Consider the following 89147-nt stretch of genomic DNA (forward strand, 5'->3'; position numbering starts at 1 on the left):
GGGACCATCGCCCCGGGCATCGGCGACTTCCGGCCCTGCACGGGCGCGGTCCGGGAATCGAGGCTGGAAATGCACCCCACCGGTGTTCTCGGACGAGCCGCGAGGAGGCGACCGCATGGCGCACCGTAATGATCCGCTTGCCGCAGGAGTTCACACGGCGCACGCATGGTTGAACGCTGTCGCCGACGAACTGGGCACCGAGGACCGCCAGTTCGCCTTCCGTGCGCTGCGCGCGTGGATGCACACCGTCCGCGACCGGCTCGGGGTGTCCAACGCTGCCCATGTGAGCGCGCAACTGCCCGAACTCCTTCGTGGCGTGTGGTACGAGGGCTGGGTTCCCGCCAGAGTGCCGATCCGGCACGGTGTCGCCGCGTTCATCGATCAATTCGCCGAACAAGCGCGCATCGACCGCGCCGAGGTCGTGCCGATCGCCGGGAAGATCACCCGGGCACTGGAACATCTCTTCGCGCCCGGCCAGCTGACCCGGGTTTTCGCGGTGCTACCCGGCCCCCTCGGCATTGCCCTGTGGGGTGATTTCCTCGGCGAGGAGCACGAGACCGCCTACGTATCCCCGTCGCCGTCCAGGCGACTCACACCCGACCGGAACAACGATCTCGCCCAGCAGCTCCGGACCCTGGGCGAGGCGGTGGCGGTACTGGCCCGTGGACTCGAGCAGTTACCCGCGCTGCCCCCGGACGAGCGACGGGTTGCCGCCGCGGCGCAGTCGGCGCACCGCATTCTGCTGGCCGAAGGACTGGTGGACCAGAGTGCGACGGAAGTGAGTTGAGAATGGCACAGCCTCCGGTGTTCTTCCAGGACCGTCGCGGCACCGGGCGAACACTGTCCCGGTTGCCGGCGCATTGTCGTGGCGACCCCGACGTGAGGGTGCTGGGGTCGGCGCGCGGCGGTCTGCCGGTCGCCTGGGAAGTCGCCGCCGCACCGAGTGCCCCGATGACCCTGGTGGTCCGTGAGCTGTTGCCGTCGTAGGTAGCTCTTCACGTTCTGCCGCCGTCGCCGGAGGTGCGTTCGAGTCCGTTGCCATCGGTAACGCCGGTGGCTGCGTCATACGCTGCGGCAAGCCGCTCGAGCGGACCCGGGCCCTGCCTGCCGACCGGCGCGGCATCGAGGTGCCGGGTGCGCAGGTCCTGCATGAGTTCTTCGATGAACCGTAGGAAACAACGTGCGACCAGCGGTGCGATAGCAAGAACGTGCCGGGTCGGCATCGTCTCGGCGTCGGCAGCGTTGCGGCACGACCGAACGGATAGGAGGAGGCCGAGTCACGATGAGAGCCCAGGTCGGGGATTGGCTGATCGTCGAAGGGCGCGCACTCGGTGGCGCCGTTCACCGGGGATTGATCGAAGAAGTCCACGGCGCCGACGGGGCGCCACCGTACCTCGTGCACTGGACCGACACTGAGACCCGCGCGCTCATGTTTCCCGGTCCCGACGCTCGTGTGGTGACGAGCGCGGAGTTACGGGCCGAGGAGGAGGTCGTCACGAACCATTTCTCCTCGAAGCACTACCGGCCGCGGACGCGCACCTGACGGTAGCGAGGTATTCCGGCCGAAGTGTTCGCTACGTATCCGTCGACGGGGCCGGACTGTCCTCCAGGCACACGGTGTTCCCCGGCGACAACCGGGCCGCCTGGTCCCGGCAGACGATATCGATCGGCGGCGCGTCCCCGGGTTCGGAACCTATCTCGACTCTCCTGCCGCCGACTCGCACCATCAGCCGATGACCTCGGTACAGCATGGGAAACGACAGCGTACCCAGCGTTTCCGGCCAATAGGGGCAGAAGATGAGCCGGCCACCGCGCACCTCCAGCCCGGTGAAGCAACGCTGGAGCAGGTCGACGCTGCCCGCCATCGCGGCCAGGTGGATTCCTTCGCCTGTCGTCCCACCCTGGATATCGCCCACATCCGATTCGACCACCCGCGCGAAGAATTCCAGGGCGCGTTCCCGGTTGGCGCGGGCGAGCACCCAGGAATGCACGAGGGCGCTCAAGGTCGAACCGTGCGATGTCCGGGTCAGGTAGTAGTCGATCGTTCGAGGAATCATCTCCCCCGGTAACTCGTAGCCGAGGCGTGCGAACAGTTCGCGGAGTTCGTCCGCGGAGAACAGGTAGAACAGCATGAGCACATCGGCTTGTTTTCCCGCGCGGTACCGGCCGATATCGTCGCCCTCGGCTTCCAGTATCCGGTCCAGCCGCTGGATATCGCCGTAACGGCGGCGGTAGTGCTCCCAGTCCAGTTCTTGTAGCCGGTCGTAGCCCTCGAACTGACTGATGACACCGTCGTGGAAGGGCACGTACATCCGGTGGGCGACCTCGCGCCAATGCGATGGTTCCCCGGATGCCACACCGAGGCGCTCGAGCAATTCGGCGCGGGCGCGGGGGGCGATCACCTCGAGCGCTTCGAGTGCGCAGTGGATCGTCCAGGCGGCCATGACATTGGTGTAGGCGTTGTTGTCGACACCCGCTCCGGGCGCGCCCGGGTATCCGGCGTGGAATTCGTCCGGGCCGATCACGCCGGTGAGTACACAGCGGTCGAGCCGCGCATCGAAATCGGCCAGTGCCGCCCAGAACCGGGCTGTTTCCACCAGTAGCTCGGCGCCACGCTCGGTGAGGTACTCCAGATCGCCGGTCGTCTGGTAGTACTGCCAGACGGTGTAGGCGACGGCGGCGCCCACATGATGTGCACGCCGGCTCGGATCCGGATTCCACCGGCCCGACAGCGGATTGAGGTGGAGCTGCTGGCTCTCCTCGCGCCCGTCGCTTCCGGACTGCCAGGGAAACATCGCTCCGGCGAGCCCGGCCGCGGCGGCCGCCCGGCGGGCTTCGGGTAGTCGCCGGTACCGGTAGCGCAGCAGTGATCGGGTCAGCCCCGGAAATCGTGGGGTGAGGACGGGCAGCACGAACAGCTCGTCCCAGAAGACATGGCCGCGATAGGCCTCACCGTGCAGGCCGCGCGCGGGAACTCCGGCGTCCAGGTCGGCTGTGCTCGGCGACAGCGTCTGGATCAGATGGAGCAGATGCAGGCGCAGGGTTCGCACCGAGCCGTGGTCGTCGAGGTCGATGCGCAGACGTCCCCAGATCCGATCCCAGGCCGCGGCGTGGCCGGCGAACAAGGTTTCGTAGTCCTGCGCGGTCTCCAGCCCTCGCGCTGCCTCGTCGTCGGGTCCGGCCGAGGCGTTATCACGACCTGTGCACAACACCACCGTTTTCTCCAGGACGACCGGTTCCCCTTCCCTGGCTTCGACGGTGAACTCGTGGCCGATAGACCTTTCCCCGCAAGCGATCTCCGGCACTTCCGCTGCACCGGATCGCAGGATGTTGCGGATCGCGAGGGTTATCGGGACCAGCGAACTGTTGGTCTGTGTCGCCAGGAGCGCCGAATCCTCGGACAGCCGGGTTGTGCGCACCGCGCCCAGATGCGTGCCGGACAGGTCGCGGTAACGCTCGACGAGGCTGTTGGTCACCGATCCGTCCACGGTCGAGCGAAGGCACAGCGTCCCGGTCCAGTTCTCGGCGGTGATCGTGGTGACGAGTGCGGCCAGGTGGGGCCGGTGTACGGCCACGAAACGCCGCTGCTCCACTCCGGTGATGCGCCCGGTGTCGTCGCGGAACCGGAACCGCCGGGTCAGTTCCGCGCGGCGGATATCCAATCGCTGGTGGTAGTCCAGCAGTTCCGCGGTATCGGGTTCGAACCAGTCGCCGTCGGATATCCGGAAGGTGACCGGCAGCCAGTTCGGCACATTCACCAGGCTCTCGTTGTCGATCTCCTGCCCCGCCACCCGGTCGCGGAGCCGGTTGTACAGGCCGGCGACATAGGTTCCGGGATAGTGCGACTCGCCCGCTCGGCATTCCGGCGCCGCACCGCGGGTGGCGAAGTAGCCGTTGCCCAGGGTGCACAGCGCTTCCCGAAGCTTCTCCTGCCCCGGGTCGTAGCCCTCGTAGACCAGTGACCAAGTCTCCGTTTCGGTTCCAGCCGGCGCGGCGCGCACGAGTTCCACCAGCCGCTGCAGAAAATTACCGACCCGGCGCGGCCCGGCCAGCGAGTAGCGGGCGGCGGTGAACCTGTCGGTGTTCTCCGCATCGTGTACGACCAGGGCGAGCCCGTCCGGCTCGATCGCGTCGAAGGCGTCCTCGTCGGTCACATCATCGCCGAGGTAAATCGGAAGAGCGGCGATATCGAGCCGGCGCAGGATCCAGCGCACCGCCTCGCCTTTGTCCCAGTCGACGTCCGGCCGCAGCTCGACGACTTTGCGACCGGTGCTGACCCGCAGACCGGCGGCACGACCGGTGTCGCGCACCGTGGTCATCACCTGTTCGGCGACCTCGGCGCCTGCGGTGCGGAAGTGCACGGCGACCGCGAAACGCTTGTGTTCGACCATGACACCCGGGATATCGCGCAGTCGCGACCTCAGGCTTTCGGCGGCATCGGTCAGGGCTGCTTCGGCGCCGGGCACCGCGTCGTGTACATGCCGGGTGCCGTCGGGAGCCATCAATTCGAACCCGTGACTGCCGGCGAGCCAGACGCCGGGTACGGGCATTCGTTCGCGAAGGTCGTCCAGACCGCGGCCGCTGATCACGGCAACCGGGCAGCGAGCAGCCAGTTCCGTGAGGGCGGTCGCCGCGCCCTCCACCATCTCGGCGACGGCCGGATCGGTGACGATCTCGGCCAGGGTCCCGTCGAAATCCATGAGCACAGCGGGTGTCTCGATACCCAGCAGGTCTGTGATCCGGGGCCAGAACTCGAATGCGTCCGGCACCTCCCCGATACGGCGAAAACCCCCGTGTACTCCTATCCGCACCGCGTCGTCGACGGCCGCATGGGCGCCCGCAGCCATCAACCGCCCGCCCCGGCCGGTCCGCTCGATTCCGAGGACCAGTGCGAAACCTCCGGCTCGTCCGGCTGCCACACCCGCCTCGGCATCCTCGACGACCACCGCCCGGGCCGGAGCGACATCCAGGCGCGATACCACCTCACACAGCATCGCGGGATCGGGCTTTCCCGGCAGTCCCAGCTCCGCGGCGTCCATCCCGTCGACCCGGACCTCGAAAAGGTGAGCGATACCGGCAGCCGCGAGTACCTGCGCGCAGTGCCGGCTGGCCGAGAAGACGCCCGTACGTATTCCCTGGAAGCGGAGCCGGCGCACCAGGGCGACGGTCGATTCGAACGCCGCCACCCCGTCGCGGGCGAGTATCTCCCGGAAGAGGTTGTCCTTTCTGTTGCCCAACCCGCAGATGGTCGCGGCCGAATCCGGATCGGCCGGTCCGCCGCGAGGCAGCTGGATATGCCGGGCAGTCAGGAAATCCTCGACGCCGGAGTAGCGGGGTTTACCGTCCACGTATTTCAGATAGTCCGCCTCGCTGAACGGCGACCGATCCTGTCCCGGGCCGGCCGGTTCCGCCGTCAGGAAGGCATCGAATGTCTCGGTCCAGGCAGCAGCGTGGATCGAGGCACTGTCGGTCACCACACCGTCCATATCGAAGATCACCGCGTCGTATCGGCGGATATCGATCTGCGGTGCCGAATCGTGAACCCCGGGCTCGATGTGCATGGAACCTACCTGTCTCGAACAGGGCTTCGTCGCTTTCGGCGGGTCCACGGACCGGCCGGGCCGGCTGGAGGATCTCGTCTACGCCGGACCGTGTCCCTATCGGGGCTCTGCTGGAGCGTTCGAACTCCTTTTCCCGCGATCCGGCAACCGGGCGCGAACACTCCGGTCGATCGCCGGATGTGGGCCGCATACTCGCCTGCACGTATCCTCCCCGATGGATCCTCGTCGGCGGGAGTGCCGAAAGTCCCTGCCGGTGCCGTTTCGGGCTCGGCCGGCCCCTCCGGGAAGCGACTCCGGACTCCTGGCCCAGGGAGCTGCGACCGGTCAGGGCACCAGGACCGCGGCCCCATCGAAACGTCCGTGCGATAGGTCGGACAGTGCCTGGTCGGCTCGGTCGAGCGGGTACCGATGGGTCGTCACGCGAAGCCGGTGGCCTGCGCGAAAGACATGAACTCGCGCGCGTCGGCCCGCGTATTGGAGGTGACACTGCGGAGCTGCCGTTCCCGGAACAGGTGGCGCTGGTAGTTGAGGGTGGGTATATCGGTGAGGTGTATGCCCGCCAGTGCCAGTGTGCCTCCCGCACCGAGCGCCTCCAGCGCGCATGGCACCAACTCTCCGACCGGTGCGAAGAGGATCGCGGAATCCAGCCGTTCCGGCGGCGGGTCCGCGGCGTGCCGGACCGACGATACGCCGAGGTCGAGCGCCAGCTCACGGGCGGCGGCGCCCCTGGTCATGACGTGGACACGGGCACCGCGGGCGAGGGCGACCTGTGCGGTGAGATGGGCACTTCCGCCGAAACCGTAGATGCCCAGTACGCCGCCGTCCGGTAAGGCCGACCGGCCGAGGGCGCGGTAGCCGATGATCCCGGCGCACAGCAGGGGGGCCAGCTCCCGATCGTCGTACCCCGTCGGCAGGGGCAACACGAAATCTGCTGGTGCCGTGACATATTCGGCATATCCGCCGTCGGCGTCCCACCCGGTGTAGCGCGACTGCGGGCACAGGTTCTCCGCGCCGCGCCGGCAGAACTCGCAATGTCCGCAGGTATATCGCAGCCAGGGGATACCGATGCGATCCCCCACCGCGAACCCGGCGTCCTTCGCGCGGCCGGCGTCGAGGACTGCCGCGACGATCTCATGGCCCGGAACCACCTGCGGGCGATGCACAGGGAGGTCCCCTTCCACCACGTGCAAGTCGGTCCGGCAGACACCGCAAGCCAGCACCCGGGCCGAGAGTTCGCCCGGCCCGGGCTCCGGGAGCGGCTCATTACGTTCGGCGATCGGGCCCCGGTCGATAGCGCGCGGAGAGTCCACCCGCCACGCGCGCATGACAGTGGGCCCTTTCCCCGGCCCGTTCACACCGCGACCTCCTCGATCACCCGCGTTCCGGAGACGAGGGTGGGTTCGATACCGATCACCGTGCCGGTCGCCGGGCCGTCCCAGGAGCCGAGCCGGCGTGTGTACTCCTCGGCCAGTTCGACGGCGGTGATGGCATGTGCCGGGCCGACGACCAGCACCGACCATCCGATCCGCCGCACCGGGTCGATATCGTCGGCTTGGTAGGCGAGAACCACCGCACGTCCGAACAATGAAACGAGCCCGCCCGACGGGCGAGTGCAGATGATGATCGCCCCGTCCGCACCGATCAAGTGGTTCACCGGACGCACCGCGGGTAGCGCGTCGTGGGTGAACACGATTCGCCCGAACGGGGCGGCGGCGAGCAATCGCAGGGCCTCCGCCCGCTCGATTCCCACGGTCCGCCGTGGACTCTCGTCGCGGGCCGGGAACCTATTCGGACCAGCCACCTGACCTCACCGCTTTCTCGGTCGACCCCTGTCTCGATCGCACCATCGAGCGGATACTCCGGACAGGGTCGAATGCCCTTTCCGCCGTGCGAGAGGTCCTGTCCTGAGCGCACGGCACCTCAGGGCTGGAACGAGCACCACATACTGGCAAGTTCAGGATCACAACTCGATCCGGTCGCGTGGGAGCTGAACTGTAGTAGCCGAAAGTCCCAGTCGCGAAGGTCGAGCGGCACTGTGCACCCGGCGTGGCCATTCGTAGCGTCGAGAGCGTCGAATGATTTCGTGGTGGACTGCTGGATGTAGGCGCTGGTGTACTCGCAGGCGCGGACTCTGTCCCTTCCGACTCCGGAGTGCGACGGAGCGGGAATCTCGGGCCATCGCACCTCGGCCCCGGCAATGAGGAGGTGATCATGCGCTATCCGGTCGGCATCGACGAGTCCGGTCCGCACACAGTGCTCGCCGTCCGTCGAACAGTGCGGACCGACCGTGCCGGAGACGATATCGGCAGCGGTATGGCCGAACTCTACGAATTGGCCCGCGAACTCGGCCGCACTCCCATCGGCCCACCGCGCACCACCTACCACGGAGACTTCCGCCCCGGATCCACGACCGACGTCGAATTCGAAGTGCCGGTCGACGGGTCCGCCGCAGGCACCGGCACAGACTTCACTATCCGCCACGCCGAGCAGCAGACCTATGCACACACCTACCATCACGGTGATTACGCAGGGGTCGGCGCCGCCTACCGTGCGATCGACAACTGGGTCCGGAATTCCGGCCTCCACGCCGTCGGCCCACCCACGGAGATCTACCATGTGGCACCGGACGAGACGGTCGCTCCCGCCGAACTGCTCACCGAGATCCGGGTTCCGGTCGCCTCGGTAGTCTTGGCCGCGCGGCCCCGCGGGGGCTTCGAAAAGATTGTCGGAACAACCCGTGAGGTACTGCGTGAACAGGGCTTCGAGATCGTCGGTGAGTTGGACATCCGGAAGAAACTGTCCGGGTCATCGGCGACCGGGTCCGGTCGCTACGTGATCATCGACGCCTACCATCCCGGCCTCGCCCGCCGGATGATGGACACCGCCGGCCGGCTCGCACCCCTGCTGCCCTGCGCCGTGAGCCTACGAGAGGAGGGCGCGCTCACCGTCATCGAAACGCTCGACCCGGACCTGCTCCGGACACACGGCGCCCTCGCTGAGCTGGAGCCGCCGGCCGCGGAGGTCAGGCAACAGCTGAAGTCGCTCCTGCGAGCCGTCGAATGCATATGCGCAGAAGACGACGAGGCACCGGACCGGCCCACGCGGGTCCCGACATAGACACGGGTCGTGCCCGGCACCGAGGCAGTGGTACACATCGAGCAGGCTCACCGGTTTCTCGACCGGACCGATCGAGCGGCCCGGGACCACCGCGCACGCCCGCCGATTTCCGTACCGACGACCGAACTCGTGGCCTGGACAAAGGGCCTTTGGTCCCGGAAAGCAGGGCCTCCGGCATCGCACAGGCCCGGTACCGGCTCCGTAGGCTATAACGATCCGTAGGCGAAAGAGGTGAGCCATGATCAGGGTCTTCTTGGTCGATGATCACGAGATCGTGCGCCGCGGCGTGGCCGACCTGATCGAATCCGAATCGGATATGGAAGTCATCGGCGAGGCAGCGAACGCCTCCCAGGCGCTCGCCCGGATTCCCGCTCTGCGCCCCGATGTCGCTGTCCTCGATGTGCGGCTGCCCGACGGCAACGGTATCGAGCTGTGCCGGGAGCTGCTCTCCGCCGGCCGGGGGCTGCGCTGCCTGATGCTGACCTCGTTCACCGATGAGCAGGCCATGCTCGACGCGATCCTGGCCGGTGCGAGCGGCTACGTCGTCAAGGACATCAGCAGCCTCGACCTGACCAGCGCCATCCGGCAGGTCGGCGCGGGTAAATCACTCCTGGACAACCGCGCCGCGGCCACGCTCATGGCGAAGTTCCGGGCCGAGGCCGAAGCCGCCACCGGACCGCTGGCCGGCCTGACCGACCAGGAACGCACCCTGCTGGCGCTGCTCGGCGAGGGCCTGACCAACCGGCAGATCGCCGGGCGGATGTTCCTGGCGGAGAAAACGGTGAAGAACTACGTGTCACGATTGCTGACCAAATTGGGCGTCGAACGCCGGACACAGGCCGCCGTCATCGCATCGAAGATGACTCCGCCCGACAAGAAGGTGTAGTTCCGGTAACGGCCGCCTCGTCCGGTTGCTTTCCGGCCCATTGGCCGGGGCCGGAGTCGGTGGAAGAATGCAGTTCATGACGCGGCGGACCTCCCCGGCGGGCGCTCGGCCACCGGTCACCGAGGCGCTGTCACAGCTGCGCCTACACGAGCTACTCGACGAAGTGCAGGACCGTATCACCCAGATCGTCGACGTGCGCGACCGGATGGACCGCCTCATCGAGGCCATGCTGTCCATCACCACCGGGCTCGATCTGGACGAAACTCTGCGATCCATCGTGCACACCGCTATCGAGTTGGTGGATGCCGGGTACGGCGCGCTCGGCGTCTACGGAACCGACAAAACGAGCGACCAGCTGGCCCAGTTCATCTACGAGGGCATCGACGACGACACCCGTGTCCTGATCGGTGCCCTCCCCCGTGGTCACGGTGTGCTGGGACTGCTGATCCAGAACCCCGAGCCCATCCGCCTCCCCAATATCTCCGGCCACCCCTCATCAGTCGGCTTCCCCGCACATCATCCCCCTATGCACAGCTTCCTCGGCGTACCGGTGAAGGTGCGCGACGAAGTGTTCGGCAACCTCTACCTCACCGAGAAGACCGGCGCCCAGGAGTTCACCGAGGACGACGAGGTCGTCGTGCAAGCACTGGCCGCGGCCGCCGGCATAGCGATCGAGAACGCCCGGCTCTACGAACGTTCGCAGGCGCGCCACAGCTGGCTGGAAGCGACCCGGGACGTCGCCACCGAACTGCTGGCAGGAGGCACGCCCCGGGAAATACTCGATCTCGTCACCGAACGAACCCTGAAACTCACCGGAGCGGCGTGCGCCTTCGTCGCCCTCCCGGAAGATCCCGACCTCCCCTGCCGAGATGTCGGCGAGCTGTCCATTACCGCTGCTGCAGGTGAGAAAGCAGACGATCTACGCGGACAACGTCTCCCGCTACAGCAATCACGAGCCGACCAGGCGTTCCGGCACGGCCGCACCGTCACCCTCGACCGCCTTCCCGGCGACTTCCTACCGGATACGAACACCGGTTGGGGACCCGCGCTGGTCCTTCCGCTGCTGGCCGGTGACGAAGTCATCGGGCTCCTCACCGCTGTACAGCCCGCCGGCAGTAACCCCCTCGACCCCGCGGTTCAGGCGATGGTGTCGGTAATCGCCAACCAGGCCGCGCTGGCTCTGCAACTCGCGGAAACTCAACAGCGGATGCGGGAACTCGATGTGGTCGCCGACCGCGACCGGATCGCCCGCGATCTGCACGATCACGTCATCCAGCGGCTCTTCGCCGTCGGTCTGGGTCTCCAGGGCACGCTGCAGCGCGCTCGCAACCCGGAAGTGCAGGCACGCCTGAGCGAAACGATCGACGATCTGCAGTCCATCGTGCAGGAGATCCGCCACTCGATCTTCGACCTGCACAGCAGCGCGGCCGCGACCTCGGCCGACTACCGCAAACGCCTGCACACTATCGTCGCCGAGCTGACCGCCGACACCGATCTGCGCACCACGATCCGGCTCGCCGGACCCCTCACCGTGCTGACGCCGCCACTGTCCGACGATGTGGAAGCCGCCCTCCGCGAGGCGGTCAGCAACGTCGTCCGGCATGCCCACGCCACCACCCTTTCGGTCGAACTGCGCGTCGACGACGCGGTAACCCTCGAAGTCACCGACGACGGAATCGGCCTGGCGCCCGAGATCGGCCGGCGGAGCGGACTGGCCAATCTGACCGCCCGCGCACAACACGCAGGCGGCAGCTGCCGGATCACCGGCAACCCGGCCGGTGGAACCGTCCTGCACTGGAGTGCCCCCCTCCCCTGAGCGTCCCGTGCCCGAGCCCCGGCCGCGCGCCGGCATCGGCCGTCCACCGGCGCCCACCTCGCTGTCCGGCGACTCGGCATAGAGCACACAGACCCACCCGGACAGGGCCGAAAGCCCGGTATTCCGGTACCCCGCCCAGTTCCGACCGACCCTGGCCGGTCGGGCCGAGCCGAAACACACTGATCCTATGCGCCGGAGCCGAAGGGGTCTATCCGATGACCAGTACCGCAGATCGTGATCCAGTTCGACCCATCGTCGTCGGTGTCGACGGCTCCGAGGCGTCCGGTCTCGCCGTGCGCTGGGCGAGTGAAGCCGCGTCCGGGCACCCGGGCGGGCTGCATATCGTCCATGCCATCGACCTGGCCGGGGCCAGAGCCGTCCGCAATGTCTACGACGCCATGGAGCCACCCGTCAGCGAGGCGATCCGCCGGCGCGGCAACGAACTCCTCGCCGAGGCCCGGCAGACCGCACTCCGGATCGACCCCGCGCTCACCGTCGAGACCGAACTCTCGGAACTGGGGCCCGCTCATCTGCTCATCGACCGATCCGCTACCGCCGAGCTGACCGTGATCGGTACCACCGGGCAAGGATCCACTATCGCTCACCTGGGCTCGACCCTGCTCGCCGTCGCGAGCCACGGGCACGGCAGGGTCGTCGTCGTACGCGGCACCGGCCACGCGACAGGCCGCCGGGAGGCTCCTGTCGTCGTGGGCTTGGACGGCTCTGCGAGCAGCGAGGCCGCCGCTGCCGCCGCCTTCGCCGAAGCCGGCTCGGGCCGGGCTCCCCTGATCGCGATCCACACCTGGCACGACTTGCGATTCCATCTGTTCGCCGGGATGCCGGAAATAATCAGCGACCCGCCTCTGGCCGAAGCGGCCGAAGCCGAGTTGAACGCCTGGCTGGCGCCCTGGACCGAGAAATACCCCGAGGTCGAGATCGTCCGGAAGACCTATCTGGCAGGACCCGACCTGCACCTCATCCACTGGTCGGAATCCGCGCGACTCGTCGTCGTCGGCAGCCGTGGCCGTGGCGGCTTCCACGGCCTGCTCATGGGATCCACGAGCAATATCGTCGTACAGCGTGCCCACTGCCCAGTCCTCGTCGCCCATCCGACCTGAAGCAGAGCGTGGCCCACGTCAGCGCACCGAATCCGTCCCCTGATCGAGGCAGCGGTGGCGGCCGGGACCCAGGTCCGCCACCGAAGCGATCCGGTCCGACCGGCGGCACGCGTGAAATCGACCCGCGTGAACCCGTCGCCGCCCTGATACGTGATCTGCGTACGACGTCGGACGGGCTCACGTCCCGGGAAGCGGCACGCAGGCTCGAGGTCTACGGCCCCAACGAATTGCCCGTGCGCCGCGGACAATCCCGGTTGGTCGCCCTGGGACGGCAGTTCAGCCATCCGCTCGCATTGCTCTTGTGGGCGGCTTCGGCACTCGCCTTCGCCAGTGGAGCAGTGGCGCTCGGTATCGCGATTCTCGTCGTGATAGTGGTCAATGCGGGACTCGCCTTCTGGCAGGAGAACCAGGCCGAACACGCCGTCCGTGCCCTGAGAGGATTCCTGCCCGACCAGGTGGCGGTCCTGCGTGACGGACAGCGGGTCCAGGTGCCGGCAGGGGCACTGGTCCGGGGCGACGCACTGCTCATCGAGGAAGGGGAACGGATCCCCGCCGACGCACGCCTGATCGCCGGAGATGTCGACGTGGACATGTCCGCGCTCACCGGCGAATCCGAAGTCCTGAATCGCAGTGCCGCCCGGCCCGACCACGCCGATCGGGCATTGGATTCGCCGGTGCTGATCTTCAGCGGTACCGCGTGCCTCGACGGCTCCGGCCGCGCGCTGGTGCACAGCACCGGCGCGCACACCGAACTCGGTCGCATCGCGGCGCTGTCCCAGCACGTACACACAGTGGAAAGTCCCCTCGAGCATCAGGTGCGGCGGGTCGCCTGGCTCATCGCCGCGGTAGCGGTGGGTGCCGGCGCGGCCTTCCTCCCGCTGGGTCTGCTCGCGGGTCTGTCCCTGAGTGCCGCGTTCCTGTTCGCCATCGGCCTCTTGGTCGCCAACGTCCCGGAGGGGCTGCTGCCGACCATCACACTCGCGCTCGCGGCAGGAGTCCGGTCGATGGCACGCCGCGGCGCGGTCGTCAAACGTCTGTCCGCGGTGGAGACACTCGGGTCCACCACGGTCATCTGCACCGATAAGACCGGCACTCTGACGATGAACGCTATGCGGGTCGTGGAGGTCACGGGCGACCCTGCCGAGACCGCCGAGATCGTCGCCCGGTGCAGTACCGCCGAGATCGGGGCACACGCCGGCGGCGACCCCATGGAGATCGCCCTCCTGAATTACGCTGCCGACAACGGCGACCCGGTGTCCCCGGAACAGCGTGACGCCGACCGCCTCGCGCTCAATCCGTTCGATTCGGGCCGGAAAATGATGTCCTCCGTGGACACCGTGGACGGAACACCCAGAGTGCACGTCAAGGGGGCACCGGAGGCGGTACTCCCGCGCTGTGCGCGCTGCCCGCCGGGCGTGACGCGGGAACAGGTCTGGGCGCAGGTCGACCAACTCACCGGGCGCGGTCTGCGGGTGCTGGCAGTGGCTCAGCGGCCCTGGGATACCGGCAGCCCGTCCGATGCCGGGCAGGTGGAGGCGGACCTGCGCCTGGTGGGTCTCGTGGGCCTGCTCGATCCGCCGCGCCCGGAGGTACCCGCCGCGGTGCGGGCCGTGCACGCCGCGGGGGTGCGGGTCCACGTCATCACCGGCGACAACGGCCGGACGGCCGCCGAAATCGCGCGGCGTGTCGGTCTCGGGGCAGACCGGGTCGTCGACGGCCCCGAGCTCGACTCTATGTCCGACGAAGAACTCGACGCCCTGCTCGCCGAACCCGGCGAGGTGGTGTTCGCCCGCGCCACACCGGAGATGAAACTGCGTATCGCCGACGCCCTACGGCACAACGGGGAGGTTGTGGCGATGACCGGCGACGGTGTCAACGACGCCCCCGCGCTGCGGCGCGCCGATATCGGGGTCGCGATGGGCCGGGGCGGCACCGACGTGGCCCGGGAGGCGGCCACGCTCATCCTCACCGACGACAACTTCGCGACGATCGTCACCGGAATCGAAGAGGGCCGCCGGGTTTTCGACAATGTACGGAAGTTCGTCCTCTACATCTTCGCCCACGCGGTCCCCGAAGTCGTGCCCTTCCTGCTGTTCGCGCTCTCCGGCGGCCTGATTCCACTACCGCTCACGGTGCTACAGATTCTCGCCATCGACCTCGGCACCGAGACCGTGCCCGCGCTGGCGCTGGGGCGTGAGCCCGCCGAACCCGGCCTGATGAGCCGGCCGCCGCGACCACGCCGGGAGGGTGTCATCACCAGATGGTTGTTGCTGCGGGCGTGGGCGCTGCTCGGGGTCGTTTCCGCGGTACTGGTGATCGGCGGATTCTTCGCCGTATTGTGCGAATCCGGTTGGCGGCCGGGAGACCCGGTGGGGCCGGATTCGCCGCTGAACCACGCCTACACCCAGGCGACCACCATGACTTTCGCCGGTATCGTCGCCTGCCAGCTCGGCACCGCCTTCGCGGCCCGCACCGAATGGGCGTCCTTGCGCTCCGTCGGTGTGGCCGGCAATCGCCTCTTGCTCGTCGGTTGCGCATTCGAAGTCGTTTTCACCGCAGCGCTCATCTATGCGCCTCCCCTGCAGAATGTCTTCGGCACCGCTGCCTTGGAGCCTTGGATGCTGATCGTGATACTGCCGTTCCCCGTGGTGGTCTGGGGCGTCGACGAAGCCGTGCGATACCGGCGCCGACGTAAGGTCAGGTAGTTGTCGTGGCGAGGATCTCGCGAAGAGGCAACCGAGGAGTCCGCTCCACAGGGTGGTCCTGCTGCGGTGGTGCACCGATCCTGACCAGGACTTGCGGTAACCGGCGCCCGCCGCCGACCAGTTCCCGGACCACCTCGCGGCTGCGTGGTACCTCGGTGAGATTAGTGAGCGGACAGGTCGCGTACCCGGCGAGCGTCGACTCCAGCAGCACCGTCGACAGCGCCTCACCGCAGCGGACCAGCTCGTCGTGGCCGTCGGAGGAGGTGGACAAGACCAGAATGGCGGCGCGGTCGGTCTCGGCCCGCTCCTCCTGTTCGGATTCGGCCCCGCGGGTCGGGAATCGCCGGCCGACGCCCACCCGCTCCTGTTCACCGGAGGATGCCAGTGCGCTTCGAGGGACTCCCGCCGCGCCGACCACATGACCCGTCCACCAATACAATTCGGCGTGATAACCCGAGTCGTAGCGGCGCAGGGAGGTGGTCATCTGCGCGGCGTGCGTCAACGTGGCACGACTGTCCTCGGGCAGCACGTCCACATCAGCGTCATAGGGATCGACAGTGGATCTCAGCACTGTTTCGAAGTCGGGCCAGCCTGCGGGCTCGCCGAACGTCCTCCGGTCGGTGTAGCGCCGGTCGATCACCTCACCACGGGCGCGTTCGGCCTCGGTGATGATCGGCGAGCGATGGAAAGTGATGTCCGCCAGATGGTTCCGGGCATTCGGATCGGGGAAGCGGGCCATCGACAGCCGCCACCCCGCCGCCGCCATCGCCGCCCGGAGATGAGCCAGGACGGCGCCGCAGCTGATCAGCATCTGCCGGCCGCTGGGATCCGTCGTCGGCAGCATCCGTTCGGGCACCGCGTGCAGGCGCAACACCCGGTCGTCGTATCGCCACAGCCAAGGCTGGCTGTTGTGCAGTGAGGGAGCCCTCCCGGCGAGGAGGACAGCCTGTTCGACCGTCGTATCACTGGGCCCTTCTGTCATGGTCACGACGCTATACACCCATCCACGGCCCGCCAGGAGTCTTTGGTCCCCGATCCGTATGCCGGTGGCCACGCCGCCAGGCACGAGCAGACCACGTCGGCCCGGGCCGCACGTACAGCGGGTACACGCATCGACAACACGGTCGTCGAACGCGGAGCTCCCGGGCCGATGGTCCCACGGCCCGGGGACGCACGACCCTGCCCTGTCGTCCGGGAAAGCGCGACACTCGGATCATGGCTTCGGCCCTCCGGCAAGCGGCGGGTGGATCGACGCACTGTCCACCCTGATCGAGCCACCGATCTGACAAGCACCGACCGGTCCGGCACACGAGAAGATCCCGGCGCTCGCGAGGACCCTGGCAGAAACCGGCTGTCTCCGGAAACCGGCGGGCACGCGGGAGGAGAAGACATGTGGCGATGAGTGAGAGCCGCACGGACCGAGCCGAAGGACTGAGCACCGCGCAGGCAGCCGACCGCTTGTCGGCCGACGGGCCGAATGTACTGCCCCGGCGTCCACCCACCCGGCTGTGGCAGCGAGTACTGACCCAACTACGGGACCCACTGATCGTCGTTCTCCTGATCGCCGCGGCGCTGACCCTCGTCACCGGCGACTGGGCGGATATGGCCGTCATCTCGATGGTGGTGGTCGTGAACACCCTTGTCGGCGTTGTCCAGGAGGTTCGAGCCGACCATGCGATTTCGGCGCTCACGGAACTGACCGCCCCCGCGGCCAGAGTGGTGCGCGACGGGACACAACGCGAAATACCCGCCGCCGAGGTGGTTGTCGGCGATCTTCTCGTCCTCGGCGAAGGCGATATCCTGGCGGCGGACGCTTCGGCGGCCGAGTCGGAAGCACTCGCGGTCGACGAGTCGGCGGTGACCGGAGAATCGGTACCGGTGGACAAGAACACCACCACGGATGCGAGCTTGTCGGCAGGCACTGTCGTGGTGCGGGGGCGCGGCCGCGCCGTGGTCACCGCCGTCGGAACGGCGAGCGCGACCGGCCGGATCGCCTACCTGCTGGATCAGCGTCACGGCATGACACCGCTGCAACGCAGGCTGTCCGATATCGGGCGGATGCTGGCCGGGGTCGTCGTCGCTCTGTGCGTGCTTGTGCTCGTCCTGGGCCTGTTCCGGGGCCAGCCGATCGAGTTGATGGTGGTCACCGCGATCAGCCTCGCGGTCGCAGCCGTTCCCGAATCGCTGCCCGCGGTCGTCACGCTGAGCCTGGCACTGGGTGCGCGGCGGATGGCACTGCGGCGGGCACTCGTCCGGCACCTCCCCGCGGTCGAGACGCTGGGATCGGTGACGGTTCTGGCGACCGACAAGACCGGCACCCTCACCGAAGGAAAGATGGCGGCACGCCGGATATGGACACCCGAGGTGGAGGCATCCGTCACCGGCACCGACTACGCACCGACCGGTGCCGTCACTGTCGCAGGCCGGCCGCTGGGTCCTGCGGACCAGCCGGCCGTCACGGCCTTACTGGCCGCGGCTGCCCTGTGCAACGACGCCCGGCTGGCGCCCTCCACCGACGCCGAGGCGGGCGAGTGGACCGCACTGGGTGATCCGACCGAACTCGCATTGCTCTCCGCCGCCGCGAAACTCGGGCTCGACCTCGACGATCTGCGGATACGGACACCACGGGTGGCCGAGCAACCGTTCGACAGCGACCGCAAACGGATGTCGACGGCTCATCGGCAACCCGACGGCACCTACCTGATCGTCTGCAAGGGCGCACCCGAAGCGATGCTCACCACGACAGTCCTCGATGACGAATCGCCCGTGCGGACGCAAGCAGCCGAACAGGCAGAGCGGTGGGCCCAGGAGGGATTCCGAGTCCTGGCCGTAGCGCAAGCCGACCGGACAGGGCTGCCCCACCCCGGCGACCGGGAAATGGAGCAACACCTGCAACTGCTCGGCCTGATCGCGATCTACGACCCGCCCCGGACAGCGGCCACCGCCACCGTCTCGGCGTGCGGCAGGGCCGGCATCCGTCCGGTGCTCATCACCGGAGATCACGCGGGTACCGCCCGGGCGATCGCCACCCGCCTCGGCATCCTCCGCCCCGGCGAACCGGTGATCGACTGCCGGCGAGAAACCGGCGACCCGGATTCGGACAGCAGCTCCGTATTCGCCCGGACATCGCCCGGCCAGAAGCTGAGGATCATCGAATCTCTGCAGGAATCGGGTGAGGTCGTGGCCATGACCGGCGACGGGGTCAACGACGGTCCCGCGCTGCGGCGGGCCGATATCGGGATCGCGATGGGTGGCCGCGGTACCGAGGTGGCCCGACAGGCCGCCGACCTCGTGCTCGCGGACGACAATCTCGATACTGTCGTCGTCGCGGTGGAAGAGGGGCGGAGGGTCTATGACAACATCCGCCGGTTCCTCGTCTACGGTCTGGCCGGTGGTACGGCCGAGATCGCGTTCATGTTGCTCGGTCCGTTCTTCGGGCTCGGGCTCCCCCTGCTTCCCGCCCAGATTCTGTGGATCAATTTACTCACCCACGGCCTGCCCGGCGTAGCGCTGGGCGGCGAGCCCACCGAGCCGGACGCGATGAACCGGCGGCCGCGCCCGCCCACCGAGAGCATTCTGGGCGGCGGGCTGTGGCAGCGCGTTCTGCGCGTCGCCGTCGTCCTCACCGCGGTGACTCTCGGGGTCGCCGTCTGGGCCGCGGCCACCGGGCGGCCGTGGCAGAGCATGGCCTTTCTGGCTCTGGGGATGACCCAGCTCGGCGCGGCACTGGGTTCACGCACCCGGGCCCGTTCGCTCGACAACCCGCTGCTGCTCGTAGCTGTCGCCGGCGCGATGCTGCTGCAGTTGGCGGGCCTCTACGTCCCGTTCCTGCGCGAGCTTCTCGGCACCGAGCCACTGGCACTACCCGACCTGCTGATGGTGAGCGCGGTCTCGGTACTCGGCTATGTCGCGGTACGGCTGGACCGCTTCCTGCATCCACCACGTCGCCGGCCAGTGATGGCGACTTCGGGCTCTTCGGCGCTTATTCCTCGGGACGCAGATGCTCAGGAGCCAGGACCGGAACCAGGTAGATGCCGGTGACGAGAGCGGCGACCACACCGCGGAGGACCGAAGGACTGCTGCTGCGCTGCACGGTCGTTGCCATGTGTGGTCCCGGGTCGTTGCGAAATGGGCACGCCTTGCGGTCGGCAGTACCGAGCCTCCACAGGTACGAGTCCCGCTGTATGTCAGGGTGAGTTCTCGGCGATGCCGGTCACGGCGCGCCATTCCTTGTCCCACTGTGTGTTTCTGCGCCGGGACAACACCCATGAGACCGCGCACACCATGCACCACGCACCAGCGGCACCGAGCAGAAGAATCGTCAGCGCGCTCGTGACACCGGCAGTTGCCGCAGCACCGGAGTCTCGGGGCGGATCGACCCGAGTGCCGCGCCCGTCGATCCACAGCGTGATCCGGTCACCGGCCGAAGCCGAGGCGGCCACCGGCATCTGCGCTTCGCCACTGCGGCCGTCGGCTTTCCAGACAACTCGCGCTTCGCCGGTATCCACTCCGGTCGCCTCGGAAACGCTCGCGATTTCGGCCTCGACGGTCGACCTCGTCGCATGTTCGGTTCGTACAGCCGCGGCGGTATCGGTGTAGACGGTGGTGCCCAGCGCTCCCGCGATCGGGACCAGTAGCGCCACCGCCAGTACCGCGGCGATTCGGAGGGCCGTTTCGAAACGATCGTACGGGCGCATCAGTACGCTCGGGTTGCTCGGTCGCAGCGCCCAGGTCCGGGTGACTGCCGCCCACAGTTCGGGCGCATTCGCCACGGGCTCCATCGTCACGGCCGATGAGCGTATGCATCGCCTCGAGTCCGCATGGGTTCCCACGTCGAGACCGCCCAGATCACCACCACATTCAGCGCGATCAGCACAATCGACCACCACGGGTAGTACGGCAGCCACAGGAAGTTGGCGAGCATCGAGAGGGCCGCGAGTACGATCGCCCCGATCCGCGCCCATCGTGCACCGGTGAACAGAGTCGCACCCACCAGCACCATCACGACGCCCAAGACCAGGTGCAACCAGCCCCATACGGTGAAATCGAACTCGTACACGTAGTTCTGACCCTGCACGAAGATGTCGTCTGCAGCCACCGCCGACAAACCTTGGAAGAACTCGGCGATACCGACAGCGACCAGCACTATCGCAGCGCCGAACGAAGTCCCTCCGGCGATCCGCTGTTCTCTGGACCGGTTCTCGTACCCGGTCTCCACACTCTGGGCCATGGCTGTCCTTTCTCAGGAATGATCCGTAACACCGAGTGTTACGGAGGACACAGGCCACCGACCAGGGCATTTCGTCACCTCGCCGACGGCAACGGTCGGCGGTCCGCGTCGGCGCCCGATCAGGATCCAGGCCAGGTGCCCACCCGCCGGAGACGCGCCGGAACGTGCTCGGCCGCGAGCAGGCCGGTCGAGTGTCAACAGATTCGTGGCAATTGCTCGGACACGGGCAGATCCACTATTCGGGTACCACCGAGGCCGGTCCGGGCCACCACAACCCCTGGGTGTTCCGGTACGCATTTCCCGACTGCCACCGCATGTGCGCCGCGGGGATGCGACCTCATCGCCGCGAGTGCGCGCTCTGCCTCCTCGGGGGCCACGAACGCGACGAGCTTCCCTTCGTTGGCGACGTACAGCGGGTCCAGGCCGAGCAGGCCGCACGCATCGCGCACGGCCGCGGGGACGGGCAGCGCGTTCTCGTCCAGCCGCACACCCACATTCGCGGCGCGGGCTATCTCGTTCACCGTCGCCGCTACCCCACCGCGCGTCGGATCGCGCATCAAATGTACGTCGCAGGCGGCGAGCAGGGCCGCGGTCAGCCCGTGTAGCGGTGCGGTGTCACTGTGCACTGTCGTTCCGAATTCCAAACCCTCGCGGCAGCTCAGCACAGCGATCCCATGCACGCCGATATCACCGCTGACCAGGACGACATCACCGGGGCGAACCCGCTGCGGCCGGATATCCACGGTGGGAGCAAGCAACCCGAGGCCGGTGGTGTTGACGAAAATCCCGTCCCCGTGCCCGGCATCGACCACTTTCGTGTCCCCGGTGACCAGTTCCACCCCGGCAGCGCGTGCAGCGGTGCCCATGGCCTCCGCGACGCGAGCGATCTCCGCGAGCGCGGTGCCCTCTTCCAAGATGAACGCCGTGGACAGCACCAGGGGACGCGCCCCCGCCACGGCCAGGTCGTTGACTGTCCCGTTCACCGCGAGCTCACCGATGGTGCCGCCGGGGAACACGATCGGCTTCACGACGAACGAGTCCGTGGTGAACGCCAGCCTGGTGCCACCGATATCGACCACCGCGGAATCACCCAGCCCGTTCGCGGCGGCGGCACCGAACGCGGGCAGGAACAGGTGCTCGATCAACTCCCCCGTCATGGCTCCGCCGCTGCCGTGCCCCATGACGATGTTCGGTGCGTCCCGCAACGGAACCGGGCACACCCAGCCGTCGCCGTCGATGGTGACGGGAGCAGGTTGCTCGGCGTGTTCAGACATTGTCCGACCTCACGGGCCGGTCCAGCCTCCGGTACCGGTAGTAGGCCGCGCAGGCGCCTTCCGTGGACACCATCGTGGCGCCGAGGGGATGGCGAGGTGTGCATTCAGCGCCGAACGCGGCGCATTCCGTCGGCGTGATCAGGCCCTGCAATACCTCGCCCGATCGGCAGACCGGTGATTCCCGGGTTTCAGATGCCTCGACGGCGAAACGGTATTCGGCGTCGAAGTCGCGATAGCGTTCGGACAGCCGCCACCCGCTGTGCGGGATGACCCCGATTCCACGCCACGCCCGGTCGGTCACCTCGAAGACATCCGACAGCATCTGTTTCGCCGCCGGGTTACCGACCGCCGATACCGCCCGCGGATAGGCGTTCTCCATCTCGTGGCGCCCTTCCTCCAACTGGACGACCGTGCGCCGGATGCCCTCGAGCAGGTCGAGGGGTTCGAATCCGGTGACGACCATGGGAACCCGGTACCGCTGTGCCAGCGGGGGATATTCCATGGTGCCCATCACGGTGCAGACATGCCCGGCCAGCAGGAAGCCTTGTACCCGGCAGCGCGGCGATTCCATGATCGCGGCGATCGCCGGTGGCACCAGCACGTGGGAGATCAGCACCGAGAAATTGCCGATACCGAGCCGTTCGGCCTCGTATACGGTCATCGCGTTGGCCGGGGCGGTGGTCTCGAATCCGATTCCGAAGAAGACGACCTGCCGGTCCGGGTTGGCCCGGGCGAGTTCGAGAGCGTCCAGCGGCGAGTACACCACGCGCACGTCGCCACCTTCGCTCTTGACCCGGAACAGATCCCCGTCACTTCCCGGGACACGCAGCATGTCGCCGAACGAGCAGAAGATCACTCCCGGCCGGGCGGCGATATCGAGTGCCTTGTCGACAATCCCCATCGGCGTGACGCATACCGGACAGCCGGGCCCGTGGATCATCTCGATCTGGTCCGGGAGCAGCTGGTCGATGCCATGCCTGATGATCGAATGGGTCTGTCCGCCGCAGACTTCCATCAGCGCCCACCGCTGCGTCGCGGTGGCGCGGATCCGGTCGAGCAGGCACCGCGCGAGGGCGGGATCGCTGAATTCGTCCAGATATTTCACGATGCGCTCCCCGGTTGCTCATGGTGCGCCGCCGGCTCGGGATTCGGCAGGCGCGCCTGCCGGGCGGCGGTGGCGAAACCGTCGCCGAATTCCTCGCTCAGCATTCCGAGATGCTCGAATTCGGCCAGTGTCCGGCGGGCCGATTCCTCGTCCAAGCGCTGGATCGCGAACCCGACGTGCACGATCACGTAGTCGCCGGGCGCCACCTCCGGCGTGTACATCAGGCAGACGTTCTTGCGGACGCCGCCGAAATCCACGATCGCCATCGGTGTGCCGTCCTGCTCGTGCAGGCCGATGACTTTCCCGGGAATTGCCAGGCACATGATCTCGCTCCGTTCACTCAGCCCGCACCGGCCGCCAGCACTTGCCCGAGAGCCAGGCCCCCGTCGTTGGGTGGCAGCCGCTGCGGGCACAGGACCGTGAAACCTTGGTCGCGCAACAAGGTTCGGGTCGTGGACAGCAGCAGCGCATTCTGGAAGACCCCACCCGACAGGATCACGGTCCGCGCGATATCGGCGTAGTCGAGTGCCAGCTCGACGACAAGGCGCGCCACGGCCGCGTGGAACCGTGCGCCGATCACCCCGGCGTCCACCGCGCGGGCCGTGTCCTCGGCTACCGCGGCGATCACCGGAGCGGGATCTATTACGGCAGGGTCCGTGCCGCGCTCGACCGGGAATCGATAGCCCACCGTGCCGAGCGACGCACCACGGGCCGAGCCCTCGAGTTCGATCGCGGCCTGCGCCTCGTAGTCCACGACGTGCCGGACGTCCGCCAGAGAGGCCACCGCGTCGAACAACCGGCCCATACTCGAGGTCGCCACACAGCCCAGGCCGGTGCGGAGTTGATGCTCCAGCACACCACGTTCATCGGGTGGACAGGCGCGAACCGGTGCGAGGTGTTCCGGCCAGCCGAAGCCCGCGGCCCACAGGTGGGACAGTGCCATCCGGTACGGCCGGCGGACAGCGACGTCACCGCCGGGCAGCGGTACATACTTCAGGTGTGCCAGCCGCCGGTATCCCGGGTATCCGGCCGCGAGCACCTCCCCGCCCCAGATCGCGCCGTCCGGGCCCCAGCCGGTGCCGTCGAACGCGAAACCCAGTACGCGCTCGGCCGCGTCGAGGCCGTGTTCGCCCATGACCGCGGCGATATGAGCGTGATGGTGCTGCACGGTGCGCACCTCCCGCTCCCCGGCGTGCCGGCGGGCCCACCCGGCGGACCGGTACCGGGGGTGGGCGTCGGCGACCAGGCGGTCCGGCGACACCCGGGTCAGTCGCTCGAGGTGCCGTTCGGCGAGATCGAATGCGTGCAATGTGGCCAGATCGTCCATATCGCCGATGTGCTGGCTCAGCCACGCGGTCCGGCCGTCGGCGAAAGCGCAGGTGTTCTTCACGTCGCCGCCCACCGCCAGGGTCGGCGGCACCGGCATCGGTAGCGCCATCGGGACCGGTGCGTAACCGCGGGAGCGGCGCACCGGCAACTCCACCTCGTCCACGACACGCAGCACCGAGTCGTCACACGGCACGAGGATGCGGCGATCGTGTGACAACCGGGCGTCGGCCAGCCCGGTGAGACGAGTGGAGGCGTCCTCGTCGTCGTAGCAGATCGGTTCGCCGCCGCGGTTGCCCGACGTCATCACCAGCACGCGGGGGCCGGGAGGATCGCCCGGTAGCCCGAACAGCAATAGATGCACCGCGGTGTAGGGAAGCAGGACGCCCAGATCGGGGCTCCCGGGCGCCACCGAATCGGCGGGAACGAAATCCGGTGCGGCGCGCGCGCCGCCGGAGCTGTCGCGACGGGGCAAGAGCACGATGGGCCGCGCCGGGCCGGTCAGCAGCGCGGCGGCCGACGCGTCCACCCGCGCGATATGTTCCGCGGCTGCGAGGTCCGGGACCATCACCGCGAAAGGCTTGTCCCCACGACGTTTACGCCGCCGCAGCTCCGCCACGGCCGCCGGGTCCGCCGCGTCGCAGGCGAGGTGGTAGCCGCCGATCCCCTTCACGGCCAGGATCCCGCCGGCACGCAGCAGTGCGCGTGCGCGGGACAGTGGGTCGCCGGTGCCGGGTTCCGAACAGGCAAGTACCGGGCCGCAGCCGGGGCAGCAGATCGCCTGGGCGTGAAAGCGCCGATCGGCGGGGTCGGAATACTCGCGTACGCAGCTCCCGCAGAGCCCGAAATCCGCCATCGAGGTCCGCTCACGGTCGTAGGGCAGACTCGCCGTGATGGTGAAGCGCGGTCCGCAATCGGTGCAGTTGATGAACGGGTGGCGATAGCGCCGGTTACCCGGGTCGCGCAACTCGAGAGCACATGCGGCGCAGAGGGCGATGTCCGGAGGCACGGGTGTCCGCCCGCCCCCGGCCGGGGTGCTGCCCACGATCCGGAATCCGCTGATGTCCCGCACCGCCATATCGGTGCACTCCACCGAGTCGACTGTCGCCGCGGGCGGCGGCCGCCGCAGCCGGTCGGCGAATTCGTCGAGTGCCGCAGCAGCGCCCTCGATCTCGACCAGCACGCCCGCTTCGTCGTTGCCGACCTCGCCGGCGAGCGCGAGCTCGGTAGCGGTGGTGTAGACGAAGGGACGGAAGCCCACGCCTTGAACCACACCGCGGACCCGCAGGCGCCGGCGTCTGCGGTCGGAGATCACGCCGGACCCCCGCACCGCGGTGCGGTAGCGCCCGACGGCGAGATCACGCCGGCGCCGGACGTTGCCCGAGCAGCCAGTCGTACCATCGGTCCAGTCCCTCGCCGGTGGTCGCCGAGATCGGCAGGATATCCAGACCTCCGCCTACCGACCGGGCAGACGCGGCGAACATCGCGGAATCGAAATCGACGAACGGCAGCAGGTCGATCTTGTTCACCAGCACCAGTTCCGCGGCGGCGAACATATGGGGATACTTCAGCGGCTTATCGGCGCCCTCGGTCACCGAGACGATCACCACCTTGCCCTTTTCCCCCAGGTCGAACAGCGCGGGACAGACGAGATTGCCGACGTTCTCGATGAAAACCATCGCCCCGGGTTCCGGGTCGAGCGCCTCGAGCGCGCTTCTGGTCATCCGCGCGTCGAGATGGCAACCGGCGCCGGTGTTCACCTGCACCGCCCGCGCTCCCGCCGCGCGGATCCGCTCGGCGTCGAGTGCCGTCTCCTGGTCCCCTTCGATCACCGCGATCGGATAGCCGCCCAGATCACGGATCGTGCGTTCCAGCAGGCTGGTCTTTCCGGCTCCCGGCGAACTCGTCAGGTTCAACGCCAGAATGCCGTACCGGTCCAGCCATTTTCTGTTGTGACCGGCGATGTGGTCATTCGCGGCGAGCACCTTGCGTTCCAGTATCACCGTCTCGGTCGCACGCGGATCACCGCCCGCGCCGTGGTGGTGGTCATCGCCGCCGGAGTCGCCACGCTCATGAGTGAAGTCCAGTGCACCGCTACGACCGCTCGCGCTCACACCGGCTGTATGGTTCCCACATCCGCAGGTCGCGCACATTCCCGGCTCACCTCCATCGAACGTATTCGTAGTTCTCGCCCGGACCGTAGGTCGGCATCGGCGCTTCCACACGCGCACAGCAGCACCGGATCCGTGACGACGAATTCGGCGCCACACATTCGGCAGCGGGCCACACCCGCCGCCTCGACGATTTCCAGGCTCGCCCCCTGCGCCGGTGTGCCCTCGGTGGCCAGTTCGAAACAGAACCGCAACGCCTCCGGCAGCACCGTTGCGAGTGCCCCGATCTCCACCGTGACGTGATACACCGACCGCCCCGCTGCCTCGTCGCATACGGTGTCGACGATGCTCTGGGTTATCGCAAGTTCGTGCATCAACCGGTGCCCTTCGCCTCCGGCGGATCGCCGACGGCCCTGCGCCGCACCCACGCGATACCGGGGTCGACCCCCGAAACCTCCGGAGACGCGCACGCGGACAGGTCCGACCGCCTCATCCGGGAGTCGCGAGAGTCCACGCTGCGATACCTCCATAGGCCGGGTGCCGATTCCTGTGGTGTCACCTCTCCCCACTGTGGTCCCCGCGCAGTGTCACCGGCAGAGGCTAAGGTCACCGGTCGGCCGGAGAACGCGACCGCTCCAGTTCCTCGACCACCGCCGCGACTGTCCGCGGGACCGCGCTCGCCACGGCGCCGGACAGACCGATGCCGAGGTCCAGCCGGTCGGCGTCGACCGCGAAGACCACCAGTGCGTCCGGCAACGCGCCCAGTGCCCGCCCCAGTCGCACTGCCTCGGCGACACCGAAGGCATGCGAGCTGGTCGCCGACACCACGCCCTCCAACATCTCCGCTTCGACACGCTGGATCCGGCCGGGGTGAGCGACCGCGCGGGCGACAGCGTCCACGACGATCGCCACGTCCGCTCCACGCCACAGATCCAGCAGCTGAGTCGGTTCGCCCGGGCATGTCGCCACCTCGACCCCTGGCAGGTGGAGATCATCGATCGACGCGGCCACGGCGGGTCCCAGCCCGTCGTCGTGCCGAAAGCCGGTACCGACGCCCACAACCACCGCCCGCCACATGGTCAGCGGCCTGTCACGTCGAGCACGAGGAAATGCGCCGAGCACGATATGCACGGGTCGTAGTTGCGGATGATGCTTTCGCACAGTGCGGTCAGCGCGGTATCGGAAAGATGCAGGTTGTCTCCCACCACCCGGCGCAGGTCCGCTTCCATCACCGCCTGGTTCTGCGACGTGGGCGGCACGATGGTGGCGGCACGCACGATTCCCTCGGCGTCGAGCTCATAGCGGTGGTACAGCAGGCCGCGCGGGGCCTCGCTCACCCCGTGCCCGGTCCCGGGGTGCGGCTGCACCGGGACCGCGGCGCGAAGTGGTTGCGCATAGTCCGCAATGAGGGACAGCGCTTCGTCCAGGGCGTACACGACCTCCACCAGGCGCACCAGGATGCTGCGGAAAGGGTTACGGCAGCTGCCGTCCAGTCCGATCTCGGCGGCCAGGTCACGCGCGAGCGGGGACAGCTGAGCCGAGTTCAGCGTGTATCTGGCCAGCGGCCCGGTCAGGTACTGCCGGCCGTCGAGGGTGGCATGCAGCGCCGTGGAATGCCGCACCTGCCGCTCGCTGAGATGTTCGGCGAATCCGGCCGCGGGGAACGCCAGACCACCGCTGGTCCGCACCTCGCCGGTCTCGATGGCGTAGTGCGCCGGGTCGGTGACCGCGACGAGTTCGCAGCCGATATCGGCCACCGGGAAGTCGAACCTTGCCACCCGGCGGGCAACCTGCACCGCATCGTCGAGACCGCGCCGCAACTGCTCGGCCACTTCGGTGAAGGCGCGCGGCTCGGGTGTCGAGTAGAAGCCGCCGAGTTTGACGTTGACCGGGTGGATGGCTCGTCCTCCGATCAGTTCCAGCAGCGCATTGCCCGCCTTTTTCAGTGCCAGGCCCTGCTCGACGAGGGCACGCTCGGTGCGCGCGAGCGCCACCGCGTCCGGGAAGCCGAGGAAGTCGGGCAGGTGCAGCAGGAAAATATGCAGGCAGTGGCTGGCGATCCATTCGCCGCAATAGAGCAACCGCCGCAGTGCGCGCAGCGGCGGATCCAGCTCGGCCCCGCACACCTGCTCGAGCGCGTTGCACGCGCTGACCTGGTAGGCCACCGGGCAGATCCCGCAGATACGGGAGGTGATGTCCGGCGGTTCGGTGAACGCCCGGCCGCGCAGCAGCGCCTCGAAGAACCGGGGCGGTTCGTAGATCCGGAGCTCGGCAGATTCCACGACGCCTTCGTGCACGACGATATGCAGGGCGCCCTCGCCTTCCACGCGCGCCACGGAATCGACGGTGAGGGTTCTACGTTCCGCCGGCGCGGTGTCGCTCCGCGAATTCGGGTGCGGCGGCGGCGAAGGTGTGGAAGGCACGGTCGACCTCCTCGGCGGACATACCGTTGATCTGCAGTATCGGCAGCAGGGCGCCGATATTCGGCTCGGCCATCGGGCCGAAACAGCCGAAACAGCCGCGATGGTAGGCGGGGCACAGCGCGCCGCAGCCTGCCTGCGTCACCGGGCCGAGGCACGGAATCCCCTCGGCGACGGTGATGCACGTGGTCCCGCGGCGTTTGCATTCGGTGCACACACTGGTATTCGGGATATCCGGCGCGCGGCCGGCCAGGAATGCGCACAAGGTATCGAGCAGCTGCCGGCGGTCGATCGGGCAGCCGCGCAGCTCGAAATCGACCGGCACATGGTCCGATATCGGCGTCGAGGTGGACAGGGTCTCGATGTACTCGGGGCTCGCGTACACGATCGAGGTGAACTCCTCGATATCGGCGAAATTGCGGAGCGCCTGGATACCGCCGTGGGTCGCGCAGGCACCGATCGTCACCAGAATCCGGGACTGCTCCCGGATTTCGGCGACCCGCCGCAGTTCGTCGGGGGTGGTCACCGAGCCCTCGACGAGGGAGACGTCGTACGGACCGGGTTCCACCGTGCTCGACGCTTCGGTGAAATGCACTATCCGAATACGGCCCGCGAGGGTGAGCAGCTCGTCCTCGCAGTCCAGCAGCGTCAGCTGGCACCCGTCGCAGGAGGTGAACTTCCAGACGGCCAGTGTCGGTGACGTGCTCATGGGTCGCGTACCGCGAACACCATCGCTACCCTCCCGGTCCGGAATCACTCGCCGGCACCGGCACGCGCGGTATCCACCACCCGCACATCCCCGGCTCCGGGGATCGTGCGGATCATGGCGGTCACAACCCGCCGCTCTGCCTCATCAGCGCAGGCCCCGCGAACCGTGACTGTGCTGTCGGCCACCTCGACGTCCCACCCCCGGTGGCTGCCGGCGTAGTCGTCGAGCAGCGAGTACACCCGCGCTTCGATCACTCCCTCGTTCAGCGCGAACGCGCGGAGAAGATCACTGCGGGACACCATACCGACGAGAACACCGGCCGCCACCACCGGAAGCGACCGCCGATGATGATCGAGCGCTGCCTTCACCACCTCCGAAACCTCCGTCGTGGGCTCGACCACCTCCACTGGGGTCGACATCGCCACCTCCACCACCGACGATCCCTTCCTGGACTCGAGCGCGCCCATCGCATCGGCTTCCGAGACGATTCCGATCACCCGCTCCCGGTCGTCGACCACGGGCAGCGCGGCGAACCCGTGGGTTGTCAGCAACGACACCGCTTCCGAGACGGGCGTTTCCCGGCGAACCGACACCACGGGCCGGCTCATGACATCGCGTACACGCACAGGGACCTCCCTCTCCGCCGGACCAGGTCCGTACAGCCGTACCGCGCCTCCGAAGTGGCCGGCGCGTACTCCTCAGCCCCACCTTCGTCGGTTGCGCATGGTGCTGCTAGTGCGGAAGGTGCACCGCAGTGAGGACCAATGTCATCGGCCTACGGCGCCGGCGCGACAGCGTCGGCTGACACCCACCGCACGAAGGTGGACACCTATACCGCGGGCGGTCGGACTCGACGTCATAGTTCACGCACCCCCAGCAGCGGTTCCGCCACGGTGTAAGTGACGATCGGACCGTCCCGGCACAGCAGCAGCGGGCCCAGCTGGCAGTGTCCGCACCGCGCGACACCGCATTCCATGGTGCGCTCCAGCGACACCCGGATCCGGTCGCCCGGCACGTTCTTGCGCAGCAGCGCCTGGGCACAGAAACGCATCATCGGCTCCGGCCCGCACAGGAACCCGGTGGTCCGTGCCGGGTCCAGGCGCAGTTGCGTCAACGGTTCGGTGACGAAGCCGATCCGTCCCGTCCATTCCGGGCCCGGATGGTCGACGGTCCGATGGAGTTCGATCGAACCGTCACGCACCCAGCGATCCTGGTCATCCGCGAACAGGAGATCGGCGGGGGTACGCGCTCCGGAGATCACCACCACGCGGCGGTAGCGACCGCGATCGGCCAGCGCGGCGAGCACCAACGGCCGCAACGGAGCGAACCCGACTCCCCCGCCGACGACCACGAGATCTCCCCCGGCCGACGATTCCACGTCCCATCCGGTACCGAACGGCCCGCGCACACCGATCAATCCGCCCACTCCGGTGTTGCTCAATGCCCCGCTGACCGCACCGACCGTCCTGATCGTGTGTTCGAGGACGTCACCGCGGCCGGCCGGGTCGCCGCTGATCGAGATCGCGATCTCGCCGACGCCGAAGCTGTAGAGCATCATGAACTGCCCGGCCCGGAATCGGCCCGCCGCACGGCGCACCGGTGCCAGCGTCAGCGTCACGGTATCGCGGGTCTGCGCCGTCCGCCGGACCACCCGGTACGGGAGCATGGTGTCACTCGGTGCGGTGGCCTGCGCCTCGGCATCGGCTCTCATGGCGGCTCGTCCACGCTGGTATCGCGGAGCCCATTCGGGAAGGGGGACTCGGCAGGGTTGCGATAGAGGTCGACCAGCCGTGCGCGCGTGGCCTGCAACCGGACGAGCAGCGCCTCGAACAACGCCAGGATCAGTGCCCGGCCGAACCGCGGATCGTCTTCGCAGAGCCGGGTCAATGTGACGGAGTCGAATTCGACGGCGTCCACCGGCTCGAGGGTCAGCGCACCGAAATGCCAGCGATAGGGCGGCACCAGCCACGACCAGCCGAGTAGGTCGCCACTGTCCAGGGTCTGCAGGACGATATCGTCGCGGCCGTTCACTCGCGCATCCAATCTGATCCGGCCGCTGCGGATCAGCCAGCACCGGTCCGCCGGTTGCCCTTCCTGGATCACCCGGGACGCGGCAGGAAACGACACCTCACGCCCGGCCCGCGCCAGCGTGCCCAAGTCGTCGCTGTCGAGCGCCGCGAGACTCGCGAAACCGGACAGATCCTCAGCGGTCGGCATCGCCGGATTTCTCGTCGAGTTCGGCGAGACTGGCCACCTCGGCGGTCAGATCGATCCCGGCCGGGCACCAGGCGATACAACGTCCGCACCCGACGCAGCCCGAGCTGCCGAACTGATCGTGCCATGTCCCGAGTTTGTGACTGAGCCATTGCCGATAGCGACTCTCCCCCGTCCTGCGCACGCTACCGCCGTGCATATACGAGAAATCCAATTCGAAACACGACGACCACTTCTCCCAGCGCTCGGCGTGCTCGCCGGTGAGGTCGGTGACGTCCTCGGTGGTGGTACAGAAGCAGGTAGGACACACCATGGTGCAGTTACCGCAGGTGAGGCAGCGACTCGCGACATCCTGCCAGTGCGGCGACTCGCGTGAGTCGCGAACGAGCTGCGGAATATCGACGTCGGGCATCGCCCGGCCCATCCGGCCGGCCGCCGCGAACACCGCGTCGCGGGCCTGCGATACCTGTTCTGCGCCGGCGGGACGAGTGTTCAGTTCCGCGAGGACGTCCGCACCCTCCTCGCTACCGACCTCCACCAGAAAGCGGTGTTCCGCTCCGCCGACGCGCTCGGTGAGCGCGAGGTCATATCCTGTGCTGACCCCTGGCCCCGTGCCCATGGACGCACAGAAACACACACCGCCCGGCTCGGTGCAATTGACGGCAACGACGAACAGCTCTTTGTATCGCCCCGCGAAGCCCGTATCGGCATACTCGCCGCCACCCAGTACTCGCTGCAGAATTCCGATCGACGCCAGATCACAGCCACGCACACCGAGGAAGGCATAACGGTCCGTCGCCTCCTCGGCAGGTTCCTCGATCAGGTCGGGACCGACACTGCGCACCCTACGTCGCGGCGGATGAAGAAACTGTTTCCAGGAGCCGGGCCCGGCGGAGTGCGCGAAGACCGCCGGATCCTCGCGACGATGGAGCCGGTAATGCCCCGGCGCGGTCTCCACCCCCCAGCCGTCGGGTAATTGCGCACCCGAATCCAACTCGTCCAGCACGATCGCGCTGTCGCGGACCCGCGGGCCGATGACCCGGTAGCCGTGCCCACGCAGCACATCGACGAGCCGGTCGAGACCGTGACGGTCCATGACCGCACTGTCCTGGGGCATTGCCGGTTCCTCCATTCGGTGGTTCGGACCGCCCTATCCCGAGTGTGTCCCCGCAGCGAGCGGATCGCGAGGGGCGAAGGTCCCCAATAGGTCGTGCCGGCACCGAGAGAACCGACTGCATCGGTCGAGTAGCCGAGCGGACCCAGCCGCGGGATGCCACCCTGCAGCGGCAGTCGGTGCTGTCAGCCCCGATGGGCGGACCGTACGACGATCATCGGGACTTCCACCGTGTGCAGCAGTGTGTTGCTGGTCGAGCCGAGGACCATGCTGGAGAATCCACCGCGACCGTGGCTCCCCACGACCAGCAGCTGGGCGTCCTCGGATTCGTCGAGCAGGGAACGCACCGGCCGGTACACCGTCACCACCGGCCGTACCCGCACATCGGGATAGCGTTCCTGGTACTCGGCCAGGCTCCGGGTCAGTACCGCGCGGGCAGGTTCTTCCCACCCTTCGACCGAGATGCCCAGACTGCTGATATCGGTCCAGCCGTGCACCGCAACCAGCTCCACCTTCCTGCGGGCAGCTTCAGAGAATGCCAACGCTGTTGCGGGCCTGCTGTTCTCGCTGCCGTCGACACCTACCACCACCGGCTTGGTGACCGATATCGGATCCAACGCCGAAAGCGTGTGGACGACCGCCACCGGGCAGTGCGCGTGATGCGTGGCGGCGTAACTCACCGAACCGAGAACGCCACGCTGGAACGCACCCATCCCCCGGCTGCCCACCACCAGCATCTGCGTATGCACGGATCTCGCGATGAGAACCGGAGCGATGAGTTCGAAAGTCAGCTCGGTCGTGACCAGTGGTTCGGGGCCCGGGGATACCAGTCGTGCTGTCCGGACGGCTTCGGCCAGAATCTGCTCCCCCTCATACCCGAGCCGGCGCCGATCGGCCGGCGCGGGTGCCGTATCGGGATCGAAGCCTCCGGGTATGCCCATCGACGTGATGATATGGAGTGCGCAGCCGCGCAGGACAGCCTCGGCGGACGCCCACGCCACGGCTCGGTAGGCACTGGTCGAGCCGTCGGCGGCCGCCAGTATCGGCTGCCCTGCTGCTGTATTCGCGTTGTCGTCGCTCGGCATAGTAGGTCCTTCCGACCAGGCACACCGGAGCCCTTTCGTATGAGTCCCGCTGCATGCCAGGGTGAGTTCTGAGCGATCCTGGTGGCGGCGCGCCGGCCCCGCCTACCGCAACCGCGGCCGCCTGCCGGGTCCGCGCACGCACGACCTGTACGCCACTCGACGCCCTCCCGGTCACACTCCGGCGATATCCCGGCGATCGAAGATCGGCAACCCTGCCAGCAAAGCCAGAGCCCCGGCCAGCACCAGCCACCCGTATGCGGCGGGGAGTCCGGCTCCCAGCGGACCTCCTTCAATGGCCTGGTGGAACGGCGAGAACGAGCCCCAGGGGCCTACCGCGTCTACCAGTTTGCTCGCCACATACAGCACGTACGCGCCCACCGCGGCGACCGATGTGACACCCACGGCGACAACTCGCCTGCCAGTCGCCGCGCCGACCGCCAACGCAAGCCAGCCGAACTCGACACCGAGGAGAGCCATGGCCACCGCACCGATCAGCGCGGACCCGACCGAGACACCGAGCCCGAACACCGCCGAGAACGCGACAACCGCGCCGAAAAGCGCCGAACCGAGTACGAGCAGACCGGTGGCGAGCACCGCCGCCTGCTCCAGCACGAGCCGCACCGGCGTCACCCGGGTGACCAGCAGGACCTCCAATGTGCCCTGTTCCTCCTCGCCGGCAATCGCTTTGGCACCGCGGGAGATCGAGAAGACGAGAAACAGGAAGGGCAGCAGCATGCTGAACAGCTCCGCGTTGAGGAACCCGGTGCCGGTACCGAATTCGTCCAGCTCGAACAGCTCACGCAACGGTTCGGGATAGTTCTCCAGAAATTCCCGCATACCCGACATTCCCGAAATCGATGGCCACAGAGCGCATTCCAACAGCACGAGCACACCGATACCCACACTCCAGCCGACCAGTCCGCGGCGTTGATCACGCAGGCATTTCAGATACACGGTGTGCAGCACGACAGTCAGTCCTGTCCGTAGTAGCCGAGGAATATCTCCTCGAGATCTGGTTCGCGGCTCACGATGTCGATGACGTCGTAGCCGGCGATTGTCTTCAGCAGTTCCGCGGTCGAACCCTGCACTTCGACCTGTACCTGCTGCCCGCTCCGGTCGACCCGCCGGACTCCGGGAAGCCGGCGCAACTCGTCCGGGTCCGGCATCGCCACGGCGAACAACAGGTCGATACGGCGAATCGCTCGCCGGGTGAGTTCGGCGACGGAACGGACCTCGATAAGCCGCCCCTTGCGCAGCATCCCCACCGTATCGGCCACCGCTTCCACCTCCGACAACACATGCGAAGACAGGAAGACCGTGCGGCCGGCGTCACGGACCTCGCGCACCATGGCGAGGAATTCCCGTTGCACCAGTGGATCGAGGCCGGTGGTCGGCTCGTCCAGCACCAAAACGTCGGGCCGGGACATGAAGGCCTGCACGAGGCCGACCTTCTGCCGGTTGCCGTGCGACATCGCGCCGATCCGATGCTCCGGATCCAGGTCGAGCCGATCGACCAGGTCCCGGCGTACGGCCGGATCGACACCGCCGCGCAGGTGTGCGAGGTAGTCGAGATACTGTTCCGCGGTCAGATCGGGATAGGCGACGAACTGCCCCGGCAGATATCCGATATGACTTTGCGCTGCTTCCCGGTCCCGTACCGTGTCCGCGCCCCGGATGCGGGCACAACCGTCGGTCGGACGCATCAGCCCCGCCAAGATGCGGATGGTGGTGGTCTTGCCGGCACCGTTCGGCCCCACGTACCCGAAGACCACCCCGCTGGGTATCTGCAAGGTCACGTCGGACAGAGCCAGAACATCTCGATACGCCTTGGTCAGCCCCGTCAGCTCGATCCAGGAATCTCTTGCGACGTGGCATGTCCTCTCCGGCGAAGTATCCGCGGGACGCTGGTCGATCATCCGCTCCACCGTCGCCGGCCGTGTGATCGATCGTCACCCGACGGTCGTTCCTTGCCGGATGCGCGCCCGACCGGCGGGACGACCTCGGTTACCCGCCACCACTCGGCGCCTGAGGCGCACGGATCTTCCCAGCGGACGGCTGTGAACAGATCGTCGCGGCGGATTCCGGGAAGTACCTGATAGTCGATCGAATCAGGCAAGCTCACGAGCATCAGGATTCGCCAGAGGGCGCGGGCGTAGATCTCGGCCGAGGCGGGTCCGTCCCACTCGTAGAGCCCGCGGTACACACCGCGCTGATCGTGGGCGAGCCACAGTTTCGAGACCAGGCCCGGAAATCCGGCGAACAGCACCGTATTGAGCAGGCTCTCACGCCGGAAAAAGGCATGGCCGCGGCCGTGCACCGACCGCAACCGGAATTTCACCACGAGTACGCACGGCTCGAGCGCAGCGGGCCGGTCGACAACGGTCTCTCGGAACACATAGGCCCAGGTGGTATCCGCAAACCTTACTCGCAAACCGCGATGCCGGGTGGGCACATGGATTCGCCGGAGCGACAGTAGAACGATCGTCACCGAAAAGCACCGGGCGAACCCACGGGCGGCCCGGCCGATCGGCAAGGGCTCCCGCTCCAGGTTCCCGATATCCGGGTTCCCACCGGGGCAAGGCCGTCTCTCGTTCACGGAGTAGCCGGCGGGGCCGGAAGTTGGAGACCCGAGATCCGGTCGACGCGGATCCGGTTGACCTGGTCGTTGCGCTCGGCCACCCAGGGACGCCGCGGGAAATCCGTGACCGCGACGAGCTCCTCTACATTGGTGACCGCCTCGGCCGCGCCCACGGCCAGTACCGTCCAGCCACTGCGCGATCGCGGATCCACCTGATCGACTTCGAACGCCACGAATTGCCCCGCGACCGAGCTACCACATCCTCCCGGCACGGTCCATATCACAATGTCGCCTCTACGCACCGAGAAATTGACCAGCCGGATCACTGGCACGTCGCCTTCGATATAACCGATCCGGCCGACCGGAACCGACCGCAGCCGAGACCAGCAATCCGCTTCCGTCAGCGCCGACAACACCTTCGGCTGTGGCATGGTGTTCGCCGCCTTCCACGCGATCCCTACCGGTGCACGAACTGGGCGTCGGCCCCGAAGTCGAAGCACAGCTCGTATCTCACCATTCAGCACCCTGCTGCGAAACAAGAGAGTCGAAAGTCCTCCCGAGCAGCCCATCGGCCACCTCTGAGCCGAACCTGCAGCGCGGCGGCCGAAACACCGCAGCCCAGTGTCAATGGCCAGTGGGTTGTCCCGCGGGCGGCCGGTAATCGTCCCCGCTGACAGCGCAAGGTCCCCGATGTCGAGCGCGTCCCGTTCCCCGCTACCCGGTGGTCGCCATACAAAGGGCCAGCGTGCTGACCATATCCGCGCGCCGGGGTCCAGAAAAGGCCCTTCAGGCGGCACAGTAACAGCACACTCGTCGTGCCGGGGTCCGGGCGCCGCGATACCGACAGGGCCGTACGACGGCAGTCCCAGGCACCGGATCTGAATGCGAGCGCCATCTGTGATTTATCTCTGATTTCAGAGATTTTTAACCCATTTACAGTGACAGACGTCATATCCGGATTTAGTGTTCACACATGGAAGTACGTGAACTGGAGTGGTTCCTCACGCTGACTAGTACTGCGAACGTGACGAACGCGGCCGCAGAGCTGCACATCAGTCAGCCGACGCTCTCCCGGGCTCTCGGGCGGATCGAGCGACGTCTCGGCGTACAGCTCTTCGACCGGCACCAGAACCGGCTGCACCTGAACAAGTACGGCGAGATCTTCCAGGCTCACGTCGAGCGGGCGGTCAAAGAGCTTGCGCAGGGCGAAGAGCGGATCAAGACGCTGATCGATCCCGAGCGCGGCGTGGTCTCGCTCGGATTCCTGCACTCCTTCGGCGGCTGGCTGATCCCGTCGTTGATGGACCGCTATCGCGCCGACTCCCCCGGTATCACCTTCGAGCTCGAGGGCGGTCCCGCCGACTCCATCGTCGAGGCCGTACGCACCGGCCGGCTCGATATCGGGTTCGTGGCGCCCGAACCTGCCGCCGACGACCTGGTGTGGATCCCGCTGGGGCGGGAGCACCTGTGTCTGGAGGTGCCCGACGGTGACGAATGGGAGGGGCGCGAGGAGGTCACGATCGCGGAGATAGCGCAGCGGCCGATGCTCGCCCTCGGCCCCCACTACGGATTGCGGCACGTCGTCGACCAGCTCTTCCGCACGGCAGGGTCGACGCCGCAGATCACGATCGAGGCCACCGAACTCTCCACCCTCCGGGCCCTGGTGCGGCATGGCTCGGGCATCGCGATCGTACCCGTGCCGCCCGGCGATCTCGTCTCCTCGACGACCATGATCCCGATCAGCGACGCCGACGCCTTCCGGCACTACGGCGCGATCACCCGGCGGCACGGGCCCACGGGAGCAGCGGCGCGCGCGTTCCTCCGGTTCAGCGCCGGCGCATCTGATCCGGCACTACGGCGACGGGACACACCAGCCGGCCTGGCGCCACTGCACCGCCAGGCCGGCTGACCGGCTCGCAGGACTCGATCCGTCAGCCGATCGGACCCCAGAAGGTCTCCCCCGCGTAGGTGTCGGAGAGCGGCTCGAGCGTTTCGGGCCAGACACCCCTGGTGACTTGACGGCGCTGGTCGGCGGGGCGTACGGCACCGTCCCAGCCGACCTGCTCCATGTAGTAGTAGAGCGCTACCACGTGCCCGGCCGGATCGACGGCATGGACGACATAGTCGACACCGGCGTGGATCTCAGGGGGCAGGTCGAGGAGTTCGACGCCCTCGGCCTCCAGGAACTCCTTCGCAGCACGCAGCTGGCTATAGGAGCCGACCTGGATGCCGAAGGACAGCAGCGTGCTCTCCCCGCTCAGACCGAGTACGTCGCGGAGCGCGAGCGGAAAGAGTGCGACGCTGTGATGTTCGGTGTTGGCGCGCAGGAACACCACACGATGGCCCTCGACCTCGCTTTCCTCGCTGATGGTGAGACCGAGGGTGTCGGTGTAGAACCGGACCGATTCGTCCAGGTCCTCCACGAAGAGGCTGACCGGCCCCAGGCGTACCGGGGCGAATGGGCGACCGAGGAGCACTCCGCCGACGTCGTACGCCTTCTCCGACTCGTCGATCCAGCGGTGGCCGGAGTCGAGATCGATCTCCTTTGCGACAGCTGCGAGAATCTCGCCGGCCTCCGAGGACGTCGGCAGCTCAGGGTGCTCCTGGACCCATGGCCACATCGCCACCGGCTTACTGAGGCCGTTCCAGCCGACCTGCTCGATTCCGTACTCCAACTCGTTGGTGTGTCCGCTGGGGTCGGGGAAGTAGGTGTGCCAGTTGGAGCCCGGATCGCGGCCGTAGCGGTCGATCTTGTTCCCCTGTCCCTCCAGCCACAGTCTGGCCTCGACGACCTCACGCAGAGTGGAGACCTGCCAGGTGATCTGGTTGACCGTGATATCACCGCGGGCCGGGGGCTCGAGGTGCTCGCTCCACGGTCGCGGCATCAGCACCAGGGTGTGGTGGTCGCTGTTGTGGCGCAGCATGTAGATCTTGGTGTCCGGTAGGCCGTCGTGCCAGGGGCCGGGGTCGGTCACCGCAGTGTCGACGACCTCCGAGACCTTGAACCCGAGCAGGTCGCGGTAGAACCGCAGCGCCGCGCCGGTGTCATGCACCGAGAGGCCGAAGTGGTTCAGCCGCCGGATCTTGAAAGGACGTTCGTAGGCGATGCCACCCACGTCGTAGAGCTTCTTCTCGCTCACAGTTCTCAGCCCGCCTTCACGATCCGATTGGTCAGGCTGCCCAGAAGCGGCGAGGAGACCTCGACCACGTCCCCCGGGCGCAGGAACTTCGAGTCGTCGGGGAAGGTGCCGTCATCGAGTCGCTGAGAGGAGTCCACGGCGGTGCCCTTCGGCGTGCCCGACAGGATCATGTCACCTGGGTAGAGCGTGAGGTCGCGGGAGAGCCATGCGCCCAGGGCGTAGAAATCGTTGATCATCTGGTCGGTGTTGCCGTCCTGGCGCGTCACGCCGTTGACTTTGCAGGTAAGCGCGATGGCGTGCGGGTCAACAGAATCGTCGACCACGATCCACGGGCCGAGGCCGGTGCCGGTGTCGAAGTTCTTCGAGTACTGGAAGTCGGGCCCGAAGGACACGTTGTCCCGCACCGACCAGTCGTTGGCCAGCGTGTATCCCCAGATGTAGCTCTGGACGTCCGCGGCGGTGATGTCGCGGCCCTTTTTCCCGATGATCACGGCGATCTCGGCCTCGTAGTCGAGAAGGCTTGTCCGGGCCGGGTAACGCACCTCGTCACCGTCGGTCGAGGTGCACCGAGCATCCTTGATGAAGTATTTCGGCCCGCCCGCTTGGAGTTTGGCGATGGTCGCTTTGGCGCTCTCGTCGCCGGTGTTGGCGGCCGCTGCCTGCATGTGGTCGGCAAAGTTCGCCAGCGCCGCGAAGACCCGCGACGGGCCTTCGATCGGGGCGTGCAGCTCGACCTCGTCGAGGTCGAAGACGAGTTGCTCGCCATGGATGCCGATTGCGTTCTCGGCCTGACCGGTGAGGTGGTCCACCGCGGCCCGGGCGCCGGCGATCGCCCGGTCACCCTCCTCGATGAATGCGTTGAGGTACGCCGGGACTGCCGCCGCGGCATATTCGGTGGCACGGACGGTTTCGGTGGTCTCGGCGAGGAATTTGGCGTATGCCCCGTTGGCGTCGATGATCGAGCTCTCGTGGGCGATGCCGACTCGGCGCGCGGGGCCGAAGACTGCGATCTTCATGAATCTCTCCTTGGTGGATCTGATGGCTTCGTGGGGTCGATGCCGACCTCGTCGAGGAGGCGGCCGCCGGTCGGCGTGAGGCTGTATATAGCGAGCCGGGTGATCTTTCCGTCGACGACGGTGAAGAAGTCGGCCAGCGGCACGGTGTTCCCACCGGTGAGCAGGTCGATCTCGACAGCGACCTTGGTGCCGTCGACGACGAGCCGGCGTGGCCTCGGCTGCATCACACCGGGCCCGAGACCGTTCTCGTACATTCGCTTGATCGCTGCTGCCCCGTGCAGGGTGCCGGCCGCGTTGTGCAGTACGGCTTCCTCTGCAAACAAGCCGGCGACGGCCTCGGGATTACCCGCGGCGACGCACGCGAAGTAGGCCTTGACCACATCGGCGGGGTTGCTCGACACGGGTGCCGGTGCTGCTGGCTCTGCTGGTTTGCCGGCGCCCGATGCGGCGGCGCCTGCTCTTCAAACCGGGTCGAGATACTTGGCGGAGGCATAGATCGACTTGTATTGCAAGTAGGCGTCCAGGCCCACCTCGCCGCCGAGCTCGCGGCCCAGGCCGGACTCCTTGTAGCCGCCGTAGGGGGCGCCGATGTCGAGCAGATAGTAGTTCAGCCCGACCGTGCCCGCGCGGATCCGGCGAGCCACTCTCAGCGCGTGGTCCTCGTCCTCGCTGTAGACGACGCCCGCGAGTCCGAAGCTGGTGTCGTTGGCCAGGTCGATCGCCTGGGCCTCGTTGTCGAACGGGATCACCGCGATGACCGGTCCGAAAACCTCCTCGCGGGCGAGTTTGTCGGCGTTGTCGACGTCGGCGAAGACGGTCGGCTCTACGAAGAAGCCGCGCCGGTCCAGGCCCTTGGGCCGCCCGCCACCGGCGACCAGGCGCGCCGTGGACTTCTTGGCTGCGTCGATGTAGGCCAGTACGCGCTCGAGCTGGTTGGCTGAAGCCATCGGGCCGAGCGTGACCGCCGGATCCAGGGGATTGCCGATGGTGAAGTGCGATGTCGCGTACTCGGCCAGCGCTTCGACCACCTCGGCGTAGCGGCTGCGAGCGACCAGGATCCGCGACTGGGTTGTGCAGGTCTGGCTGTTGTTCAGGAACGAGGCACCGTCCAGCGCACCCAGTAGGGTGCTGACCGCACCGTCTTCGAGGAAGAGGCCGGGCGACTTGCCGCCCAGCTCCAAGGTCACCGGTCGGATCAACCGACCGGCCTCGGCCCCGATCTGGCGGCCTGCCTCGGTCGAGCCCGTGAACGCGATCTTGTCCACGCCCGGGTGCGAAACCAGCGCGGCACCGGCGTCGCGGTCACCGACCACGATGTTGAGCACACCCTCGGGCAATCCTGCCTCGATGGCCGCGTCGGCGAAGACGTATGCATCCAGCGAGGTCTCTGGGGACGGTTTGAGGACCACGGTGTTTCCGGCGGCCAGGGCGGGTGCGAGCTTGAATGCGGCCAGGGCCTGCGGGAAATTCCAGGGAATGATTGCGGCGATCACGCCCAATGGCTCTCGACGCACGATGGTCGAGCCGGCTTGGCTCGGCTGAGGGCGTTCGAAGTCGAGGCCTTCGACGATGTCTGCGTACATCCGGAAGAGCACCGCAGGCAGGCCGCTGTTGACCTGCTGGGAGAATCCGATCGGCATCCCGTTTTCGCGAGTGACGAGCTCGGCTGTGCCGACGCCACGCTGCTCCAGGGCGTCGGCCATCCGGCGCAGGACCGCCGCCCGCTCAGCGGCTGTGGTCCTCCCCCAGGAGCCGTGGTCGAAGGCACGACGCGCAGCGCGAACGGCCTTGTCGATGTCGGCCTCGACGCCCAAGTGCGCCGTGCCGATCACCTCGCCAGTGGCCGCCTCGGTCTGCTCATGCACCTTCTCGGCGCTCGGCGCGACCCAGTCGCCGCCGATGAAGAATCTGGGTCGGTCCAGGCTGGGCCGCTCGACAGTGAGGGACATCGTCGTTCTCCTGATTTCGTAAGGTGCTGGTGACGAGCATCACCAGCCACTCTGCGGGTCTTCGGAGGCTGCGACAAGGCACAGAAGTTGTCGGTAGCGATGCAGGCCACGCATGATGCGACCCCAGGCAGACGCACCACGTCGCGTCATCGGCATGCTCCGGAGGACCTGGATGACTAACTCGTCTGCCCTGCGGCCGGCTCTTCGAAGGCATCGACGACGACAGGCCGGTGGAGGCGGCGCATATCCATCTCAGAGAGGCGCTCGCGCACCTGACCTACAACGGACGGTGGCCGAATCCGGATTCTCGCCTACTGATGACTAGGTGTCATTCACGCATGTCATGACATCGGCCCCGACTCCAGACCCGTGGTGATGCCATCGAGCACCTCGAGCACAGCATCCAAGTCGGCTCCCGCGGGGACGAGCGGGTCGAGGTGACGGGCCCATGCGGCGCGGACCCGGGCGATCTCGTGGTGCGCCCGGTCGGTGAGTCCCAGGTGCGACCGGCGACGGTCGTCCTTGCCCGCGACCTTGGTGACCAGGCCGTTTGCCTCCAACGATCGGAGCGCGGTGGCCGTGTTGCCGCTACTCAGTCCGAGCTTGCGGGAAAGCGTGCTCGGCGTGATGCCGGGGTCGAGGTCGATATGGCGTACCAGCAGGCTCTCCAGAGGGCTGAGTGCGACCACATCTTCGCCTATGTCGAGCAGGCGGATCCTGCGCTCGAGAAAGAACACCGATTGAGCCAACGCTGCCAGCTTTGCCGCGCGGCTCCCGGCCGGGAGCGAGCCCGCGACGTCGGTCATCTGGGTCTCGCTCTCCACGGTCGTCAACCTAGCATCGCTCAGGTGACCTTGCGCGGGCACAGTGCACTGCGGCGGCGCCTGCGGGCCGACGACATCCGGTGCCGGCCCGCAGGTTTCACTGCGCGAAGAAATGCATCACCCTCGGCGGGCCGTCGCAGTGTGGCGCTATCGCCGCCGCCAGCCGGCGCGACGCCGCCGTACTCGCGAAGACCTCGGTATGGTCCTCCAGCCGCTCCCACTCGACCCGGAGGAGAAATGTGTCGATGACGTCGACGCTGCGAAGCAAATCTGCACGCAGACAGCCGTCCGCCTCGAGCAGGAGGGCCCGGACCTGCTCGAAGGCGGCCTCGAAGGCATCCGACGCGCCCGACTTCACCCGGAACTCGGCATGTTCGATGATCACGGTGCCGTCCGCCCGTCGCCCTCGCTGAGGTGGTCCAGGTCGATGAACCCGCCGCGCAGGAAGATGAGCGGCGGATCGGTGGCCTGCAGCCGGAGCGACTCCACCCGGCCGACGACTTGGTAATGATCCCCGATCACATCGACCCTCACTCGGGTGCACTCCAGATTGACAATGGCCGCCTCCAGTAGCGGGACTCCGAGCGCGGATCGGCGCCAGGCGACCCCCGCGAATCGGTCCTCGACCGGCCGGGAGAACGCCCGGCACAGCTCACCCTGGTCGTGACCGAGGATGTTCACGCCGAAATGGTCGCCCGCGTACAGCTTCAGCCAGGTCGAGGAGCCACGGCCGACGAAGAACGTGATCAGCGGCGGGTCCAGCGAGACCGATGTGAACGACCCCACGGTCATCCCCACCGGACCCGGCCGTCCGGCACCCGTCACGATGGCCACACTGGTCGGGACGTGGCCGAGTGCCTTGCGGTAGACGGCACTGTCGCCGACCGGCGTGAGCCGCTCCGAGAACTCGGTCGTGGTCATCTCGGGCCTCCATACAGTTGTCGGTTCGGGACTCGGGTCAGAGTGCGATGGTGGGTTCGTCATTGCCGAGCAGCACCCGGCCGTATGCCTCTCGCCCGATCTCGGTGGTGACGAGCGCGTGCCGCCCGCCCGCCTCCGCGTCGCGCCAGATCCGGTTCATCACGTTGGCGTCGGCGAACGAGCCCGCACCGTTCGCGGTCAGCAGCAGGTCGATCTCCTCGCGGATCAGCTCGGCCACGACGCCGGTGTCGTTGCGCAGCCGGGCCAGAGTTTCCGGGGACGGCATCACGCGGGTGGCTGCCGCGGTGTCGATGTCGAGGCATATCTTCTCGGTCAGCAGCTCGGCCATGTGGAGCTTGGTCGCGGCCTTGGCCACCAGCAGTTGGTGGGTCGGGGAATCCTTGGCCGCGGAATAAGCGGTATACGCCACCGGCTTGCCGGGCAACTTCGCGCGGGTCAGTTCCAGAGCGTGCCGGCCGAGGCCGAGCTGCGGGGCGATCAGGATTGCGGCGGCGGCGGCGTTGAACGGCACGCCGACGATACGGTCCTCTGTGAACGGTGAACGGAACTTCGAGGCGAACATGTCCGGCACCCGCTGCACCCGGTACTCGGGCACGAAGTGGTCCTCGACCACGATCGTGTCACTGCCGGTGCCCTGCATACCGGCCACGAACCACGTCGGCTCGATGGTGAACGCTTCACGCGGGATCTGCGCCATGCCGGGAGTGCCGTCCTCGAGAGTGATCGTCAGGCTCGCCCAGTCCGCGGCGAACGAGCCGGACCCGTACGGCCAGCGACCGCTGACCATGTATCCACCCTCGACAGGCTCGCTCTGGTCGCCTGGAGAGAAGACACCACAGATCTTGACGTTGGGGTTGCCTCCGAAGATGTCGTCCTGCGCCTGTTCAGACCAGGTGGCTCCGAAGCCGGTGCCCAGAGTCATCAGCGCGGTCACCCACCCGGTCGATCCGTCCCCACGCGCGACCTCGGCGGTCGCCTCGATCGCGGTACGCAGCGTGCCGTTCGACCCGCCCAGACGGGTCGGCACCATCGAACGGAAGAGGCCAACCTCATCCAGTGCCTTCACCACCTCGGGGGCCAGCCGACGAGCCTCGGCGCCTTGCGTGGCGTAGTCACGAATCATTGGGACCAGCGCGCTCGCCTTCGCGACGAGCTCAGAGTCGGGGATGGTGAGGTCTACGGGCTCGGCCGAGACGGCACCGGCAGGCTGAGTCATGGGTCTCTTCTTTCGTGTCAGGGCCAGACGCCGATCAGCCAGTGATCGGCGTCATACGGGGTACTGCAAATATCTGCTCGCGCCGCGGGTCGCGACAATGCCAGGAACTTCGCCCTCCTCATACGTGGAGTGCATCAGGGGATATGCACCTGGCCAGGAGGCACGTCGGTCGCCACTTCTGCCGCGGTCCCGCGATATGGAATGCACGGCAGGTATGGCAAGCCCGAAGTTCCCGGCGTGCTCAGCGGGTTCAGAGGCGCTGTCTTGATCAGCGGTGTCGATCTCGGCGGTCGGCGGAACGGGCCCTGCCTGCTCGACCCGGCCGAGCGCGCTGACTCGGACTATGAGATCACCGGACCCGAACTGCTCGACTACCACCAGGTCGCCGTATCGGTTCGGACGTCCACGGCATGCCGATCGGGTACCGGCCCGCCACCGCGAGGTGCCTGTGCGTTCTTCGGCTCCGTCGGAACCCACGAACCTAGGACCTCGACATGCCGCCGAGCCCGGACGGACACATGTGGGCCGGCGACGAGTTGGTCTCGGCGGAGGTCGCCATCGCGGAGGGCTACCAGGGGGCTGCTGCCTCGCCACGCCCCACCAGCTCGCTGGCCAGAAGTCGGTGTCGTTGCGGTCCGTGATGGCACGGGTCGAGACCTCTGCCTCGCATCCGCCGGCGGCCGTGCATCGCAAGCAGTCGGCCTACAGGCTGTTCGGCGGCCCTGCCCCACTCGGTCAGACCGCGGTGGTGACGCCTACGTCGGACTCGCTGGTTCGAGCCGGGCGGGGCCTTCCTGCGAGGAGCAGGGCGCCGAGGCTGATGACGCCTATGCCGGCGACGAAAAGCGAGACGTAGATCGGGTCATTGCCCCCACGGGCCGCCAGCAGGGCAGTTGCGGCAAGCGGCACCAGCCCACCGCCGATGGTGGAGGAGATCTGGTACCCGAGTGAGGCGCCGGTGTAGCGGGAATCGGCACCGAACATTTCCGAGACGTACGCGGCGGTCGGCCCGTAGACCATCGCCTGCAACACCGGGTTACCGATGAGGATCGCCACGAAGAGCAGGGGCAGGCTACCTGCTCCCATCATCAGCCAGATCGGGTGTATCAGCACGATCATCCCGGCCACACCCGCCATCATTACTGTGCGCCGGCCGATGCGGTCCGAGAGCGCGGCGAACGCCGGGATCGTGAAGACGTGGATGATCTGGGTGGCAGCGCTGACCCACAGCACCTCTGAGCGGGTGTGACCGGCAGCAATGGCGTACGGCATGGCGAAGGTTGCCAGCAGGGACTGAACTGCAAAGGCCATGACCGTGCCGAGGCAGGCAAGGACCACCGCACGCGGATAGCGGGTGAGCACCTCGGCCAGCGGCGGCCGACGGCGTGGCTTCACGGCCGCCCTCTGCTGGGCCGCCAGGAACACGGGCGACTCGGCGACCTTGAGACGGACGAACAATCCGATTGCGACAAGCACGGCGCTGAGCAGGAAGGGCACCCGCCAGCCCCAGGCCAGGAACCGGTCATCAGGCATCAGGCTGCACAGACTGAACACGATCGTGGCGATGGCTGCGCCGGCGGGACCGCCCATGTTGGCGAAGCTCGCCGAGAAACCGCGGCGATCCGGGGCGGAATGCTCCATCGCCATCAACGCCGCGCCGCCCCACTCCCCGCCGACCGCGATCCCTTGAATGACTCGCAGCGCGATCAGCAGCAGCGGTGCTGCCTCCCCGATCGTGGCCTGCGTGGGCAGCAGCCCGATGCAGAAGCTGGCTCCACCCATCAGCAGCATCGCCAGCACCAACATCGACTTACGGCCGATCCGGTCGCCGAAGTGCCCGAAGATGAGCCCGCCCAACGGGCGCGCGAGATAGCCGACGGCCAGGGTTGCGAACGACGCGATCACGCCCATGGCCGGGCTGAGATCGGCGAAGTAGAGCTGCCCGAAGACCAGACTGGCCGCCAGCCCGTACAGCAGGAAGTCGTAGAACTCGATCGCACTTCCCAGAAAACTCGACATCAGGACCGCCTGCATCTGCTTGCGGTCGGTGGCAGCATTGGCTGACATAGGTGAAACTCCTTCATGAACCACCGCCGACACGCGCCGACCGTGATGTGCCCATCGTCACAACGCGGCCGTCAGGTGTACATGACCAGGAGTTTCCACCCAGGTATGCGTGGCAGGCATACCCGCTGCCGACCAGGACTCGGCGGGATCAGACGGACGGTTGCGCCGGCTCGGCAGGTGCGAGCACGATGTCGAAGCGGACCTCGGTCCACGGTCCCTCGACACTGCGGCCGTCCGGCGTCGACGTACCAGCGGGGTGGCGGACGAAGTCCTTGATCAGCGACTCCTTGACGCCGAAGACCGTGTCCTTCCAACCGATCTCGTCGCCGCGCACGAAGATGTGGGTGACCAGTCTGCGCAACCCGCGCGCCGTGACCATGAAGTGGAGATGGCTGGCTCGCATAGGTGAGCGGCCGACTGCGTCGAGCATCTTGCCCACCGGACCATCTGCAGGGATCGGGTACGGCGTCGGAGTCAGCCCCCAGAAGCGGTACTCGCCGGCATCGTCGCTGAACAGATGCGCCCGCGCAGCCATGTGGCCCTCAGGACGCTGCACGTCGTAGAGGCCGTCCGCGTCGGCCTCCCACACCTCGATCCGCGCTCCCCGGACGGGGTTGCCGTCGGTGTCCTTGACGGTGCCGGTGGCCCAGCACGGTTCTCCCGGCGCGCCGAAGGCCATATCACCGCCCAGCTCGATCCGCGGAGAGCCGTCGACAAAGAACGGTCCGAAGACGGTGGCTTCGGTCGCGTCGGCGTACGCCTGGTTGTTGACGCCGATCACCTGCATGGAGACACCGAGGACGTCGGAGAGCAGGATGAACTCCTGACGTTTGTCGTCGGTGATCGCGCCGGCGTCGGTGAGGAAGGCGATCGCCTGCTCCCACTCCTTCTCGGTGAGCCGAGTCTCGCGGACGACGGCGTGGAGGTGTTTCACCAATGTCTGCATGATGAATCGCAGCCGCTCGTCGCCCGCGCCGTCGAAGGATCTCACGACGGTGTCGACGAGATCTTGCTCCCGCTTCTGCTGGACGTCGGTGACCTGGGTCGATGTCATGGGTATCGTCCTATGCGATGTCAGCTGATGGTGGCGCCGGCCCAGGCATCTCGGACGACGGCCCGGATCTGGTCGAGGGTGAAGGGCCGGGGATTGGACGCGGGGATCACCGCGAAGGCGAGCTCAGCGCCCTCGTCGATACCCGCCTCGGGCATGCCGAGCTCGGCCAATGAGCCGACGATGCCGAGGTCGGAGCGCAGCTCGTCGATCCCGGCAGCTGCCGGCCTACCGCCGAGCGCTTGCGAGACACGGTCGGCGGCGTCGCGTGCCACCGGAGCGTTGAACGCGGTCACGTGGGCGAGCACGATCGCGTGCATCTCCGAGTGGGACAGGCCGTATGCGCCGCCGAGGACGTGGCAGATCTTGTGGTGCATCCCGCTGCCGGCGGAGGCGAACGCGACCGCGGCCAGGTAGGCGCCGTAAAGGGTGCGCTCGCGGGCATCGAGGTCGTCGGGGTCCGCAGCGAGGGCACGCAATCCGGGAATGAGGGCACGCAGTCCCTCGGTACCGAGCGCGGTGTTGATCGGGTCGGCCCGCGGCGCCCAGAAACCGTCGACGGCGTGCGCGACCGCATTGAGGCCGGAGGCGACCGCGAGGCGGGCGGGCAGAGAGGAGGACAACGTGGCGTCGTAGACCACCATTTTGGGCAGCACCGACGGGTTGCTGCCGGTGGTCTTGCGGTTCCCGTCGGTCTGCCCCCATACGTCGGTGGCCTCCGAGCCCGCGAAGGTGGTGGGCACCGCGATCACCGGCAGCCCGGTGTCGCGGGCGACGACCTTGGCCAGCCCGGTCGCCGAGCCGCCGCCGATGCTGATCACTGCGTCGACGGCGTGTTCGGTGGCCAGGGCGAGTGCCGCGGTGGCGTTCTCGGTCGGGACGTGCTGGACGATATCGCTGATCCGGGCGGCGATGTCGAGCTGCTCGCTGACCGCGTCGGCGGTCTCGCTCGCGAAGCCGTCTGCGATGAGCAGGAGCCGCTTCGCGCCGAGTGCGTCGATGGCGGTCCGGATGTTCTCGATCGCCCGGCCGGAGCCGAACAACACGCGCTGGCCCAGGCTGGTGTGGTCGAAGGAGATCATCGCTCGACTCGTCCTTCCGTGCGGGCGAGCCAGCCCTGGATGGTCTGTGCAACGCGTTCGGGGTCTTCGAGAGTGCAGAGGTGTCCGACGCCGTCGAGGGTGACAAGTTCCGCGTTCGGCACTCGTGCCGCCAGGTCGCCGCCCAAGGCGGGTGAGACAATGCCGTCGGCGGCGCCGACGAGCACGAGGGTCGGCAGGTCGAGCTCGGCCACTTCTTCGGTGCGGTCACGCCGGTTGAGCACGGCCAACTGGTGGTCGATGAACACCTCAGCGCCGAGGTCGTGCGACATCCGGGCGGCGACCTCGACAACGTCGGGGTGCCCGGGCGCCACTCCTGCGGAGACGAGCCCGACCGCCTGGTCGAACGCTCCTGTGCGTGCCAGCTCGATCACCTTCAGCGAGCTCTCCCGTCGCTCCGGCGCAGCGGCAGCGGCCGAGGTGTTGAGCAAGGCGAGGCTGCGTACGCGTCCGGTCCGGCGCAGCGCGAGCTCGAGCGAGACATATCCGCCCATCGAGATGCCGGCGAGGTGGAATTCGTCGGGCGCCTCGGCCAGGATCGACTCGGCCATCGCCTCCACCGAGTCGCCGGCGCCGCGGATGACGGCGCACGTGACTCCGTCGAGCCGGTCGATCACGGGCTGCCAGAGACGCTCGTCGGAGCCGAGGGCCGGCACGAGTACGAGCGGGTATTTCGCCATGTTCGGCTTCCTTGTCATTCGTGGGAGGGTCAGGACTCGGCACCGTCGACGGCGAGGATGGCGCCGGTCGTGAACCCGGCCTCCTCCGAGACCAGGTACGCGACCGCGGCGGCGATCTCCGCGCCGGTGCCGGTGCGCCCCGCGGGAATGGCGTCCCGGGTTGCCTGCTGGGCCTCGGCCGGGAGCGCCTCGAACACGTCCCGGATCCGGCCGACGGCGGGGACGATCAGACCCGGGGCCACCGCGTTCACGGTGATGCCGGTGTAACCCAGATCCTTGGCCAGCTGCTTGGTGAAGCCGTTGATCGCTGCCTTGGACGCGGCGTACGGCAACCGCGCGCCGACCGTGCCGGAGGGACCGGCCTTGCCATGGGCGACGGCCGACGAAAAGTTGACGATGCGGCCGTAGCCGTGACGCTGCATGAGTTCGACCGCATGACGGGCGCATAAGAAGGCGCTGGTCAGGTTGTTGTCGAGGACCTTGCGCCAGATGTCGGCGCTGATGTCGCTCAAGGAGCGGACGACGTCGGTGCCGCTGCCGCCGGCGGTGTTGACCAGCGCGTCGAGGCGGCCGTACCGCTCCTCGATATGGGCGAACGCGGTCGAGACCGCCTCCTCCTGGGAGAGGTCGGCGGCGATGGTGACCGCCCGCGCCCCCGCCGCCTCGACCTCGGCGCGGGTCTTGTCCAAGCTGTCGGCACGCAGGTCGAGCAGGACCAGGTCGAAGCCGTCGGCCGCCAGGCGGACCGCGATCTCGGCGCCCAGCCCCTGTGCCGCACCGGTCACCGCTGCGACCCGACGCTGTGCTGTGTGTTCGCTCATCAGCTTCTCTTTCCGGTGTCCGAAGTCTTGCTTCTCGGGGCCGCTGCTGGTGAGCGGGTCTGCCTGAGGATCGCTTGCGCGCGGGCGATGACCGGAGCATCGACCATCTCTCCGCCGATGCGCACCGCTTCTCCCGAGCCTGCACCGTCCAGGACGTCCTGCGCCCACTCGACTGCCCTCTTGTCCGGGCGGAAGGCGGCCGTGACCGGCGCCACCTGGCGTGGGTGCACGAGCAGCTTGCCGCTCATGCCGACATCCTTGGCGTGGTCGACGTCGCCGAGCAGAGCCTCGGTGTCGTCCAGTGCAGCGGTGACGCCGTCGATCGGGCCGGGCAGGCCCGCCCGCCGGGCGGCGAGCACCAAGGCCGAACGTGCGTGCAGCATCGCCGTGTGTGACGGGCGTGCCCCTATGTCGACCGCGTAGTCGAGGTGGCCGAAGGCGAGCCGGGCGACCTGCGGGCTCGAGGCGATCTCGTACGCCGCCGCGACCCCGCTCGCCGATTCGATGAGCGCGATGATCGGAGTCGATGTGGCCCCGGCTGTATGGAGCACCGACGGGCGGTCTGCCTTGGCAACCATCAACCCCAGCAGACCAGGCGAGCCGCCGACGGCGGCGAGGTCGGCATCGAGCTCACCGGAGCCGAGCGGATTGACGCGTACGCACACACGCCCGCCGGCGGCGAGGAAGGCCGAGGCGGCCTCGCGCGCTTCGTGCTTCTGCGCCGCGGGAACCGCGTCCTCCAGGTCGAGGATGACGATATCGGCGCCGCTCGAGGCGGCCTTGCCGAACCGGTCGGGCCGGTTGCCCGGGACGAAAAGGAACGTGGTCGCGTTGTCGACCGGATCGCGCATCTGCGCCGCCCTCATTCCTTCGTCGCGACAGAGCTCGGTGCCAGGCCGAGCTCGGCCAGCACCTGGTCGGTGTGCTCGCCGATGTCGGGGATGGCGCCCATGATCGGCTCGGCGCCGACAACGGTCACCGGTGGGATCAGCCCCCGGAGTCGCCCGACCGGGGAGTTGTAGTCGCGCCAGCGGTCGCGGGCCTCGAGCTGTGGGTGCTCCGCCAGCTCGTGCATGTCCCGCAGCAGCGCGTTCGCGATTCCGGCGGCCTCCAGCTTCTCGGCGACCTCCTCGGCGGTGTTGCCGGCGAGGACCCGCTCGATCTCGTTGCGCAGCACGTCGGCGTTCTCCACCCGCAGTGAGTTGCGGGCGAACCGCGAATCCGCGGCCAGTTCGGCGTCGCCCAGGATCTTCTCGCAGAAGGTGGCCCACTCCCGCTCGTTCTGCAGACCGAGGAAGACCAGCCCCTGCCCGCACGCGAACGGCCCGTAGGGGTAGATGGCGGCGTGCCGGGCGCCCGTGCGTGCCGGTGCGGCGCCGCCGTACATCGCGTAGTTGAGCGGGTAACCCATCCACTCCGCGAGCGCCTCGAGCATCGATATCTCGATCGTGGCGCCCTCGCCGCTCAGGTTGCGCTGCAGTAGGGCAGTGAGGATCCCGGTGTAGGCGTACATGCCGGAGGCGATATCGGCGATCGAGATGCCGACCTTGGAAGGCTGCTCCGGGGTACCGGTGATCGAGACCAGTCCCGCTTCGCACTGGACCAGGAGGTCGTAGGCCTTCTTGGTCTCGTACGGGCCGCCGGCGCCGTACCCGGAGATCGAGACATGGATGAGCTCGGGGTTGACCTCACGAAGCTGCCCGGCGCCCAGTCCGAGGCGGTCGGCGGCACCCGGGGCAAGGTTCTGGATGAAGACGTCGGCCTTTTTCGCCAGTGCCTGGGCCGCTACCTGTCCCTCGGGCGACTTCAAGTCCAGGCAGACGGACTCCTTGCCGCGGTTGAGCCACACGAAGTGACTGGCCAGGCCGCGTACGGTCTCGTCGTAGCCGCGCGCGAAATCACCGACCTCCGGGCGCTCGACCTTGATCACACGCGCGCCGAGATCGGACAGCTGACGGCTCGCGAATGGAGCGGCGACAGCCTGCTCGAGCGCGACTACCGTGAGTCCCTTGAGAGGATTCATTCGACGATTCCTTTTTGTGAGTTCCCAGACCTGGCGGCTGCGGCCGGCCTAGCAGGGTTTTGCCTCAGACCGCGAGTAACGAGGGGCTCTCGAGGGTCTTGGTGAAGTAGAGGACCTCCGCGGCGAGCTCGGGGTCGTGCGACATCCGCCGGAAGAGCTCCAAACGCTCATCGAGCTCGGCAGCATCCGACGAGTGGAAGACCAGCTGCTTGTTCGATGAAGCTCGCGGGCTGGCCTTCTCGATGAAAGCAGTACGCCGCAGCTCAGCGTAGGCGTCGAGCAGGGGGTCGCCGGCCCGGCCGCGGGCTACGGCGCCGAGCGTCTCGATCAGGGCGTATGAGTCGAACAGGCCCATCGTCAGCCCGAGTCCGCCGCAGGGGTTGGTGGCGTGCGCGGCGTCGCCGGTGAGGAGCACTCGTCCTGCGCGATAGGTCGAGGCACTGCGCTGGTGCATCCGATAGGGCGAGATGGAGTCGAGCGTGGTCCTCTCGGCAGTCTCCTCGCCGAAGACGCTGGTGAGGAAGCGCGGCAGCCGCTCGGCGACTGTCTCGGCCGGGAGCGCCGCGTCCTCCATGTAGGTGTATCGCCACAGGCCGTGCTCGCCGGACTCGTCGATCTTGGCGATGATCGCGCCGAACTCGTCATCGACATAGAACGTCGACTGGGCCCAGCCCTCGCGGTCATCGGGGAAGCGAATGTTCGTGGCGATGAACCGCTCAGGCCATGTCATCCCGTCGAAACCCAGGCCGAGTGCGCTGCGCACGGCGGAACCGGCGCCGTCGGCTCCGACGACCCAGCGGCCGCGCAGCGTGGTCTGGCCGGCGTCGCTGCTGAGCGTGAGATCGACGCCGGTGTCGTCCTGGGTCACGCCGGTGACCTCATGGCCCCACAGGAACCGCACGTTGGGGAAGTCGGCTCGGAGCTTGGCGAGGATGACATTGGCGAGGGCTCCCTGCCCCAGGTGCAGATTGTAGGGATGCGTGACGCGTCCCTCCAGCGCCCCGAGGCCGTACTCGATGATCTCACCGGTCGTGCGAACGCGGTAGGCGTAGTCCTGCTTGAGGAAGCCGGCCTGCCTGGCGTCCTCGAAGAGTCCGAGGCGTTCGAGCCCATCGAGGCTCGACCAGTGGTAGACGATCGCGCGGGGCGCGTCTTGAAGGCCGGGAAACCGCTCGACCACGGTGATCTCGAGTCCCTGCTGGGCCAGCCCGAGCGCGGTCAACAGCCCCGTCGGCCCGGCTCCGACGACCACAACTTGCTGATCATCCGGCACGGTCACTCCCTCCTCGTCGAGTAACGCAGCCCACGCTTTTCGGGGCACTTCTAACGATGGCCGACGATCGGCCATATCTCCAATGATTGTCGTTCGGTGCTGCCATACACTGCACGCATGGATATCCGGCACGTGAGGTACTTCCTCGCCGTTGCCGACGCCGGATCGATCACTGAAGCTGCCCGGCTGTTGCATCTCTCCCAGCCACCGCTGAGCACCGCGATGGCCAAACTCGAGGCCGAGCTCGGCGTGACGCTCTTCGTGCGTCGGCCCCGCGGCATCGAACTGACCACTGCCGGTCACTACCTCCGGGCAGCGGGACGACGGCTGATCGCCGAGGAGCAGCGCGTATCGGCGACATTGCGGTCGATCGGGCTGGGCCTCGAGGGTGACCTGCGGGTCGGCGCCGAGCCGATGGGCTGGTGGCGTGTGGTGAGTACGCAGGTCGCGGCGTTCCTCGCCGAACACCCGAAGGTTCAGCTCGAGCTCATGGACGGTCGCCCCACAGACCTCATCCAGAACCTGGCCAACGGCCATCTCGACATGGCGATCATCCCGGTGCTCCCCGAGGAACCCTTGGCGCCGGTCAACGACGTCTCGTTCACTTCCGAGGTGATCGCACACCTCCCGCTCTCGCTGATCGCTCCCGCGAGCTGGGGCCTCGGCGGGAACGGCCCGGCTCCGCTGGCAGAGCTTCGTGACATGACCTGGGTACTCCCGGCACGGATGCCGGGTGCACGAAGCCTGTCGCGGCTGATCGACGACAACCTCACCGCCGCTGGGGTGAGCCCGGGCCGAACCATCTCGGTCCCCACGGTGCAGACAGCCGCCAGTCTGGTCTCGGCCGGCGTGGGGTTGTCCGTCATCAGCACGGAGATGGTCGACCATTACCCTGGCGTGACGCCTGTGGCCCTCGTTGAGGAATGGCCCGATCTACCGCTCGGCCTGGTACGCCGGCGCGACACCGTCGCGACACCGATCGCGGAGCGCTTCGCCGACCTGTTCCGCTGACTGACCTTGTATTTCCCATACGTTTGCCACGGTCAGCGTGAGGCGACTCGGTCCGGCTCGCCCAAACCGGCGATCTCGCGCGCCTGCTCCCAGGACAGCCCATTGCGCAGCGCAGCGCGCAGGCGTACGAAGACCGGGCGCCTCTCGAAGGCGAGCACCGCTACGGCCTCGTCACCGGAGTGATAGAGGTAGAGCGAGCCGTCCTGGTCGTGGTGCTCGACGACCTGCTCCGCACCGGTGCGGTGGCCGGCGTACTGAATGCGGACGCCGTGCTGGTCCGACCAGAAGTACGGCACCGGAGCGCAGGACTTCAGTTCTCCACCGAGCAAGCTGTTGGCCGCGTTGATTCCGGCGATCCGGCCCTGATCGGCGGCGGTGGTCCAGTGCTCGATGCGCATCGTCTCGCCGTAGCGGGGGTTAGGCCACCGCACGGCGTCACCGGCCGCGAACACGCTGCCGTCACCAGTGCGAAGCGTCTCGTCGCACACGATCCCGTTCTCGATGGTGAGACCGGATCCGTCCAGCCACGCCACCGAGGGGCGTACGCCCACCCCGACGACGATCACGTCGGCTGGTATGAGCCTGCCGTCGGCCAACTCCAGACTGCGTGAGCCGCCGGCGCCGACGGTACCTACGGCGCCGGTGCCCAGCTCGAGATCGACGCCGTTGTCCAGATGAAGCCGTTCGTACGCGTCCGCCACGGCGTCACCGAAGCGGCCCAGCGGCTTGGCTGCGAGGTCGACGAGTGTCACTTCGTGGCCCTCCTTCACCAGCGTGGCCGCGAACTCCCCACCGATGAAGCCTGCCCCGATGACCGCCACGGACCGGCCGGGCTCGGCGACGGCCGCCCGCAGCGCCACCGCGTCCTCGTAGCTGCGCAGCACGTAGACGTCCGGAAGCCCTTCGAGCATCGGTGGAAGGATCGGCTCGCACCCGGTAGCGATCACCAGAGCGCCGTAGCCGATGGTGCCGCAGTTGGTGCTCACCTGCTTGGCCCCGATGTCGAGACCGTCGGCGCGGGTATCGAGCGCGAACTTCACGCCCTCTTCCTGCAGCCGTAGGACCGCGGGATAGGTGAGTTCGTCCAGATCGACGGGTTCTCCCAGCGGCAGCTTGGATAGCGGCGGCCGCTCGTAGGGCAGATGCGCTTCTGCGGAGACGACTGTGACGTTCAGGGAGGGTGCGTGCCGTCGCGCCGCCTCCGCGGCCCGGGTGGCAGCCACGGAGCCACCGACGATGACCACATCGGAGTAGGTGCTCACGGGTCAGGCCTCACTCAATGTGCTGACGGCACACACCGCACCGGCCGCGCTGCGGGCCTCCGCACCCTTCTCCAGACCGTCCTGGCCGGGCACGATCGAGAAGGTCTGCGGCCTGGTCATGGGCGAGACCAGGCGGTAGCCGAACGTCTTGCCGGTCAGGTCGATGCCCTCGCGGCGCATGTGATCGCCCATCAGGAAGGCGAGCAGCGGGCCATGGATGACCAGTCCGTCGTAGCCCTCCACACGACAGAAGTCGACGTCGTAGTGGATCCGGTGGGCGTTGTAGGTCAGCGCGGAGAATCGGAAGAGAAGACGCTCGTCGGCGGAGAACTCCATCTTCGGGCCCGCCGGCGGCGCAGGAGGGACGGGCGGGGCAGGCAGGGAGCTGGAGCCGCCGACCCGGTAGACGATATCCTGCTCCTCGCGGATCACCAGCTCGTCGTTCTGGAAGATCTCCTGCAGCACAGTGGTGAACGTGAGCCGGCCGGTGCGGCCGTCCTTGTCGACCGACTTGGCGATGGAGGTCACCTTGGTCGCCGGCTTGCCGATCTCCAGCGCGCGCAGAGTGGTCACCCGTCCGCCGGCGAACATGCGGCGGCGGCCCTCCTCCGGCGGTGCGGGGATGCCGACCACCGGGTGGCCGTCGTAGCCGAGAGACCGCTGCGAGCTACGCTCGAGCAGATAGGTCCAATGCCACAGCGGGGCGAGCTTGTCGCCCGCGGCGTGCGGCAGCTCGATATCGAGCATCGCGGCCAGCGACTCGGCCGGCTCGGCGGCGATGACCTCGGTGCGTTCGATCTTCTCAGGCATGTTCTTCGTGTTCCCTTCAGCGAGCGCGGAGTGCGTGGAGGAGCTCGGAGAGATCCGGCGCGTGGTCGAGGTGGTCGACGGCAGTGACGAGCTCATGGGCGGCATCGGGTCCGAGCGGCGCGACCAGGGCGGTCGCCTTGGCCACGACCTCGTCGTGAGACATCGGGTTCTTCGCCGAGCCCTTGGCGTCGGTCGGATCTCCGGCCTCGCGGACGATCTTCTCGCCGCCGGTCAAAGTGAATTCCAGGCGTGGGCCGTCGAGAAGGTCGATGCTCGGGTCCACCTCCAAGGTGACCTTGGCAACCGCTTCCCGGACGACCTCGTCGTCCAGACGCAGCGGCTCGTACTCGTCCAGGCCCAGCTTTCCGCCGGTCAGCGCCAGCCCGATGGCGTACGGCAGGCTGAACTGCGCGTCGAAGACCGTCTCGATCGGGCTGACCGACAGCATGTTGATCGCGGTCTCACCGGCGACGACGCGTACATTGCGCACGTCGGCCGAGCTGATCGAGAGCTCGGCCAGCACCGCCATCACCACGTCGATGGCGGAGTGCGAGCCGCGGCAGCAGGCGTACGGCTTGATGTAGGAGCTGGCGACGTTGAAGTCCACGCCGAGGTCCTTCAACGCGGCGTCGGGGTGGCCCTCGCCACCGTTGTACGTGGCGAAGAGCCCACCCCATCGGGCCTCGAAGAGGTGGCGCGGTCCGGTGATCCCCGCGCGGGCGAGGATCGCGGCATCGACACCGGTCTCACAGGCCTTGCCCGGATGCAGGCGCTTGGTCATGGCACCGTCGTCCTTGAACGCCCAGATGCCGCCGGTGAACGAGCCCGCGACGCCGAGCGCGTCTGCGAACCTGTCCGCGGCGAGGTCCAGCGACTTCGCGGCAGCAGCCGCCGCGGCGAGACTGCCCATCGTGCCGGTGGTGTGCCAGCCGCGGTCGGTGTGGGCACCGAAGCCACCGAGCGCGGCAAGAGCGCGGAAGCCGACGTCGTAGCCCGCCACCGTCGCCGTGATCAGCGACTGCCCGGTGCCGCCGAGCGCCTCGGCGACCGCGATGGCGGCCGGTAGGACGGTCGCACCGGCGTGGCCGGCCCCGCCACCGTCGTCGAAGTCACGTGCGTGCGTGGAGGTGCCGTTGGCGAGCGCGGCCTGGGCGGGGGCGAGCCGCAGATCGGTGCCCCACACCGAACTCCCGGTCGAGGTGTCCTGCACCTCGGCGAGGGCGTTGATCACGCTGCGGGCCTCATCGGTTCGGGCGCCGTACAGCGCCACGGCCAAAGAATCGAGGATGTGGTCCTTGATCCCGGCTACCACATCTTCGGGGAGGTCGGCGTACGTCGTCCCGGACCAGTGGGATGCGAGGGCCCCGGTCAGCGATGCGCTCATGCTGTGTCCATTGGGCATGAGCGGGGGCCCTGCGTGGTGACGCTGCGCTACCGCCTCCGGGCCTGACCCGCTCATGCGATCACCGAACTCGTAGTCGCGTTCAGATCAAGGGTCAGGCTGTCGACGAGCCACCGCCCGCCGGCCTGGCCGATGCGGGTGATGTCCTCGACGACGGTGGCGTTCGGGAAGTGTTTCACCAGGTGCTGGACGACCTCCTCCATCTCCACTTTGGCCAGTCCCTGCCCGAGGCAGTTGTGGGATCCGGTGCTGAAGGTGAGCGGCTGGTTGCGCTCACGATCCAGATCGAACTCACCGGCGCTCTCGAAACGCTCCGGGTCGCGATTGGCCGACCACACGGCCACATGAACGTCGGAGCCGGCCGGGATCGTGACCCCCGCGACCTCGACCTCCTCGGTGGCGATCTTGCTGACCACACCCGTACGCGGGTAGAGGCGCAGCGCCTCTACGACAGCCGGTGCGATCAGTGAGGGATCGGCTACCAGCCGGGACCACACGGCACGATCGCGCAGCAACGTCCAGACGACCAGGCCGATCTGATGGGCCGTGTTCACCGAGCTGGCCTCGAGCATCGAGGTGGCCTCGGTGATCAGCTCGATATCGGTGAGCCTTCCCTCGTTGTTGAGGTTGATCAGGTAGGAGAGCATGTCTTCGCCGAGGCCCTGCTCGCGCTTGCAGGCGATCAGATCCCCCAGGTACTCGAAGAGTTCGTCGTAGGAGTCGAGGATCGACGAGGTCAGGCTCTTGTCCCGGGTGAGCAGCGCAAGGGTTCCCTCCGAGAGCCGCTGCACCTTCGGAGCGTCGCTCGCCGGCGCCCCGGCCAAGTGGCAGTAGACCAGCGAGGGGATCTGCCTGTCGACGGCATCGTGGAACTCCACCGGTCGGGACGTGTCGAGGCCGGTGACGATACCGGTCACGATGCGGCGGAGAACCCCCCGGGTGCCGGCCACCGTCACCGGGCTCATGAACCGGGCGAGCGGTGTCCGCAAGCGGAGTTGCTGCTTGCCCTCGACCATGATGATCGAGCGCTCCCGAAAGTCGTGGACCGGTCCGTCCTTGATCCCGAACTCCTCCATCAGCCGCAGTGCAGAGTTCTGGAACCGGCTATCCCGCAAAACAGCACTCGCCGCCTCATGCGTCAGTACGGCGTACCCGTAAGGCCCCTGGACGACGGCTCGGCCGTCGGCGGCACCGCCGAGGTGGGTATCGGCGTCGGGTGCGAAAGGATCCACAGTGGACATCGCGCTCACCCTCGCGAGATCGCGCCGACAGGGCAGCAGAGGATGGCTTCCTCCAGCGCGCCCTCGAACTCGTCGTCAACGGTGGTGGTCAACAGTTCAAGCCGGCTATTGCTGCCGATCTCGAAGACCTCCGGCATGAGTGCGGCGCAGGTGCCGTTGGCATCGCAGCGGTCGAAATCGACTTTGACCTCGATCGACATGAAAACTCCTTCGTCTCTTGACTATGACACCGGACCGAGCTGGAACCGATGCCCCTGCTCATATGTTTCTACTCAGCTTCCGATACGACAAACATCATTTTGATTCGGCATCCATACGTAGTTTGTATGCCTCACGCGCGCACTTTTCACTGCGGCTCGACCTGGTGTCGCGTCCGGCCGAATACTTTCGACCGACGTCGACACCTGGGCGGTGCCGGGAAGGACGGCAAGCAGCCACGACAACGCCGGGACGTGTCAGCACTGCCAGATGATGCGGTTCGCTTTCTACGGAGTCGAACTGTTTAACCTCTCGGCGGTACCGCTACCGGGGCAAAGCGATTCCTGCGCCCTGGCCGGCAGCACTGCCCGCACCTACACCAGCGGCATAATCTCGTGGAGAGCCCAGTGCGCAGTAATGGGCACGGCCGGGTTCGACGGGCGGGCTGGGTAAACCCACCGGGAGCAATCCCGGCAGTGCGCCCGATCCGACCCAAAATCTCGGCAAAGTGGTTGAGCGTGTGGTGGCTCGACACCGCGACTGCTTGGGCGCCGCCGAGATCGAGTCCCGATGCCGCGCCTGCAATCGGGCGTCACCCGCATCCATCGCCGGCTTCCGCCCTCCCCGGATGGCTCGGTCGAGCGTGGCGGAAAACGCCGCCCGCCAGTGCGGTCTCGCCCACTCCCCGGTCCGAGCAGTGCCACAAGGCGCCTCGCAGAAAACGACTCGCGTACAAGCTCACGTTGCCGTCCGAAGAGTTCGCCCGGCATTGGCGCCATTACCAGGGCTGAGATGCGCACTTACTCATCTCGGCCGTTACGCTCCGGCGCCGAATCGGTCGTTGCGGATTTCCCGGTGGAGCAGACCCTGGGCCGGATGGTGTCAGCCCCAAGTCACCGGCAGCGCGGTGAGGCCACGGAAGACCCAGCCATTCCATGCCTCCTTACGACGCGTATCGACTCGCAGCCCAGGCAGTTCCTTATACAGCAGCGGAACCGCGATCTCCCCGATGCCGATACGTGCGGCCCAGTTACCGGCGCACAAGTGCACACCGCCGCCGAACGCCAGGTGAGGATATCGTGGACGAGAGATATCGAACTCGTCGGCCCGGTCGAAGACCGTCGTGTCCCGATTCGCGGCGGCGATCATGACACCGACCATCGTGCGGGCAGGCAGTCCTACGTCCTGAAGTACGGTGTCACAGGTCGTCTCCCGCGGATAGTAGCCGATCGGGGACAGCCACCGGACTGTCTCGTCGAACACGGCCGCCCACAAGGCTGAATCGGCGAGCACACGGTTGCGTTGGTCGGGATGGCGATCCAGCGCCCAGACGGTGCTCGTAATCGCGTGCTGCGGCTCGTTGATGCCGCCGGAGATGACAAGGTTGACGTTCGCGGCGATCTGCGTCTCCGACATCCCTGAGTTGGCGAATGCGGAGATCATGCTCTGGTTCGGGTGCGCCCGGTAGTACGGCACGAGTTCGGCGAGGCGAGCGTCAACCTCGGAGCGGGCTTCGTCGCAGCCCCGCCAGAGTTCCGGATCGTCGAAGATGTTGCCGATTCCCTGGACGAATGTATTCGACCACCGGCGCATGACGTCTACATCGATGTCTTGGAAACCCAGCAGGGAGATCAGGTTCTGTGAGGCGACCGGAGCGGCGTAGTCACGGTTGAGGTCGGCTTTGTCGGGTCCTTGCTCACGGAGAAGTTCGAGATAGGTTCGGGCGTTGCGCTCGAAGATCGGTGCCCAATGGGCGTGCATACTGGTCGGCCGTAGCGTCCGGTTGACAGGTTTCCGCTCGCTCGCATGGTCGGGATCATCCTTGTTCACCATCGGTGGGGCGCCCACCGCTCTGGCCATCTGGGCAGTAGTACCGGTGGTGATGTCCGCGCTGAAGGTTTCCTGGTCCGCGTCGATGGCCCGGCACGCCTGGTGAGAGGTCACCAGATACTGGTTCAACACGGGGACCCAGGCCACCGGAGACTCGTCGAGCAGTCGCCGGTAAGTGGGGTAGGGGTCGGTGAGCATGGCGACGGGATCGACCCAGTCCGCGGTGGGTATGGCGGATGCCGACTGCGTTGTCATGACGAGCTCCTCGAGGAAGGTACGGATTCTCGTTGGAATATCTCGCTGCTCTCGGCGAAAGCCTTGAGGCTGAACGCTGGATCGCCCAACCGGCCGATGTCGGGTGAGTGACCCGCAGCCAAGACGCGGCGGGCGGCGACGTGATCAGCGGGGCGGTTGAGGGATTCGACCGCAGCGAGACGGTCGTGGCGATAGGAACAGACCGAGAACTGGCCGGTGCCGGGGTCGCCGAGGATGACCTGCACATCGTCAGGTCGGCGAAGCCCTGCGATCTGTAGCCTGATTCACCCTGACGGCTCCAGAACCAGGGGAGTGAATTATAGGCGGCGGCATGACCGAGGATCGCCGAGGCTACATGGCGGGCTTGGTCAGTAGCATTCTGGATGGACTCCACCCGTGTCCGGGCGCCCGCGTGAATATTCGGATAGTTGGCGCAGTCCCCGATCGCGTAGATCGCTGGGTCGGCGGTACGCAAACACTCGTCTACGACGATCCCGTCGGACACCGGCAGCCCGGACCCTGCGGCGAGTTCGACACGGGGCACCACGCCGATACCGACCAGGACGGTATCGGCGTGGTAGCGCTCACCGGTGGTGCCTACCGCGCCGACCACGTGGTCGTCGACGCCGAGGAATCGGGCGACTGCCTCGCCGAGACGAATGTCGACGCCGGCCCGCCGGTGCGCGGCGGTGAGGTGGTCCGCCATCACGGGAGACAGCGCCCGCCCCAGGGCACGGTGCCCATATTCCAGTATTGTGACGGCGAGGCCCTGACTGCGGGCTGCCGCCGCGACCTCCAGGCCGATGAATCCCGCGCCGACGATCAGAATCGACCGGCTGCGGCGCATCGTCGAATACAGCGACTCGCCGTCGGCCAGGGTCCGCAGCGTGTGTATGCCGGCAAGGTCGGCTCCGTGGGCTGTGACGGTGCGGTTCGCAGCCCAGTGGCCAGAACCAACGTTTCGTAGGGCAGTTCACGGCTGTCGGAGAGATGGACGGTTCGCGCTCGGCGGTTCAGCGCGGTCGCGGTAACACCGCTGCGCACCTCGATCCGGTGATCGGCTAGATACTGAGGAGCCCGCAGCGGCATCGCATTCGGCTCGGTTCCAGGGGAAAGGAACTCCTTCGACAGCGGCGGGCGCTGATACGGCGGAACAGGCTCGTCACCGACAATGGTCACGGGACGGCGATGTCCGCCTGTCCGTAACGCATCGGCGACCTCAACCCCCGCATGTCCCGCCCCAACGACCACCACCTGCCGGTCGGCGTTCTCAGATCTGGGATTCAGGGACATCGACTTCCACCTCCTGGAGATCGGCGCCGAGCATCAGCTGACACCCCAAGCGGCTGCGTTCGGTGTCGCGCGGGGTGGCAGTGCATTGCAGCATCTCGCCTTCGTCCTCGTCGATCGGCGGAAGTCTCTCGAGGTACCGCGCGTGAACGAGGACGTGGCAGGTGGCGCACATCGCCTGCCCGCCGCATTCACCGATGACACCGGCAATGCCGTTGCGGACGGCCGTTTGCATGACGCTTACTCCGGTCGCTGTCTCGACGATGTCGGTCGCGCCGTCGGCGTGATGGAAGATGATTTGGGCATGGGTACTCTCTGTGGGTGGCGGGCGGACTCGGCCGGGAATATGCGCGCTGATCAGGAGACCGCCGCGCCGAGCTCGTCGTAGCGCGTGTCCTTAACCCGTTCCATGACAGATTGCAGCGATTCCGGTTCGCGCCCGGTTATCAATTTCACGTGGTGAGAAAGGACAGCCTGATACCCCTCGGCCACAGCAACTTCCGCGGAAACCAGTTCGTCACTGGCCCACATGTGTCCGTCGGGGCTCGGAGGCATGTTCGGGTCGTAGGTCCGCGGAATGCCCACGGAGTCGAAGAACGCCAATCGCTGGTCGGCCGTGACTTCTTCGTACGTTATCGGTACGCCGTATACAGAGGAGGCGATCCGTGCGATGGTGTCGAAATCGAGCAGTTCTGCACCGGTGATCTCGTAGACTGCCCCGGCATGCCGGTCGGGCGTCAGCAGGCAGGCAGCAGCACAGCGGGCAACGTCGTTCTTGGCTACCGGTGCCAGAAAACCGGTTCCGGTGGCCTGCGTTATCACCCCGGTCGCGGCAGCCGGTGCCACGAGAATTTTGCTGACGATTTCGGAATAGAGAGAGTTTCGCATAATGGTGTAATTTGTTCCGGAACCGCGGAGATCCAATTCTGTCTGATAGTGATCCTTCGCGGAGAGTGCCGGATTGCCGGGATTCACGCCACCCACCGACGTGTACACGATATGGCGGATGCCCACGCGACGTGCTGCGGCGATGGCATTGCGGTGCTCGGGGATCCGCCGGCCGAGGTTCAGCCCGCTGATCAAGAACAGCACATCGCCGCCCTCGTAGGCGGAATCCAAGGAGTCAGGATCCTCGTAGTCGCCGTGCCGGACCGTGACCTCATGGGGCGTGCGCCGTGCAAGCTTGTCCGGAGTTCGGGTCACGAGCGTCAGTTCGTGGCGGGAATCCGCATTCGCCAGGAGTGCGGTTACTCGGCGTCCCAAGTCGCCCGAGGCTCCGCTGATAACAATCCGGCTCATAGTCTGTTCTCCTGTCGACTTCCATTCGCGGACCACGATTGCGTGACCGGCATCACTTGGACTGCAAGCAGCATGCGATTCATCTCCCCGGGTGTAAAGGTTCAGAAATGTGGGCATACGATGCGTCGGCCGCATAAGAAACTTCGCGATACCAGGGATGGTTCACCTTCCTCGCCCGAAACCCGCAGCCCACGCAGGCTGGGCCCGCAACACCGTCCCCGACATCCGCCGTCAACTGACGACAGTCATCGGTCCGGCCCCGTCCCCTCACCCATACACAGGGCCGCCTGCCGGTCGCGGCGACACCAGCAGAACTGCCCCGGCTACGCCTGTTCCAAGACGAATTCTGCAACAGAACTGAATACAAATGTCACACAAGGTACAAATGTCACGCAAGGCTCGAAAAATCCATTTCGCACCACAGATACAAGTGTGATACCGCATCATCGAAAATCGATGTCGACCGACACCGGCGCCGGTCCTGATTTTGATTTCTTCACATATTAATACCCAAAGTGTCTGAACGAGATCCTGGAACTTTCTCGCTTCATGTTTGCCATGAATCCCCAGCACGGGATCCTGGATCCACGTTCTCCTCGCTGGCGTCGAAGCGGGCGCGGGCGCGGTTGATCCGATCTGTATTCGCGTGCCCCCAGCCGATAACGCGTATGACGAGGTCCGACAAATCGCGCCCCAATGGAGTGAGGCTGTACTCGACATGCTTGCGCACGTCGGCCACGATAGCCCGTTCGAGTAGTCCATCACGTTCCAGAATCCGAAGGTTCTGTGTGAGCATTCGTTGCGATAGCGGGCGCGAGGGATCCATCGCCTCGAGTAGCCGCCGAATTGTAGACGGGCGCATCGACCCAGCCCGAAGAATGACCAGTAGCCAATTCCGCCAGTAGTTGCCGACATGGCTTGTTACGCCGACCACCGGAGCGCGACGGTCCCAATCGAATTCGACGAGCTGCCCTACCAAATAATCGAACAGTTCTTCTGAGTCCTCGGACAGTGTGGGCGTTCGTTCGAGGATAGCGCGGATTCTCGCCATCGTTCGATTTACGGCCGAGATCCGTTCGATAGCATCCTCGGCGTTCATTCTTCACTTCCTCATGCCCAGCCGGACCGACACTCGATACAACTATCTCGTGCTTACCACGCATCAGCGCCGCATGTTGACAAATCGTGAGTATTACTGACACCAACACACGGCGCCGATGGCCGACCGTAGGTTCGGCTTGCGTGGTCCACGCCGGTCGTCAGCGGCTCACCGCTCCCGACCGGCACGGGCTGCGGCGATATCACGCGACTCTTCCCGCGCAACATTCTCGGCCGCAAGGAAGGCGAAGGTCGCCGCGGGTCCGAGCGTGCTGCCCAACGACAGATATCCGTCGCCCGCGATGGACGCCACACAGTTTCCCGCACCGTACAGGCCGGGAATCGCGGAGCCGTCCGACCGCAGCACCCGGCCGCCTGCGTCGGTCTTCGGTCCTCCGTTGGTGTCGAGTACCATCCCGCAGATCAGCACACAGTAATATGGCCCGGCGCCGGCCAAGGGGAACATTCCCGGGTTTTTGTCGTTACCGGGGCGCGCCGAACCGTGCCAGTCGTACTCGGACATATTTTCGCACCGATGGAAGTCTTCGTCCACGCCCGTCTCGGCAAACGCGTTGTAGCGCTCTACAGTTTTACCGAGCTGCCCTGCGAAATCGGGTGCCAGATGGAAGTCACCGATCACCGGCGCGAGCGCGGTCAGACGTTCCTCGATGCGCTCGGAGAGCTCCGCCCAGGTTCGGCCTTCGATGATGTACGGCTTCGGCGGGGAGAACATATCCCAAAACAAGGTGGGTTTGGGATCGTTGGCGACGTAGTCGTCGTAGACCATGAACAGCACGCGATTGGGATAGTCACCGCTTTCGTCACGCTCCCATATCACCCGGTTGCGATCTTGGTAGACGAGTTTCTCGTTGACTATCCTATTCCCGTTGCGGTCGACGTAGATCATGCTGTCTCCGGGAGGGACCGGGATTCCCTTGTCCTCGTTCACACGATTCTGCGCAGCCTTTTCCAAGATATCTTCGTAGAGCCAGCCGTTTCGCATATGGGCAAGTTCGGCGCCGGCCTCGTGGGCAATGGATACAAAATCTCCTTGGGCCGTGGCGACAGCGCAACTGCTGTACAACGGGCCGCGCCAATAGCGCTCGATCAGGTCTTGATTATGTGCGAATCCACCACTGGCGAAGACCACACCGCGCCGCGCGTAGATGGTCTTGTCCCCCGCGATCACTCCGATGGCCGCACCGGTATCGTCCTGGATCAGGTTCTGCACGCGGTATCCGGTGCGTAGTTCTATTCCCCGGTGCTTGACCGCGGCGCCGAGTTGGTCGACGAGATCGGCGCCCGGCGCGGCGGTTCCATCCGGACGGGCGGGGCCTAGGTGCCGGTAGAAGCCCTGGATGGAGTTGTCGAGGTCGGGGTGGTAGCTGACGATCGCGGGGTAACGTTCGGTGAAGGACGGCCAGGTCGTCACCCGGAACGCGCCGGCATCGACGAGCGCATCGATCGCGGTGGCGGCGTGGTCATAGAAGGCTTGAATGGCCTCCCAGTGCCACTCCTGCGCACCGAAGCGTTCGGCGTCGGGGTTGTACTGCTCGGGAAGCGCGACCTGAACGATGTAACGCAGTACGGTATCGCGATCGTCGCGGATTCCCAGGCTGCGCATCACCGAGTTGTCGGGGATCCACATTGCCCCGCCGGACTTGTAAGTCGTACCGCCCACCTCGTCGGACGCTTCCAGCACGATGACGTCAGCACCTCGGTCGTGAGCGAGGATGGCAGTACACATACCCGCCATTCCCGAGCCGACGACAATCACATCGAACTCATCGCGGTCCGTGACCGCGAACCCGGATGGCCGGGGTGGTGGATTGAACAATCCTTCCATCCACCAGTACTTTCGAACTTCTTCGTTCACGTTGTCTTTGCCTTTCATTTCAGTCCACCAGCACGGATCTCGCCTTCCCGGCTAGTCGGTTTTCCGTGACTGGTCGACAAGCTGGCCCTCGTGCGAATAACTTTCGTACGCCTCCGCCAGGTCGCGATACTTCCGGAAGTCCCGTAGGTTCGAATAGTCGGCGTGACGTACGCGGTCGACAAAGTCAGGATTCGATATCTGCGCTCTCCCGACACCGATTACGTCGAAATCGCCGGCCGCCAACCCACGACGTACGCGCACGATGTCATCCTCCACCTGCAGGATCGGGTCCTGATTGTCGAAGACATCACTCGCAAGGTCGGTGGACAGCCCGACACTACCGATCGCGACGACCGGTCGATCCGTCATTGTCTTCACCCAGGACGCAAGGCTCCGGCGAGGGTCGAGGTCCGGCCACGCGACCCCGTCGAACCTGCGGGTCGATACGTGAAAGACGTCGGCGCCGACCTGTTCGAGTCGCGCGATGAACGGCCCCAGCTCGTCCGGTGTCTGCGCGATTTTCGCACCGTAGTCGACCTCCTTCCACTGCGAGAACCGCACCGAGATAATGAATTCCGGTCCGGCTGCCGCCCGGATCGCACTGATGATCTCGACCGGATACGAGGCTCGATCGACCAGCGTGTCACCGCCGTACTCATCCTTGCGCGTATTGGTCTCATGCCAGAGAAACAAATCCAAGAGGTAACCGTGGGCACAGTGCAGTTCGATTCCATGCGCACCGAGCCGCTGAGCGATGAGCGCACTTTCGACATACGCATTCTTTGTATCCTGGAGATCCTGCTTCGTCATCGCGACACCGTTGGCACGGCCTTCTTGAACCAAACCTGACGGGCTCAGAGCAGGGTAATCCGGATACGGGTTCGGAACACCTTCGACAACGAGCCGCAGCGCGCCCGGATGCCACAGCTGCATCAGAAAAACTACATCGCCCGTATCGAGAACCGCACGGGCGACCTGCCCCCATTCGTCTACGGTGTCACGGCCCAGAATACTGAAGGCGGGCTGCCAGTACCCCGCAGGATGATCAGGAGCAGCCCCTTCGGAAATTATCACCCCTGGACCCCGTTCAGCGGTCCGCCGCAACGTATCGGCCATACCGATAGTCGGCTTGTAATTTCGCGAACCGCGCTGCATCGCCGGTAGCAGAAATCTATTTCGGATTGTCGCCGAACCGATCTGTAGCGGCGAAAAGAGCGGATCTGCGTGACTTCCGATCTGCAGTCCGCCTTCTTCGCTGTAGTCCGTCTGCATTTGCATGCCTTTCAGTAACCAACCGAGAATGCCGATTACGTTACTTACGTCACACGCACTGGACAATTAGGTACTTTTTTGTTCGTAATGCCGCTGCAGATTGCCCGCGAAGCCATCCGAGACCAACCGTTTACGAAGGAAAATTCCAGCTCACGGCTGTCCGCCCGACCCGACCACCAGGAATCCTCGCGCCATCTGTTATGCGCCGAACGTATGATCTTTCGAAGATTCTGGCATTGTGGCGGTGCCCCAGAGATGACTCGGTACGACTTATATACGCCCGTCATCCACGCCCTATCCCGCCCAGCACCGAGCCATTCCGGCTTGCGATTCAGACATCCGCTTGCGCTGGCGCATGAGTCCGGACGTGAGATTCCGCAATGCGTTGATTGCAGTGCACCGCAGTTACATGACAATCTCGGTGTGGGCGATGAGGTGCTGACCGAAGAGCTATGGGCCAGGCTGGAGTCGTTGATTCCGCTGTGGGAGAGACGCTTCCGCTACTCGGACCGGCGACGGTCCGATGACCGGGCCGTGCTGGAAGGCATCCTGTATGTGGTTCGCACAGGTATCGGCTGGAACCGTTCGTTCCGGCGCAGTTTCAGCAAATCATCGAGGCCGCAGCACTACTGGGCCGCGGTGAAGGCAACCGTCTGCCGCTCGGCCGCGCGAACGGTCTGGGTCAGCAGGGTAGCGATCGTCATCGGCCCCACACCACCGGGTACCGGGGTGATAAAAGAAGCGCGCATCGCGGCCGTATCGAACTCGACATCGCCCTGGTTGTCGGCGTACCCCGCGTCGACCACGACCGCGCCCGGCTTGACCCATTCGCCTTTGATACTTCCCGGACGGCCGGCCGCGGCCACTACAACGTCGGCTCGTTGAACCTGCTCGCGCAGGTTTGCCGTCCGCGAGTGGCAATAGGTCACCGTCGCATCGCGCCCCAGCAGCAGCATTCCCATCGGTTTGCCCAAGATGGCGCTGCGGCCGATCACCACCGCATGGCGACCGGCCAGCGGCACACCGTAGGCGTCGAGCAGCGCCAGGATTCCGCCCGGTGTCGCGGAGGCGAACCCGTCCTCGGTGAAAGCCATGGCCGCGAACGAGGTCCAGGTAACTCCGTCGACGTCCTTACCGGGATCGATGGCTTCGAATGCCGCCCGTTCATCGATGTGGCCCGGTACTGGATGCTGCAGCAGGATGCCGTCGACCTCAGGATCGGCCGATAGCTCGCTGATGACGCGGCACAGTTCCTCGGTGCCGATCCCGGCATCGAGGTCGAGGCGGCGTGATTCTATTCCGACCTGGTGACAGCGGTTGACCTTCATTCGCACGTAGGTGTGCGAGGCCGGATCATCGCCCACGAGCACTGTCGCCAGCACCAGCCGCCGACCGCATACTCGGACGAACTGCAACACCTCCGCGGCCAGTTCCTCCAGCTTCGCCGCCGGCACACTGCGACCGTCCAGGAGTTGAGCTGTCACATCCACTTCCTTTATTTGTGCTGACATCCGGTAACCGCTGTCAGAAGACAATTGTCTGATTTCCGTCGCGGATCACCCGGTCCTGGCAGTGCCATGCCACAGCCCGCGACAGGACCTGACGCTCGACATCGGCGCCTCGCCGCTGGAGGTCCGCCGTGGTCTGGACGTGGGAGACCCGCACGACGTCCTGCTCGATGATCGGGCCCTCGTCGAGGTCTTCGGTCACGTAGTGAGCGGTCGCTCCGATCAGTTTCACGCCCCGGTCCTTGGCCTTCTGGTACGGCCCGGCACCGATGAAGGCCGGCAGGAAGGAATGATGAATGTTGATCACCGGCGCACCCAGCTCGTCGAGGAACTCTCCCGAGATGATCTGCATGTACCGGGCCAGCACCAGGAGGTCGATGTTCCCTTTGAACAGTTTCAGATGCTCCTGCTCGGCGGCAGTCTTCCCATCCTTCGCGATTGGAACGTGGACAAAAGGGATGCCGAAACTTCGCACATCGTCGCCCAAGTCCGGGTGGTTGGAGAGGACCATGGCCACTTGCATGTGTATCTCCCCATGGCGTTGCCGCCACAGCAGATCCAGCAGGCAGTGATCCGCCTTCGACACCATGATCGCGACACGCTTGGGCTTCCGCGCCTCGACCAACCGGAAGCTCAGTTCGAGCGGACTCAGTGTCTCTTCGAGCTCTTTGTTCAGCGTGTCCATCCGACCCGCCAAATCGTCCAGGTGAAATGTCGTGCGTTGGAAGAACTGGCCACCGACCGGATCGGTCGAGTACTGATCGAGTGACACGATGTTCGCGCCGACCCGCGCGAGCGTAGACGACACCGAAGCCACGATCCCCGGTCCGTCCGCTCCCTTGACGAGCAATCGTCCGAGGTCAGCAGCATTGTGAGCAGGCAAAGACATGACAATGGTTCCTTTCGGGAGCCGCTCCTGCGAGTCCCCCGGTTTCAACGTTGTGGTGATGGTCCGGGCACCGGGTTCGCGGCGGGCGGATGCCTACTGGGCCAAGACTCCGGAGGGAATAGCACTGAGATCGAAATCTTTGTTGCTGGCCAACTCGAGGTAGGGGAATCGCTCGACAGTGGCGCGGATCTGCTTTATCCGTCCGCCGTGGTCACCCCAATGAACGATGACCTCGGTGCCGATCTCGGCCAGGTCGAGGTCGATCGTGGAGTGCGAGAGCATCTCACGGTAGTAGTAGGAGTACACCGCTACCGAGGAGACACCAACCGGTTTGCCGTCCTTGGTGACCAGGTCGGCGTGACCACCGGCGGGCGATTGCGGCGTGGTGGGAAACTCGAAGTGCTTGTACTCCTCGCCGGGCTCGAACTGCGACGCGAACACATCGAGCACGTCTTCCTTGTTCCACCGCAGCACCACAGTCTTACGGCGGCGATCCGCGGCCTCCGCCTCCAGCGCGGCGCGGCCGATGAATTCATGATCGAACTTCGCCATCCAGCCCCAGTTCACCTCGAATGGAGTCCGCAGCCGAGCGCTGAGGTTCCACGGATCGATACTGCCCGGCAGCGGGTTCCCCACCTGCGAAGGAGGCAGCGTGGCACCGAATACCGGGTGACCGACGAATTCGGGGTCTGCGAACGCGGCCGGCAGAAACGTGCATCCTTGCTGCGGAAATCCACCTTCGGTGTGGTTGACCACGTATGTGCGCCACCCGAGTCGCTTCAGCCCGAAGTGCTTGCCGGCCTGGTAAACGGCGTCGAATACCGCCGGACCATGCTCGAGCGGGCCACGCAGCTCATATGCCAGAGTTCCGGCCATACCTATCCGTGAAAGCTCGATGTCGGCCGATTCGATCCCCGGGACGGTGATCTGCTCGACACCCAGGAACTGCAGGTCCCGCAGCGACTTTCCGGTAAGCCGCTCGAGGACCTGGAGAGAGGTCGGACCGGCGACCTGAAACAGGAAAATGTCACGAAGTGCAATGCCGACGTCCAGCCCCAGCGATGGCGCTTTGTAGACCGGCCAGGGCATCGCCGCGAAGTGCCGGAAGGTGTCCTCGTTCTGGCGCACCGTCAAACCGTGATTGGCAATGTAGCCGTTTTCGTCGAGCATCACCAGATGCTTCGAGGTGCCTACAGGCCATTTGTAGACATTGTTGATACTCAGCCGTGAGAGGAACTCCTGCGCATTCGGACCACTGAAGATGATCTCGGGCAACCCGCTCAGGTTCGATGCCAGGTAGGAACTCGTCTTCCACGACATCGACTCCTGTTTCCAGCCATCTCCCTCCCAGATATGCAGGCTGCCAAGGATGTTCAGGTAGGTGGGAATTTCCGGATATGCCGGAACATCGTGAATGGCTGCCGTCAAGCCTGCGACCGAAACCTCCGAACCAACCGCATTGTCGGTACCGCTCATGTGAAACACCTCTCTAGAGAACAGGATTGTGGAAGGCCGAGTCCGACGCAGGATCGGCGAGAAGGTAACCGCCTGTCAGGCGGCATCGTCGTCGATCTGGTCGTAGCGCACCGACTTGACGCGCTCCATCACCGCCCGCAGCGGCTCGGGCTCACGGCCCGTGATCTGCTTCACCTGGTGGGTGAGAATCGCCTGAAAACCCTCAGCGGCCGCCAAATCGGCCGATACCAGCTCGTCACTGGCCCACATGTGGCCCTCGGCGCTGGGCGGCATGCCAGGGTCATAGGTACGTGGAATACCGATCGAGTCGAAGTGCGCGAGCCTCTCCTCCGCGGTCACCGGACGGTATTCGATCTGTACCCCGTGTACCTCGGAACCGATGCGCACGATGTCTCGCATGCTCAACAGCTCGGGCCCGGTGATCTCGTAGATGGCGCCGCCGTGACGCGCGGGGGCGCGCAGCACGGCGGCGGCACTCCTGGCCACATCGCCCTTTGCGACCGGGGACAGGAAGCCTTCGCCGGTGGCCATCTCCAGCCGGCCGCTCTCGACAGCGGGGGTTACCCAGATCTTGCTCACGATCTCGGCGTAGAGGTGATTGCGCAGGATGGTGTAGGCAATCCCCGAAGACTGCAGGTCCTGCTCACTCCGGTAGTGGTCCTTCGCCGACAATGCGGGGTTGTTCGGAAGTCCGCCACCACCCACCGAGGTGTAGACGATATGGCGGATTCCCGCTCGCACGGCGGCGTCGATGGCGTTTCGATGCTCCGAAACTCGCCGACCCAGGTTGAGACCACTGATCAGAAAGAGAGTGTCCGCGCCGGAGTACGCAGCATCGAGCGATTCCCGGTCGCGGTAGTCACCTTTCATGATTGCGATGCCCGGGCCTGTGCGATCTGCGAGATTCTCCGGCGTACGTGTTACAAGCGTCAACTCAGCGTCGGGGTCCTCGTTCAACAGCAACCTCGTAACACGCCGTCCGAGGTCGCCGGAGGCTCCACTGATGACGATTCGGCTCACGATTATCTCCTTCTTCTCGAGTCCTGATTTCCTGGACGAGCTGTCCGAACGCGGCCCGGAGCCCCGAGCGGGTCAGCAGAGCGGCCTCCGGAAGGTCTCGCGCGGTAGGTCTCGGGAAAAGCGCGGTCAGCGTTCTCCGGTGTACCGATGACGGACCTGACCACGGCCGGAAAAGACAGGTTCGTGATTTCTCTCTTATCGTGCTCATGTCCGAATCTGTCGTGACAGACGTCACGGACCAGCCATTCCAGAATGCTGAACCACCTCGGCTGCGACAATGCCAGGAAATTCGACCGGTCGATGCATCTCGTGTATGGCCCCGCCTGGAAGTCCCTCGCGAACCATCTGCCTGATAACGGCGAAAGCGATCGGGTCCGACTGATGCCACCGGGAAATACAGGACGACCGGTGTCGCGCTGGAGCACAATAGCCGAGATGAGTAAGCAAGCACCCCGGGCTCGGACACCGGCGCCACCACCGGCGGAGTTGTTCGGGCGGCAACGCGAGCTGGCGAGCGCACGTGAACTGTTTTCCGGGGCCCGTCTGGTCACGCTCACAGGGCCCGGGGGCGTGGGTAAAACGGCATTGTCCACAGCCTTGTCCGCCACCCTCGGCCGGGCGTTCCGGGACGGCCGGTGGTTTGTCGAGCTCGGCGCACAGCGCAGTTCCGACACCGTCGCCGAAGCCGTGGTGACCCAGCTCGGCCTGGGCACTCTGACCACCATGGATGCCGAGGAACAGCTCCGTCGGCACGTGGCCGACCGTTCGATGCTCTTGATATTGGACAACTGCGAGCACGTCCTGCCCGGATGCCGGCGACTGCTGTCGGCTCTTCTTTCCGCCTGCACCGAGCTGCGGGTACTCACGACCAGCCGAGAACCCTTGGGCATTCGGGGCGAACGTGTCGTTGCCGTCCGCCCGCTGGCAGTCCCGCCCGGCCATCGCGAGGTTACCGCCGAGGAACTCCGCGAGTATCCGGCCGCGGCCATGCTGGAAGCCCGAGCCAAAGCCGTCAACGACCAATTCGAGATCACCGAGCATACGGCGGCGGCGGTCGCGCGGCTGTGCGCCTATCTGGATGGAATGCCGCTGGCCATCGAGCTCGCCGCTGTACGGCTACGGTCGCTGTCGGTGCACGAACTGCTGGCCAATCTCGACGACCGATTCGCGCTACTGGCCTCCGGCGACCCCACCGATGCACCGCACCATCGGTCATTGGACGCGCTGGTGCGATGGAGCTACGACCTCTGCTCCCCGAACGAGCAACTGCTCTGGGAGCGAATGGCCGTGTTCAGCGGCAGCGCCGACCTCCCCGCCATCCGTGCCGTGTGCGGGCTCCCGCCGCTGGACAGCATAAAGCTGCTCGACGCGCTCGACGGATTGGTATCCAAATCGGTCGTCCTCACCGAAATCGTCCAGGGCGATATGCGCTATCGGTTTTTGGAAACGCTGCGCGACTTCGCTCGGGAACAGGCTCGCAACAGCGAAGACCACGGTCGCGCCCGGCAAGCCCACACGGCGTACTACCGGAGCTGGGCGAAGCACGCCGCCGACAGCTTTTTCGGCCCGGACCAAGCCGTTATCGCCCGGCGATGGGAGTGCGACCACAACAACTTCGAACTGGCCTTCGATGATCTCTTGCGGGCCGCCGGGGGCTCCCATGGCGCCCTCGAACTCGCCGCGAACCTCCGCTTCTGGTGGATGAGCGGCCACCTACGCGAAGGCCGACGCTGGCTGGAACGAGCCCTTGCCGCAGATACCACCGCCTGCGCCGAGCGGGGCAACGCGCTGTGGGCAGCGGCATGGTTCGAGGCACTGCACAGCGAAACTCGTATCGCCCAGGATTTCCTGGACGAGGCCGGCACGATCGCCACGGCGATCGGCGATCCGCAGATCGCCGCGCGCGCCTCCACTTGGGCAGGACTCACCGCCCTGGTTGCCGGAGATTTCGAGGCCAGCCGCTCCGCACTCGAGGCCGCCTATACCGGGCACCGGGAGCAGGAGGATGCCGAGGGCCTGCTGATGACCTCGTTCCTCCTCGGATTGATCAGGAGCATATCCGGAGACCATGCGGGAGCCGCCGCAGCCGGCCTGGAGGCGATCGAACGCAGCGAGCGCCTCGGCGATACCTGGGGCCGCTCCTATTCGCTGTGGATGCTCGGGTTCGATGCGTGGACGCGGCAGGACCTCGACGTCGCCGGGGAGTACGCCCGGCAGTGCCTCACTCTGCGGTGGGACTATCACGACGACTTCGGCAGCGCGGTCGCCCTCCACCTGCTGGCCGGAATTACCCTGGACCAGGGCGATCCCCGGACGGCGGCGAAGCTGCTGGGCATCGTCGCAGACCAGCTGACGATTATCGATGCCGAAGTCCCGGGCTGGCTGGGGTCGCGATATCTGGAGATAACCTCTGCCGCCAGGGAGCGGCTCGGGGACGATACGTTCATCCGCCAGCGCAATATCGGGCGCCGACTGGACCGCGGCCAGCGGATGCGGCTGGCGCTGGGACCGGGCGCCGAGATGCCGCCGGATCAACCGGACACGGTGGCCTCGGCCGACCTGCTGACACCGCGGGAGAAAGAAGTGGCTGCGCTGCTCGCGGAAGGCCTCAGCAACCGCGCCATCGCAACCAAGCTGGTGCTCTCCCCACGCACGGTCGAGGCACACGTCGAACACATTCTGACCAAGCTGAGCGTCGGCTCCCGTACAGAAGCAGGCCTGTGGGCAGCTACCACACTCGGCAAGAAACCATGATGCACGGCGCCGTACCCATGTCCCGTGCCGCATGGGTACGTAGCTCCGGAATTACGTAGCTCTTACGTATTCCCCCGCATGTCACGGACACACCCCGCGAGAGATGGTGTAGTTCCCATCCGAACAGCCCCATGTGCGATGGATGGACCCGTTCTCGACTGGAACTCCAAATGCTGGACCACCGGGTAGGTATCCGCCAGTGCGGCGTTCCGCCCGGAGGTGAATCGACCATGCAACTACGTGAGCTCGAATGGTTCGTCACGCTGGCCGAGACCGAGCACATCACGGAGTCCTCGATCCGGCTGCACATCAGTCAGCCGACGCTGTCGCGGGCATTGGCCCGGCTCGAACGCAAGCTCGGAGTGCAACTGTTCGACCGCAACCAGAACCGGCTCCGGCTGAACAAGTACGGAGAGCTGTTCCGGACTCACGCGTTGCGCGCACTCGACGAGCTCCACAGTGGGGAAGAGCGGATCGCCGACCTGGTCGATCCAGATCGAGGCTCGGTATCGCTCGGTTTCGCGCATTCCTTCGGCGGCTGGCTGATCCCCAACCTACTCATTCGCTACCGTGGAATCGCACCCGGCACGTCATTCGAATTACACGGAGATGCTTGTGACTCCGTGGTCGGCAACGTGCGGCAAGGGCAGATCGATATCGGATTCGTGGCTCCGCAGCCGGCCGCGGACGATCTCGAGTGGATACCGCTCGGTAGTGAGGCGCTGTGTCTGCGAGTTCCCCCGGGGCATGCGTTCGAAGGCCGCGACCGTGTCGCGATGGCCGATGTGGCGAACGAACCCATGATCGCGCTGAAGGGCGAGTACGGCCTGCGGCAGGTGACGAACCAACTGTGTCTGGAGGCGGGATTCGATCCGCGGATCGAGTTCGAAGTCACCGAATTGTCCACCTTGAATGCCCTGGTCACAGCTGGAATGGGCATCGCTGTCGTGCCCGCCGCCCATTCGGGACACACATCATCGGCCGGTACCGTCCCCCTCAGCGACCCCACCGCGTTCCGGCGCTATGGAGCGGTCGTCCGTCGACCCGGGCCGAGTGGTCGAGCCGCGCGGCGCTTCCTGGAATTCGTCACCGGTATCTCCCAGGTTCCGGCACACGTCGGCCGCGCGGCGTCAGACGGCGCCCCGCCACGAATACTGCGGACTTCGCCCCCGACCGCTTGGCCGGTACCGGCGTAGCACTCGACATAGTGCGGATCGGTCGACTCCGCGGTGACGGGCCGCTCGTGCATTATGTGTACCGTGGTGACGGTAGTAGGTGATCGGTATCGGGTACTCACGGACAAGCAATGGGAACTGCTCGAGTTGTTGTTGCCGAAATCCGGAGGGCGCGTGGGCCGTAACTTTTCCAACAACCGTGTCGTCGTCGAGGGGATGCTGTACCGGCTACGCACGGGCGTAGCGTGGCGAGCCTGTCAGAGGTGTTCGGGCCGTGGCAGACGGTGTGGAAACGGCACCGTCGCTACGCCGCCGACGGCACCTGGGATCGGGTGCTGACCGCGTTGCCGGCGTTGGCCGATACCGGGTTACTGGATGCGTTGCATCGGGAGATACTCAACCGGATCGGCGCCGCCGGCCGGATCGATTCGAGTTCCTCTCCGAGATCCCCCGCACGGCTACTTGCAAGTTTCGCAAAACCGCTCTGCGTGAGCAATTTGCAGACTGACCGGATTTCTCATGAATCAGCCCCATCCTCGATTATTCGCGCTCCGGCCAGCTCACGGCCGGCAATATAACCGAAGGTGAGCGCCGATCCGATATTGATGCCGCCGGCCGGATAGTAGCCACCCATGACGCTGGCCTGGTCGCTGCCCGCGGTGAACAGTCCAGGGATGGGCCGTCCGGATGCGCTGAGTACCCGTGAGCGCCCGTCCACGGCCAGTCCCGCGAATGTTCCGAAGGATCCGGGCACAACTTTGACGGCATAGAAGGGGCCCTTTTCGATCGGCGCGAGGGATGGATTAGGGCCAATAGCGGGATCTCCGCCATAGCGGTTGAATTCGGTTTTGCCGCGCCCGAACTCGGGATCCACGCCGCGCCTGGCATTGTGGTTGAACCGCTGCACGGTTTCGCGGAGTTCGGCGGGGTCGATTCCGCACTTGCGCGCCAGCTCCTCCAGCGTGCGCCCCTTCTTCAAGTACCCGGAGCGTAGGTACGGAAACAACGGCACGGGTAGTGGCTTGGCCATACCGAGGGGATACTTCCGCACGAATCGCGAGTCCGCGACCTGCCACGACTCGACGGGCTCACCTTCTGGTGTTGCCGCGATGAGCGCCTCGACATAATCCCAGTATCCATTGGCCTCGTTGACGAACCGCTTCCCGTCTCGCCGCACACCGATCGAGCCGGGCTTGGCACGATCCATGATATGTGGAAATGTTCCGGTCCGGCCGTTGCGGAACGGCACGAGAGAGACCGGACACCATGCCGCAGGCGAATGGAGGTCTGCGGTGAAGTGGCCACCGACGGATTCACCGAGTCGGATCCCATCCCCGTCTGCAGTCCGCGGCGCGAGCGTCCAGTGCTCGGCCCCCGTCGGCGTCCTGGGAAAGATATCCCGGCGACGCTCGACGTCATTGGGGAACCCACCGGAAGCGAGGACGACACCGCGCGCCGCGTGGATGCGGTACTCCCCCTCCGGTCCCTTGACGATGGCCCCGGTGACGCGTCCATCGTCGTCGGTCAACAGTCGCACAGCCGGCGTGCTGACCTTGATTTCCACTCCGAGGTCCTCCGCACTCTGCAAGAGTCGGCCCACGAGCGCGGTCCCGTTGACGAGTTGCATCCCACGCCGGTGCAGGGCCAGATCGAACATGTGCATTCCGACCCGCCGCACCGCATGCACGAGGCCGGCCGGCCGGCCTTGTGAGGCCGAAAGGAACTTGGTCAAATCGGGGCCGGCCATGATGCCCATACCGAGGAATGAGGTCTCGTACAACTGTCCGCGCAGGAGTTCGCGGACACGCCGCGACAGCCGCCGCGCGTTGATCGGCGTCGGTCCGACCGAACGGTGGCCGGTCCCGGCGCCCGGAGTCTTGCCGTAGATATCGTTGATCTTCGCGCCCGGCGTGAACTGCAGGCACGTCCGGTCATGGAAGAAGCCGACCATATGGGGAGCGGCTTCGAGGTACGCCTCGATCCGATCGGGCTGATAGCGGTGCCCGAGCGTATGACGTAGGTAAGTACGGAATAGTTCCGGGTCTTCATCGACGCCGTCAGCCTTGGCGAGCGGGTTTCCGGGCGTCCAAGCCCAGCCACCCGACCACGCTGTGGCCCCGCCACATACGTCGGCCTTCTCTACGACCACGACACGGAGCCCGTGGTATGCCGCGGTCACTGCGGTGGACAGCCCGCCGGCGCCGGAGCCGACAACGAGTACGTCGGTGTCGAGATCAGTGGGAAATGCCGCGGTCTGGGCGGTCACAGGGTATCTCCGTTCGAGGTGGTGGAAGTAACGGCAGTGGCTTCCATGAGGTCGCACGCGAGGGTGTCTGTCATCGTTGAGCCTGATCAATCCACCGGTACGACCACAATCCGGTCAGTAGCGCGATAGCGCACGCGGCGGCGAGCAGGATCGCTACCGGGCTCCAGCTTGCGCTTTCATCGAGCAGGGCGGTGGCGATCAAGGGCACGAATCCGCCCACGGCGCCGGCTACCGCGTAGCCGAAACCCGCCCCGCTGTAGCGTATTCGGGCGTCGAACATATCGGTGAACCAGGTCTGCTGTACCGATGTGGAGATGTTGTGTCCGAGGTTGATCAGGATGAAGAACCCCAGAATCATCATCGGCATCGATCCGCTTTCCAGCGCGGAGAAGAACGGAACTCCGGCGGCGGCCGCGCACAGCGGCCCGACAATGTAGAACCACCGCGGACCGAACCGGTCGGCGAGGAAACCCCACAACGAGGTTATCGGCACTGCGAGCATGAGTGCGACCATCGATGCTGTCAGCACGCTACTCGGCGGGGTTTCGGTGTAGTTCTCGACATAGACCAGCGAGAACGTAAAACCCAGATAGAACGTGCACTGGTCGACCAGACGCATCCCGATAATCGCGAGAATCTGCTTGGGGCTCGTTGTCAGCGCCTCCAACAGGGGTGCAGTTTGCTTCTTCTTCGTCTCTTCGAGCTCGGCGAATACCTTCGACTCGGGGACACCGGTGCGGATCCAGAGCCCGACGGCCGTGAAGAGGATGCTGATCAGGAATGGCAAGCGCCAACCCCACGAATCGAACTGCTGATCTGTGGTCAGGTTGGTGACGATGGAGAATGCGAACGTCCCCAGGAGCAGTCCGAGGAACGAACCGATCTGCACGCCGCTCGCGAGGAAGTTCCGTTTTCCTTTCGGCGCGTTCTCCACCGCCATAAGGGCTGCCCCACCCCATTCACCGCCCACCGCGATGCCTTGTACCGCGCGCAGGCTGATCAACAGAATCGGGGCAGCTATGCCGATGGCGGCATAGCTGGGCAGCAGACCGATGCCGGTGCTGGCCAGGCCCATGATCAAAATGGTGATCACCAGCATTTTCCGTCGTCCGACCCGGTCGCCGAAGTGCCCGAAGATCGCCCCGCCGATCGGACGGAAGACGAATCCGACGGCAAATGATCCCAGCGAAGCGAGAGTGCCCACCATCGGGTTCTCGGAGGGGAAGAACGTCGGCCCGAATACCAGGGCGGCGGCGGTCCCGTACAGAAAGAAGTCGTACCAGTCGACGATCGCGCCGACCGTGCTGGCCATTGCCGCACGCCGTGACCCGGGTGATCGGGTCGGAGCCGGTACAACGGCCCCTTCATCGGCCGGAGCGGTACCGCCCGTCGCCGAACAGGGATTCGAAATTGTCATGAGTGTGTTTCTTTCCTGGAGGCAATAGCGAGCTGTAGGCGGTTGCGGCTGATGCGGCGCCATGCTTGAATGACTACGTAGTCAATTTGTGATCCACAGCATAAGTAGGCGGCGGCTGTACGTCAACTCCCCACCAGAAGTACGCGAAGGACGGTTAATGACACGCTCAATCGGACTGGCCCATCTGTCGGCCTTGCAGCTGACACCGCCCGAGTTGGTCGACGCTGCGGCCGACTACGGCTTCAACTCGGTCGGTGTGCGGGTACATCCCGCCACCCCGTCGGAGAACTCGTACCCCATGAGCCTCGGTTCGCCGATGTCGGTACAGACGCTCGCCCGACTCGAGGACACCGGACTGACAGTGTTCGACGTAGAGGTTTTCACCCTCGACGGCGTACGCGGTCGCGACGAGTGGATGCCGGTCCTCGAGGCCGGGGCCACGCTCGGGGCCCGGATACTCAATGTGATCGGCGGTGACGACAACCCGCGCCGGATGACAGATTCACTGGCAGCCCTTGTCCGCGATGCCCGCGAGTTCGGAATCACCGCATCGATCGAGCCGATTTCATACCAGCAGATCAATACCTTCCGCATAGGCGCAACCATTGCGGAGCAGACCGGGTGCGGCATCATGCTCGACGTCCTACACTTCGTTCGCAGCGGCGGAACCATCAGCGACCTCGTGGCTGCCCCCAAGGGTTCGGTTCAGGTAATCCAATTGTGCGACGGTCCCGCGACCGTCCTCGACCTCACACCTCCGACGCGCATGCCCCTCGGTCAAGACACCAACGGATCCGCCCGCCAGATCGAATCACGAGCCGAACGGCAGGTGCCCGGTGAGGGCGCGTTTCCACTGGTCGATATCTTGCGGGCGTTGCCAGGCGTCCCGATCAGCGTGGAGGTTCCCGACGTCACTTTCGTCGAAACACGGGGAATCGCGGCGCATTTGAAGCGAATTTTCGCTGCAACACACGAGTTGGTCACCACTTCTGACTCCGAACGACAGGAAACCCTTCGATGACCGCAGCCGACCACGCCCTGAACGCCACTGCCGCTGACCCTTCGACTTTCTATCCCGGTCGGTTCGCCGGACGCGTCATCCTCGTCACCGGTGCAGCCGGCGGCCTCGGATCGGTAACCGTCGAACGGCTCGGTCGCGAAGGCGCCTCAGTCATAGGCACTGATGTCGTCGGTACCGGACACGAAAGATCCCGCGACGTCGAGACTCTCGACGTCACTCACCGTGCAGCATGGGACGAGACCGTGTCCCGCGTGCTGGCCAGGTATGGCCGCCTCGACGGCGCCCTATTCGCACACGGCGTTCAAGGCCCCGAAACCTCAGTCGCGGACATGCCATTCGACGACTGGTCAAGGACCATGAGTGTCAACCTGGACGGGTGCTTTCACGGCCTCGCCGCAATCCTCCCCACGCTGGTCGAGCAAGGTTATGGCCGGGTTGCCATCTTGTCCTCGATCTCCGCGCGCGAGGGAAATCCATTCCAGGCCGCGTACTCCGCATCGAAAGCCGCGGTGGTGTCACTGGTCAAAACCGCCGCCAAGGAGGTCGCCGAACACAATGTGACCGTCAACGCGATTGCGCCCTCCATGATGCAGACCCGGATGCTCGAGGATCTCAGTCCGGAACGCAACGCCGCGCTGCTCTCACGCGTCCCCATGGGGCGGGTCGGCACGCCCGCGGAGTTCTCAGCCCTGGCGACCTGGCTACTTTCGACCGAGGCCAGTTATGTCACCGGTCAAACACTGGATCTCAGCGGCGGCCGGAACATCGCCTGACGAACAGCCGATAGCAAGCCTTCTGAACACCTGATCGGTCGACTGTTCCGCGTTTCGCCGCGGTCCCGAGTTTTTGGACCGCGGTGGGCGTCGGCCACCAGCCGTTCACCCACCAGAGCAGAGAGGCGACGATGATTGTTCGGAGCGTTCGATGGGCGGCGAAAAGGCCACGCCACCGGCGCCAGAGATCGCGTGTGCGGCAAACCGGCACCGCCTGACCTTTGGGTAGGATCCGCTTGTGGTAACCAGTGTCGATCTCGCCGCTTACCTGGGATTGAGCCAGACGACAGTCTCACGCGTCATGCGCGGAGATCCTGCCGTAGCCGAGCGAACGACAAAACGTGTACTCGCCGCTGCACGTGAACTCGGCTACGTTCCCAACTCGGCAGCTCGCAGCTTGGTCACCAAGCGCGCGCGAACGGTCGGCGTTGTGGTTGCCGACCTGAAGTCTCCGTTTTATCCCATGGTTGTAGATACCATTCAGCACCTGCTCAGCGAACGGGGCTATCGGATCGCCTTGATCCGCGATCCGGATGTTCCGGAGGAGGTCGACAGCGTAGATGTGCTCGATCCGGCGACCGTAGACGGCATGATTTTCGTTTCCGCCCGACTGAAGTCGCGCACCGTGCGCAGAGTTCTCGAACGAAATACGCCGGTGGTGCTACTCAGCCGGGATGATCCTACGCTATCTCTCGAGGTGGTCCTCTCCGATGACGAGGGTGCGGGCGAAATGGTAATCGATCACCTGACCAACCTTGGTCACCGAGATATTGCCATTCTGTCGGTGCCCCGCGATCGCACCAATGGTGCCGCCCGCGAGGACGGTGCCCGGCGAGCACTCGAACGCCGAGGTATTGCACTAAGCGATGACTACGTCAAACGAGCAAACCTGACACACGACCATGGCATGGAGATGGCGACCTCGTTGCTGTCGCTGAGCCATCCGCCCTCGGCAGTCTTCTGCGTTACCGATGAATTGGCATTTGCCACGCTGGATGCAGCCGCTCGGATCGGCGTATCGGTACCGGAAGAACTGTCTGTCGTCGGCTTCGATGATTCCCCCCAGGCAGGATGGTCGATGATCAACCTCACCACCGTCCACCAGCCGATCGAAGATATGGCTGCCGAAGCAGTCCGGCTGCTACTTGCGCGATTGGACGACAACGCGATCGAAGAACCCGGTCCGCGAGTGTTCCCCGTCCGACTCCAGGTGCGTGGGACCACAGGTCCAGCCCCAAGGTGTGCCGCACCCAGCGATTAACCTCCCCGTTCATGCCAATTCCGGGTGGCCTCGGACCCGACCGAGTCAAGGCTGATCACGACGCCGGCCAACCATTCACGAAAAGTGCTGGCGGCCCTCGGGTCCGCCCTCGTACAAGCGCGAGCGAAAGCGTGGCGGTTCGCGGGGAACAACTGGTACAACACTTCCCGGCTCACGCACCGCCTCGGCCGCACACCACCGGCCGAGTACGAAGCCGACTATTATTCCAACCTGCCCCAGCAAACGGCTGGAGACAGATAGCCCGGTGCGCATCGAACCCGGGTGATTCACCAAACTCGGTTCCACCTCACGCGCACAGATCGCAGCCGGGGCCGCAGGCTCAGGTCTCCGACGTCAGCGACCGTGAGTCGCAACGCTGCTGTCCGCCGACCTCGACGGCGGTCAGCCCGCGATTCACCGCGGTCCACTGACGTAACCGTGATGGGCATCGACAGCAGGAACGACCTCGGTCCGTCGAAGGAGCTGCATAGGAGCGCTCGGGGCCGCCCTGAGCACCTCGATACTGCGAGAGCGGGGGAACTGTCACTTCGTCTGCTGGGGTTTCACCCCAGGCCCTTCACTGGAGTGCTCGACTGCCCACGCCGCGATCTGCGCCCGTGAGGTATAGCCCAATTTGGTAAGGATATGCTCCACATGTCCTTGTGCCGTCCGCTGGGAGATAACCAACCGGGCCGCGATCGCCTTGTTGGTCAATCCCTCGGCAACGAGTTCGACCACCTCATTCTCACGCTTGGTCAAGATCGCTGACGCCGGCGCCCCAGCTCCCTGTTGCTCGCCCAGCGCGTATCCGAGCGCTGCGTGGAAACCCATAGAGAGTCCCTGCTCATATGCCCGGTCATATTCACGGCGACCGACCGCTTCGAGGGACCGGCGCTCACATTCTCTGCGAGAGGACAGCATTTGGCGATACACCATGCTGGAGCCACCGACTGAGCGAGCGAGCCCGTCCGCTCCACCCAATAGAACGACCGCCCGCGTCAGCTCCTGTTGTTCACACGCGATCCATGCCAGAATCTCCAATCCAATCGCGGCAAGTAGCGGATCGACGATCTGCCGCGCAGTCCGGAGAGCCTCAGTTAGCAACTGCCGCGCTCGCTCTGGTTCGCCTTTGCGCCACACTGCGAGCGCCAGCGGCCGTAGCGCCAGCGATTGGAAATAGATGTCCCCGAGCGACTGCGCTTCGGCCAGGGCCTCGTCGAGGCAGGTGATCGCGTGGTCCATGTCACCGAGGAGAACGTAGTTCCAACCGATCGAGGCCTTCACCCTGAGTCGGAAGGCGGTATCACCTTGCGCGGTGAAGGCATCGAGCGCATCGGTCAGCCGAGTGAGCGCACGTGATAGATCGCCGCTGGTCAATGCGGTAAATCCATCGGCATAGCCGAACCAACCGTCGATCGCAGTGCCAACAGTGTCGGCGGCGAGGGCACTGAGCTCGGCGACGTCAGCACGGGCAGCTGTAAAGTCGCCCAGAGTCGCGGCGAACGCACCCGCCGCGCAAAGGGCTTTGGCTGTTTCAACCGGCGTAGCGCTGGAGATGGTGGACAGTATTCGCTCGCACCAGCGGCGCCCTTCACTGAATCGTCCAGTGGCTGCCCAGAAGTTGTGCAGGCAAGCGGCGGTTCGCAACCCGGCCGCATCACCTTCTGATCGACTGAATTCCAGCGCATTTCGCAGATTTGATAGTTCCCGCGTAACGCGGGCGGCCCACTCAACTTGGCGGGAACTCACCCAGTCCGCTTCCACCTCGAGCGCGAGACGCTCGTACCAGTCGCGATGCCCCCGGCGCAGATCCGGATACTCTCCGTCGGACCGGACCTTATGTATGCCGTATTCCTGCACGGTCTCGAGCATCCGGAATCGGACCGAGTCGCCGATTTCTTCCCGAGAAATAATAGACTTGTCGACCAGAGCGGATAAGGTGTCTATGAATTCCGGCTCGCTCATTCCGGCACCACAAACGGCTTGTGCGGCATCGAGTTCGAAACTGCGGGCGAAGACAGACAGTCGTCCCCACAGTCGCTGTTCGGTGGGTGTACACAAGTCATAACTCCAGCCGATGCACCACCCCAGCGTTTGCTGCCGTGTTGGCGCGCTCCGGCTGCCGCGGGTCAGAGTGGCGAATCGATCGGTCAACCGTTCCAGGATTTGTTCGGGCGACATCGTTCGAAGCCGGGCTGCGGCCAACTCGATCGCTAACGGTAATCCGTCCAATCGTGCGCAGATTCCGGCGACGCTTTCTCGGTTTTCCTCGGATAGCTGGAAGCCCGGTACTGTCGCGGCGGCGCGCTCGGCAAACAGCATCACCGCGTCATAGCCCCCAACTTGCCGTAAGGTCGGGCCGGCTTTTAGGTCCGGGAACCTCAGTGGAGGGACCGCCAGGACCGATTCCCCACCGATGCCGATAGCTTCCCTGCTCGTCGCGAGGATCCGCAGCTGGGGGCACGCCTGCAGCAGCGTCTCCATCAGTTCAGCAACCGCCTCGATCACCTGCTCACAGGTATCGAAAATCAACAGGCACCGGCGCGCTGAGAGGAAATCCACCAATGCGTCGAGTACGGGTCTGTTCGTCTCACGAAGGCCGAGCGCCGACACGGTGACATCGACCAGTAAGGCTGGGTCGTGCAGCTCTCCCAACTCGACCAGCCATATTCCCCCCACGAAATTTTTTTGCAATTTGTGGGCGATGCGCAGCGCAAGTCGTGATTTACCTACACCGCCAGGCCCGGTCAGGGTTACCAGGCACGACTCTGCCAGTCGGTTCCTCGCATCCGAGACTTCGCTGCGGCGATTGACAAAGCTGGTCAGCTCCCGCGGTAAATTTCCGACGCGACCCCGCTGAACCGCCCCGCTGGGTGGACTGCTGGCCCGGCGTGCGGGTGCTCCCATCTCCCGCCGACCGCTCTCGTCGCTCAGCTCCGCCCGTAGCGCCATCTCGTCCATCGGGAAACCATGTGCTGCCTGAAGGCGCTGGAGCTGCTCACCGAACACCGCAGCCATGGGCCGACGTTTCTCTTCACGGGACATCGCCGACTCGACTACGGCGGAGACATCCTCCGGGATCCCTTTATCCCGTAGATCCGGGACCGGCTGGGTCGCGATCCGCAGGAATTGCGCAACCACCTGCTCGCCGACCTGCCGTTCGAACGCAGCGTGCCCGGTAAGCGCACAGAACAGCGTAGCTCCCAACCCGTACACATCCGATGCCTCGCTGGGCTCGCCTCCGCTGAGGACCTCTGGAGCGGTGAACGCGGGCGACCCGGTGACCGCGCCGGCTGCGGTGCGGAACCCACCGGCAAGGTGTGCGATACCGAAATCCGTCAGAGCCGGTTCTGCATAGTCGGAGAGCAGGACATTCCCTGGCTTGATATCGCGATGCAAGATACCCACATGGTGGACTGTCTCCAACGCTCCCGCAATCTTCACTCCCAACCGCAAGACATCCCGTAACGACAATGGCGCACCGCCGCGTATCAGTTCGTTCAGCGAACCTTGCGGGTAGTACGGCATGACCAAGTAGGGGCGACCGGTTGCAGTTTCACCGACCTCAAGCACGCCGACGATATTCGGGTGACCTGTCAGCCGGCCCATCGCACGTTGCTCGCGAAAAAAACGTTCCCGAACATCATCGAGGTCACAGGTAAGAACCTTTACTGCCACCGTACGGTCCAAGGTGGGTTGCTTACACCGGAACACAACACCGAAACCGCCCCGCCCGACTTCCTCGGCGTCCTCCAATCCGGCGGCACCCAACTCCGCGACCACTCCCAGGTCACGCTCTGTCCTGCACTCATCGGAGTCCATCGTTGGCCACCTGCGAAACGCCGTTCCGAACAGATATAGATTACACCGCTCACCGACTCTCGGCGTGGTGCCTACTTTTGAAGTGCCGAATCCGTGGCCCTGCCCACAGAACGCTCAACGGACGCTCGCCGAAATGCTTGCGGCAGGTCTGGGGGAATACGGCCCGATGAGCGGTGCCGAGTACGCGGTTCTCGCCGTACCGCTCGACCCTGTAGCAGATCGCTACATCGCCTACAGTGGACGCCCGACGACCGGTGGCGCGGAGCTGGTACTTCGGCGAAGTATTGCCGAGTCTTCAGGATCACCACCCACCTCCGGCTCGCTGCCATCGCCGGAACAATCCATAAACCGCCGACTAGGCCGCGTTTCATAAGCTGTGGCCGGATAACCACAGGTTGATCGCGGCGACGCGGACCGTGGCCAGGTAGCGGACAGCGAGTTTGTCGTAGC

Annotated in this window: 75 protein-coding genes and 3 pseudogenes; 18 read left to right on the forward strand and 60 right to left on the reverse strand. The window is 66.1% G+C overall.

What is annotated here, in order from left to right:
- Nucleotides 1-115: 115 nt before the first annotated feature.
- From ACIA75_RS27450 to ACIA75_RS27460, 3 genes are all read left to right on the forward strand, one after another.
- Nucleotides 116-787, forward strand: a complete 672-nt coding sequence (locus ACIA75_RS27450) for a DUF2267 domain-containing protein (RefSeq protein ID WP_397108910.1) — start codon at nt 116-118, stop codon at nt 785-787.
- Nucleotides 788-789: 2 nt separating this feature from the next.
- Nucleotides 790-987, forward strand: a complete 198-nt coding sequence (locus tag ACIA75_RS27455) for a hypothetical protein (protein WP_397108912.1) — start codon at nt 790-792, stop codon at nt 985-987.
- 295 nt (nt 988-1282) lie between these two features.
- Complete coding sequence (locus tag ACIA75_RS27460; RefSeq protein WP_397108914.1) at nt 1283-1543, forward strand: DUF1918 domain-containing protein; 261 nt, start codon at nt 1283-1285, stop codon at nt 1541-1543.
- 31 nt (nt 1544-1574) lie between these two features.
- Here ACIA75_RS27460 and otsB read toward each other — a convergent pair whose 3' ends face one another.
- The 3 genes and pseudogenes from otsB to ACIA75_RS27475 all read right to left on the reverse strand — a co-directional run bounded on the left by otsB (nt 1575) and on the right by ACIA75_RS27475 (nt 7362).
- The gene (otsB, locus tag ACIA75_RS27465) at nt 1575-5561 is read right to left on the reverse strand and encodes a trehalose-phosphatase (RefSeq protein WP_397108916.1); all 3987 of its coding nucleotides are present in this window, start codon (nt 5559-5561) and stop codon (nt 1575-1577) included.
- A 324-nt stretch (nt 5562-5885) separates the two neighbouring features.
- Nucleotides 5886-6886: pseudogene (locus ACIA75_RS27470) on the reverse strand (zinc-binding alcohol dehydrogenase family protein).
- A 26-nt stretch (nt 6887-6912) separates the two neighbouring features.
- Complete coding sequence (locus ACIA75_RS27475; RefSeq protein WP_397108918.1) at nt 6913-7362, reverse strand: pyridoxamine 5'-phosphate oxidase family protein; 450 nt, start codon at nt 7360-7362, stop codon at nt 6913-6915.
- 410 nt (nt 7363-7772) lie between these two features.
- On the opposite strand from ACIA75_RS27475, the gene ACIA75_RS27480 reads away from it, so the two are divergent.
- From ACIA75_RS27480 to ACIA75_RS27500, 5 genes are all read left to right on the forward strand, one after another.
- Nucleotides 7773-8678: a GyrI-like domain-containing protein gene (locus tag ACIA75_RS27480; RefSeq protein ID WP_397108920.1), complete on the forward strand. Its 906-nt coding sequence runs from the start codon at nt 7773-7775 to the stop codon at nt 8676-8678.
- A 238-nt stretch (nt 8679-8916) separates the two neighbouring features.
- Entirely contained in the window at nt 8917-9564 is a 648-nt protein-coding gene (locus ACIA75_RS27485; protein WP_397108922.1) for a response regulator, read from the forward strand.
- Nucleotides 9565-9640: 76 nt separating this feature from the next.
- Entirely contained in the window at nt 9641-11380 is a 1740-nt protein-coding gene (locus ACIA75_RS27490) for a GAF domain-containing protein (protein ID WP_397108924.1), read from the forward strand.
- 215 nt (nt 11381-11595) lie between these two features.
- Nucleotides 11596-12498 carry a universal stress protein gene (locus ACIA75_RS27495; RefSeq protein WP_397108926.1) on the forward strand — a complete coding sequence of 301 codons (903 nt, stop codon included), beginning with the start codon at nt 11596-11598 and terminating at the stop codon, nt 12496-12498.
- 8 nt (nt 12499-12506) lie between these two features.
- Complete coding sequence (locus ACIA75_RS27500; protein ID WP_397108928.1) at nt 12507-15203, forward strand: cation-translocating P-type ATPase; 2697 nt, start codon at nt 12507-12509, stop codon at nt 15201-15203.
- Here ACIA75_RS27500 and ACIA75_RS27505 read toward each other — a convergent pair.
- A complete protein-coding gene (locus ACIA75_RS27505) occupies nt 15196-16185 on the reverse strand; it encodes an Acg family FMN-binding oxidoreductase (RefSeq protein WP_397108930.1) in 990 nt (329 codons plus the stop codon). The two genes, ACIA75_RS27500 and ACIA75_RS27505, sit on opposite strands and share 8 nt — an antisense overlap.
- 416 nt (nt 16186-16601) lie before the next feature.
- Between ACIA75_RS27505 and ACIA75_RS27510 the strand changes: the two genes are divergently transcribed.
- A complete protein-coding gene (locus ACIA75_RS27510; RefSeq protein ID WP_397108932.1) occupies nt 16602-19244 on the forward strand; it encodes a cation-translocating P-type ATPase in 2643 nt (880 codons plus the stop codon).
- Between the two features lie 146 nt (nt 19245-19390).
- Here ACIA75_RS27510 and ACIA75_RS27515 read toward each other — a convergent pair whose 3' ends face one another.
- The 20 genes from ACIA75_RS27515 to ACIA75_RS27610 form a co-directional block, all read right to left on the reverse strand.
- Complete coding sequence (locus ACIA75_RS27515) at nt 19391-19990, reverse strand: hypothetical protein (RefSeq protein ID WP_397108934.1); 600 nt, start codon at nt 19988-19990, stop codon at nt 19391-19393.
- On the reverse strand, nt 19987-20433 hold the full coding sequence (locus ACIA75_RS27520; RefSeq protein ID WP_397108936.1) for a hypothetical protein: 447 nt from the start codon (nt 20431-20433) through the stop codon (nt 19987-19989). The genes ACIA75_RS27515 and ACIA75_RS27520 overlap by 4 nt, the downstream gene beginning before the upstream one ends.
- Nucleotides 20434-20627: 194 nt before the next feature.
- Nucleotides 20628-21707 (reverse strand): hydrogenase expression/formation protein HypE, encoded by a 1080-nt coding sequence (gene hypE, locus ACIA75_RS27525; RefSeq protein WP_397108938.1) that lies wholly within the window; start codon nt 21705-21707, stop codon nt 20628-20630.
- Complete coding sequence (hypD, locus tag ACIA75_RS27530) at nt 21700-22812, reverse strand: hydrogenase formation protein HypD (protein ID WP_397108941.1); 1113 nt, start codon at nt 22810-22812, stop codon at nt 21700-21702. The genes hypE and hypD overlap by 8 nt, the downstream gene beginning before the upstream one ends.
- On the reverse strand, nt 22809-23135 hold the full coding sequence (locus ACIA75_RS27535) for a HypC/HybG/HupF family hydrogenase formation chaperone (RefSeq protein ID WP_397108943.1): 327 nt from the start codon (nt 23133-23135) through the stop codon (nt 22809-22811). Before ACIA75_RS27535 ends, hypD begins: the two co-directional genes overlap by 4 nt.
- Nucleotides 23136-23152: 17 nt before the next feature.
- Entirely contained in the window at nt 23153-25450 is a 2298-nt protein-coding gene (gene hypF, locus ACIA75_RS27540; protein WP_397109128.1) for a carbamoyltransferase HypF, read from the reverse strand.
- 46 nt (nt 25451-25496) lie between these two features.
- The gene (hypB, locus tag ACIA75_RS27545; protein ID WP_397108945.1) at nt 25497-26291 is read right to left on the reverse strand and encodes a hydrogenase nickel incorporation protein HypB; all 795 of its coding nucleotides are present in this window, start codon (nt 26289-26291) and stop codon (nt 25497-25499) included.
- A complete protein-coding gene (locus ACIA75_RS27550) occupies nt 26249-26623 on the reverse strand; it encodes a hydrogenase maturation nickel metallochaperone HypA (protein WP_397108947.1) in 375 nt (124 codons plus the stop codon). Before ACIA75_RS27550 ends, hypB begins: the two co-directional genes overlap by 43 nt.
- A 232-nt stretch (nt 26624-26855) precedes the next feature.
- Nucleotides 26856-27314 carry a hydrogenase maturation protease gene (locus ACIA75_RS27555; protein WP_397108949.1) on the reverse strand — a complete coding sequence of 153 codons (459 nt, stop codon included), beginning with the start codon at nt 27312-27314 and terminating at the stop codon, nt 26856-26858.
- Nucleotides 27315-27328: 14 nt separating this feature from the next.
- Nucleotides 27329-28585 (reverse strand): Ni/Fe hydrogenase subunit alpha, encoded by a 1257-nt coding sequence (locus tag ACIA75_RS27560; RefSeq protein ID WP_397108952.1) that lies wholly within the window; start codon nt 28583-28585, stop codon nt 27329-27331.
- Between the two features lie 19 nt (nt 28586-28604).
- Nucleotides 28605-29378, reverse strand: a complete 774-nt coding sequence (locus tag ACIA75_RS27565; protein WP_397108954.1) for an oxidoreductase — start codon at nt 29376-29378, stop codon at nt 28605-28607.
- Nucleotides 29379-29422: 44 nt separating this feature from the next.
- Entirely contained in the window at nt 29423-30004 is a 582-nt protein-coding gene (locus ACIA75_RS27570; RefSeq protein WP_397108956.1) for an HPP family protein, read from the reverse strand.
- Between the two features lie 230 nt (nt 30005-30234).
- The gene (locus ACIA75_RS27575) at nt 30235-31089 is read right to left on the reverse strand and encodes an FAD/NAD(P)-binding protein (protein ID WP_397108958.1); all 855 of its coding nucleotides are present in this window, start codon (nt 31087-31089) and stop codon (nt 30235-30237) included.
- The gene (locus ACIA75_RS27580) at nt 31086-31595 is read right to left on the reverse strand and encodes a Crp/Fnr family transcriptional regulator (RefSeq protein ID WP_397108960.1); all 510 of its coding nucleotides are present in this window, start codon (nt 31593-31595) and stop codon (nt 31086-31088) included. Before ACIA75_RS27580 ends, ACIA75_RS27575 begins: the two co-directional genes overlap by 4 nt.
- Nucleotides 31582-32709, reverse strand: a complete 1128-nt coding sequence (locus ACIA75_RS27585; protein ID WP_397108962.1) for a 4Fe-4S dicluster domain-containing protein — start codon at nt 32707-32709, stop codon at nt 31582-31584. Before ACIA75_RS27585 ends, ACIA75_RS27580 begins: the two co-directional genes overlap by 14 nt.
- Nucleotides 32710-32891: 182 nt before the next feature.
- Nucleotides 32892-33791 (reverse strand): universal stress protein, encoded by a 900-nt coding sequence (locus ACIA75_RS27590; RefSeq protein ID WP_397108964.1) that lies wholly within the window; start codon nt 33789-33791, stop codon nt 32892-32894.
- A 171-nt stretch (nt 33792-33962) separates the two neighbouring features.
- Nucleotides 33963-34757: an ABC transporter permease gene (locus ACIA75_RS27595; protein WP_397108967.1), complete on the reverse strand. Its 795-nt coding sequence runs from the start codon at nt 34755-34757 to the stop codon at nt 33963-33965.
- Nucleotides 34758-34762: 5 nt separating this feature from the next.
- Nucleotides 34763-35707: an ATP-binding cassette domain-containing protein gene (locus ACIA75_RS27600; RefSeq protein WP_397108969.1), complete on the reverse strand. Its 945-nt coding sequence runs from the start codon at nt 35705-35707 to the stop codon at nt 34763-34765.
- A complete protein-coding gene (locus tag ACIA75_RS27605) occupies nt 35704-36279 on the reverse strand; it encodes a hypothetical protein (protein WP_397108971.1) in 576 nt (191 codons plus the stop codon). Before ACIA75_RS27605 ends, ACIA75_RS27600 begins: the two co-directional genes overlap by 4 nt.
- Nucleotides 36280-36383: 104 nt before the next feature.
- Nucleotides 36384-36800: a pyridoxamine 5'-phosphate oxidase family protein gene (locus ACIA75_RS27610; protein ID WP_397108973.1), complete on the reverse strand. Its 417-nt coding sequence runs from the start codon at nt 36798-36800 to the stop codon at nt 36384-36386.
- A gap of 542 nt (nt 36801-37342) precedes the next feature.
- Between ACIA75_RS27610 and ACIA75_RS27615 the strand changes: the two genes are divergently transcribed.
- On the forward strand, nt 37343-38278 hold the full coding sequence (locus ACIA75_RS27615) for a LysR family transcriptional regulator (protein WP_397108975.1): 936 nt from the start codon (nt 37343-37345) through the stop codon (nt 38276-38278).
- Nucleotides 38279-38300: 22 nt separating this feature from the next.
- On the opposite strand, the gene ACIA75_RS27620 is transcribed toward ACIA75_RS27615, so the two are convergent.
- From ACIA75_RS27620 to ACIA75_RS27695, 16 genes are all read right to left on the reverse strand, one after another.
- Nucleotides 38301-39509, reverse strand: a complete 1209-nt coding sequence (locus tag ACIA75_RS27620; RefSeq protein WP_397108977.1) for a VOC family protein — start codon at nt 39507-39509, stop codon at nt 38301-38303.
- 5 nt (nt 39510-39514) lie between these two features.
- Nucleotides 39515-40525, reverse strand: coding sequence for a fumarylacetoacetate hydrolase family protein (locus ACIA75_RS27625; protein ID WP_397108979.1), 1011 nt, complete (start codon nt 40523-40525; stop codon nt 39515-39517).
- Nucleotides 40522-40926, reverse strand: a complete 405-nt coding sequence (locus tag ACIA75_RS27630; RefSeq protein ID WP_397108981.1) for a nuclear transport factor 2 family protein — start codon at nt 40924-40926, stop codon at nt 40522-40524. Before ACIA75_RS27630 ends, ACIA75_RS27625 begins: the two co-directional genes overlap by 4 nt.
- 60 nt (nt 40927-40986) lie before the next feature.
- Nucleotides 40987-42474 carry an aldehyde dehydrogenase gene (locus ACIA75_RS27635; RefSeq protein WP_397108983.1) on the reverse strand — a complete coding sequence of 496 codons (1488 nt, stop codon included), beginning with the start codon at nt 42472-42474 and terminating at the stop codon, nt 40987-40989.
- Nucleotides 42475-42815: 341 nt separating this feature from the next.
- Nucleotides 42816-43298 (reverse strand): MarR family winged helix-turn-helix transcriptional regulator, encoded by a 483-nt coding sequence (locus ACIA75_RS27640; RefSeq protein WP_397108985.1) that lies wholly within the window; start codon nt 43296-43298, stop codon nt 42816-42818.
- A 97-nt stretch (nt 43299-43395) separates the two neighbouring features.
- On the reverse strand, nt 43396-43683 hold the full coding sequence (locus tag ACIA75_RS27645; RefSeq protein WP_397108987.1) for an antibiotic biosynthesis monooxygenase family protein: 288 nt from the start codon (nt 43681-43683) through the stop codon (nt 43396-43398).
- Nucleotides 43680-44219, reverse strand: coding sequence for a flavin reductase family protein (locus ACIA75_RS27650; protein ID WP_397108989.1), 540 nt, complete (start codon nt 44217-44219; stop codon nt 43680-43682). Before ACIA75_RS27650 ends, ACIA75_RS27645 begins: the two co-directional genes overlap by 4 nt.
- A 37-nt stretch (nt 44220-44256) precedes the next feature.
- A complete protein-coding gene (locus ACIA75_RS27655; protein ID WP_397108991.1) occupies nt 44257-45456 on the reverse strand; it encodes an acyl-CoA dehydrogenase family protein in 1200 nt (399 codons plus the stop codon).
- A 735-nt stretch (nt 45457-46191) separates the two neighbouring features.
- A complete protein-coding gene (locus tag ACIA75_RS27660) occupies nt 46192-47556 on the reverse strand; it encodes an MFS transporter (RefSeq protein WP_397108993.1) in 1365 nt (454 codons plus the stop codon).
- Between the two features lie 115 nt (nt 47557-47671).
- On the reverse strand, nt 47672-48577 hold the full coding sequence (locus ACIA75_RS27665; protein WP_397108995.1) for a dioxygenase: 906 nt from the start codon (nt 48575-48577) through the stop codon (nt 47672-47674).
- 20 nt (nt 48578-48597) lie between these two features.
- A complete protein-coding gene (locus ACIA75_RS27670; RefSeq protein WP_397108997.1) occupies nt 48598-49656 on the reverse strand; it encodes a maleylacetate reductase in 1059 nt (352 codons plus the stop codon).
- Nucleotides 49653-50354, reverse strand: coding sequence for an alpha/beta fold hydrolase (locus ACIA75_RS27675; RefSeq protein WP_397108999.1), 702 nt, complete (start codon nt 50352-50354; stop codon nt 49653-49655). Before ACIA75_RS27675 ends, ACIA75_RS27670 begins: the two co-directional genes overlap by 4 nt.
- Before the next feature lie 29 nt (nt 50355-50383).
- Nucleotides 50384-51175: an SDR family NAD(P)-dependent oxidoreductase gene (locus tag ACIA75_RS27680; RefSeq protein ID WP_397109001.1), complete on the reverse strand. Its 792-nt coding sequence runs from the start codon at nt 51173-51175 to the stop codon at nt 50384-50386.
- The gene (locus ACIA75_RS27685) at nt 51175-52026 is read right to left on the reverse strand and encodes an HpcH/HpaI aldolase/citrate lyase family protein (RefSeq protein ID WP_397109003.1); all 852 of its coding nucleotides are present in this window, start codon (nt 52024-52026) and stop codon (nt 51175-51177) included. The genes ACIA75_RS27680 and ACIA75_RS27685 overlap by 1 nt, the downstream gene beginning before the upstream one ends.
- An 11-nt stretch (nt 52027-52037) precedes the next feature.
- Nucleotides 52038-53198 carry a CaiB/BaiF CoA transferase family protein gene (locus tag ACIA75_RS27690; protein ID WP_397109005.1) on the reverse strand — a complete coding sequence of 387 codons (1161 nt, stop codon included), beginning with the start codon at nt 53196-53198 and terminating at the stop codon, nt 52038-52040.
- Between the two features lie 64 nt (nt 53199-53262).
- Nucleotides 53263-54477: an FAD-dependent oxidoreductase gene (locus tag ACIA75_RS27695; protein WP_397109007.1), complete on the reverse strand. Its 1215-nt coding sequence runs from the start codon at nt 54475-54477 to the stop codon at nt 53263-53265.
- Nucleotides 54478-54588: 111 nt separating this feature from the next.
- On the opposite strand from ACIA75_RS27695, the gene ACIA75_RS27700 reads away from it, so the two are divergent.
- On the forward strand, nt 54589-55482 hold the full coding sequence (locus ACIA75_RS27700) for a LysR family transcriptional regulator (protein ID WP_397109009.1): 894 nt from the start codon (nt 54589-54591) through the stop codon (nt 55480-55482).
- A 32-nt stretch (nt 55483-55514) separates the two neighbouring features.
- Here ACIA75_RS27700 and ACIA75_RS27705 read toward each other — a convergent pair whose 3' ends face one another.
- The 13 genes and pseudogenes from ACIA75_RS27705 to ACIA75_RS27765 all read right to left on the reverse strand — a co-directional run bounded on the left by ACIA75_RS27705 (nt 55515) and on the right by ACIA75_RS27765 (nt 69315).
- On the reverse strand, nt 55515-56744 hold the full coding sequence (locus ACIA75_RS27705; protein WP_397109011.1) for an NAD(P)/FAD-dependent oxidoreductase: 1230 nt from the start codon (nt 56742-56744) through the stop codon (nt 55515-55517).
- 3 nt (nt 56745-56747) lie between these two features.
- Entirely contained in the window at nt 56748-57554 is an 807-nt protein-coding gene (locus ACIA75_RS27710) for a mesaconyl-C4 CoA hydratase (protein ID WP_397109013.1), read from the reverse strand.
- Nucleotides 57555-57570: 16 nt separating this feature from the next.
- Nucleotides 57571-58938, reverse strand: coding sequence for an MmgE/PrpD family protein (locus tag ACIA75_RS27715; protein WP_397109017.1), 1368 nt, complete (start codon nt 58936-58938; stop codon nt 57571-57573).
- A 71-nt stretch (nt 58939-59009) separates the two neighbouring features.
- Nucleotides 59010-60197 (reverse strand): cytochrome P450, encoded by a 1188-nt coding sequence (locus ACIA75_RS27720; RefSeq protein ID WP_397109019.1) that lies wholly within the window; start codon nt 60195-60197, stop codon nt 59010-59012.
- A gap of 5 nt (nt 60198-60202) precedes the next feature.
- A complete protein-coding gene (locus ACIA75_RS27725) occupies nt 60203-60397 on the reverse strand; it encodes a ferredoxin (protein ID WP_397109021.1) in 195 nt (64 codons plus the stop codon).
- A gap of 880 nt (nt 60398-61277) precedes the next feature.
- Nucleotides 61278-62480 (reverse strand): cytochrome P450, encoded by a 1203-nt coding sequence (locus ACIA75_RS27730; RefSeq protein WP_397109028.1) that lies wholly within the window; start codon nt 62478-62480, stop codon nt 61278-61280.
- Nucleotides 62477-62725, reverse strand: a complete 249-nt coding sequence (locus tag ACIA75_RS27735; protein WP_397109030.1) for an oxidoreductase C-terminal domain-containing protein — start codon at nt 62723-62725, stop codon at nt 62477-62479. Before ACIA75_RS27735 ends, ACIA75_RS27730 begins: the two co-directional genes overlap by 4 nt.
- 176 nt (nt 62726-62901) lie before the next feature.
- A pseudogene (locus tag ACIA75_RS27740) lies at nt 62902-63773 on the reverse strand (NAD(P)/FAD-dependent oxidoreductase); the annotation flags it as partial.
- Entirely contained in the window at nt 63751-64131 is a 381-nt protein-coding gene (locus tag ACIA75_RS27745; RefSeq protein ID WP_397109130.1) for a 2Fe-2S iron-sulfur cluster-binding protein, read from the reverse strand. The gene ACIA75_RS27745 and the pseudogene ACIA75_RS27740, both read right to left, overlap by 23 nt.
- Nucleotides 64128-65069, reverse strand: coding sequence for an SDR family oxidoreductase (locus ACIA75_RS27750; RefSeq protein ID WP_397109031.1), 942 nt, complete (start codon nt 65067-65069; stop codon nt 64128-64130). The genes ACIA75_RS27745 and ACIA75_RS27750 overlap by 4 nt, the downstream gene beginning before the upstream one ends.
- 547 nt (nt 65070-65616) lie before the next feature.
- Nucleotides 65617-66168, reverse strand: coding sequence for a winged helix-turn-helix transcriptional regulator (locus tag ACIA75_RS27755; RefSeq protein WP_397109033.1), 552 nt, complete (start codon nt 66166-66168; stop codon nt 65617-65619).
- A gap of 168 nt (nt 66169-66336) precedes the next feature.
- A complete protein-coding gene (locus ACIA75_RS27760; protein ID WP_397109035.1) occupies nt 66337-68043 on the reverse strand; it encodes an FAD-dependent oxidoreductase in 1707 nt (568 codons plus the stop codon).
- A 51-nt stretch (nt 68044-68094) separates the two neighbouring features.
- A complete protein-coding gene (locus ACIA75_RS27765; protein WP_397109037.1) occupies nt 68095-69315 on the reverse strand; it encodes a 12-oxophytodienoate reductase in 1221 nt (406 codons plus the stop codon).
- 255 nt (nt 69316-69570) lie between these two features.
- Between ACIA75_RS27765 and ACIA75_RS27770 the strand changes: the two are divergent.
- Nucleotides 69571-69888: pseudogene (locus tag ACIA75_RS27770) on the forward strand (transposase); the annotation flags it as partial.
- Nucleotides 69889-69941: 53 nt separating this feature from the next.
- Here the strand turns inward: ACIA75_RS27770 and ACIA75_RS27775 are convergent.
- The 4 genes from ACIA75_RS27775 to ACIA75_RS27790 all read right to left on the reverse strand — a co-directional run bounded on the left by ACIA75_RS27775 (nt 69942) and on the right by ACIA75_RS27790 (nt 74208).
- Nucleotides 69942-70799: a bifunctional 5,10-methylenetetrahydrofolate dehydrogenase/5,10-methenyltetrahydrofolate cyclohydrolase gene (locus tag ACIA75_RS27775; protein WP_397109039.1), complete on the reverse strand. Its 858-nt coding sequence runs from the start codon at nt 70797-70799 to the stop codon at nt 69942-69944.
- Nucleotides 70800-70839: 40 nt separating this feature from the next.
- The gene (gene purU, locus ACIA75_RS27780) at nt 70840-71712 is read right to left on the reverse strand and encodes a formyltetrahydrofolate deformylase (RefSeq protein ID WP_397109041.1); all 873 of its coding nucleotides are present in this window, start codon (nt 71710-71712) and stop codon (nt 70840-70842) included.
- A 93-nt stretch (nt 71713-71805) separates the two neighbouring features.
- On the reverse strand, nt 71806-73188 hold the full coding sequence (locus ACIA75_RS27785; protein ID WP_397109043.1) for a hypothetical protein: 1383 nt from the start codon (nt 73186-73188) through the stop codon (nt 71806-71808).
- A gap of 75 nt (nt 73189-73263) precedes the next feature.
- Complete coding sequence (locus tag ACIA75_RS27790) at nt 73264-74208, reverse strand: SDR family oxidoreductase (protein WP_397109045.1); 945 nt, start codon at nt 74206-74208, stop codon at nt 73264-73266.
- A 435-nt stretch (nt 74209-74643) separates the two neighbouring features.
- Between ACIA75_RS27790 and ACIA75_RS27795 the strand changes: the two genes are divergently transcribed.
- The 3 genes from ACIA75_RS27795 (at nt 74644) to ACIA75_RS27805 (ending at nt 78476) form a co-directional block, all read left to right on the forward strand.
- A complete protein-coding gene (locus ACIA75_RS27795; RefSeq protein ID WP_397109047.1) occupies nt 74644-76962 on the forward strand; it encodes an ATP-binding protein in 2319 nt (772 codons plus the stop codon).
- Nucleotides 76963-77192: 230 nt separating this feature from the next.
- On the forward strand, nt 77193-78158 hold the full coding sequence (locus ACIA75_RS27800) for a LysR family transcriptional regulator (protein WP_397109048.1): 966 nt from the start codon (nt 77193-77195) through the stop codon (nt 78156-78158).
- A 54-nt stretch (nt 78159-78212) separates the two neighbouring features.
- Nucleotides 78213-78476 carry a transposase gene (locus ACIA75_RS27805; RefSeq protein ID WP_397109050.1) on the forward strand — a complete coding sequence of 88 codons (264 nt, stop codon included), beginning with the start codon at nt 78213-78215 and terminating at the stop codon, nt 78474-78476.
- Nucleotides 78477-78654: 178 nt separating this feature from the next.
- Here the strand turns inward: ACIA75_RS27805 and ACIA75_RS27810 are convergent, their stop codons facing one another.
- On the reverse strand, nt 78655-80403 hold the full coding sequence (locus ACIA75_RS27810) for an FAD-dependent oxidoreductase (RefSeq protein WP_397109052.1): 1749 nt from the start codon (nt 80401-80403) through the stop codon (nt 78655-78657).
- A gap of 70 nt (nt 80404-80473) precedes the next feature.
- A complete protein-coding gene (locus tag ACIA75_RS27815) occupies nt 80474-81715 on the reverse strand; it encodes an MFS transporter (protein WP_397109054.1) in 1242 nt (413 codons plus the stop codon).
- A 193-nt stretch (nt 81716-81908) separates the two neighbouring features.
- On the opposite strand from ACIA75_RS27815, the gene ACIA75_RS27820 reads away from it, so the two are divergent.
- From ACIA75_RS27820 to ACIA75_RS27830, 3 genes are all read left to right on the forward strand, one after another.
- Nucleotides 81909-82841, forward strand: coding sequence for a sugar phosphate isomerase/epimerase family protein (locus tag ACIA75_RS27820; protein WP_397109056.1), 933 nt, complete (start codon nt 81909-81911; stop codon nt 82839-82841).
- Nucleotides 82838-83614 (forward strand): SDR family NAD(P)-dependent oxidoreductase, encoded by a 777-nt coding sequence (locus ACIA75_RS27825; protein ID WP_397109058.1) that lies wholly within the window; start codon nt 82838-82840, stop codon nt 83612-83614. The genes ACIA75_RS27820 and ACIA75_RS27825 overlap by 4 nt, the downstream gene beginning before the upstream one ends.
- Before the next feature lie 238 nt (nt 83615-83852).
- Nucleotides 83853-84875 carry a LacI family DNA-binding transcriptional regulator gene (locus ACIA75_RS27830; protein ID WP_397109060.1) on the forward strand — a complete coding sequence of 341 codons (1023 nt, stop codon included), beginning with the start codon at nt 83853-83855 and terminating at the stop codon, nt 84873-84875.
- Between the two features lie 543 nt (nt 84876-85418).
- Here ACIA75_RS27830 and ACIA75_RS27835 read toward each other — a convergent pair.
- Nucleotides 85419-88697, reverse strand: a complete 3279-nt coding sequence (locus ACIA75_RS27835; protein WP_397109062.1) for a protein kinase — start codon at nt 88695-88697, stop codon at nt 85419-85421.
- Nucleotides 88698-89147 lie beyond the last annotated feature (450 nt).

Source organism: Nocardia sp. NPDC051750, assembly GCF_044453135.1.
Taxonomy (GTDB): domain Bacteria; phylum Actinomycetota; class Actinomycetes; order Mycobacteriales; family Mycobacteriaceae; genus Nocardia.

Excerpts from the sequence above, each read along its gene's own strand:
- ACIA75_RS27450 (WP_397108910.1), top strand. The coding sequence starts at position 116 with ATGGCGCACCGTAATGATCCGCTTGCCGCAGGAGTTCACACGGCGCAC.
- ACIA75_RS27455 (WP_397108912.1), top strand. The coding sequence starts at position 790 with ATGGCACAGCCTCCGGTGTTCTTCCAGGACCGTCGCGGCACCGGGCGA.
- ACIA75_RS27460 (WP_397108914.1), top strand. The coding sequence starts at position 1,283 with ATGAGAGCCCAGGTCGGGGATTGGCTGATCGTCGAAGGGCGCGCACTC.
- otsB (WP_397108916.1), bottom strand. The coding sequence starts at position 5,561 with ATGCACATCGAGCCCGGGGTTCACGATTCGGCACCGCAGATCGATATC.
- ACIA75_RS27480 (WP_397108920.1), top strand. The coding sequence starts at position 7,773 with ATGCGCTATCCGGTCGGCATCGACGAGTCCGGTCCGCACACAGTGCTC.
- ACIA75_RS27485 (WP_397108922.1), top strand. The coding sequence starts at position 8,917 with ATGATCAGGGTCTTCTTGGTCGATGATCACGAGATCGTGCGCCGCGGC.
- ACIA75_RS27490 (WP_397108924.1), top strand. The coding sequence starts at position 9,641 with ATGACGCGGCGGACCTCCCCGGCGGGCGCTCGGCCACCGGTCACCGAG.
- ACIA75_RS27495 (WP_397108926.1), top strand. The coding sequence starts at position 11,596 with ATGACCAGTACCGCAGATCGTGATCCAGTTCGACCCATCGTCGTCGGT.
- ACIA75_RS27505 (WP_397108930.1), bottom strand. The coding sequence starts at position 16,185 with ATGACAGAAGGGCCCAGTGATACGACGGTCGAACAGGCTGTCCTCCTC.
- ACIA75_RS27510 (WP_397108932.1), top strand. The coding sequence starts at position 16,602 with ATGAGTGAGAGCCGCACGGACCGAGCCGAAGGACTGAGCACCGCGCAG.
- ACIA75_RS27520 (WP_397108936.1), bottom strand. The coding sequence starts at position 20,433 with ATGGCCCAGAGTGTGGAGACCGGGTACGAGAACCGGTCCAGAGAACAG.
- hypE (WP_397108938.1), bottom strand. The coding sequence starts at position 21,707 with ATGTCTGAACACGCCGAGCAACCTGCTCCCGTCACCATCGACGGCGAC.
- ACIA75_RS27535 (WP_397108943.1), bottom strand. The coding sequence starts at position 23,135 with ATGTGCCTGGCAATTCCCGGGAAAGTCATCGGCCTGCACGAGCAGGAC.
- hypB (WP_397108945.1), bottom strand. The coding sequence starts at position 26,291 with ATGTGCGCGACCTGCGGATGTGGGAACCATACAGCCGGTGTGAGCGCG.
- ACIA75_RS27550 (WP_397108947.1), bottom strand. The coding sequence starts at position 26,623 with ATGCACGAACTTGCGATAACCCAGAGCATCGTCGACACCGTATGCGAC.
- ACIA75_RS27565 (WP_397108954.1), bottom strand. The coding sequence starts at position 29,378 with ATGAGCACGTCACCGACACTGGCCGTCTGGAAGTTCACCTCCTGCGAC.
- ACIA75_RS27575 (WP_397108958.1), bottom strand. The coding sequence starts at position 31,089 with ATGAGAGCCGATGCCGAGGCGCAGGCCACCGCACCGAGTGACACCATG.
- ACIA75_RS27580 (WP_397108960.1), bottom strand. The coding sequence starts at position 31,595 with ATGCCGACCGCTGAGGATCTGTCCGGTTTCGCGAGTCTCGCGGCGCTC.
- ACIA75_RS27585 (WP_397108962.1), bottom strand. The coding sequence starts at position 32,709 with ATGCCCCAGGACAGTGCGGTCATGGACCGTCACGGTCTCGACCGGCTC.
- ACIA75_RS27590 (WP_397108964.1), bottom strand. The coding sequence starts at position 33,791 with ATGCCGAGCGACGACAACGCGAATACAGCAGCAGGGCAGCCGATACTG.
- ACIA75_RS27600 (WP_397108969.1), bottom strand. The coding sequence starts at position 35,707 with ATGATCGACCAGCGTCCCGCGGATACTTCGCCGGAGAGGACATGCCAC.
- ACIA75_RS27610 (WP_397108973.1), bottom strand. The coding sequence starts at position 36,800 with ATGCCACAGCCGAAGGTGTTGTCGGCGCTGACGGAAGCGGATTGCTGG.
- ACIA75_RS27615 (WP_397108975.1), top strand. The coding sequence starts at position 37,343 with ATGGAAGTACGTGAACTGGAGTGGTTCCTCACGCTGACTAGTACTGCG.
- ACIA75_RS27625 (WP_397108979.1), bottom strand. The coding sequence starts at position 40,525 with ATGAAGATCGCAGTCTTCGGCCCCGCGCGCCGAGTCGGCATCGCCCAC.
- ACIA75_RS27635 (WP_397108983.1), bottom strand. The coding sequence starts at position 42,474 with ATGTCCCTCACTGTCGAGCGGCCCAGCCTGGACCGACCCAGATTCTTC.
- ACIA75_RS27650 (WP_397108989.1), bottom strand. The coding sequence starts at position 44,219 with ATGACCACGACCGAGTTCTCGGAGCGGCTCACGCCGGTCGGCGACAGT.
- ACIA75_RS27655 (WP_397108991.1), bottom strand. The coding sequence starts at position 45,456 with ATGACTCAGCCTGCCGGTGCCGTCTCGGCCGAGCCCGTAGACCTCACC.
- ACIA75_RS27665 (WP_397108995.1), bottom strand. The coding sequence starts at position 48,577 with ATGACATCGACCCAGGTCACCGACGTCCAGCAGAAGCGGGAGCAAGAT.
- ACIA75_RS27670 (WP_397108997.1), bottom strand. The coding sequence starts at position 49,656 with ATGATCTCCTTCGACCACACCAGCCTGGGCCAGCGCGTGTTGTTCGGC.
- ACIA75_RS27675 (WP_397108999.1), bottom strand. The coding sequence starts at position 50,354 with ATGGCGAAATACCCGCTCGTACTCGTGCCGGCCCTCGGCTCCGACGAG.
- ACIA75_RS27680 (WP_397109001.1), bottom strand. The coding sequence starts at position 51,175 with ATGAGCGAACACACAGCACAGCGTCGGGTCGCAGCGGTGACCGGTGCG.
- ACIA75_RS27685 (WP_397109003.1), bottom strand. The coding sequence starts at position 52,026 with ATGCGCGATCCGGTCGACAACGCGACCACGTTCCTTTTCGTCCCGGGC.
- ACIA75_RS27690 (WP_397109005.1), bottom strand. The coding sequence starts at position 53,198 with ATGAATCCTCTCAAGGGACTCACGGTAGTCGCGCTCGAGCAGGCTGTC.
- ACIA75_RS27700 (WP_397109009.1), top strand. The coding sequence starts at position 54,589 with ATGGATATCCGGCACGTGAGGTACTTCCTCGCCGTTGCCGACGCCGGA.
- ACIA75_RS27710 (WP_397109013.1), bottom strand. The coding sequence starts at position 57,554 with ATGCCTGAGAAGATCGAACGCACCGAGGTCATCGCCGCCGAGCCGGCC.
- ACIA75_RS27715 (WP_397109017.1), bottom strand. The coding sequence starts at position 58,938 with ATGAGCGCATCGCTGACCGGGGCCCTCGCATCCCACTGGTCCGGGACG.
- ACIA75_RS27720 (WP_397109019.1), bottom strand. The coding sequence starts at position 60,197 with ATGTCCACTGTGGATCCTTTCGCACCCGACGCCGATACCCACCTCGGC.
- ACIA75_RS27725 (WP_397109021.1), bottom strand. The coding sequence starts at position 60,397 with ATGTCGATCGAGGTCAAAGTCGATTTCGACCGCTGCGATGCCAACGGC.
- ACIA75_RS27730 (WP_397109028.1), bottom strand. The coding sequence starts at position 62,480 with ATGACAACGCAGTCGGCATCCGCCATACCCACCGCGGACTGGGTCGAT.
- ACIA75_RS27750 (WP_397109031.1), bottom strand. The coding sequence starts at position 65,069 with ATGAGCCGGATTGTTATCAGCGGAGCCTCGGGCGACTTGGGACGCCGA.
- ACIA75_RS27755 (WP_397109033.1), bottom strand. The coding sequence starts at position 66,168 with ATGAACGCCGAGGATGCTATCGAACGGATCTCGGCCGTAAATCGAACG.
- ACIA75_RS27765 (WP_397109037.1), bottom strand. The coding sequence starts at position 69,315 with ATGCAGACGGACTACAGCGAAGAAGGCGGACTGCAGATCGGAAGTCAC.
- purU (WP_397109041.1), bottom strand. The coding sequence starts at position 71,712 with ATGTCTTTGCCTGCTCACAATGCTGCTGACCTCGGACGATTGCTCGTC.
- ACIA75_RS27785 (WP_397109043.1), bottom strand. The coding sequence starts at position 73,188 with ATGAGCGGTACCGACAATGCGGTTGGTTCGGAGGTTTCGGTCGCAGGC.
- ACIA75_RS27795 (WP_397109047.1), top strand. The coding sequence starts at position 74,644 with ATGAGTAAGCAAGCACCCCGGGCTCGGACACCGGCGCCACCACCGGCG.
- ACIA75_RS27800 (WP_397109048.1), top strand. The coding sequence starts at position 77,193 with ATGCAACTACGTGAGCTCGAATGGTTCGTCACGCTGGCCGAGACCGAG.
- ACIA75_RS27805 (WP_397109050.1), top strand. The coding sequence starts at position 78,213 with ATGTGTACCGTGGTGACGGTAGTAGGTGATCGGTATCGGGTACTCACG.
- ACIA75_RS27815 (WP_397109054.1), bottom strand. The coding sequence starts at position 81,715 with ATGGCCAGCACGGTCGGCGCGATCGTCGACTGGTACGACTTCTTTCTG.
- ACIA75_RS27825 (WP_397109058.1), top strand. The coding sequence starts at position 82,838 with ATGACCGCAGCCGACCACGCCCTGAACGCCACTGCCGCTGACCCTTCG.
- ACIA75_RS27835 (WP_397109062.1), bottom strand. The coding sequence starts at position 88,697 with ATGGACTCCGATGAGTGCAGGACAGAGCGTGACCTGGGAGTGGTCGCG.